General features: G+C 62.8%; 108 protein-coding genes, 3 pseudogenes and 1 riboswitch (2 of these 112 only partly in view). Of the genes and pseudogenes, 62 read left to right on the top strand and 49 right to left on the bottom strand.

The features are described from left to right. The 4 genes from znuB to ATY78_RS26935 form a co-directional block, all read left to right on the top strand. Positions 1-638: the 3' portion of a zinc ABC transporter permease subunit ZnuB gene (gene znuB / locus ATY78_RS26950; protein ID WP_088685340.1), read on the top strand. It extends 175 nt beyond the left edge of the window; only the last 638 of its 813 coding nucleotides appear in the window; its start codon lies off the left edge, out of view; its stop codon occupies positions 636-638. Beyond that, on the top strand, positions 635-1,033 hold the full coding sequence (locus tag ATY78_RS26945; RefSeq protein WP_004679676.1) for a Fur family transcriptional regulator: 399 nt from the start codon (positions 635-637) through the stop codon (positions 1,031-1,033). The genes znuB and ATY78_RS26945 overlap by 4 nt, the downstream gene beginning before the upstream one ends. A 467-nt stretch (positions 1,034-1,500) precedes the next feature. After that, positions 1,501-1,902, top strand: coding sequence for a hypothetical protein (locus ATY78_RS26940; RefSeq protein WP_088685339.1), 402 nt, complete (start codon positions 1,501-1,503; stop codon positions 1,900-1,902). 163 nt (positions 1,903-2,065) lie between these two features. Further along, positions 2,066-2,767 (top strand): isoprenylcysteine carboxylmethyltransferase family protein, encoded by a 702-nt coding sequence (locus tag ATY78_RS26935; RefSeq protein WP_088685338.1) that lies wholly within the window; start codon positions 2,066-2,068, stop codon positions 2,765-2,767. A gap of 69 nt (positions 2,768-2,836) precedes the next feature. On the opposite strand, the gene ATY78_RS26930 is transcribed toward ATY78_RS26935, so the two are convergent. Together ATY78_RS26930 and ATY78_RS26925 are read right to left on the bottom strand one after the other, a co-directional pair. Then, complete coding sequence (locus ATY78_RS26930; protein ID WP_088685337.1) at positions 2,837-3,367, bottom strand: gamma carbonic anhydrase family protein; 531 nt, start codon at positions 3,365-3,367, stop codon at positions 2,837-2,839. A gap of 10 nt (positions 3,368-3,377) precedes the next feature. Beyond that, the gene (locus ATY78_RS26925) at positions 3,378-4,073 is read right to left on the bottom strand and encodes a fumarylacetoacetate hydrolase family protein (protein WP_088685336.1); all 696 of its coding nucleotides are present in this window, start codon (positions 4,071-4,073) and stop codon (positions 3,378-3,380) included. A gap of 376 nt (positions 4,074-4,449) precedes the next feature. Here ATY78_RS26925 and ATY78_RS26920 point away from each other — a divergent pair, with 376 nt between their 5' ends. Then, the gene (locus ATY78_RS26920) at positions 4,450-5,202 is read left to right on the top strand and encodes a nucleotidyltransferase domain-containing protein (protein WP_088685335.1); all 753 of its coding nucleotides are present in this window, start codon (positions 4,450-4,452) and stop codon (positions 5,200-5,202) included. Between the two features lie 873 nt (positions 5,203-6,075). Here ATY78_RS26920 and ATY78_RS26910 read toward each other — a convergent pair. Together ATY78_RS26910 and ATY78_RS26905 are read right to left on the bottom strand one after the other, a co-directional pair. Next, the gene (locus tag ATY78_RS26910) at positions 6,076-7,056 is read right to left on the bottom strand and encodes an SDR family oxidoreductase (protein ID WP_088685333.1); all 981 of its coding nucleotides are present in this window, start codon (positions 7,054-7,056) and stop codon (positions 6,076-6,078) included. Between the two features lie 148 nt (positions 7,057-7,204). Then, positions 7,205-7,762, bottom strand: a complete 558-nt coding sequence (locus ATY78_RS26905) for a DUF308 domain-containing protein (RefSeq protein ID WP_088685332.1) — start codon at positions 7,760-7,762, stop codon at positions 7,205-7,207. 139 nt (positions 7,763-7,901) lie between these two features. Here ATY78_RS26905 and ATY78_RS26900 point away from each other — a divergent pair, with 139 nt between their 5' ends. After that, the gene (locus ATY78_RS26900; protein ID WP_088685331.1) at positions 7,902-8,537 is read left to right on the top strand and encodes a TetR/AcrR family transcriptional regulator; all 636 of its coding nucleotides are present in this window, start codon (positions 7,902-7,904) and stop codon (positions 8,535-8,537) included. 127 nt (positions 8,538-8,664) lie between these two features. Here ATY78_RS26900 and ATY78_RS26895 read toward each other — a convergent pair whose 3' ends face one another. Then, complete coding sequence (locus ATY78_RS26895; RefSeq protein ID WP_088685330.1) at positions 8,665-10,632, bottom strand: adenylate/guanylate cyclase domain-containing protein; 1,968 nt, start codon at positions 10,630-10,632, stop codon at positions 8,665-8,667. Then, a complete protein-coding gene (locus ATY78_RS26890; RefSeq protein ID WP_088685329.1) occupies positions 10,632-14,390 on the bottom strand; it encodes a FecR domain-containing protein in 3,759 nt (1,252 codons plus the stop codon). The genes ATY78_RS26895 and ATY78_RS26890 overlap by 1 nt, the downstream gene beginning before the upstream one ends. A gap of 129 nt (positions 14,391-14,519) precedes the next feature. Between ATY78_RS26890 and ATY78_RS26885 the strand changes: the two genes are divergently transcribed. The 3 genes and pseudogenes from ATY78_RS26885 to ATY78_RS26880 all read left to right on the top strand — a co-directional run bounded on the left by ATY78_RS26885 (position 14,520) and on the right by ATY78_RS26880 (position 16,249). After that, positions 14,520-15,059 (top strand): Pycsar system effector family protein, encoded by a 540-nt coding sequence (locus ATY78_RS26885; RefSeq protein WP_088685328.1) that lies wholly within the window; start codon positions 14,520-14,522, stop codon positions 15,057-15,059. Positions 15,060-15,136: 77 nt separating this feature from the next. Next, positions 15,137-15,285, top strand: a pseudogene (locus tag ATY78_RS28940) (tRNA lysidine(34) synthetase TilS); the annotation flags it as partial. Positions 15,286-15,472: 187 nt separating this feature from the next. Further along, positions 15,473-16,249 carry a DUF1194 domain-containing protein gene (locus ATY78_RS26880; RefSeq protein WP_088685327.1) on the top strand — a complete coding sequence of 259 codons (777 nt, stop codon included), beginning with the start codon at positions 15,473-15,475 and terminating at the stop codon, positions 16,247-16,249. Between the two features lie 112 nt (positions 16,250-16,361). Here the strand turns inward: ATY78_RS26880 and ATY78_RS26875 are convergent, their stop codons facing one another. Then, on the bottom strand, positions 16,362-16,796 hold the full coding sequence (locus tag ATY78_RS26875; protein ID WP_011425937.1) for a 6,7-dimethyl-8-ribityllumazine synthase: 435 nt from the start codon (positions 16,794-16,796) through the stop codon (positions 16,362-16,364). An 80-nt stretch (positions 16,797-16,876) separates the two neighbouring features. Then, a riboswitch (FMN riboswitch) is annotated at positions 16,877-17,019 on the bottom strand. Between the two features lie 496 nt (positions 17,020-17,515). On the opposite strand from ATY78_RS26875, the gene ATY78_RS26870 reads away from it, so the two are divergent. Then, on the top strand, positions 17,516-17,962 hold the full coding sequence (locus ATY78_RS26870) for an SRPBCC family protein (RefSeq protein ID WP_088685326.1): 447 nt from the start codon (positions 17,516-17,518) through the stop codon (positions 17,960-17,962). Between the two features lie 184 nt (positions 17,963-18,146). Then, a complete protein-coding gene (locus tag ATY78_RS26865; RefSeq protein WP_088685367.1) occupies positions 18,147-18,458 on the top strand; it encodes a hypothetical protein in 312 nt (103 codons plus the stop codon). 80 nt (positions 18,459-18,538) lie between these two features. Here ATY78_RS26865 and ATY78_RS26860 read toward each other — a convergent pair whose 3' ends face one another. Continuing rightward, positions 18,539-18,763 carry a hypothetical protein gene (locus ATY78_RS26860; RefSeq protein ID WP_088685325.1) on the bottom strand — a complete coding sequence of 75 codons (225 nt, stop codon included), beginning with the start codon at positions 18,761-18,763 and terminating at the stop codon, positions 18,539-18,541. A gap of 186 nt (positions 18,764-18,949) precedes the next feature. Between ATY78_RS26860 and ATY78_RS26855 the strand changes: the two genes are divergently transcribed. The 6 genes from ATY78_RS26855 to ATY78_RS26830 all read left to right on the top strand — a co-directional run bounded on the left by ATY78_RS26855 (position 18,950) and on the right by ATY78_RS26830 (position 25,179). After that, positions 18,950-20,047 (top strand): adenylate/guanylate cyclase domain-containing protein, encoded by a 1,098-nt coding sequence (locus ATY78_RS26855; RefSeq protein WP_088685324.1) that lies wholly within the window; start codon positions 18,950-18,952, stop codon positions 20,045-20,047. A 99-nt stretch (positions 20,048-20,146) separates the two neighbouring features. Beyond that, the gene (locus ATY78_RS26850) at positions 20,147-21,136 is read left to right on the top strand and encodes an ABC transporter substrate-binding protein (protein ID WP_088685323.1); all 990 of its coding nucleotides are present in this window, start codon (positions 20,147-20,149) and stop codon (positions 21,134-21,136) included. A gap of 19 nt (positions 21,137-21,155) precedes the next feature. After that, on the top strand, positions 21,156-22,160 hold the full coding sequence (locus ATY78_RS26845) for an iron ABC transporter permease (protein ID WP_088685322.1): 1,005 nt from the start codon (positions 21,156-21,158) through the stop codon (positions 22,158-22,160). Positions 22,161-22,201: 41 nt separating this feature from the next. After that, entirely contained in the window at positions 22,202-23,194 is a 993-nt protein-coding gene (locus ATY78_RS26840; protein WP_088685366.1) for an iron ABC transporter permease, read from the top strand. Positions 23,195-23,201: 7 nt separating this feature from the next. After that, positions 23,202-24,011 (top strand): ABC transporter ATP-binding protein, encoded by an 810-nt coding sequence (locus ATY78_RS26835; protein ID WP_088685321.1) that lies wholly within the window; start codon positions 23,202-23,204, stop codon positions 24,009-24,011. A gap of 82 nt (positions 24,012-24,093) precedes the next feature. After that, complete coding sequence (locus ATY78_RS26830) at positions 24,094-25,179, top strand: serine protease (protein ID WP_088685320.1); 1,086 nt, start codon at positions 24,094-24,096, stop codon at positions 25,177-25,179. Positions 25,180-25,198: 19 nt separating this feature from the next. Here the strand turns inward: ATY78_RS26830 and ATY78_RS26825 are convergent, their stop codons facing one another. Next, positions 25,199-25,882 (bottom strand): class I SAM-dependent methyltransferase, encoded by a 684-nt coding sequence (locus tag ATY78_RS26825; RefSeq protein ID WP_088685319.1) that lies wholly within the window; start codon positions 25,880-25,882, stop codon positions 25,199-25,201. Between the two features lie 153 nt (positions 25,883-26,035). On the opposite strand from ATY78_RS26825, the gene ATY78_RS26820 reads away from it, so the two are divergent. Together ATY78_RS26820 and ATY78_RS26815 are read left to right on the top strand one after the other, a co-directional pair. Further along, the gene (locus ATY78_RS26820; RefSeq protein WP_088685318.1) at positions 26,036-26,686 is read left to right on the top strand and encodes a helix-turn-helix domain-containing protein; all 651 of its coding nucleotides are present in this window, start codon (positions 26,036-26,038) and stop codon (positions 26,684-26,686) included. Further along, positions 26,683-27,900 (top strand): MFS transporter, encoded by a 1,218-nt coding sequence (locus ATY78_RS26815; RefSeq protein WP_088685317.1) that lies wholly within the window; start codon positions 26,683-26,685, stop codon positions 27,898-27,900. Before ATY78_RS26820 ends, ATY78_RS26815 begins: the two co-directional genes overlap by 4 nt. Positions 27,901-27,914: 14 nt before the next feature. Here the strand turns inward: ATY78_RS26815 and ATY78_RS26810 are convergent, their stop codons facing one another. The 4 genes from ATY78_RS26810 to ATY78_RS26795 form a co-directional block, all read right to left on the bottom strand. Continuing rightward, on the bottom strand, positions 27,915-28,823 hold the full coding sequence (locus tag ATY78_RS26810) for a LysR family transcriptional regulator (RefSeq protein WP_088685316.1): 909 nt from the start codon (positions 28,821-28,823) through the stop codon (positions 27,915-27,917). Between the two features lie 383 nt (positions 28,824-29,206). After that, a complete protein-coding gene (locus tag ATY78_RS26805; RefSeq protein ID WP_088685315.1) occupies positions 29,207-30,229 on the bottom strand; it encodes an LLM class flavin-dependent oxidoreductase in 1,023 nt (340 codons plus the stop codon). 410 nt (positions 30,230-30,639) lie between these two features. Further along, a complete protein-coding gene (locus tag ATY78_RS26800; protein WP_088685314.1) occupies positions 30,640-30,897 on the bottom strand; it encodes a hypothetical protein in 258 nt (85 codons plus the stop codon). Positions 30,898-30,902: 5 nt separating this feature from the next. Next, the gene (locus ATY78_RS26795) at positions 30,903-31,697 is read right to left on the bottom strand and encodes a thioredoxin family protein (protein WP_088685313.1); all 795 of its coding nucleotides are present in this window, start codon (positions 31,695-31,697) and stop codon (positions 30,903-30,905) included. 114 nt (positions 31,698-31,811) lie between these two features. Here ATY78_RS26795 and ATY78_RS26790 point away from each other — a divergent pair, with 114 nt between their 5' ends. From ATY78_RS26790 to ATY78_RS26775, 4 genes are all read left to right on the top strand, one after another. After that, on the top strand, positions 31,812-33,032 hold the full coding sequence (locus tag ATY78_RS26790) for a helix-turn-helix domain-containing protein (protein ID WP_088685312.1): 1,221 nt from the start codon (positions 31,812-31,814) through the stop codon (positions 33,030-33,032). Between the two features lie 26 nt (positions 33,033-33,058). Then, on the top strand, positions 33,059-33,691 hold the full coding sequence (locus ATY78_RS26785) for a PQQ-binding-like beta-propeller repeat protein (RefSeq protein WP_088685311.1): 633 nt from the start codon (positions 33,059-33,061) through the stop codon (positions 33,689-33,691). Positions 33,692-34,063: 372 nt separating this feature from the next. Then, positions 34,064-35,809: an ATP-binding protein gene (locus tag ATY78_RS26780; RefSeq protein WP_245313638.1), complete on the top strand. Its 1,746-nt coding sequence runs from the start codon at positions 34,064-34,066 to the stop codon at positions 35,807-35,809. A 10-nt stretch (positions 35,810-35,819) separates the two neighbouring features. Beyond that, the gene (locus ATY78_RS26775; RefSeq protein WP_088685310.1) at positions 35,820-36,221 is read left to right on the top strand and encodes a response regulator; all 402 of its coding nucleotides are present in this window, start codon (positions 35,820-35,822) and stop codon (positions 36,219-36,221) included. 230 nt (positions 36,222-36,451) lie between these two features. On the opposite strand, the gene ATY78_RS26770 is transcribed toward ATY78_RS26775, so the two are convergent. Then, a complete protein-coding gene (locus ATY78_RS26770) occupies positions 36,452-37,864 on the bottom strand; it encodes a PLP-dependent aminotransferase family protein (protein WP_088685309.1) in 1,413 nt (470 codons plus the stop codon). A 162-nt stretch (positions 37,865-38,026) separates the two neighbouring features. Here ATY78_RS26770 and ATY78_RS26765 point away from each other — a divergent pair, with 162 nt between their 5' ends. Together ATY78_RS26765 and ATY78_RS26760 are read left to right on the top strand one after the other, a co-directional pair. After that, on the top strand, positions 38,027-38,890 hold the full coding sequence (locus ATY78_RS26765) for a DMT family transporter (protein WP_088685364.1): 864 nt from the start codon (positions 38,027-38,029) through the stop codon (positions 38,888-38,890). A gap of 173 nt (positions 38,891-39,063) precedes the next feature. After that, complete coding sequence (locus ATY78_RS26760) at positions 39,064-39,513, top strand: DUF4168 domain-containing protein (RefSeq protein WP_088685363.1); 450 nt, start codon at positions 39,064-39,066, stop codon at positions 39,511-39,513. 78 nt (positions 39,514-39,591) lie between these two features. Here the strand turns inward: ATY78_RS26760 and ATY78_RS26755 are convergent, their stop codons facing one another. Next, positions 39,592-40,206, bottom strand: a complete 615-nt coding sequence (locus tag ATY78_RS26755; RefSeq protein WP_088685308.1) for a 3'-5' exonuclease — start codon at positions 40,204-40,206, stop codon at positions 39,592-39,594. A 62-nt stretch (positions 40,207-40,268) separates the two neighbouring features. Next, positions 40,269-41,699, bottom strand: coding sequence for a hypothetical protein (locus tag ATY78_RS26750; protein ID WP_088685307.1), 1,431 nt, complete (start codon positions 41,697-41,699; stop codon positions 40,269-40,271). A 483-nt stretch (positions 41,700-42,182) separates the two neighbouring features. Here ATY78_RS26750 and ATY78_RS26745 point away from each other — a divergent pair, with 483 nt between their 5' ends. Then, the gene (locus ATY78_RS26745; protein WP_088685306.1) at positions 42,183-43,814 is read left to right on the top strand and encodes a globin-coupled sensor protein; all 1,632 of its coding nucleotides are present in this window, start codon (positions 42,183-42,185) and stop codon (positions 43,812-43,814) included. A 510-nt stretch (positions 43,815-44,324) separates the two neighbouring features. After that, positions 44,325-45,092 (top strand): annotated as a pseudogene (locus ATY78_RS26740) (dienelactone hydrolase family protein); the annotation flags it as partial. Between the two features lie 12 nt (positions 45,093-45,104). Here ATY78_RS26740 and ATY78_RS26735 read toward each other — a convergent pair. From ATY78_RS26735 to ATY78_RS26725, 3 genes are all read right to left on the bottom strand, one after another. Continuing rightward, entirely contained in the window at positions 45,105-45,491 is a 387-nt protein-coding gene (locus ATY78_RS26735) for a cupin domain-containing protein (RefSeq protein ID WP_088685304.1), read from the bottom strand. A 120-nt stretch (positions 45,492-45,611) separates the two neighbouring features. Continuing rightward, entirely contained in the window at positions 45,612-45,878 is a 267-nt protein-coding gene (locus ATY78_RS26730) for a DUF2277 domain-containing protein (RefSeq protein WP_088685303.1), read from the bottom strand. 287 nt (positions 45,879-46,165) lie between these two features. Continuing rightward, on the bottom strand, positions 46,166-47,377 hold the full coding sequence (locus ATY78_RS26725) for an ROK family protein (protein WP_088685302.1): 1,212 nt from the start codon (positions 47,375-47,377) through the stop codon (positions 46,166-46,168). Between the two features lie 203 nt (positions 47,378-47,580). Here ATY78_RS26725 and ATY78_RS26720 point away from each other — a divergent pair, with 203 nt between their 5' ends. The 5 genes from ATY78_RS26720 to ATY78_RS26700 all read left to right on the top strand — a co-directional run bounded on the left by ATY78_RS26720 (position 47,581) and on the right by ATY78_RS26700 (position 54,273). Further along, positions 47,581-48,855 (top strand): ABC transporter substrate-binding protein, encoded by a 1,275-nt coding sequence (locus ATY78_RS26720; RefSeq protein WP_088685301.1) that lies wholly within the window; start codon positions 47,581-47,583, stop codon positions 48,853-48,855. A 349-nt stretch (positions 48,856-49,204) separates the two neighbouring features. Further along, positions 49,205-50,089, top strand: coding sequence for a sugar ABC transporter permease (locus tag ATY78_RS26715; protein ID WP_088685300.1), 885 nt, complete (start codon positions 49,205-49,207; stop codon positions 50,087-50,089). Next, entirely contained in the window at positions 50,089-50,940 is an 852-nt protein-coding gene (locus ATY78_RS26710) for a carbohydrate ABC transporter permease (protein ID WP_088685299.1), read from the top strand. Before ATY78_RS26715 ends, ATY78_RS26710 begins: the two co-directional genes overlap by 1 nt. Positions 50,941-50,977: 37 nt before the next feature. Next, positions 50,978-52,123 carry a sn-glycerol-3-phosphate ABC transporter ATP-binding protein UgpC gene (gene ugpC / locus ATY78_RS26705; RefSeq protein ID WP_088685298.1) on the top strand — a complete coding sequence of 382 codons (1,146 nt, stop codon included), beginning with the start codon at positions 50,978-50,980 and terminating at the stop codon, positions 52,121-52,123. Positions 52,124-52,140: 17 nt separating this feature from the next. Continuing rightward, positions 52,141-54,273 (top strand): beta-galactosidase, encoded by a 2,133-nt coding sequence (locus tag ATY78_RS26700; protein ID WP_088685297.1) that lies wholly within the window; start codon positions 52,141-52,143, stop codon positions 54,271-54,273. Positions 54,274-54,556: 283 nt separating this feature from the next. On the opposite strand, the gene ATY78_RS26695 is transcribed toward ATY78_RS26700, so the two are convergent. From ATY78_RS26695 to ATY78_RS26685, 3 genes are all read right to left on the bottom strand, one after another. Next, positions 54,557-57,319, bottom strand: a complete 2,763-nt coding sequence (locus tag ATY78_RS26695; protein WP_088685296.1) for a hypothetical protein — start codon at positions 57,317-57,319, stop codon at positions 54,557-54,559. After that, positions 57,316-58,521 carry an SIR2 family protein gene (locus ATY78_RS26690; protein WP_088685295.1) on the bottom strand — a complete coding sequence of 402 codons (1,206 nt, stop codon included), beginning with the start codon at positions 58,519-58,521 and terminating at the stop codon, positions 57,316-57,318. Before ATY78_RS26690 ends, ATY78_RS26695 begins: the two co-directional genes overlap by 4 nt. 202 nt (positions 58,522-58,723) lie before the next feature. Then, a complete protein-coding gene (locus tag ATY78_RS26685; RefSeq protein WP_088685294.1) occupies positions 58,724-59,326 on the bottom strand; it encodes a hypothetical protein in 603 nt (200 codons plus the stop codon). Positions 59,327-59,589: 263 nt separating this feature from the next. Between ATY78_RS26685 and ATY78_RS26680 the strand changes: the two genes are divergently transcribed. The 6 genes and pseudogenes from ATY78_RS26680 to ATY78_RS26650 all read left to right on the top strand — a co-directional run bounded on the left by ATY78_RS26680 (position 59,590) and on the right by ATY78_RS26650 (position 67,082). Then, the gene (locus ATY78_RS26680; protein WP_088685293.1) at positions 59,590-62,373 is read left to right on the top strand and encodes an EAL domain-containing protein; all 2,784 of its coding nucleotides are present in this window, start codon (positions 59,590-59,592) and stop codon (positions 62,371-62,373) included. A 367-nt stretch (positions 62,374-62,740) separates the two neighbouring features. Then, a pseudogene (locus ATY78_RS28360) lies at positions 62,741-62,851 on the top strand (isopenicillin N synthase family oxygenase); the annotation flags it as partial. 342 nt (positions 62,852-63,193) lie between these two features. Further along, entirely contained in the window at positions 63,194-64,225 is a 1,032-nt protein-coding gene (locus ATY78_RS26670) for an NAD-dependent epimerase/dehydratase family protein (RefSeq protein WP_088685291.1), read from the top strand. An 84-nt stretch (positions 64,226-64,309) separates the two neighbouring features. Beyond that, complete coding sequence (locus ATY78_RS26665; RefSeq protein ID WP_245313637.1) at positions 64,310-65,428, top strand: glycosyltransferase family A protein; 1,119 nt, start codon at positions 64,310-64,312, stop codon at positions 65,426-65,428. Between the two features lie 335 nt (positions 65,429-65,763). Further along, on the top strand, positions 65,764-66,456 hold the full coding sequence (locus ATY78_RS26655) for a type 1 glutamine amidotransferase domain-containing protein (RefSeq protein ID WP_088685288.1): 693 nt from the start codon (positions 65,764-65,766) through the stop codon (positions 66,454-66,456). Between the two features lie 182 nt (positions 66,457-66,638). After that, the gene (locus tag ATY78_RS26650; protein WP_088685287.1) at positions 66,639-67,082 is read left to right on the top strand and encodes an SRPBCC family protein; all 444 of its coding nucleotides are present in this window, start codon (positions 66,639-66,641) and stop codon (positions 67,080-67,082) included. Positions 67,083-67,657: 575 nt separating this feature from the next. On the opposite strand, the gene ATY78_RS28675 is transcribed toward ATY78_RS26650, so the two are convergent. Next, the gene (locus ATY78_RS28675) at positions 67,658-67,831 is read right to left on the bottom strand and encodes a hypothetical protein (protein ID WP_088685286.1); all 174 of its coding nucleotides are present in this window, start codon (positions 67,829-67,831) and stop codon (positions 67,658-67,660) included. 126 nt (positions 67,832-67,957) lie between these two features. On the opposite strand from ATY78_RS28675, the gene ATY78_RS26640 reads away from it, so the two are divergent. Together ATY78_RS26640 and ATY78_RS26635 are read left to right on the top strand one after the other, a co-directional pair. After that, positions 67,958-68,158, top strand: a complete 201-nt coding sequence (locus tag ATY78_RS26640) for a hypothetical protein (RefSeq protein WP_088685285.1) — start codon at positions 67,958-67,960, stop codon at positions 68,156-68,158. A 1-nt stretch (position 68,159) separates the two neighbouring features. Continuing rightward, entirely contained in the window at positions 68,160-68,366 is a 207-nt protein-coding gene (locus ATY78_RS26635; protein ID WP_088685284.1) for a hypothetical protein, read from the top strand. An 85-nt stretch (positions 68,367-68,451) separates the two neighbouring features. Here the strand turns inward: ATY78_RS26635 and ATY78_RS26630 are convergent, their stop codons facing one another. Further along, entirely contained in the window at positions 68,452-68,844 is a 393-nt protein-coding gene (locus ATY78_RS26630) for a hypothetical protein (protein ID WP_245313636.1), read from the bottom strand. 127 nt (positions 68,845-68,971) lie between these two features. On the opposite strand from ATY78_RS26630, the gene ATY78_RS26625 reads away from it, so the two are divergent. Beyond that, positions 68,972-69,589 carry a hypothetical protein gene (locus ATY78_RS26625; RefSeq protein WP_088685282.1) on the top strand — a complete coding sequence of 206 codons (618 nt, stop codon included), beginning with the start codon at positions 68,972-68,974 and terminating at the stop codon, positions 69,587-69,589. Positions 69,590-69,798: 209 nt separating this feature from the next. Here ATY78_RS26625 and ATY78_RS26620 read toward each other — a convergent pair whose 3' ends face one another. Both ATY78_RS26620 and ATY78_RS26615 read right to left on the bottom strand, forming a co-directional pair. Then, positions 69,799-70,272, bottom strand: coding sequence for a VOC family protein (locus tag ATY78_RS26620; protein WP_088685362.1), 474 nt, complete (start codon positions 70,270-70,272; stop codon positions 69,799-69,801). A gap of 715 nt (positions 70,273-70,987) precedes the next feature. After that, positions 70,988-71,983 (bottom strand): AraC family transcriptional regulator, encoded by a 996-nt coding sequence (locus ATY78_RS26615; RefSeq protein ID WP_088685281.1) that lies wholly within the window; start codon positions 71,981-71,983, stop codon positions 70,988-70,990. Positions 71,984-72,053: 70 nt separating this feature from the next. Here ATY78_RS26615 and ATY78_RS26610 point away from each other — a divergent pair, with 70 nt between their 5' ends. The 5 genes from ATY78_RS26610 (at position 72,054) to ATY78_RS26590 (ending at position 76,574) form a co-directional block, all read left to right on the top strand. Further along, a complete protein-coding gene (locus tag ATY78_RS26610; RefSeq protein WP_088685280.1) occupies positions 72,054-72,422 on the top strand; it encodes a DsrE family protein in 369 nt (122 codons plus the stop codon). Positions 72,423-72,548: 126 nt separating this feature from the next. Beyond that, positions 72,549-72,953 (top strand): hypothetical protein, encoded by a 405-nt coding sequence (locus tag ATY78_RS26605; protein ID WP_088685279.1) that lies wholly within the window; start codon positions 72,549-72,551, stop codon positions 72,951-72,953. Positions 72,954-73,109: 156 nt separating this feature from the next. After that, a complete protein-coding gene (gene blh, locus ATY78_RS26600) occupies positions 73,110-74,390 on the top strand; it encodes a bifunctional sulfur transferase/dioxygenase Blh (protein ID WP_088685278.1) in 1,281 nt (426 codons plus the stop codon). Positions 74,391-74,703: 313 nt separating this feature from the next. Beyond that, positions 74,704-75,621: a macro domain-containing protein gene (locus ATY78_RS26595; RefSeq protein WP_088685277.1), complete on the top strand. Its 918-nt coding sequence runs from the start codon at positions 74,704-74,706 to the stop codon at positions 75,619-75,621. Then, positions 75,606-76,574, top strand: coding sequence for a DarT ssDNA thymidine ADP-ribosyltransferase family protein (locus ATY78_RS26590; protein WP_141105682.1), 969 nt, complete (start codon positions 75,606-75,608; stop codon positions 76,572-76,574). The genes ATY78_RS26595 and ATY78_RS26590 overlap by 16 nt, the downstream gene beginning before the upstream one ends. An 18-nt stretch (positions 76,575-76,592) precedes the next feature. Here ATY78_RS26590 and ATY78_RS26585 read toward each other — a convergent pair whose 3' ends face one another. The 3 genes from ATY78_RS26585 to ATY78_RS26575 all read right to left on the bottom strand — a co-directional run bounded on the left by ATY78_RS26585 (position 76,593) and on the right by ATY78_RS26575 (position 79,137). Next, entirely contained in the window at positions 76,593-76,976 is a 384-nt protein-coding gene (locus ATY78_RS26585) for a type II toxin-antitoxin system VapC family toxin (RefSeq protein WP_088685275.1), read from the bottom strand. Next, positions 76,973-77,230 carry a type II toxin-antitoxin system prevent-host-death family antitoxin gene (locus ATY78_RS26580; RefSeq protein ID WP_088685274.1) on the bottom strand — a complete coding sequence of 86 codons (258 nt, stop codon included), beginning with the start codon at positions 77,228-77,230 and terminating at the stop codon, positions 76,973-76,975. Before ATY78_RS26580 ends, ATY78_RS26585 begins: the two co-directional genes overlap by 4 nt. 128 nt (positions 77,231-77,358) lie before the next feature. Beyond that, positions 77,359-79,137 carry a PAS domain-containing methyl-accepting chemotaxis protein gene (locus tag ATY78_RS26575; protein ID WP_190237532.1) on the bottom strand — a complete coding sequence of 593 codons (1,779 nt, stop codon included), beginning with the start codon at positions 79,135-79,137 and terminating at the stop codon, positions 77,359-77,361. A 366-nt stretch (positions 79,138-79,503) separates the two neighbouring features. On the opposite strand from ATY78_RS26575, the gene ATY78_RS26570 reads away from it, so the two are divergent. Both ATY78_RS26570 and ATY78_RS26565 read left to right on the top strand, forming a co-directional pair. Next, complete coding sequence (locus ATY78_RS26570; RefSeq protein WP_088685361.1) at positions 79,504-80,052, top strand: hypothetical protein; 549 nt, start codon at positions 79,504-79,506, stop codon at positions 80,050-80,052. Between the two features lie 473 nt (positions 80,053-80,525). Beyond that, on the top strand, positions 80,526-81,197 hold the full coding sequence (locus ATY78_RS26565) for a hypothetical protein (protein ID WP_088685272.1): 672 nt from the start codon (positions 80,526-80,528) through the stop codon (positions 81,195-81,197). 111 nt (positions 81,198-81,308) lie between these two features. Here the strand turns inward: ATY78_RS26565 and ATY78_RS26560 are convergent, their stop codons facing one another. The 3 genes from ATY78_RS26560 to ATY78_RS26550 all read right to left on the bottom strand — a co-directional run bounded on the left by ATY78_RS26560 (position 81,309) and on the right by ATY78_RS26550 (position 82,366). After that, complete coding sequence (locus ATY78_RS26560) at positions 81,309-81,557, bottom strand: hypothetical protein (RefSeq protein ID WP_088685271.1); 249 nt, start codon at positions 81,555-81,557, stop codon at positions 81,309-81,311. A 2-nt stretch (positions 81,558-81,559) separates the two neighbouring features. Next, positions 81,560-81,823, bottom strand: coding sequence for a hypothetical protein (locus ATY78_RS26555; RefSeq protein WP_088685270.1), 264 nt, complete (start codon positions 81,821-81,823; stop codon positions 81,560-81,562). A gap of 102 nt (positions 81,824-81,925) precedes the next feature. After that, the gene (locus ATY78_RS26550; RefSeq protein WP_088685269.1) at positions 81,926-82,366 is read right to left on the bottom strand and encodes a hypothetical protein; all 441 of its coding nucleotides are present in this window, start codon (positions 82,364-82,366) and stop codon (positions 81,926-81,928) included. Between the two features lie 644 nt (positions 82,367-83,010). Here ATY78_RS26550 and ATY78_RS26545 point away from each other — a divergent pair. Together ATY78_RS26545 and ATY78_RS26540 are read left to right on the top strand one after the other, a co-directional pair. Next, complete coding sequence (locus ATY78_RS26545; RefSeq protein WP_088685268.1) at positions 83,011-84,507, top strand: right-handed parallel beta-helix repeat-containing protein; 1,497 nt, start codon at positions 83,011-83,013, stop codon at positions 84,505-84,507. Positions 84,508-85,091: 584 nt separating this feature from the next. After that, positions 85,092-86,552 (top strand): right-handed parallel beta-helix repeat-containing protein, encoded by a 1,461-nt coding sequence (locus ATY78_RS26540; RefSeq protein WP_088685267.1) that lies wholly within the window; start codon positions 85,092-85,094, stop codon positions 86,550-86,552. 12 nt (positions 86,553-86,564) lie between these two features. Here the strand turns inward: ATY78_RS26540 and ATY78_RS26535 are convergent, their stop codons facing one another. Continuing rightward, entirely contained in the window at positions 86,565-86,846 is a 282-nt protein-coding gene (locus tag ATY78_RS26535; RefSeq protein ID WP_088685266.1) for a nodulation protein, read from the bottom strand. Positions 86,847-87,609: 763 nt separating this feature from the next. Between ATY78_RS26535 and ATY78_RS26530 the strand changes: the two genes are divergently transcribed. Then, positions 87,610-88,032, top strand: coding sequence for a TIGR02594 family protein (locus ATY78_RS26530; protein ID WP_088685265.1), 423 nt, complete (start codon positions 87,610-87,612; stop codon positions 88,030-88,032). Between the two features lie 455 nt (positions 88,033-88,487). On the opposite strand, the gene ATY78_RS26520 is transcribed toward ATY78_RS26530, so the two are convergent. The 4 genes from ATY78_RS26520 to ATY78_RS26505 all read right to left on the bottom strand — a co-directional run bounded on the left by ATY78_RS26520 (position 88,488) and on the right by ATY78_RS26505 (position 91,973). Next, positions 88,488-88,856, bottom strand: coding sequence for a hypothetical protein (locus ATY78_RS26520; RefSeq protein WP_245313635.1), 369 nt, complete (start codon positions 88,854-88,856; stop codon positions 88,488-88,490). A 246-nt stretch (positions 88,857-89,102) separates the two neighbouring features. Further along, on the bottom strand, positions 89,103-90,506 hold the full coding sequence (locus tag ATY78_RS26515; protein ID WP_088685262.1) for a pyridoxal-dependent decarboxylase: 1,404 nt from the start codon (positions 90,504-90,506) through the stop codon (positions 89,103-89,105). Between the two features lie 141 nt (positions 90,507-90,647). Continuing rightward, positions 90,648-90,962 (bottom strand): hypothetical protein, encoded by a 315-nt coding sequence (locus ATY78_RS26510; RefSeq protein WP_088685261.1) that lies wholly within the window; start codon positions 90,960-90,962, stop codon positions 90,648-90,650. A gap of 87 nt (positions 90,963-91,049) precedes the next feature. Further along, on the bottom strand, positions 91,050-91,973 hold the full coding sequence (locus tag ATY78_RS26505; RefSeq protein WP_088685360.1) for a phytanoyl-CoA dioxygenase family protein: 924 nt from the start codon (positions 91,971-91,973) through the stop codon (positions 91,050-91,052). Between the two features lie 94 nt (positions 91,974-92,067). Here ATY78_RS26505 and ATY78_RS26500 point away from each other — a divergent pair, with 94 nt between their 5' ends. The 3 genes from ATY78_RS26500 to ATY78_RS26485 all read left to right on the top strand — a co-directional run bounded on the left by ATY78_RS26500 (position 92,068) and on the right by ATY78_RS26485 (position 94,262). Continuing rightward, entirely contained in the window at positions 92,068-92,889 is an 822-nt protein-coding gene (locus tag ATY78_RS26500) for an AraC family transcriptional regulator (RefSeq protein ID WP_088685359.1), read from the top strand. Positions 92,890-93,047: 158 nt separating this feature from the next. After that, the gene (locus ATY78_RS26495; RefSeq protein ID WP_088685358.1) at positions 93,048-93,389 is read left to right on the top strand and encodes a hypothetical protein; all 342 of its coding nucleotides are present in this window, start codon (positions 93,048-93,050) and stop codon (positions 93,387-93,389) included. A gap of 369 nt (positions 93,390-93,758) precedes the next feature. Further along, positions 93,759-94,262 carry a GNAT family N-acetyltransferase gene (locus ATY78_RS26485; protein WP_088685259.1) on the top strand — a complete coding sequence of 168 codons (504 nt, stop codon included), beginning with the start codon at positions 93,759-93,761 and terminating at the stop codon, positions 94,260-94,262. Between the two features lie 133 nt (positions 94,263-94,395). Here ATY78_RS26485 and dapB read toward each other — a convergent pair whose 3' ends face one another. From dapB to ATY78_RS26465, 4 genes are all read right to left on the bottom strand, one after another. Then, positions 94,396-95,175, bottom strand: a complete 780-nt coding sequence (gene dapB, locus ATY78_RS26480) for a 4-hydroxy-tetrahydrodipicolinate reductase (protein WP_088685258.1) — start codon at positions 95,173-95,175, stop codon at positions 94,396-94,398. A 106-nt stretch (positions 95,176-95,281) separates the two neighbouring features. Beyond that, positions 95,282-95,644, bottom strand: coding sequence for a hypothetical protein (locus tag ATY78_RS26475; protein WP_245313634.1), 363 nt, complete (start codon positions 95,642-95,644; stop codon positions 95,282-95,284). An 8-nt stretch (positions 95,645-95,652) separates the two neighbouring features. After that, positions 95,653-95,868, bottom strand: coding sequence for a hypothetical protein (locus tag ATY78_RS26470; RefSeq protein WP_088685257.1), 216 nt, complete (start codon positions 95,866-95,868; stop codon positions 95,653-95,655). A 130-nt stretch (positions 95,869-95,998) separates the two neighbouring features. Beyond that, positions 95,999-96,352 (bottom strand): metalloregulator ArsR/SmtB family transcription factor, encoded by a 354-nt coding sequence (locus ATY78_RS26465; protein WP_088685256.1) that lies wholly within the window; start codon positions 96,350-96,352, stop codon positions 95,999-96,001. 160 nt (positions 96,353-96,512) lie between these two features. Between ATY78_RS26465 and ATY78_RS26460 the strand changes: the two genes are divergently transcribed. The 8 genes from ATY78_RS26460 to ATY78_RS26425 all read left to right on the top strand — a co-directional run bounded on the left by ATY78_RS26460 (position 96,513) and on the right by ATY78_RS26425 (position 103,970). Beyond that, positions 96,513-97,451, top strand: a complete 939-nt coding sequence (locus ATY78_RS26460; protein WP_088685356.1) for an acyl-CoA desaturase — start codon at positions 96,513-96,515, stop codon at positions 97,449-97,451. Between the two features lie 229 nt (positions 97,452-97,680). Next, positions 97,681-98,688, top strand: coding sequence for a carbon-nitrogen hydrolase family protein (locus tag ATY78_RS26455; RefSeq protein WP_088685255.1), 1,008 nt, complete (start codon positions 97,681-97,683; stop codon positions 98,686-98,688). Between the two features lie 278 nt (positions 98,689-98,966). Then, entirely contained in the window at positions 98,967-100,115 is a 1,149-nt protein-coding gene (locus tag ATY78_RS26450; RefSeq protein WP_088685254.1) for an alpha-hydroxy acid oxidase, read from the top strand. A 501-nt stretch (positions 100,116-100,616) separates the two neighbouring features. Then, entirely contained in the window at positions 100,617-101,276 is a 660-nt protein-coding gene (locus ATY78_RS26445) for a glutathione S-transferase family protein (protein WP_088685253.1), read from the top strand. A 51-nt stretch (positions 101,277-101,327) separates the two neighbouring features. Beyond that, positions 101,328-101,942 carry a demethoxyubiquinone hydroxylase family protein gene (locus ATY78_RS26440; RefSeq protein ID WP_088685252.1) on the top strand — a complete coding sequence of 205 codons (615 nt, stop codon included), beginning with the start codon at positions 101,328-101,330 and terminating at the stop codon, positions 101,940-101,942. A gap of 325 nt (positions 101,943-102,267) precedes the next feature. After that, the gene (locus ATY78_RS26435; RefSeq protein ID WP_088685251.1) at positions 102,268-102,918 is read left to right on the top strand and encodes a glutathione S-transferase family protein; all 651 of its coding nucleotides are present in this window, start codon (positions 102,268-102,270) and stop codon (positions 102,916-102,918) included. Positions 102,919-103,032: 114 nt separating this feature from the next. Then, positions 103,033-103,548, top strand: a complete 516-nt coding sequence (locus ATY78_RS26430) for a DUF805 domain-containing protein (protein ID WP_141105681.1) — start codon at positions 103,033-103,035, stop codon at positions 103,546-103,548. Between the two features lie 92 nt (positions 103,549-103,640). Next, complete coding sequence (locus ATY78_RS26425; protein WP_088685249.1) at positions 103,641-103,970, top strand: hypothetical protein; 330 nt, start codon at positions 103,641-103,643, stop codon at positions 103,968-103,970. 614 nt (positions 103,971-104,584) lie between these two features. Here ATY78_RS26425 and ATY78_RS26415 read toward each other — a convergent pair. The 8 genes from ATY78_RS26415 to ATY78_RS26380 all read right to left on the bottom strand — a co-directional run. Beyond that, positions 104,585-105,388 (bottom strand): ABC-2 family transporter protein, encoded by an 804-nt coding sequence (locus tag ATY78_RS26415; RefSeq protein WP_088685247.1) that lies wholly within the window; start codon positions 105,386-105,388, stop codon positions 104,585-104,587. Between the two features lie 3 nt (positions 105,389-105,391). Next, entirely contained in the window at positions 105,392-106,192 is an 801-nt protein-coding gene (locus ATY78_RS26410; RefSeq protein WP_088685246.1) for an ABC-2 family transporter protein, read from the bottom strand. A 43-nt stretch (positions 106,193-106,235) separates the two neighbouring features. Then, complete coding sequence (locus ATY78_RS26405) at positions 106,236-107,237, bottom strand: ATP-binding cassette domain-containing protein (protein ID WP_088685245.1); 1,002 nt, start codon at positions 107,235-107,237, stop codon at positions 106,236-106,238. Between the two features lie 127 nt (positions 107,238-107,364). Further along, positions 107,365-108,129, bottom strand: a complete 765-nt coding sequence (locus ATY78_RS26400; RefSeq protein WP_088685244.1) for an alpha/beta fold hydrolase — start codon at positions 108,127-108,129, stop codon at positions 107,365-107,367. Between the two features lie 46 nt (positions 108,130-108,175). Then, entirely contained in the window at positions 108,176-108,796 is a 621-nt protein-coding gene (locus tag ATY78_RS26395; protein WP_280950462.1) for a dienelactone hydrolase family protein, read from the bottom strand. Between the two features lie 94 nt (positions 108,797-108,890). Further along, positions 108,891-109,169 carry a hypothetical protein gene (locus ATY78_RS26390; protein WP_190237531.1) on the bottom strand — a complete coding sequence of 93 codons (279 nt, stop codon included), beginning with the start codon at positions 109,167-109,169 and terminating at the stop codon, positions 108,891-108,893. A gap of 37 nt (positions 109,170-109,206) precedes the next feature. After that, entirely contained in the window at positions 109,207-109,719 is a 513-nt protein-coding gene (locus ATY78_RS26385; RefSeq protein ID WP_245313633.1) for an AAA family ATPase, read from the bottom strand. Between the two features lie 427 nt (positions 109,720-110,146). After that, positions 110,147-111,499, bottom strand: the 3' portion of a protein-coding gene (locus tag ATY78_RS26380) for an ABC transporter ATP-binding protein (RefSeq protein ID WP_088685242.1). It continues 438 nt past the right edge of the window; 1,353 of the gene's 1,791 nt are visible here — the last part of the coding sequence; the start codon falls outside the window, past its right edge — the gene reads right to left on this strand; its stop codon occupies positions 110,147-110,149.

Genomic DNA, 111,499 nt, shown 5'->3' with positions numbered 1-111,499 from the left:
TGGCGGTCTTCGCCGTCGCCGCGCTCGTCTCCGTGCTCTTGCTCTTCCTGCAGAAGCGCCAGGCGCTGTCGGCCGATGCGCTGCTCGGCATCCTTTCGCATGCCACGCTGGCGATCGGTCTCGTCATGGTCGCTTTCATGAGTTGGGTCCGGATCGATCTCATCGCCTTCCTGTTCGGCGATATCCTTGCGGTGTCCACATCTGATATCGCCCTGATCTGGGGCGGCGGGCTCTTCGTACTGGCGGCGATCGCCTGGCTCTGGCGGCCGCTGCTGGCGGCCACCGTCAATGCCGAACTGGCCGAGGCCGAGGGGCTGCGGCCCGAGCGGGCGCGGCTGTTCTTCATGCTGCTGATGGCCGTCGTCATCGCGATTGCCATGAAGATCGTCGGCATCATGCTGATCACCTCGCTGCTGATCATACCGGCAGCGGCGGCACGCCGTTTCTCGGTCACGCCGGAGATCATGGCCGTGCTCGCCTCGCTGATCGGCGCGGCCGCCGTCGTCGGCGGGCTGTTCGGCTCGCTCACCTACGACACGCCGTCCGGCCCGTCGATCGTGGTCGCGGCGCTGATCCTCTTCATTCTCAGCCTGCTCCCCGTCAGGCGCCGCGCACTTGCGCAAGGACAAGGCTCATGACGACACCGCAACTCACCAAGAACCAGTCGCTCGTTTTCGACGTGCTCGAAAAGGCCGAAGGGCCGCTCAGCGCCTATACCATTCTCGACAAGCTGCGCGACCATGGTTTTCGCGCGCCGCTGCAGGTCTACCGGGCGCTGGAAAAGCTGCTCGAATACGGCGTCGTCCACCGGCTCGAAAGCATCAACTCCTTCGTCGCCTGCGCCCATCCCGGCGAAAACTGCCACAGCCACGGCATTGTCGCCTTCGCCATCTGCGAAAGCTGCGGCCAGGTGATGGAATTCCACGACCACGAGGTCGACCACCGGCTGATGGCCTGGGTGCGCGGGCAGAAGTTCAAGCCCGAGAAAACCACGATCGAGATCCGCGGATTGTGCGAGGCCTGCGCGGCGTAAGCGGAGGAGTGTCGCCTAGGGGCGGGAAGGATGGAGAGGGTGTATCGTGTGGCACCCCCCTGTGTCCTGCCGGACATCTCCCCCACAGGTGGGGAGATTGGCTGGAAGCGCCACTTTCCCCAACAACTAAGCATTGTGATTGTCGCTACCGTTAGAGAGGGAGCGATGGTCAAGCTTCTTGCCAATCTCCACCCTTGTGGGGGAGATGCCCGGCAGGACACAGGGGGGTGCCCCGAGCACTGCCTGTAACGCGAAGCATCGGCGCACGGCCGCCCTCCAGAACAGGCAAAACCAGGTGCAGCGGCAGTAAATTCGACGACGAATTGTACGCCCCCAAGCGCTGCCCGACCCGTGCAGGATGTAAGAATCAGAAATACTTTGTGACTAAGTTACTACAAAAGCTGCGCTTTTCGACTTGCGAGGAAAGTAGAGATGACGGATATTGCTCGCATGTTGAGGACGCTGTCATGATCCGAATGATAGAAAACCCGGCCGAGCTCGCCGGGGAAGACATCACTGGCAAATATATTCTCCGCAGGCTCAATTATCATTGGTTCGCTTATGGCAAAGCGGCCATCGTGACCGCGTGCAAGGGGACGATCCTCCATCTCGAACGGGAAGAGACGGTCCATTCCGAGCGTTGGGGCCGCCGCGCCTATACCGGGACCGGCAAGCGTTATCCCGGTGGTATTTGTCCCATCTCGGCGGTCGCCTGCGTTTGCGATACGCCCGACGACGTCAACGCCGTCATTCAGCTCGATGTCGAGGCGCAGGACGAATTCTATCAGCTGATCGCCAAGACGGAAGCCAGGGTTCGGGCGCTTGCAGCTTCTTCCGGGCAGAGCCAGTTTCTGGAGGCCGCCGAGTAGGGCGGCTCATCGATCGCTCGAACAATGCGTTGTCGGGCGCGTTTCACCTTCTAAATTCAGCGGGGGGCTGCTGGGCATCGGTCTGAAAATCGGCATCGATTTTCGGGCCGATGCGCGCTCGTGAGGAGGCACGACGCTCCAGGCTTGGGAGCGGAGAATGGCCATGACACAGCTGAAAACCGGACCCGGCCGCGCATTGGCGCCATCGCTCGGGTCGCTTGGCATCACCATCATCGTCATGTTCGCGGCGCTGTTCTGGCCGGCCGGCACGCTCGACTGGCCGCGCGGCTGGATGTTCCTCGGCCTGTTTCTCGCACTGACGGCGATCGCGATCCTCTGGATCTGGCGGACGAATCCGGAGTTGTTTGCGGCGCGTAGCCGCTACCAGAAAGGCACGAAGGCCTGGGATGCCGTGGTCGCGACGCTGACGATCATCCTCTTCGCCGCCATTCTTCCGGTCGGCGCCTTCGACGACGGGCGCTTTCATTGGGCGCCGCAGCCGGACTGGGTCGTGGTCATCGGCTATGTCCTGATGACGTCAGGCTATCTCGGCCTTACCTGGGCGCAGTCGGTCAACCAGCATTTCGAGCCGACGGTGCGCATCCAGACCGACCGCGGCCACAAGGTCATCGACACCGGCCCCTATGCCACCATCCGTCACCCGGGATACGCCTTCGCCATCGTGCTCGCCGCCGGCATGGCGCTGTCGCTCGGCTCCCTCTACGCGCTGATCCCCGTGGGGCTGCTGGTGGTCACGCTGTTCGGGCGGACGCTGGGAGAGGAGGCGGAGTTGCGCAAGGGGCTTGCGGGATATGCGGAATATATGGCGCGGGTGCGCTGGCGGTGGGTTCCGGGCGTTTGGTGAGGGCGAGACTTCGCTTCTTTTCTTTACAGGTGTGCCACACGGCACACCATCACCTCTCTTCGGCCTCATTCACCCAATCACCTTAAGATCCCGCGCAAACCGCTGCCAATTCGCCACATAATTTTCCGCCGAGCGGCGAATACCTTCCACCGCCTTCTCATCCAGCACCCGCACCACACGGGCGGGGGCGCCGACGATCAGGGAATTGTCGGGGAATTCCTTGCCCTCCGTCACCAGCGCATTGGCGCCGACCAGGCAGTTGTTGCCGATTTTCGCACCGTTCAGGATGGTGGCGCCCATGCCGATCAGCACGTTGTCGCCGAGCGTGCAGCCGTGGAGGATGGCGTGGTGGCCGATGGTGCAGCCCTTGCCCGTCGTCAGCGGAAAGCCCATGTCGGTATGGGCCATGACGCCTTCCTGGATGTTGGTGCCGGCGCCGATGGTGATCCGCTCATTGTCGCCGCGCAGCACCGAGCCGAACCAGATGCCGACATTCTCGCCGAGTTCGATGTCGCCGATCACATGCGCATCCGGCGCGATCCAGTGGAGGCCGGCGGGCGGCAGCTTCGGGGTCAGTCCGCCGAGGGCGTAAACGGGCATGGGCCTCTCCTCAGACGATGTCGACCGACAGCTTTGCGACGCCGTCGATGCCGCAGGTGATCCGGTCGCCCCTCACAACCGCGCCGACGCCGGCCGGCGTGCCGGTCATGATTACGTCACCGGGCGCCAGCACGAAGAGCTTCGACAGTTCGGCGATGATCTCCGGCACCTTCCAGATCATCTGGTTGAGGTCGCCGTCCTGAGCGCGCCTGCCGTTCTGCTCCAGCCAGATCCGGCCGTTTGCGGGATGGCCGAGGCGGCTTGCCGGCACGATCGCCGAGACGGGGGCGGAATGTTCGAAGGCCTTGGCGAGCTCCCAGGGACGGCCGAGCTTCTTGGCCTCGCCCTGCAGGTCGCGGCGGGTGAAATCGATGCCGACGGCATAACCGTAGATGCAGTCGAGCGCATCCTCGGCCTTGATGTCCGCGCCGCCCGATTTCAGCGCCAGCACGCATTCCACCTCGTAATGCACGTCTGATGACAGCGGCGGATAGGGAAAGGCGCTGCCGGCCGGCAGCAGATTGTCGGCGTTCTTCTGGAAGAAGAAGGGCGGCTCGCGCGAGGGATCATGGCCCATCTCGATCGCGTGATCGGCATAATTGCGCCCGACGCAATAGACGCGGCGCACCGGGAAGCGCTCATCGCTGCCTTCGACCGGCAGCAGAACCGGTGCGGGACGCGGAATGACGGTGGCGGGATGGGGCATGGCGGGCCTTCCTGTTCAACGAGTCTTTGGGTGATCTTAGAGCATGTCGCGCAAAAGTGTGCGGCGGTTTTGCGATAACGACATGCGTAGCAACAAAGACCTAAAGCGCAAGGAGCGAATCTGAAAGATCGCGACGCGCTTTAGACGGAAAACAGTGCGGCGGGGAAGCGTGCTTGGCGGATTGACGCTGTTGCCGGCGGGCGATAACTTACGCCCATGAGCAGGATTTTCGCAGTTTCCACGATGTCTACGACCACCGTTTGGCGGTGGGTGGCAGACGCGTGAACTGAATTCCGTTCATCGCAGAAGACACCAACCCGCCGGAAACGAGCGGGTTTTTTGTTGCCGCTCGCCTCCCGCATTCGAGGACGAGAACATGGACGATATCGAGAAACAGATTGTTGCCGAGCAGGCGCTCGCCGCCGCCCGCCGCTCTCTCGCCAGCCGTTATGCCGGGGCTGCCTTCGCCTATGTTTCCGGCTCCATCATGCGCGGCGAGGGGACCGGGTTTTCGGATATCGATCTCGTCGTCGTATTTGCGTCGCTCGACAGGGCCTGGCGGGAGTCCTTCACTGAAGACGGTTTTCCGGTCGAGGCCTTCGTCCACGATCCGCAGACGCTGGCGCATTATCTCCATCAGGATGCGGAGAGCGGTTGTCCGGTCATGGTCAACATGGTTGCGACGGGCAGCCTCGTCGGGCCGGATGTCGAGCGTGCGCGCCTCCTCCAGGCGAAGGCGGCGAGCGTTCTTGCCGCAGGGCCGAAGCCTCTCGATGGCCCGAGCTACGACATGCTGCGCTATCATGTCACCGATCTCGCCGACGACCTGCGCGGCCACCGCCCACCCGAAGAGATCGCCGCCATCGCGGCGGCTCTCCACCAGAAGCTCGCCGACCTGATGCTGCTCGGACGCGGCGCATGGGCCGGCCGCGGCAAGTGGGCGCCGCGTGTTCTGAGGGAGCTCGATGTGGAACTGGCGGCGGACTTCGATGCCGCGTTCAGGCTGGCGGTGCAGGGTGACGGCGGCCGATTCCTCGCCTTGGCCGATCGAGAGCTTGCCTTGCATGGCGGCCGCTTTTTCGACGGCTTCAGGCAGGAGGCTCCGCTGGAGGCGCGGCGGCTGGAATAGGTGCGAGTGGGAGAATGCCGCGTTCCAGCGAGAGGTGACGAGCAAGTGCGAGAACGTCGCTCCAAACTCCCTCATTCCTATGCCCGTCACAGGAATCCAGCCACGGCGCGTCTGCGCCGTGAATGACTCAATTGGGATGAAGAGAGTCTCCCGCGCCCAAGGACTTGGGCGCGCTGGATCCCTGTGACAAGCACAGGGATGAGGGAGGAGGGGTTGGCGCTCACTAGAGTCTCACCTGGGGGTGAAGGGCCACGAGCCATTGAAATAACTTGCCGATTGGATAGGGTGAATTGTATTACAATTTAAACCGGGGGATGAAAGACGAATGTCCTGTTTGCGAGTTTTCAAGAAAAATCATATTTCGATTTCTGTACTTTCCATAATTTTAGGCCTGTCTGGATGTGCCACCACCAGTAACGGTGTTCAAATTTCCGAGGATCACAGCCGGGCTGTGAGCGGAGAACGGACGAAGATGGGCCAGTCTTACAATTTGAATCCAGACTGCACCGCTGCAACGATGGCGAAGATAAAGTTGGTGCAAGCCCCGGCGCACGGCTCGGTTGAATTCGTTAGCGAAAAGATTTTTTCACATTACTCAACAGGTGCGCCCCAGATTCGGTGCAATTCCAGGAAATCTCCTGGCGTGTCCGAATATTATACTTCTAACGCCGGATACTCCGGAAAGGACGTGTATAAGGTGCGGGTGTCCTACGGTGAGGGAACGATCAAGGACGTCACGGTCAATATCAATGTAATAAAGAAATAGAGTCAGGCCGTCGCAAACTATTTCCGGCCGGTCATTCTCATCGGCAAACGAGGCGATGGCGCGTCCGCGGGTGCGCTGTCGCCATCACTCCATGCCTGCTGTCTATCCTAACCAAGCGCACCTTGCTCAGCGCAAATCCTGTCGATCAGCGCATCCAGCTCACCCTTCGGCGGGCGGCTCTTCGCCAGGCGCTGCTTGAGGTGCATGATCGAGTCGGCGAGGATTTCGTCCAGGCTCTCGGCGCAGGTGAAGTCGCCGGCCACGCGCTTGACTTTCGAATTGTCGAAAATGGCCGTCCATGCCTTGTCGCCGAGGAGCGGGCCGATCCATTCCGGATTGTATCTGATCAGCGTGTCCGTCGGCACGTGGACGATCCTGGCCTCGACGCCCAGCAATCTTGCGATCGTCTTCTGGATATCGTTCCAGATATGGGCGCGGTCGGAGGTGATGTGGAAAATCTCTTTCAGCGCCGCTGGCTTGCCGAAAAGCCCGACGAAGGGCACGGCGAAATCGACCGAGCGGGTGAGCGTCCAGGGCGTGTGGCCGTCGCCGGCCACGATGATGGGCTCGCCGTCCAGCATGCGTCTCGCCATGATGTCGCTGTCGCCCATCATGATCGGCAGGCCGGTGCGGACGGTGTGGCTGGGGCGGATGATCGTCCAGGCGAGATTGCCGGATTTCTTCAGCAGTTCCTCGCAGGCGATCTTGGCCTGGCTGTAGGGCCAGTAGGGATTGATCGCCGGCGTCTCCTCCGTGATCACGTAATGACGCGGCGGCTTTTCATAGACCGAGGCCGAGGAGATGAAGATGTACTGGCCGCAATTGCCCGAGAAGACCTCGATGTCGCGGGCGACCTGATCGGGCGTGAAGGCGATGAACTGGCAGACGACATCATAATTGGCCCTGGCGAGATCGGCATGGGCGTCCGATCCGAGTTCCCCGACGATCGAGGTCGTCCCGGCGGGCAAGGCGGCGCTTCTCAGGCCGCGATTGAAGACGCTGACATGGTGGCCCTCGGCAACGGCGCGTTCGACGCATGGATGGGAGATTTGGCCGGTGCCGCCAATGAAGAGAACTTTCAAAGCCATGGAGTGACCTCGGGGTCTATGGGCGGGAGTTCTGACCACTCTTCATAGCGCGAAAGAAGGTGGTCGTCTCCCGCAATTCTCCGCCGGGAGCATGGGAATGGGCGGCGGCGGCAATACTTCGGATCGCCGCCGCGCGGACCGGCAGCGCCTATGCATGTGCCTTGCGACGGGCCGCGACGACGAGCCAGATCGAGGACAGCAGGAAGTAGAAGGCGCCGAACCCGGCATAGGGCACGATATCGAGGATCGTCGGCGCGGCGGCGGCAAAGGACTGGCTGATCATGTAGCCGCCGGCAAGGGCCGATTGCGCGCCGCTGAGGATCATGACCCATTGGGCGCCGTAGATGCGCCAGCGCCTGACGCCGGTATAGAGCTGCAACAGGCCCGAGAGGATCGCCCAGGCCCCGAATACGGCCAGCACCGCATAGGTGCTGTGGCCGAGCGCGATGGCGACGGCAAGCGCCGTGACGGTGCTGACGGCGACATTCAACGTCTGGGACGGGTTGGCCTGCAGGCCGCCATTGACCCTGGCGTCGATCAGATTGGCGAGCGCATCCCACAGGGGATAGACCACCAGCAGAAAAGCCACGGCGCCTGGCTGCCCGGCAAGGAGAATGGCGGCGGCGATCCAGATCACCGAGAAGGCGGCGCAGGCGAAATAATAGGCTCTCAGCCAGTCGGACTGGAGGGAAGATTGAGTTTGCATCGGCGGTTCCTTTGTAATTTCCTCCCTACTAGTAGGTAGATAAGAAATAGGAGTCAACGCCGCGGCCGCACACCTTCTTGTGATGCAAGCGATGCAGCTCCAGGCTTGACAATCTGCCTACCAGAGGGTAGGCGACGCTATGAAATCAATGGCTTCGACGTCCGACAAAATCCTCGACATCGCGCAGTCGCTCATCGTGGCGGGAGGCTACAACGGCTTCAGCTATGCCGATATCTCGGCCGCGATCGGCATCCGCAAGGCAAGCATCCACCATCATTTTCCGACAAAGGCCGAGCTGGTCTCGGTGCTGGTGGATCGTTACACCAAGCAGGCGGAGGCGGGTTTGCAGTCGCTGCGCGGGCAGGCTGCAAGCCCCGCCGATCAGCTGCATCTCTACATAAACTATTGGAACACATGTATCCGCGACGCCTCGCGGCCCTTCTGCGTCTGCGCGATGCTGGCGAGCGAAATGCAGATGCTGCCGGAAGAAGTCGCCTCCCGCGTCCGCGCCCATTTCCAGGGGCTCGCCGCATGGCTGACCTCAGTGCTGCAGGCCGGCGTCGAGCAGGGCCACTTCCGGCTGGACAAGCGGCCGGAAGAGCAGGCGCAAATGCTGATGGCTTCGGTTCATGGGGCGATGCTCTCGGCGAGGGCACTCGGCGATCCCGGGCTGTTCATTGCGGTTGTGGGGCCTGAGATTGCGAGGCTGCGGGTAGCTAATGATCTGGGTAATGCTGCGCCGACGCACAGGGAGGAAGCCCCTCAGCAAGGATGAGGCTCTCTTGGGTGCAAGACAGGTTTTTTTCCCTTTGCCGGGGTGCCACACGGCACGCCCATCCACTCTCATCCTGAAATACGCGTCCCCGTCGCACTGCCGCGTCGAAGCTCAAGTCGCTGCGCGATCACTCCCCGCCTTCCGCAAGCCCATCCAGCACCATCGCATAATATCCCGCAAGCTCCGGTATATCCGCAGCCAGCGTATCAAAAACCGGATCGGACGGTGCAAGCGTGGCGGCGTATTTGGCGTCGATGAAGGCCTGGTGGGCGGTGAGGGCTTCGGCGTCGGCCTTGTGCACGACGGTGAAGACGGGTGAGGGGACGGTGCGGCCTTTGACGATGATGCGGTCGAGTTCGACGATGATGTAGGTGTTGGCGACGAGCCTTGCTGTTTCTTCGCCGAGCAGCAGCGCCACGCCGTAATTCTTCGAGGCGCCTTCGAGGCGGGAGGCGAGGTTGACGCTGTCGCCGAGGCAGGAATAGTCGAAGCGGCGGTTCGAGCCCATGTTGCCGACGATGCATTCGCCGGTGTTGATGCCGACGCCCATCTTCAGGACGTGCGGCTTGCGGCCAAGGGTGGCCGCCTCCCGCTCCAGCTGGGTGTTCAGCCTCGAAATCGCCGCCTGCATGGCGAGCGAGGCGCGCACGGCATGCAGCGCATGGTCGGGATCGTCGAGCGGCGCGTTCCAGAAGGCCATGATGCAGTCGCCCATATATTTGTCGATCGTGCCGCCGTGATCCATCACCACGTCGGAAAGCGGCGTCAGCAGCCGGTTGATCAGGCCGGTCAGCTGCTCGGGATCGTCCTTCAGCGTCTCGGCGATGGTGGTGAAGCCGCGCACGTCCGAAAACATCACCGAGAGCGTGCGCCGCTCGCCGCCGAGCTTCAGCTGGGAGGGGTCGTTCGACAGGCGCCGGACGAGATCCGGCGAGATATACTGGGCGAAGGCGCGGGTGATCTGGCGCTTGTTGCGGCGCTCTTCGGCAAAATCGAAGGCGGCCTGGCCGAAGACGACGGAGATATAGGCGACCGTTGGCCCGAGCGGCGAGACGAAGACATGGGCCAGCCGGATGCCCGCGAAGCTGACGGCCGCAAAAGCGAGGAGGGCGGCCGCGCTGGTCACGACCGTCAGCCACCCCGTCGAGCGCCAGACGGTGGCGGCGGCAAGCAGCACCGATATCAGGATGCAGGCGGCAACCGTCGGCAAGCGGGCTTCGGCGATCGACAGGCCATTGCGGATGTTGTCGTAGATCGTCGCCTGGATCTCGACGCCCGAGACGAGCTTGCCGGTGTGGACGGTATAGGGTGTGGCAAAGGCATCGACGCCGCCCTTGTCGATCGCCGGCGCATTCTGCAGGCTGAGGCCGACCAGCACGACGCGGTCCTTGAAATAATCCGGCGGCAGCAGGTTCTTCGGGTCGAGCGCCTGGTAATAGGAAACGGTGGGATAGCTGCGGGCCGGGCCGAAGGATTGGATCAACTGGCCGGCCGGCACGGAGGCGCGTGCCGCTCCCGCTGTCTTCGCGAGCATTGCCGCAAAGCCGTCCTCGTACCCCGGAATGCGCCGGAAGATGCCGTCGCCGCTGAGATCGATCGAGGCGATGCCGGTGACGGCGCCCGCTTGCGTTAGCTGCGGCAGCGGTGTGGCGCGGATCAGCTGCGAGGCCTGCGGCGTCTCGATCAGCGTCTCGTCGCCGGCGAGCACGATATCGGGGCCGACCGCGGCGGCGATCGCCGCGTCATTATCCGGGTTCGAGGGCTCGGCCATGATGATGTCGAGGCCGACGACGCGGGCGCCGGCGGCGCGCAACTGGCTGACGAGTTCGGCATGAAGGCTGCGCGGCCAGGGCCATTGCGCGTTGATATCGGCAAGCGAGGGTTCGTCGATGGCGACGATGACAGGCCCGCCCTGCGGCGGGCGGGGATCGTCGACGGTCGAGAGATAGTCGAAGCTTCTGAGCTCCAGCAGCGACCAGGCGGGCAGGCGCGACAGCAGCGAGATGGCGATCAGCGTGGTCAGCGACAGCACCAGGAGCCGGAGATGACGGCTCCTGATCTGCCTGGCCTGCCGGGGCTTGTCCCGCACCTGCATCAGAAGCGGACTTTGAGCGTGCCCTTGAAGGCGCGGCCCCAGCCGGGCACGCCGGGGGTGATCTCGAAGTCCTCGTCGAGCAGGTTATAGGCGGCCGCCTCCAGCTCCATGCGCTTGTCGAAAGGTTCCCAGACCAGGTGGGCGTCGAGGCTCCAATAGTCGTCGAGCTTGGTGCCGAACCGATCGCCATCGCGCTCGCCGAAATAGTTGGCGGCAACGGTCGCCTTGACCTTGGCTTCGTTGACCCAGGTCAGTGCAATCTGCCCTGAATTCTGCGGTATGAAGGGAAGGGGGCCGCCGTAGATCGGCTCGAGCGGATCCCTGTTTTCCGAATCCATATAGGCGTAGGTCGCCGAAAGGCCGAAACCATGGCCGAGCACGACGTTGGCAGTGACCGCGGCGCGATCAATCCTGCCGCGCGAGATCGGAAGGCTGGTATCCGAGGGAAGCGAGATCAGCGGCAGATCGATCGAAAAATCGTGCAATTCCTGATGCTGATACTCGACCGAAGTGAAGAAACGGTCGGTCCATTCGGCATCCCACTGCAGGGCGACCGTATCCGTATAGCCTTGCGGATTGGTGGAAAACTGGTTGGTCTGTAGCCCGAGTATGCCGATCGGGGCAAGGGTCGGCACGGTGGTATCGAAGCTTTGACGCATGAAGGCGGCACGCAGCCAGTGGCCTTGAGCCGGCGCCCAGGCGAGGCCGAAGCGCGGCTCCAGCCGGCTGATATCGATGCCGTCGCCTTCCAGGCGTGTGGCGAACAAGGCGTATTCGCCTTTGAGATCAGGCGTGATCTCATGCAGCACATCGACATAGGCGCGGGCGATATTGACGGTGTTGCTCGTGGTGGTCGGACCGTCGATGATTTCCGGGATGAGTGGGACGAGAGGAACGAGTTCATAAAGGCGGGAGTAGGTGGTCTTGCTGGTGTCGATCCAACCGCCTTCGATACCGTATCGCCAAGTCAGCGGCCCGCTGCCGATGGAATGGTTGAGAGCACCGATGTAGGTTCTGGAGGTCGTGTCCTCTCTCGTATCCAGAACCGGAATGATGTCCGGGTCGGGCAGGGGTAAAACCGGGGCATCGTCGACCTGAAGAGAGATTGCCGTCCGCGACTTGATCTCCGAATAAAAGAATGCGCCGTTTAATATGTTTTCGTAGGCAAAGGTGTGGCTCCAGCCAAGCCCAGCGTTGGTTATCTCGTTGTCAACATCGCGGCCGACATATTCCGGCAATACCGTCGTCCTGATCGGAAAGCCTGCCAGATTGAACAGGTCCGTCAGTGTCGTGCCCTGCGTCTGCGCGCTCAGTGTTCCATCGTTTTTGGCATGGTTGACGAAAGCGACCACGCGATCGTCAGGCGTGACGGTTGCCGTCAGATAACCGTTGGCGCTCAGCAGCTTGTTATCCGTCTGGACACCGCCGAAATCCCGGTAGTCGCGATCAAGCGCCAGCTCTTCCCAGCTTAGATTGCCATAAAAGCTGATGGGGATGGTCTCATTGGAATAGCCCTGGATATCGGCCTCGCCGGTGCGCCTCGTATGGCCGTCGACGCTGTTGATGCCGCCGCCGAGCGAGCCTTCGATGAAGGGCACGTCGAAGAGTGATGCCGAGCGCGAACGGCCGGAGAGCATGTGCGGAGAAATCAGCAGGCCCTGGATGAAAGATGAATAGCTCGACGCGTTGCCGCGGTTCTGGATGATATTGTCGTCGCTGAAATTCGTGGCGTTGACGAAAGGAAAGATGCTGCCCTTGATCGCCTGATCGATATAGCCGCTGCCTTTGAAGGGATCGAAAACCGCATCGCCGTAATAGCGGCCCCAGGCATCCAGGCCCTGTAGCCGGAAGGCGTTGTTCAGGGTCGAGCCGGCGCTCGCATTGGCGCCGAGGCCGCTGTAATCACCGCCACGGGCGCGCGAGCGGCGCAGGAATTCCTGCGCGTTGCGGATGGCGCCATCTGAATCGTAGTCGTCGATATCGATCGCGGTGCGGAAGGCCGCGATGACCGGATCGTCATCGTCGAGACGGTTGGCGTTGTCGAGCGCCTGCTCGGAGGGAAGCCGGTCGCCCTTTTCGTAGTGTGCGGCTGCCAGCATGAACTGCGACTGCGAATGCGCGGGATTGGCGGTGCTGGCGGCGAGCAGGTCTTGCAGGGCCTTGTCGCGTTCACCGGTCTGAAGATAGTAGCGGCCGCGGGCAAGCAGCGCGAGATCGAAGGAGGGGTCGAGGGCGATCGCGGTGTCGATCTCGCGCTTGGCTTCCTTCATGCGCGCCTGGTCGAGATAGAGGATCGCGAGGTTCGCGTGCAGGAGCGGGTCCTGCGGATCGAGCTCGATCGCCTTCTTGAAGGCCGTTTCCGCCTCGCCGTTGGCATCGCGCGAACTCTGCAGCAGGCCGAGTGAATTCAACGTGCTCGACCCGCCGGGCGCGAGTTCGATCGCACGATTGAGATCGGCAAGCGCACCGTCGATGTCGCTCTCATAGTTCGCCTTGTAGCCCGCGCGGGCGGCGAGCGCCATCGGATGATCAGGGTCGAGCGCCAGCGAGCGTTCGATCGCTTCCTTCATCTGCTCACGGTCGTCGGTGAGCTCCGCCAGCTGGGCGCGCACCGCCGGCAGGGTCGGATCGTCCGGATAACGCTGTTCGGCTTTCTTGATGATCTCGAGCGCGGCGCGCGGGTTTTCCAGGAAGCCCGTCGTATAGGCATGCATGATCGCGCCGTAGGGGCCGGCGCTGTTGGCCGGCGGCGGTTCGGCATGGGCGGGGTCGGCGAGCGAACGGGCGAAATAGCCGCCATATTGCGCCATGTTGCGGCGTGTCGGATCGAGATGCGGCAGGGCCTTCTGAAAGAGCCTGGCGGCATCGCCATAGCGCTTTTCCGAGCCGGCGATGGTGGCGTCGATCAGGTCGACGCGTGCCTGCTGGGCTGCCGTCAGCTTGCGGCCGCGGATTTTCTCCAGCGTCGCGGCCGCGGCTTGGCGACCGTCGAAGGCGCTCTGCACTTCGGCAAGCTCCAGCCAGTCTTCGCTCGTGCGGCGCTCCGGCGGCAACGCCAGCAGGCGGCGGCGCTCCTTCGCCATGCGGTCGGCCCGCAGCGGCGAGGTCGGCATCAGGTCGAAGCCGTCGCGCAGGTCCAGATAGAAGAGCATCTGCTCGCGGTCGTCGGGATTGACGCTGATGATCTTGGTCGGCGCCTGGCCGATGGTGGCGACCGCCCCTTCGCCCTCGTTGACTTCGACGCTGCCTTGCGGATTGCTGAGCGCCACGCGGCCTTCGAGCACGATCATCGAGGTCTTGGCGCCCTCGACGGTCATCGTCCAGTCCGTGCCGCGGATGGCGGCTGCGGCGGCCGGTGTTTCCACGGTCAGGCCCTGGCCGCCGCGCTCGGCGCGCGCCCAGATGGTGCCCGATTGGAGATTGAGCACTGTATCGCCGCTCGCGGCCATCTTCTTGACCTGCAGCGAGGAATTGCGGCCGAGGCGGACCTGTGTGTGATCGGAAAAGACGATGGCAAGCTGGCCGTTAGCATTGGTGCGCAGCACGTCGCCGGTCAAAAGATCCTGGTTGATGTCGACGACGCGCCAGTCCGATACGTCGATGAAGCGAACTTCCTCGCCGGTCTTGCGGGCGATGACGGAGCCGGCGACCGGTGTTGCACGCTGCACGGGGTCGGCCATTGCCGGCAGCCCGAAACCGGGCACGGCAAACGCAAGCGCCATCCCGACGCGACAGATGTTATTGGAATAACCCCGCATGTCCTCGACCCCACACCCCGCTTCCCCTTTGTCCGTGTAGAGTGAAAAAGTCAAGCACGTTGCACACGTGTTCTTGCTTTCGTTCCAAAGTGTACTATCAGGGAAACACTTTTGGGGTGGAGTATTGACGTGAGCGAGTTCGAAAATGCCACTGAGGTTATGCTGAGCAATCCCTCAAGCGGGGACGTCAGCACCGAATATTTTGATCATATCAAGAAAATCAACGACATATTTTACGATCAGATCAAGATATCCGATCAAAAGGCCGCCTATATCTTTACTTTCATGCTCGCCTTTCTGGTCAGCTCCAGCGAGGTGAGGGCGGTCTTCAGCCTGGCGCGCTACACCGGCAGCGCGCCGGGCAGCATGCTGTTTTCCGGCCTGCTGGCCGCAGCCTCGGTCTTCTCCATCCTGTCGGCGATCCTCGTCGTGCTGCCGCGCCGTCTCGGCGCTTCCACCTCGCTGTTCTGGGGCGCCTGGCCCAAGCATCGCGACATGTTCTTCGACGCCGCTCTTCGCCGCGACGAGCGCTACCTCTTCGACCAATACTTCGAAAACGCCAACATCCTCTCCGCCATCGCCCGCAACAAATACCGCTGCGTTACATTTGCGTTTCGCGGGCTGATGGTGAGCGTGATTGCTTATGTGCTGCTTTTGGTGGCGGGGTGAGGGTGAGGTTCTCGGAAGAGCCTCCCCGAAGGTGCTCGTAGGGGCCTTGAGAAGCGAGATGATGCGTTAACCTTCCTTCCCTCATTCCTGTGCTCGTCACAGGAATCCAGCCACCGCGCGTCCGCGCGGTGAATGACTCAATACGAGAGTTGAAAAGTCTCTCGCGCCCAAGGACTTGGGCGCACTGGATTCCTGTGACAGGCACAGGAATGAGGGAGGAGAAGGCAGTGCCCCAATGAAGCATCGTGGAGAGGCCGCGCAGATCACGCAACCAAGAGTCCAGGCCGGAACCTCGAAGGGCGAGGCAGGCGTTGCTGATATCACCGAAAATTGAAGCCCCTCGCGCGGCCGGGCGTCCTGCGCGGGCCAAGCTGTGTTACAGTTTCCCTGCTTGATGGCGCGGGGATTTGTCGATGCTGACGACGATTGCGGTGCTCATGGGTCTTTCCGGTCTCGTTCCGGCCGCAGGCGCCGGCGGCAACGAAGTCGACGTCACGCTGGTGCTTGCCGTCGATACCTCCCGGTCGATGGATTTCGAGGAGATCAGCATCCAGCGCCGGGGTTATGTCGAGGCGCTCAAGCACAAGGAATTCATCGATGCGGTGAAAGGCGGGCTCACCGGCCGCATCGCCATCAGCTATTTCGAATGGGCGGGCTATGTCGTCCAGGATTCGATGATCGACTGGCAGGTGATCGAGACGGAAGCGGATGCGATCGCCTTTGCCGACAAGCTCGACGCCCGGCCGATCGGCACGCAGCGGCGCACCTCGATCTCGACCGCCATCGACCAGGGCGCCAGCATGATCGCCACCGGTCCCTTCCAGGGCAGGCGCGAGGTGATCGACGTTTCCGGTGACGGCCCCAACAACTCGGGCGATCCCGTCACGCCCGTCCGCGACAAGACGGTGGCGTCAGGCATGATCATCAATGGGCTGGCCATCATGCTGCGTCCTTCCGATGCGCCCGGCGGGCTCGACAAATATTACGCCGATTGCGTCATCGGCGGCCCCGGCGCCTTCGTGCTGCCGGTCCACAGAATAGAGGATTTCGCCATCGCCGTGCGCCGCAAGCTGGTGCTGGAGATCAGCGGCCTGTCCCCGCCGCCGACGGTGGAGAGGGTCGCCGGCGCCGGGCCGCTGACGGATTGCCTGATCGGCGAGAAGCAGTGGCGGGATATGTTCTACCGGTGAGGTGGTGGGCGATGGTCCGCCTCTTGGGACGAGAGGGGTGCCACACGGCGCGCCGGTAAAGGTCCTCCAGCGAGGGACGGCGGGCCAATCCCGCCGTCAATTGCGCGGGCTTCTATGCCGCAAGAGCCGCGCGCGTTTTCCCGATCATGAGAGCGGCGCGTGCCGCCTCGCGGCCTTTCTCGACAAAATGGGCGCGGTAGATCTGCGTGTGATGCTCGGTTTCCTGGTAATGATGCGGCGTCAGCGAGACCGACAGAACAGGCACGCCGGTATCCATGCCGGCGCGCATCAGGCCATCGACCACGGCCTGGGCGACGAATTCGTGGCGGTAGATCCCGCCATCGACGACGAAGGCGGCGGCGATGACGGCGGCATAACGGCCGGTGGCGGCAAGATCGCGCGACAGGAGCGGCATTTCGAAGGCGCCGGGAACATCGAACACGTCGATCTGCTCGGCGGGAACGAGCTGTTGGAAACCTTCGAGCGCACGGTCGACGATATCGGCGTGCCAGCCGGCTTTGACGAAGGCATAACGGGTGGGTGTCATAGTCATCTCCTTTGGCGTACAGACACGTCACCCAAGGCGATCACGAACGTCCGCCGCCAGCCCGGGAGGGCAGCAGCAACGCGCGTTCTCTTTCATCCGGACTATGACCGTCGGCTCAGGCATCTCACCTGATCTGCTGACCCTTCCGAAGAAGGCGCTCGCGGGCTCGCAATTGAAACTGCATACCGCCGGTAGGGACTTTCACCCCGCCCTGAGAACAGCGCGACAATAGGGGCAAGGCGGCGGGCTGGCAATAGGGGGAAGATGGTTTCGTGGGTGGGGTTGGCGGCTGATGGATACAAGGAGCACCGTTGCAGCATGTCCTTCGAGGCTCCGGCCTCTGGCCTGAGCGGGATGAGGGATGTTGCGGGATGCTGCACGCTGCTCCAACCTCCCTCATCCCTGTGCTCGTCACAGGGATCCAGCGCGCCTAAGTCCTTGGGCACGGGAGACTCTCTTCATTCCAGGTGAGCCATTCGTGAGTCATTCACGGCGCGGACGCGCCGTGGCTGGATTCCTGTGACAGGCACAGGAATGAGGAGGAGAGGTGGTGCCCCCTCGAAGGGCGAGGGGAGTGCTCTGACAGACGATAGATGCATACCCCACCACCCTTGCTGATCACGCCCTTCCGCCTACATGCTCCTGCTGAGGACATCCATGTCGAAAAAGCATGCCGCTCGGCGTCATAAGGGGCAGGGCAGCAACCATGGGAGAGAGCGATGCCAGAACCTTTCGTCGTCCATCGCGAGGCGCATATCGCGGCGCCGCCGGCGGCGGTGTTTGCGCTGATGACCGATCCGGAGAAGATCCTGCGCTGGATGGGGACGGAGGCGGAGATCGAGCCGGAGCCGGGCGGGCTTTATCTCGTCAACGTCACCGGCGCCCGCTTTGCGCGCGGCTCGTTTCGCGAGGTGGTGCCGGTGCATCGGCTTGCCTACAGTTTCGGCTGGGACGGCAGCGAGGTGGTGCCGCCGGGATCGAGCCTGGTCGAGATCGATCTGATCGAGCAGGGAGGCGGGACGCTTCTGCGGCTCACCCACAGCGGTCTGCCGAGTGCGGAGCAGTGCGCGGGCCATGAGGAAGGCTGGGCGCATTATCTCGGCCGGCTGACCGAAGTCGCGGCCGGACGGGACCCCGGTCCGGATCCTTTTTACGGCAGGACATGAACGGTTTTCGGCAGGCAGGGGACGCTCCTCAAGCGCCTGACGCTGCGGGAGGAACGGCTTGCCGGCGCTGCGGCCGGGCGTCCAAAAGCGCTGTTTTCCTGCCTCCAAACATGAACGTGCAGTTCATCTCCAGTTCAATTTGGCGCTCCTAAGGTGGTTGCGGCTGGATGAAATGGAGTTTTCGATGAAGGCACTTTCTATCGCGGCTGCCTTGCTCGCTGGCAGCCTCTCGATCGGCACAGCGCAGGCGATGCCGGTAGGGACAATCAAGGTTGAGAGCACTGTCACAAAGGTCGACTACGCCTGTGGCCGCGGCTGGCACCTGACCCGCTGGGGCGAATGCCGACGCAACTGGCGCCGCCCGCCGCCGGTGGCTTTCTACGGCGGTCCGCCGCGCTGGGGCTGGGAACGGCGGCATCACCGCCATTGGGACGGCCCGCGCTGGCGCGAGGAGCGGCGCTGGGATCGCGAACGCCGCTGGCGGGACGACTACTAAAATCCTTGGACAGAGGCAGACGAACGAAGGCCGGTGCGATGTTTCGCCCGGCCTTTATCTCTTGGAAATGACGGCTGCGCTCAGATGCGGCTGACGAGCCAGTGCTTTCCGTCGATCAGCTCTTCGAGCTCGGCCGGGTCCTTGACCCCGAACTCGAACCACTCGACGAGTTCCCTGGCCTTCCGCTTGCTCTCTTCCGCCGTGAATTCGATCCCATAACGCGCACACCAGCGCCGAAGGATCGACGTCAGCAGCGTCATGTCATTCCCGTCAAGCGGATCTTTCGGCCAATATGTCGTGCCCATAGCAACCCCTCAATCGCTAATGACAAGCTGGCACATAACCGAATTAATGTCGCGCAATTTAAAGGTGTTTATCTGGTTGTTTTCCACCGTGATGAACGGTTTTCCACAGGCTTGTTCGGTGATGGGGTTGACAGGGTTGTGGAACGTTCGCTTGCGGACATCCCCGGGGCGATGCAATGTTAACACATGGATCTGCCTCCCTCTCTTGCCTGGCTGATTGACGAGGCCGCGGCGTCGCCCGCTCCCGAGCGCTTCCTGGCCGAGCTCGGGCGCCGGCTGCTGGCCGATGGCCTGGCGCTTTCCGGCGGGGCGCTGACGCTTTCGGTGCCGCATCCGATCATCGCGCGGCGCACCTGGCTGTGGCGGGCCGAGACCGGGGCGGTCATCGAGGCGCTCGCTTTTGCCGCCGCACCGCGAAGCGATGCCGGGCGCGAGTGGCTGGCCGGGCTCGGGCCGGTTTGGGAGGAGAGGATCGGGCCTTCGCAGGATGGCGCCATGCTCGGCTGGGCTGGCATCGGCAAGGGGGCAGGGGCGGGTGAATTCGCTTCCGATGAAGCCGCGCGGCTGAAGGAGGTCGCGCGTTTTGCCGCCGCGCCGCTGGCAGCGCTGGCGGCACGGGAGGCGCGGGCGGCGCTGCTGGAAGCCTATCTCGGCCGGCGCAGTGCGGCGCGTGTCCAGTCCGGCGCGCTTGCCCGCGGCACCGGCGAAACCATTCGCGCGGCACTTCTCTGCGCCGATCTGCGGGATTTCACCGCGCTTTCTGAAGTGACGGAACCGCAGGCGATGATATCGGCGCTCGACGCTTATTTCGACCGCGTCGCCGGCGCGGTGCACGCCTTCGGCGGCGAGGTGCTGAAATTCATCGGCGACGGCGTGCTGGCGATCTTTCCCGTCGCGAAGGCTTCCGGCGACGAAGCCCGGGCCGATCGGGAAGCCTGCGAGGCGGCGCTGCGGGCCGTCGCCGCCTGCCGCGCCGGCATGGCTCATCTCGACCAGATGCGCCAGGCCCAGGGGCTGGCGCCGCTGCCTTTCGGCGCCGCACTGCATTTCGGCGAGATCCTCTGGGGCAATATCGGCGCCGCCGATCGGCTTGATTTCACAGCCATCGGCCCGGCCGTCAATCTGGTCAGCCGGCTGGAAGGGCTCTGCAAGCCGCTCGGCCGAAGCGTGCTGATCTCGGGCGCCGTGGCTGATAACACCGAAGGCCCGCTGACGCCGCTCGGCGAACACGCCCTGCGCGGCATCGCCGAGCCCTGCGCGGTCTTTGCCCTGCCGGAGGATTGAGACAGCCGTGTTTTCTCAGAAAGCGCGCAAAAGAATCCTGATTGTTAAACTCCTCTTTTTTGGCTAAAGCCTCTGCGTATCAGAGGGGAGTTGTCAGATATGACTCGATACGCAGGTAGATTTTTCTCGGTCCTGGGCCTGTCCGCAATGCTGGTGGCGGGTGCCGCCCAGGCGGATGATGGCAAGAAGGTTTCGATCGTCGATGATCGCGGCGTCATCATCGATGATCGCGGCGTTACCGTCGAAGTCCCGGCGCAGCCGAAGCGCATTGCCTCGATTTCCTATTTCGCCGACGACGTGGCTCTCGCGCTCGGCATCAAGCCGGTCGCAAGCACCTATATGACTTCAGGCCGCGAGCCCGATTTCCTGCTCGGCCTGACGTCCGGGATGAAGCAGATCGGCCAGCGCGCCAAGCCCAATCTCGAACTTCTCTCCGAAGCCAAGCCGGACCTGATCATCGCCATCCGCCGCTACACGGCCGGCAATGCTGCCCAGCTTCAGAACATCGCGCCTTACGTTGCCTACAATATGGAGCTGCTCGAAGAGAGCTACAGCGAGACCGCCGCCCTTTCCAAGCTGCTCGGCAAGCCCGAGCGCGGCGAGCAACTGAACGCCGATTTCCGCAAGCATCTGGCGGAGTTCGCCGCCAAGGCGCCTAAGGATGTTCATCCGCGCTTCCTGATCATGTGGGGCGGTGCGACGCCTTTCGCTTTCCATACGGAAAATACCTCGGCCTCGATCGTGGCTGCGATCGGCGGCGACAATGTTCCCGGGCCGAAGACCGCCGGCGGCGAATTCGGCATCGACCTCAGCCTGGAAACCATGCTGGAAAAAGATCCGGAGGTCATCTTCGTTTATGATTCCGGCCCGGATCGCCCACATGAAGGCAACCCGATCTGGTCGCAACTGTCGGCGGTGAAGAACAACCGCGTCTTCTATGTCGGCGACCAGTGGGTCGAGACCAATGGCCCGATCGCCCGCGAAATCGTCCTGCGCGAGGCCGCGCACTACCTCTACCCCGATACGTTCCCGGCCGTCGACGTCAAGGCCGAAGCCGCCAAGCTGATCCCGGCCGAGTTGCAGAACTAATTCCGGGACAAGGCTTGCAATGAGCCCCCGGCAATCATTCCTGGCCATAGGGCTCATCGCCGTCGCCGCCACGCTGGCGGCGATGCTCGGCCTGCTGGTCGGCGCCAAGACGCTTTCAGTGGAGACCGTGTTGCGCGTGCTCCTGGCGCCCGACGGCAAGCTCGAATCCATTCTCGTCTGGACGCTGCGCCTGCCGCGCAGCCTAGCGGCGGCGGCCGGCGGAGCGGGCCTTGCGGTTTCCGGCTACGTGTTGCAGACGCTGACGCGCAATCCCCTGGCCGATCCCGGCATTACCGGCGTGACCTCGGGCGCGGTCGCGCCGATCGTCTGCTGTTTCGTCTTCTTGCCTTGGCTTTCGCCAGCCTATTATCCCTTCATCGGCCTTGCCGGAGGGCTTGCCGCGGCTTCCATGACGTTCTGGGTGTCGCGCGGCGGGCAGGGACGGCCATTGCAGCTTGCGCTTGGCGGCGTCAGCGTCTCGCTGTTTCTGGGCGCGATCACCACCTATGTGCTGCTCTTGACCGGGCCGCAATCGGCATCGCTGCTCTTCTGGCTTGCCGGTGGTTTCCAGGGGCGCACCTGGTCTCATCTCTTCTACATGCTGCCCTGGACGATCGCCGGCGTCGTCGGGGCGTTGGTTCTGCGGCGCGTCATCGGCATGTTCACGCTCAGCGATCATGCAGCGGCCGGAATGGGCCTGCAGCTCGGCCTGTGGAAGCCGCTCATCCTCATTCTGGCCGTCGTCCCGGTCGCGGGCGTCGCGCCGATCGCCGGGCCGGTCGCCTTCGTCGGGCTTGCCGCTCCCCACATCGCCCGGCTGCTCAAGCCCAGCGGCACCGGATGGGAGATCGCGTTGAGCGCGGCTCTCGGCGCGCTAATCGTGACGGTCGCAGACGTTTTCGCGCGCAGCATCGCCATTCCGCGCGAGCTGCCGGTCGGCATCATCACCGCATTGCTTGGCGGCCCGATCTTCATCTATCTCGTCCAGCGCGGACGGCTGAGCCTTGCGGGTGAGACGCGATGAGCGCGCCGGCATCGATATCGGCCGATTCAACAAGTTTCGGCATGGCCTTCGCGCTTGGCGTCTTCGCGCTCCTGTCGCTAGCGGCGGCGGTCTTCCTCGGCGTCGCCGATATTCCCATGGGTGACGTCGCGGCCGTCCTGACCGGCGGCGGTTCGGCGGAAGCGCGGCTGATCATCCTCGATATCCGGCTGCCGCGCATCGCCACCGGCATTCTCGCCGGCATCCATTTTTCGTTGGCGGGATATCTCCTGCAGACCATCACCCGCAATCCGCTCGCCGACCCATCGCTGATGGGTGTGTCGCAGGGGGCCACGCTGTCGGTGACGATCTTCCTGCTCTTTACTGTCTATATCTTCGAGCCGGGCTCGAACACGCTGGCCGAACTGCCGGTCGCATGGCTGCCTGCGGCAGGCCTTGCCGGCGGCCTGCTTGCCGGCGGCGTCATCTATCTGCTCGCCTTCCGCCTCGGGCTCAGTGCGTTGCGCATCACGCTCTGCGGCGTGGCGGTCGGCGCGGTGCTGCATGCGATGGCGATCGGCCTCATCGCCGGATGGGGATCGGCCCGCATCGAGATCATTCTCGAATGGCTGTCCGGCAGTCTTTACGCCCGCAGCTGGGATCACGCGCTCTTTCTGCTGCCCTTCACCATCGCCGGGCTCGCCATGCTGCCGGTCATCTACCGGCCGCTGACGCTGCTGCGGTTCGATGCGCCTGTCGCCCGCTCCTTCGGCCTCGGCTATCGCAGGCAGTTCTCGATCGTGCTGATCGTCTCCTGCGCGCTTGCGGCGAGTGCCGTCGGCGCGGTCGGCCCGATCGTCTTCGTCGGCCTCATCGTGCCGCATCTCGCGCGCTTTCTGTCGGGACGGAATTTCATGCTGTCGCTTGCGCTGACGATAGTGCTCGGCGCCGTCATCGTCACGCTCGGCGATCTCATCGGCAGGCTGCTGGGGCAGGCCGAGGAAATTCCGATCGGCGTGGTCACAGCCGTCTTCGGCGTTCCGCTTCTGCTCGCGCTGCTGCGCAAAACCATGTGAGGCCGAAATGCCATTGTCCTGTTCCGACCTCTCGGTGACGTACAACAAGCGCAAAGTTCTCGACAGCTTCAGCCTTTCGCTCGAAAAGGGCGAGATCCGGGCGCTGATCGGCCCGAACGGTTCGGGCAAGAGCACGGCGCTGCATGCGCTGGCCGGGCTCATCCGCCCGGCCGAGGGCAGGGCGTCGCTCGACGGCATTGCTGTCGCCTCCATGTCGCGCCGGATGCTGGCGAAGCGGCTCGCCTTCCTGCCACAGCAGCCGACCGCACCCGATGAGATGACCGTCGCCCAGCTCGTGCGCCAGGGCCGATATCCGCATGTCGGCCTGTTCCGCTCTTATGACAGCCGCGACGAAGAGGCGATCGAATGGGCGCTCGAAAGTACCGGGCTGTCCGATTTGGCCGACCGCAGCCTGCGGGAACTGTCCGGCGGCGAACGGCAGAGGGCGTGGATTTCAGCCGCTCTCGCCCAGGAAGCGGAGATCTTGCTGCTCGACGAGCCGACCTCCTTCCTCGATATCGGCTATCAGGTCGAGGTGCTCGATCTGGTGCATCGGCTGAGCCGCCAAAAGGGCGTGACCGTCGTCATGGCGATCCATGACATCAACCAGGCAATCGCGGTCAGCGACCGCATTTCACTGCTCGAAAAGGGGCACCTCAGGTTCGACGGCGCCCCGCATGAGCTTGCCGAGCGCAACCTCGTCCAGGAAATCTTTCGCGTCAGGGGCCGTTTCGTCCAGGTCACTGCAGATAGTCCGCCGCATTTCGATGTCGAGCTGGTGAAACTTCAGTCGGTGCCAGGCGTGATCCAGGTATAACCGTCATCAGATTGCAATACAGCTCGACACCTATATTCTAGTTGCATCGACTGCGTTTGTTGCAGGGGGCGGGGGCCATAAGATGAATGGTATCAAGGGAACGGAAGAACCTTCAAAGCGCGAGCTTTTCGAATTCGAGAAAGAGAAGTTCGACAAGGAATTCAAGTACAAGCAGGAGACGTCGCGCATCGAGATGATGCGAGAGCGGTTCGGTTTCCTCAAATCACCGTTATTGCTGGCAATATTCGGCGGCATCATCACGATATTCGTCAATTCCATCACGGCTTATTACTCCAACCAGAACACCATCGCTCTGGAAAGAGAGAAGAGCGAGAATACCATCACGCTGGAGCGGGAAAAGCTTCAGTCGGAGCTGATCAAGAAATATCTGGAAGTGCCGGACAGCGCCGCCAGAATTGCCAATCTTCATTTTCTCGTCGATTCTGGCCTCATTCCCAACTACAGCGGCCCGGTTTCGGAATATCTGAAGAAGGATCCTGCACTCGCCCCGCAGACGGTTTCCGCCGCGACCGCATCGGCGGCCGATAATTGGCGGGCCTTCGGCGGCAACAACATACTGGATGGCGGCGTGTTGAAACGCGTCCAGAATGCGGGGGAATCGCTGGTGCTCGTGATGATCCGGCAGAGCGTTCGGGAATGGCAGAAATGCACCGGTTTCCTGATCGGCGAGCGGACGATAGCGACGATCGGTTATTGCGTGCCGGGCGACATTGCTGCGGGCTCACCGAAACTCGGCGATATAAAGCTGCAGGGAGTCGCCGCAGCCGGGGCCGAGCCACGGGTCGAAAGTGTCGTTCTGCGCGGCGAGGGGTCTTCCGATCACCGGATCGCTTTGCTGAGGCTGACGGCTCCCGTCTCTGGAAAACAGATCCTGAAGATAAGGCCAGATGCGCCCGTCGTTGGCGACCGGCTGATCATGCCGTTCCTCAAGGGAGATACCGCCGATTTCAGCGCCTCGGTGGATGCCGAATGCAGCATCAGCGAGATCGACGAACAATCCGTCATTGCCTATCGCTGCGACGGCGATGTCGGCGCGGCCGGCGCTCCGCTCGTCTCCTTCGCGACGGGGGAGGTGATCGGCATCCATTCCTGGTCCGGCGAAAAGGCACGGTTCGGCATCCGCGTCAATCCGTCAGACCTGCTGTAGATGCGATCTCCTGGCCGCCTCAGCGCTTCACCAGCCTGAAGACGATCTTGGTCTGGGTGTAATAGTTGAGCGCATCGGCAAAGTCCGGCGTCCAGCCGTCCGCCACGAAGGGGATGAAGCCGTCATATTCGAGCTTGCGGGCGGAGACGTCGAAGCCCGCCTTTTCGAAGGCGCGGCCGTAATCGGTGATCGATCGATCCTGAACGACGGTGTTGGTGCGTGTGGCCACGAGCTCGCGCCATTTCGGCCAGAGCGGGTTGTCCGTGTGGCATCCGGTCACCGCGTAATAGACGCCGCCCGGTTTCAGTGCCTGGCGGATGTCGGCGGCGTGGGCGTCGATATCGGGGACGAGATAAATGACCTCGTGGCTGAGGGCGAGATCGAATTCCTCGCTCCAGCCGTCCAGCCTGCCGCCGACCTGATGCTGGATCGGCAAATTGCCTTTCAGCGTCTCGGCCTTGGCGATGGAGGTTTCGGCGATGTCGACGCCGAGCGCCTTGCGGAACGGGCGGATCGCATAGAGATGGCGCAGCAGGCCGCCTTGGTTGCAGCCGAAATCGAGCACGCTTTTTTCGGAGAGGTCGCGCTCGAGGATCAGATCGATCAGGTGGCGCCAGATGGGCGCATGTCCATCGGCCATCCTGTCTTCGGCATTGGGGTCGATGTACCACGTGCCGATGTTTTTCTGCGCTTCCTCAGCCATCCCGTACCCTCGTTCATGCGGATCATGGCGACGGTCTTAGGGGGCGGAATCATGCTTGGCTAGGTGCGATGCCGGTTTTCAAGAGCCTTTCCAGCTCAATGAATTTTGCAAAGAAATCTTTGCAAAGATATGTTTGCAATGTATGCTTAGATCATGAAAGAACAGGATTCTGACCCTGCCCCAGATGCCGCCGCCTCCCGTACCGTCAGCCGGGTCGTGCCCGAACCGACCGCGCTGAAGGCCTTGGCGCATCCGGTGCGGCTGCGCATGCTCGGCATGCTCAGGATCGACGGCCCGGCCACGGCGACGCAGCTTGCCGCTCGGCTCGGCCTGAACAGCGGCGCGACCAGCTATCATCTGCGCCAGCTCGCCCAATACGGCTTCATCGAGGAGGCGCCGCATGCCTCGCGGCGCGACCGCTGGTGGCGCGCGAGCCATGAGTTGACCTCGGTGCCGCCGAGCGAAGCCGAGGGGGAGGCGCTGGATCTCGATATCGCCTTCAACCAGGCCGCACTTTCGCTGCAGGTCGGCCAGATGCAGCAGGCGCTGGAGGAATATGCCGAGCTGCCGGCCGAATGGCGCAAGGCGACGGCCGCCGACGACATCATCATCCCGATGACGGCTGAACAGGCCGAGGCCCTGACAAAGCGGCTGAGGAACATCATTCTCGAAGCGATGCAGGCCGCCCCGCCGCTGGGAGAGGCGGCCTCTCAAAATCCTGACGTCGTTCCTTTCTATGTCATGCTGCATGCCTTCCCTTATCCGGGCCGTGTTCCGCACCGCGAGCGGGAGGACGAGCCGTGAGGCGGGGCGGGCCGTTCCTCGCGCTTGCCGCCGCCGAGACGCTTTCGCTTTCCGGCACCCGGCTTTCGACCATCGCCATTCCCTGGCTGGTGCTGAGCGCCACAGGCAGCCCGGTGCTGACCGGGCTGACGGCGATGATGGAGATGTTGCCCTACGTTGTCGCCAAGGCGCTCGGCGGGCCGCTGATCGACCGTGTCGGCGCCAAGCGCATCGCCGTCATCTGCGACACCGCTTCGGTTGTCGTGGTCGGGCTGGTGCCGCTTCTCGATCTCTTCGGTCTCTTGACCGTGCCGGTGCTGCTGCTTCTCGTCTTTGCCATGGGCGTGCTGCGCGGGCCGTCCGACGCCGCCAAGCAGGCGATGGTGCCCGATATCGCGGCGCTGGCGGACGTGCCGCTCGAGCGGGTGACAGGTGTTGCCAGCGCCATCGAGCGGCTGGCCTCGACGGTCGGCGCGGCCGGCGCCGGCGCGCTGATCGGGCTCATCGGCCCAGGCCAGGCGCTCGTCGTCAACGCCGTCACTTTCGCTGCCGCCGCGCTGGTCGTCAGCCTGGGCATAACAGGCCTGCGGCGCGTGCCTCGCCTGCCGGGCGAGACGGCCTCCTATCTCGACGATCTCCGCGAGGGCTGGCGCTTTCTCAGCGGCGATGCCGTGCTCGTCAGCATCGTCGCCATGGTGGCGATCACCAATCTGCTCGATCAGGCCTATCATGCCGTGCTGCTGCCCGTCTGGACGCGGAATGCCGGTCACGGGCCGGAGCTGCTCGGCGCGATGTTTGCCGCCTTCACCGGCGCCTCGATCGCGGGGGCGGCGATTGCCGCCGGCATCGGCGAGCGCATGCCGCGCCTGATCGTCTATACCGTGGCTTTTTTGCTGACCGGATTTCCGCGCTTTCTGGTGCTGGCGGTCGATGCGCCGCTCGGCTCCGTCTTCGCGACGCTCGCCATCGCCGGCTTTGCCTCCGGCTTCCTCAATCCCATCCTGTCGGCGGTGATCTTCGAGCGCATCCCCAAACCGTTGACCGGCCGCGTCACGGCGATGAACGCGGCCCTCTGCTTTGCCCTCATCCCCTTCGGCGGCCTCGTCGGCGGGGCGCTGATCAGCACGACCGGCCTTGCCGGAGCGCTGTTCCTCACCGGGCTCGCCTATCTCGCCGCCACCCTCGCGCCGCTGGCGCTGAGGAGTTTTCGCGGTTTCGACAAGGCCGTCGCCTGAAGGACTGGGCAGCTCTACCCGCGACGCCCGAACTCCCCAGCCATCAGCTCGATGAAGCCGCGCGCGCGCGGTTCGAGCAGGCGTTTGTCGGGGTAGAGCGCCACGATCTTGGCGTCTTCGGTTTCGAGGTGAGGCAGGACGTGGCGAAGGCGGCCGGCGGTCAGATCGGCGGCACTCAGGAAGTCGGGGAGGAGGGCGATGCCCAAGCCCGCCAGCGCCGCGTCGCGGATGGCTTCGCCGCTGTCGAGCCTCAGGCGGCTGCGCCCCGGCGCCTTGACGAAGGCGCCGCCTTCACCGCGGAAGCGCCAGCCCTGCCTTTGATTGCGGCTGGTGAAGAACAGGCAGTCATGGGCGGCGAGATCTTCGAGATCGCGCGGCTCGCCGCGCTCGGCGAGATAGGAGGGCGAGGCGCAGAGCCGCAGCTTTTCGCTTGCGATGACGCGGGAGGCGAGGCGGCTGTCGGCTGACGGTGGCATCGTGCCGATCCGGATCGCAAGATCGAAGCCTTCCTCGACGATGTCGGCGAAGCGGTCGGTGAAGCTCACCTCGGCCTGGAGATCGGGCCAGGCCCTGAGATAGTTTTCGAGCAGGGGCAGCACCACGAGCCGGCCGAAGGCCTCGGGAACGGTGAGCCGGAGAACCCCGCGCGGCGTGCCGCTCTTGCCCGCGACACTCGCCTCCGCCTCATCGACCGAGGCGAGGATCTGCAGCCCTCGCTCGTAGAACAGCCGCCCTTCCTCGGTCAGGCTGAGGCTCCGCGTCGTCCGCGTGAGTAGGCGCGCACCCAGCCGATCCTCCAGGCGGATCACGGCCTTTCCCGCCGCCGAACGCGAAAGCCCCATGGCCTGACCGCCGCCGACAAAGCTTCCGGCATCGACGACGGCCATGAAAATCAGGATATCGTTGAGGTTCGTGCGTGGCATGAGGCAACTCGAGCGGTTCGGTACAGCCATAACTCGGTCAGCCATGCGATGGTTCAAGGCTTGGGGCGTTGATGCTGCTTGAGGTAGGGGGCGCCGACTGTTGGCGGCATGCTTGTAGAAGACCCCGCCCCAAACCCCTCCCCACAAGGGGGAGGGGCTTAACTTGCCGCACCAGCTTCCTAAATCTTCGACGTTTCGGGAGGAGCGAGACGGTGCCTCAGCTTAGTCCCTCCCCCTTGTGGGGAGGGGTTGGGGAGGGGTCTTCGTCCGGCTGGACACAAGGCATTCTCCATCCTCGCTCTTTGATAAGCACGGGAATAGGCCGGGTGATGCCCGCGCCCAAAACCCGTCCTTCGATAAAGCCATCAATATCGCCGCCGAGCTCACCGCCAGCCGAGCGCCGGCGCCACATGGGTCAGGATCGCCTCGATGACATGGGCATTGTACTCCACGCCGAGCTGGTTGGGGACGGTGAGCAGCAGCGTGTCGGCTTCGGCGATCGCCTCGTCTTCGGCGAGCTGCCTGATCAGCACGTCGGGCTCGGCGGCGTAGCTGCGGCCGAAGATTGCGCGGGTCTTCTCGTCGATGAAGCCGATCTTGTCTCCTTCGTCGCCGCCATAGCCGAAATAGGCGCGGTCGCGCTCATCGACCAGCGCGAAGATGCTGCGGCTGACCGAGACGCGCGGCTGGCGCGTATGGCCGGCCGCCTTCCACGCCTCGCGATAGGCGCGGATCTGGTCGGCCTGCTGGACGTGGAAGGGCTCGCCGGTCTCGTCGTCCTTCAGCGTCGAACTCTGCAGGTTCATGCCGAGCTTGGCCGCCCAGACGGCGGTGGCGTTGGAGCTTGCGCCCCACCAGATCCGCTCGCGCAGGCCTTCGGAATGCGGCTCGAGGCGCAGCAGGCCCGGCGGGTTCGGAAACATCGGCCGCGGGTTCGGCTTGGCGAAACCTTCGCCGCGCAGCACTTCGAGGAAGACTTCGGCGTGGCGCCGGGCCATGTCGGCATCGCTCTCGCCTTCGGGCGGGCCGTAGCCGAAATGACGCCAGCCGTCGATCACCTGCTCGGGCGAGCCGCGGCTGATGCCGAGCTGCAGCCGCCCGCCGGCGATGAGATCGGCCGCACCGGCATCCTCGGCCATATAGAGCGGGTTTTCATAGCGCATGTCGATGACGGCGGTGCCGATCTCGATCCGCTTCGTCCTGGCGCCGACGGCCGACAGCAGCGGGAAGGGGGCGGCGAGCTGCCGGGCGAAATGGTGCACGCGGAAATAAGCGCCATCGGCGCCGAGCTCTTCGGCCGCCACGGCAAGGTCGATCGACTGCAGCAGGGCGTCACCCGCCGAGCGCGTCTGCGATTGAGGCGAGGGCGTCCAGTGCCCGAAAGAGAGAAAACCGATCTTCTTCATGGCCAGGCCTTTGTCCGTTGGGTTTGTGGTGGATCGGTCATGGCATGGTTTTGCCGTCATCCGCCATACCTCTTGTTGATAATTGCTGGAGTGGCGTGCCATCGCTCGAATCATTTGTCTCAGGGTGAGGTTCTCTTGAGCGCGCGTGGCTGGATTCCTATGCTGCGTACCACGTGCGGCCCCCTCATCCGCCTGCCGGCACCTTCTCCCCGCTGGGTAGAAGGGACATTGCCGCAAGGCCTCGCTCCCAATCGAAGCGCTTGATATGGTTACAGCCGCGCGCCGCTTGCTCCCTCTTCTCCCCAGCGGGGAGAAGGTGGCCCGAAGGGTCGGATGAGGGGGCTACACGGCACACCCTCTCTTACGGCATCCCTGCTTCTGTGACGGGCAAAACGGATGAATGCCAACCATCACCCGCGGCCCTTCCACCCACCAACAAGCCGCAGCCACGGAGCCAGGTGGAAGCCGGTCATCAGCAGGTACATCGATGTCATCCCGGTGAGCGGAAAGGCGTCTGCCGTGGTCATGCAGAGCATATCCGGGCTCCCGGCCGTCAGCAGCGCCATGATCGCGAATGTCGGGGCTGCGGCGAGCGACAGCCAGTTGGCGGCGTCGAGGGAGGGGCCGGCGTCGTCAGCCCGTTTCGAGGCGTGAGCGAAGAGCGCCATTGTCGTCACTCCTTGCCGTAGCGGTCGTGGTGGCGCCACCAGATGCCGGTTTCGTTGCGGCCCTTGGGGGCGCGGTCGAGCCATTGGTACATGCCCCAGAGCCCGTCGAGCCCGCGCGCATAGCTGGAATAGCTGTGGTAGACGGCGCCGTCGATCAGTTCGAAGGCGCTGACGCCAGGGCGGTCGCGGGTGTAGGTGGGGACGTCGGTGCCGGTCATGGAGGCGATCTGGACGATGGGTTCGTCGCTGCCGCGCGGCTGCCATTCCGGCACCGTCTTGCCCGCCGCCGGCTCGGGAGCGGGCGGTTCGCGGCGATAGTTATATTCGATCTCGCCCTGGCGCTGCTGCTCCGGGCTGAACCAGACGCTGAAATCGGCGTTGAAATCGCTGCCGGCCGACGAGGCCCAGGGAAAGCTCCAGTCCATGCGCCGCTTGAAGGCCTCGAGCTTTTCGAGCGGGGCGCGCGAGACGGCCCAGAAGGCGACGTCGTGGTTTTCCAGGTGGACGAAGAAACCGTTGAAGCCATCGGCGATCGACGAGCAGGAGGGGCATCCGGCGCTGTAATCCGGCCCGAACATGAAGTGATAGACCAGAAGCTGCGAGCGCCCGCCGAAAAGATCCTTCAACGAGGCGCCGCCGCCTTCGGTGTCGAAGCGATAGTCCTTGTCGATCCGGACGCGGGGCAATTGCCGGCGTTTGGCCGCCAGCGCATCGCTTTGCCGCGTCAGTTCCTTTTCCTCCTCGAGCAGATCGAGCCTTGCGGCCAGCCATTCTTCGCGTGTTGCGTTCGGCACTGTCATGGGTCTTCTCCTTTGCCTGTCTCTCGTCGTAGCATCCGGCTCGGTTGCGGCCGTTGGATGAAGCTTACGGCCGGGCAGGCGAATGGCGGGAGTGACAAGTGTGACGGGATTTGAATGGACTCGCTGATCACGGCCGCCGCGCGGGCGCTGGCATCGGGTGATGCGCTGGGTGCCTTGAAGCGGGTGGCGCTGCGCGACGATGCGCCGGCGCTCGCGCTGCGCGGCATTGCCATGGCGCAGCTCGGCGATCTCGTCCGCGCCAAGGCGCTGTTGAAGAGTGCGGCGCGTGCCTTCGGGCCGCGCGAGGCGGTGGCGCGGGCGCGCTGCGTGGTCGCCGAGGCTGAAATCGCGCTCGTCTCGCGCGACCTGACATGGCCGACGAAGGCGCTGGAGACGGCGCGCAGGGTTTTGGAAGCGCATGGCGACCGGGTCAACGCCGCCCATGCCGGCAATATCGCCATTCGCCGGATGGTGCTGATCGGCCGGCTCGATGAAGCTGAGCGCGCATTGGCCGCGCTCGACCCGATGCCGCTGCCGCCGCCATTGCGGGCGGCCCATGAGCTGGTGGCATCGGGCATCGCCGTCCGGCGCCTGCGGACGGAGGCGGCGCGGGCGGCGCTCGACCGGGCGAGGCTTGCGGCGCGGCAGGCCGGCATGCCCGTGCTGACGGCGGAGGTCGAAACCACCGCCCGCGTGCTCGATCTGCCGGCGGCGCGGCTGATCTCCCGCGGGGACGAACGGCCGCTGCTGCTTGCCGAGGTGGAGGCGCTGTTTTCCAACGGCACGCTCGTCGTCGATGCCTGTCGCCATGTCGTGCGCGCGGGCGGTGCGGTCGTGCCGCTCGCGAGCCGGCCGGTGCTTTTCGCGCTCGCCCGGGCGCTTGCCGAAGCCTGGCCGGGGGATGTGGCGCGGGGCGCGCTGATTGCGCGGGCCTTTCGCGGCAAACATGCCGATGAATCCCACCGCGCCCGGCTGCGCGTCGAGATCGGCCGGCTTCGCGCCGAACTGGCTGGGCTGGCGGAGGTCTCGGCGACCAAGCGCGGCTTTGCGCTGTCGCCGTGCGGCGCCGGGGAGATCGCCGTGCTCGCCCCGCTCGTCGAAGGGCCGCATGCGGCGGTGCTCGCCCTCCTTGCCGATGGCGAGGCGTGGGCGAGTTCGGCGCTTTCGATCGCGCTCGGCGCCAGCCCGCGCACCGTGCAGCGGGCGCTGGATTCGCTCGCCGGCGAGGGCAGGGCGCAGGCGATCGGGCGCGGGCGGGCGCGCCGCTGGATGAGCCCGCCGCTCTCTTCTTTCCCGACGATCTTGTTACTCCCCGGGCCGCTGCCGAGCGACTAGTATGGGTCATCCACAAGGAGGAAGAGATGAAGAAGTCTGCCGCGACCATCCTGCGTGAATATGGACCCTTTCCGGACGCCGAGCGCGTCAACGGCGTCACCTTCGACGGCCGGCACGTCTGGTTCGCCTCGGGCGACAGGCTGAACGCGCTCGATCCCGACAGCGGCGAGGTGGTGCGCTCCATCGAAGTCGCCTCCCATGCCGGCACGGCCTTCGACGGCGAATTCCTCTACCAGATCGCCGAGGACGTCATCCACAAGATCGACCCGAAGACCGGAAAGATCCTTTCCACCATCCCGGCCCCCGGCAATGGCGGCGATTCCGGCCTCGCCTGGGCGGAGGGCACACTCTGGGTCGGCCAGCATCGCGGCCGCAGGATTCATCAGATCGATCCCGAAACCGGCAAGATCCTGCGCACCATCGAATCCAACCGGGTCGTGACGGGCGTCACCTGGGTCGACGGCCAGCTCTGGCACGGCACCTGGGAAGGCGACGACAGCGACATCAGGCGCATCGACCCCGAGACGGGCGAGGTGCTGGAACGGCTCGACATGCCCGAAGGCACCGGTGTCTCAGGCCTCGAATCCGACGGTGCCGGCTGCTTCTTCTGCGGTGGAGGCGGCAGCGGCAAGATCCGCGCGGTGCGGCGGCCTGGGTAGGAGGGCCGGCGCCGGCGTGCTTTTTTTGAGCGCGGGGGGCACCAGGATTGAAAGGTGTGCCGCGTGGCCCCCTCATCCGCCTGCCGGCACCTTCTCCCCGCTGGGGAGAAGAGACTCGTGGCAACGTTTCGCCCTTCTTGAAGCTCTCTTTTGGAAACGAGGACAGGCGGCTTGCTCCCTTCTTCTCCCCAGCGGGGGTCCGAAGGACGGGTCGAGACCCGCGGCTCGACCCCGGTCGGTGGCCCGCAGGGTCGGATGAGGGGGCCACACGGCACGACATCCGAACATTCACAAGCTCTCAGGATGAGGCTCTCCTGGATGTTGACGCCTGCGACAATTGCCCGCCAGGCGCAATTCACCGTCCGTCAACCTTTGCGTGTCAATTTCTCGGCAGCGGACGCCGTCAAAAGGTTGCGGGTATTGAAGGTCGGGCTGACATCGCACATCACGTTCGTATTGGTGACGCTCACCTCGGCGGCGGCGGTGTTGTTTTGCGGGTTTGCCTGGCTTGCTTCCGTGAAGGTCGATGACATTTCGCTGCGGCGGCAGGCCGATTTCGTCGGCCAGGGGCTGGAAGAGCAGATCAAGGCGCTTCCGCGCGAACAGGACAGCGTCACCAAATGGGACGACGCCTTTCTCTATGCCAAGCAGCGGAACCATGAATGGCTGCTCGACAATGTCGGGCGGTGGACCAGCCAGTATTTCGGTCACGACAGGACCTATATTTTCGACGATAGCAACCGGCTGATGTTCGCCTTCCGCGACGGGACGGATGCCATGCCGCCGAGGCTCGGCAGCGACGATGGCGAGGAGATGACGGCGCTTGCCGGCGAAATGCGCGCCGCCCTTGCCGAAAGTGCCGCAAAGCCCGGCGCCGCGCCGCTCGGCCAGCTCTCGCAGGTGCGCACGATCATGATCGGCAACCGGCCGGCGATAATAAGCGCGCGTCCCATGCTGCCGAGCTCGACGAGGATGCAGATCGAGCCGGGCCAGGAGTTCATCGCCGTCTCGGTCAAATTCATCGATGGCAAAGTCGCCGAAAACATCGCCCATTATGCCCGGCTCGAAGGGCTGCGTTTCGCGCTCGTCAAAGGCCCGGACGAGCGGGCGCAGGTGCCGGTGGCCTCGCATGACGGCGGCACGATCGGTTATCTCGTCTGGCCGCCCATCCGGCCGGGCTTCATGCTGCTGAAGCAGATCGCGCCGGCCGGGCTCGGCTGCCTTGTGATACTGATCACTGCCGTCTTCTGGCTCGGGCGCGGGCTGCACCGCACCTCGCTGACCTTGCTCGACAGCCAGGCCGAGCTGACCCACCACCGCAACCATCTGGAAGAGATGGTGGCCGATCGCACCGCCGAAATCGAAAGGCAGAGGGAAGAGCTGGACCGGCTGCTTGCGCATGAACGCCACGTCAATGCGCTGCAGCGCCAGTTCGTCGCCATGGCCTCGCACGAGTTCCGCACGCCGCTCGCCATCATCGATGCGGCCGCCCAGCGGCTCTGCCGCTCCACCGCCAATGTCAGCGGAGATTACGTTCGCGAGAAAGCCGGCGTGATCCGCAGCGCCGTCGTGCGCATGGTCGGCCTGATGGAGAGCATCCTTGCCAGCGGCAGGCTGGAAACCGGGCAGATTACGCTGAAATGCAGCGAGGGCGATCTGAAAGCGCTGCTCGCCGAGTGCTGCGAGAGGCAGCGCCCGCTCAGCCGCTCGCATGTGCTCCATCTCGATATCGAGCCGATCCCGGATCGTTTGACATTCGATCGCAGCGCGATGGAACAGGTGTTTACCAACCTGATCTCGAACGCCGTCAAATATTCGCCCCATGCGGGTGATATTCATATTCGCGCCCGGACCGACGAAAAGATGGTGGAGATTTCGGTCGCCGATAGCGGCATCGGTATCGATGCCGAGGATCTGCCGAAACTGTTCCAGCCCTATTTCCGCGCCCGCAGCGCCACCGGCATTGCCGGAACCGGCATCGGCCTCAACGTCGTCAAGCAGGTCGTCGAACTGCACGGCGGCAGGGTCGAGGTGAGAAGCGAGCTCGGCAAGGGCACGGTGTTTACGATTCTCCTGCCGATAGAGCGCCTATCGCAGGGCCAACAATTTGCAGCCTAAGGAAAATCTCATGGTCACTGTCCTGTGCATAGAAGATGAAGTCGAGATCCGGAACCTCCTCGTCGAGGAGCTGAACGAAGCCGGATACAGGACGCTGGAGGCCGCAAACGGCGCAGAGGGATTGGAAATGATCCTGTCGAAATGGCCCGACATCGTCATCAGCGATATCTCGATGCCCGTCATGGACGGCCACCAGCTGCTGGCGGAAATCCAGATCAACCATCCGCAATTCTCCAACATCCCCTTCATCCTGCTGACGGCGCTGACCGACCGCGAAAACACGCTGGCGGGGCTGCGTGCCGGGGCTGCGGATTATCTGACGAAGCCGCTGGATTTCGATCTGCTGCTTGCGAAGCTGGAAGGATGTGTGACGCGGCTGGAGAATGACAAGGCGGTCAATCGGTCGTTTTGATTGGGGTAAAAGACCCCGCCCCAAACCCCTCCCCACAAGGGGGAAGGGCTTAACTTGCCGCACCAACTTTCCAATTCTTCGACGTTACGGGAGGAGCGAGGCGGTGCCTCAGATTAGTCCCTCCCCCTTGTGGGGAGGGGTTGGGGAGGGGTCTATCCCGCTTCGGAGCGAATGCACGAAGCGTAAGCGAAGGGCATGATTGGGCGTGCGATGAGGCCCTCGAACTAATCCTACCTCCCCAACACATCCGCCAACACCGCAAACACCCGCGCATCCAGCGTCTGCGATACATTGAACCGCATGAAATTCGTCGCCGACTGCGACAGGCTGAAGGCGTTTCCCGGCGCCAGCACGATGCGCTTTTCCAATGCCGCGCGGGCCACATCGGCCGCGTCGATGCCGTCGGGCAGGCGGCACCAGAGGAACATGCCGGCCTGGGGTTCCAGCCAGGGGGTGATGCCGAGGCCTTTCAGCCGGGCGGAGACCTCGGCCATGGTGCGCGCCAGCCGCTGGCGCAGCGTTTCCATGTGTTTTCGGTAGCCGCCGTCGCTCAAGACGTTGAGCACGACTTCGGCCGTCATCCGGCCGCCGCCGAAGGAGGTGGCGATCTTGAGGTCGGTGAGGCCGTCGATCCATTCGGGCCTGGCGGCGACGAAACCGCAGCGGGCGGACGCCGAGAGCGTTTTCGAAAAGCTGCCGATATGGATGACACGCTCCAGCCCGTCGAAGGCGGCGAGGCGGGGTGCGGCCGTATATTCGAAATCGGCGAAGATATCGTCCTCGATGATGGTGAGGTCGAACTGGTCGGCGAGTTTCAGGAGGCGGTGGGCCGTGACCGGGGAGAGTGTCGCGCCGGTGGGATTGTGGATGGCGGAATTGGTGATGTAGAGGCGCGGGCGATGTTCGGCGAGGGTCTGCGCGAAAAGCTCGAGATCCGGGCCGGCTGAAGTATAGGGCACGCCGACGATTTTTGCCCGGTGGGCGCGCAAGAGCGCATGGAAATTGAAGTAGCAGGGATCGTCGACCAGCACGGTGTCGCCGGGTTCGAGCAGGAAGCGGCAGATGAGGTCGATCGCCTGCGTGCCGGACTCGGCAAGCAGGATCTGATCCGGCGAGGCCTCGATGCCGCGTTCGCCCATGCGCCGCGAAATCAGCTGGCGCAGCGGCGGCAGGCCGAGCGGCGAGCCGTAATCGGCAAGGGCCGACCCCTCGGCGCGGGCAAGGGTTCTGAGCGCCCGGCGCATGCCGTCGCCGGGAAGCCAGGAGGGCGGCAGCCAGCCGCAGCCAGGCTTGAGATCGGCATCATCGGCCTCCAGCGATTGCCGCGAGATCCAGAAGGGATCGACGGCGCGGTCGAGCTTCGGCCCGGCTTCGGCCAGCGCGAAGGGGGCGGCCTGGTTGGCGACATAGAAGCCCGAACCCGGCCGTGACAGGATCGCGCCTTCGGCGACCAGGCGCTCATAGGCATCGACGACGGTCGAGGTCGAGAGCTTCATGCTGGACGCGAGGCCGCGCACCGAGGGCAGCCTTGCCCCCGGCGTCAGGCTGCGCCCGGCGATGCGCTGCCGGATCGTCGCCATGACCATCTCGACGCGGGTGCGTCCCGCCAGCTCTTCGTTCATCCGTACTGCCTTCCGCACCATAACAGTTTTGCCAAACCGTATCAGACCGTCACTGTCATGGCTATCGGTATCGGCGGATAAGGGTGAACGGCCCGTTCTTGCGAATTCGATTCAGGAAACGCGGCTTAGGTCATTGTTTTTATGCATGCCGCACAGGGCGGCATGCATCGGGAAGGAGTGCATATGGAGCGCATGACGGCAGGGTGGATCAATGGTTTGATCGGGGTGGTGATCTTCAGCGGTTCGCTGCCGGCGACGCGCGTGGCGGTGGCGCAGTTCGATCCGGTCTTCCTGACGGTGGCGCGCGCGGCGATCGCCGGCATTCTGGCGCTTTGCCTGCTGATCGTCTTCCGTGAGAAGCGGCCGGCCGGGCGCGACATTCTCTCCCTTATCGTCGTGGCGCTCGGCGTCGTGGTGGGCTTTCCGCTGCTGACGGCGCTGGCGCTGCAGCACGTCACGTCGGCCCATTCGATCGTCTTCATCGGCCTCTTGCCGCTCGCGACCGCGACCTTCGGCGTCATCCGCGGCGGAGAACGGCCGAAGCCGGCCTTCTGGCTCTTCTCCATTCTCGGCAGTGCGGTGGTGGCGGGTTTCGCTCTGGCGCAGGGCCTGACGGCCTCGCCGGTCGGCGACCTCCTGATGCTCGCGGCCATCCTCGCCTGCGGCCTCGGTTATGCCGAAGGCGGCCGGCTGTCGCGCACGCTCGGCGGCTGGCAGGTGATCTCCTGGGCGCTGGTGCTGTCACTGCCGATCATGATCGCGGTCGCCTTCGCCTACCGGCCGGCGACGTTTTCCGGCATCGAAACGCCGGCGCTGATCGGCCTTGCCTATGTCTCGCTGTTCTCCATGCTGATCGGCTTCATCTTCTGGTATCGCGGCCTCTCGCAGGGCGGCATCGCCGCCGTCGGCCAGCTGCAGCTGCTCCAACCCTTCTTCGGCCTGGCGCTCGCCGCCACCCTGCTGCACGAGCCGGTGACATGGACGATGCTCGGCGTGACGGTGGCCGTCATTTTCTGCGTGGCCGGAGCGCGGAAGTTTGCGCGCTGAACTCGGGCTGATGCCACAAAGCCGCCGCTCAATCGTCAGTAAATGGCCCCGTTATCGCCGCATCGAGCCCTTTTCAGGCTTCATCGTCGCGACCTCGCCAGCCTTTTCGAGCGGCTGAGCGATCGACCGAGGCGGTCTTGCTGCCGTCCAAAATCACCGGAAAAGGAATGAAAATGATCACTCGTTACACATCCCTCGCAACGATGACCGCCGCGGCTTTCAGCCTTCTTGCTCTCAGCCCGGCATATGCGACGGAGCTTGCCCAGGCGCAACAGCAGCCGGCCGCGCAGGGCCAGGCGCCGATGCAGGGACAGGGCGGCGGCAGCGGCGCGGCGGCCCCCGTCAGCGATCAGAAACTTGAAGCCTTCGCCGTCGCCTATGTGCAGGTCGACAAGGTCCGGCAGGAATATTCGGCCAAGATCGATGCGACGAAGGACCAGGCGGCAAAGCAGAAGCTGCAGGACGAAGCCAAGAAGCAGATGGTCGAAACCGTCCAGGCCTCCAACGACATCTCGGTCGAGGAATATTCGTCGATCCTGACGGCCGCGCAGAGCGATCCGGCTCTCGCCAAGAAGGTTCTGGAAAAGATCGGCACCCCGCCGCCGGCGCAGCCGCAGCAGTAAGGCGTCACGAACGCCGCGCCGTTCGTGGGAGAAGCGGTGCCTGTCATTTCGTCGGGCACTGCTTTAGAGCTTTGGCCCTCAGGGCCGGTCGAAAAGCTCGGGATCCAGTTTCCCGATCCGCATCAGATGCTGCAGCGTGTATGATATCGACAGAGCATCATCGAGACCGTCATGCGCCTGGAATGGGGGATGTTCGACGCCGTAATAGTCGGCGAGTTTGCTGCTCCGCGTTTTTGCCAGATCCTCGATCGGCATGCCGGCGGCAAGGAGCAGCTTGACGGCGTTGTCGAAGCGGCGGGCCGGGATGGGCGGCTCGATGCCGGCGACATAGCAGCTGATCGCCATCATGTTCATCTCGTCCTTGCCCCAGGACCAGAAGCGGGCGCCGCCCGAGAAGCTGTCGACAGCGGAAAGCGCCTCCTGCAAGGCAACGCCATGAGCCTCGATATCCGCCTCGGTAATGCCGGTGAGATCGGTGAAGTAGGGATCGAGCGGATACCGTCCGCCGAAGCGGTCGACCGCCTTGATATAGGATTTGTGCGTATCGAGAATCGGGAATTCGCCTTCGAGGCCGAGCTTGACGGCGCCGATCTCAGCGATGACCGGATCGGGATCATGCGCCCCACACCAGAACCGGCGCTGCGAGCCTTCAAGGCAGAGAAATTCACAGTCGAATATGATGGCGGTTTTCATTGTCTGCGGCTCCCAAACGGACTGTCCAATGCGGCCATTGTGGCGCTGATTTTTATCGCGTCTCACTCCGTATCGAACTTGAAGATCGGCCGGCCGTTGAGCGTGAAGGCTTCGCCCGGATGGTAGAGATAGGCGGCGCAGGCGCGGTCGAGGCGCATGGCGAAATCATTGGCGACGGAGAGGCGGGCTTCACCGCTCGGGGCCTGCCGTATAAAGGCTCGCAAGGCCTCCTGATCGCCTTTGGCGAAGAGTAGTTCGGTCACGATGCCGAAGGTTTCGAGATCGGCGGCGAGAATCGGCGAGATGGCGTCATCGCGCACCTTGGTCGCCATCTCGGTCCAGCGCGGCCAGTTGATCTTGTTGGATAAGTCCTCGGGTCTGGGTGGCACGGCATCCGCCTTGCCCGTCACGTAAGGCTGCAGAGCCTCGACGGCGAGCAGGCGATCTATGACGTCGCGGATGGTGAAGGCACCTGATGTCCCGACGTAACGTTTGCCGTAATAAGCTCTCTTCTCCAGATTGGTCTCGATTTGCGATCGCCCGGCAAGATCGATGGCGGTTCGATAGCCAAAGAGCCAGCCGGCATCCATCGTGCCGCTTCTCTGGATCGCGCCGCTCTGGATTTGCTGCGTCAGCCTTTGAGCAACGAGAGCGCCGATCTTGTACTCACCGTCGACCACAGTCACGCTCTCCAAAAAGCTTTCCTCGGGTTCGAACGCCATTCCGATGAAGATATGCTGGAGTTGTTCCTGCTCCGGGCTTTTCCCACTCACTCTGGGATGCCCGACCATGGCTCGCGCAAAATTGGCATCGAAATCCGGCCGAACCTTACTGCCTTTCGTGCTGCCGCGGGCAATGAAGCGGTCCCATGCCGAAAGGTCGTTTTCGCTCGCTGCCAGATAGTTTGCTATGTCGGGCACACCGTTGGCTTCCGCCGTGCGGACGATCTTCTCCTTGAATTCGTCCGACTGATCGACGATCGACGCCGAAATCACGCCGCCGCCTTTGGTGAATGCGCCGGCCGTGGTGTCGAGCGGTATGAAGGGAAAGGCAGCGAGCCGCTTCGTCAGCAGATCTTCGCCACCGTCCAGCAGCAGCGCGCGGATGCCCGATATGCGAAGCCCCGACATCATTTCATCGAATTTTTCGGCGCTGGCCGCGCCACGGAACGCCTTGTGACCGAAGCGATGGAGATACCAGGCAGAGACGAGGTCGTCCGCAGCCTGAGAACTGGGACTCCGTTGAAGCACTGCGGCGAGCAGGATGCGGGTTTCCTCATTGCCAAGCCCCGCATAGCGGATCTTGAGATAGGCCGCCTCGGGGCCGTACTTATCCACGGCCGCCGGCGGCAAGGCGTCGTGGCCATTGAGCACGATGTCGCTGAAGGCGAGAATCGTTTCCCTCTGCTGGCAGAATTTATCCGCGGCAAGAGCCGGCGAGGCGAGGCAGGACAAGTAAAGAAGGCTGAAAAATCCGGTCAATATGCGAAGCATCGTCAAATCCTTGCGGTTCCCCAAATGCAGCCCCTGACATGGGGCGCGACCGCCGGCCGGAGGATAGGCGGCTGCTGCGTGCGCGGCAAGGGGATGGCACGGGGAAGTGGTGGGTTTTGATTGATCTTGCGCTCCTCGAATTAAGAAGGGCGTGCCGTGTGGCCCCCTCATCCGACCCTTCGGGGCCGCACGCACATCGAACGACGCGTTGCTGGCATGGACTTAAGCCGTTGAATCCCAAAAACGTCGCCATCCACGAGGCCGGACACTCGTCCGCTATCGCGGCCACACTTACATCGAGGCGGCATCCAAAACCCGCACTTCTATCCATTTAGCGCCGCATCATTGCGGTCTGCCAAGGCCGTTTACCCTTTGTCAACCATGCGGCCATCAATTCGACTTTAGTTCGAGAGGCGCGGGCACTGGATTGGAAGCTGGAGCCCGCGCCGCATCGTTCGAGAAATTCTGTTTCAAGAGGGATTCATGCAGAACTTTTCCCATGCGCATAGGGGTGATCAGGCTCAGTCGAAAAACCAGAATATCGAGCGCCGCCTCGAATTCATGGAGCTCGACGAGCAGGGGCGCGCCGGCATCCGTTCGCTGAAAGCGCTGATCGAGCGCGAGCTGCCGCGTGGTCTCGACAAGTTCTATGCGCAGCTGCGCAACAGCCCCGAGGTCAAGCGCTTCTTTTCCTCCGACGAGCACATCGCCCGGGCCAAGGGCGCCCAGATGGGGCATTGGGCCAATATTTCGGACGGCAATTTCAGCGAGGATTATGTCGGCAAGGTCCGCACCATCGGCACCGTTCATGCGCGCATCGGCCTGGAGCCGAGGTGGTATATCGGCGGCTACGCGATCATCGTCGATCACCTGATCCGGAGCGCGGTCGAGGAGATGTTTCCGCAGGGGATGTTCTCCCGCAAGACGATGAAACCGGCGGAGTTCGGCAAGGCGCTGGCAAGCCTGGTCAAGGCCGCGATGCTCGATATGGATCTTGCCATTTCGGTCTATATCGACGAGGCCGAGGTCGCCAAGCAGAAGGCGCAGGCCGACGCGATTGCCAGCGAACAGAAGCTGGTCAGCGACTGTTTCGGCAAGGCGATGGCCGCCATCGTCGCCAAGGATATCAGCTACCGCATCACCGACGAGCTGCCCGCCGCCTATCACCGGCTGCGCGATGATTTCAACCATGCGCTGGAGCAGTTGACGGGCACGATCCGCGAGATCGATGGCGCCGCTTCGCAGATCAATGCCGGCTCGCAGGAGATCCGCTCGGCCGCCGACGACCTTGCCAAGCGCACGGAGCAGCAGGCGGCCTCCATCGAGGAGACGGCAGCCGCACTCGAAGAGATCACCACGACAGTCAAGGATTCCAGCCGGCGCGCGGAAGAGGCGGGCCAGTTGGTCGCAAGGGCGCGCACGGGCGCGGAAAAATCCGGCCAGATCGTCGAGCGGGCGGTCACCGCGATGGGCGCGATCGACAGTTCCTCGCGCGAAATATCCAGCATCATCGGCGTGATCGACGAGATCGCCTTCCAGACCAACCTGCTGGCGCTGAATGCCGGCGTGGAAGCCGCGCGCGCCGGCGAGGCCGGCAAGGGCTTTGCCGTCGTCGCCCAGGAAGTGCGCGAGCTCGCCCAGCGCTCGGCCAAGGCGGCAAAGGAGATCAAGGAACTGATCAACACATCAGGCGAGCACGTGAAGACGGGCGTTTCGCTGGTCGGCGAGACGGGCGAGGCGCTGAGCGTCATCGTCGACGAGGTCAAGGAGATCGACCGCCACATCGGCTCGATCGTCGAGGCCGCGCGCGAACAGGCGACCGCGCTCGCCGAGATCAACATGGCCGTCAACGCCATGGACCAGGGCACCCAGAAGAACGCCGCCATGGTGGAGGAATCCACCGCTGCAAGCCACGCGCTGGTGCGCGAGATCAGCCGGATCGCCGCCATGCTCGCCGAATTCAACATCGACAAGACAAGCGCATTCCGCAGACCGGCGCCGGCAAGGCCGGCGGAAACCGGCTCTCCGGCGCGCGATCTCCGGGCAAAGGTGGCCAGGGCGTATCCGACGCAGGGCAATGCGGCGCTGGCGAGCGGGCAGTGGGATGAGTTTTGAGGGTGTATGACCTGTCGCGTGGCGTGAGTTGAGATAGGGTAGGGTGTGCCGCGAGGCCCCCTCATCCGGCTGCCGCCACCGACCTGGGTGAGCCACGGGTCTCACCCGTCCTTCGGACCCCCGCTGGGGAGAAGAGATTTCGTGGCGGCGTCCAGCTTTCGATCTACCGTCGCTTGAATGTGAATGCGGCAGTGCCGCAAGTCCCTTCTCCCCAGCGGGGAGAAGGTAGCCCGAAGAGTCGGATGAGGGGGCCACACGGCACACCTTCGCAGGTCGCGACACCCTCCGACGCAGCCTCACTTGGCAACGCCTCGCCCTTGCGCACGACATAAGTCGCCAGCCGATGGCGCATTTGCCGATATTCGGCTAACCTGCCTCGAGGCGATGCCGAACGCAAGTCCGCTCGCCACGTGATACAATCCGGTCGAGGGTAGTTCAGTGCAAATCGCGAGATTTTGCTTCTGTTTTGCCATCTGTCTCGGCATCGTGCCACATGCTGGCCCGCTCTATGCCGACGAACTGGTGCGCTTCGAAAGCGCGCCGGTCAAGCTGAGCCCCTTTCGAATACGCAAGGCGAAAGAACAGGCGGAAACTCTCCCTCAACCGCAAGGGACGCCATTGCTCGGTTACGTGTCTCGCCCGCGGGGAGATGGCCCTTTCCCGGCAGTCGTTCTCCTGCATGGATGCGAGGGCATGCGTTCGAGCGTCAAAGACCTTTGGCCGAAACGGCTGGTTTCCTGGGGTTACGTCGTGCTCATCGTCGACAGCTTCACCACCCGCAACATCATGGACGCCTGCCAGCGCTCTCTTCCCGATCGTGTCTTCGACGCCTATGGAGCCCTGGATTATCTGTCGAAAGCGAGCTTCGTCGATATCAGGCGCGTCGCCTTGATGGGTTTTTCGACGGGCGGCACCGTAACGCTGGACGGGACGAAAATCCAAGGCAACGAACAGCTCATGGACCGCAAGTTCAAGGCGGCGGTCGCCTACTATCCGCGCTGCGCGGCAACTCAGGGCGAGGCGACGGTGCCGACCCTGATCTTGACCGGCGATCGAGACAATTGGAGCCCCGCCGACCAATGCCGGAAAAGGCTCGCCTCCCTTGGTGACGATGGCGCGCCCATCGAGCTCAACATCTATCAGGGCACCTACCACAATTTCGACGCCCCGGAATTCCGCGCCGGAAGGAGGGTGCTGGGTCATATCGAAAAATACAATCCGAACGCCGCCGCAAAATCCATCGGCAGCGTTCGCACCTTCCTGCGAAAGTATCTCTAGAGAGTGCAAGGCTCAGTTGGCGGGCACGACCAGCGCCTCGTCCTTGCGCACGACATAGGTCGCCAGCTCGGATGCCTTGCCGTCGCCGACGTTCCTGGCCGAATGCACCACGCCGGAGGGAATGAACAGGGACTGGCCGGCCTCGAGGATCACCGGCTCCCGGCCGTCGAGCTTGTATTCCAGCACGCCCTCCAGAACGTAGGCGATCTCTTCGCCCGGATGCGCGTGTCGCGGCGCGAGAACGCCGGGCGCGAAATCGACACGCACCTGCACGGCTGCGTGGCCGGGCACGTCGATATCGCCGCTGACGAGATCGGTGCGCTGCAGCGGCTGCTCCGCATGCGCTGCCGCAGCCGTGCCGAGGAGAAGGGCGAGTGTTATCGCCTGGATCATTTTCATCGTGTCATCCTTCCTGAACTGACCATTGCCGGCTCGTTGGCCGCGATGACATTTCAGCCGATGAATGAACCAGGCATGTGTCGGGAAATCTGGGTTTTTGTAAGCGAATGTATCTGCGGGTCAGGCGAACCGGACCGCGTTTTTCGCCCGCGCCTTCGCCGCGACTTCCTCGCGGTCGCGAGGTGGTTGAGAGGTCTCCAATGAATCGATCAGTTCGCGGGCGCAGGCGGCGATCGAACTGACCGCGCGCTCGAACGCGGCCTCATTGCGCTTCGACGGCTTGGTCGCTCCGCTGAGCTTGCGCACGAACTGGAGCGCGGCATCATGGACCTCGTCGTCCGTCGCCGGTGGGTCGAAATTGAACAGAGGTTTTATGTTTCGGCACATGGTTTGCTCGCGGTCGTTTGTCTTGAGTGGCCTGATACCAAAAAGGTAGTTGGGTGGAGGTGAATTGCAACGGGGCAATCGCGGCCCCCTCATCCGCCTGCCGGCACCTTCTCCCCGCTGGGGAGAAGAGATTCGTGGCAGCGCCTCGCTTCCAGTTTACCGCTGTCGTTTGGATGTGTATTCGGCAGTGCCACAAGTCTCTTCTCCCCAGCGGGGAGAAGGTGCCGGCAGGCGGATGAGGGGGCTGCTTGGTAGGACCCGTCGGGGGAAACTCTGTCGCCTTCTCATCAAGCCGCCGAGGTCGAGCCTCTCGCGCCAAGCGTCGCAATATCCGTCACGCCGCCCGATGACTCGAAGTCGAAGATCTTCTGCGTTACCAGCGCCGCAGCACCTCTTGCCCAGGAGTTGTCCTCCCAGTCGGGCAGCAGCGGTGGGGCGGTGCGGAAGGTTCGGGCGGCGAGGGCTTCGCGCAGGGGCGTGAGGAAGGGATCGCCGAGGGAGACGGCTTCGCCGCCGGCGACGATGACTTCGGGGTCGGTGATGTTGACGAGGTTGGCGAGTGCCGTGCCGATGCCGCGGCCGGAAGCGGCGACGAGGGCGGTGGCGGTGGCGTCGCCTGCGGCGAGGGCTTCGCAGAGTTGGGGGAGGCCGAGTTCTTCGCCGCGGCCGGTCGCTTCACGCCAGCGGCGCAGCATCGAGAGTTCGGAGTGATAGGCCATCAGGCAGCCGCGCTTGCCGCATTCGCAGAGGCGGCCGTTCTCTTCGAACAGCGTGTGGCCGAATTTGCCGGCCGCACCATTGGCGCCGCGATAGAGCTTGCCGTCGATAACAAGCGCACAGCTGATGCCGACGCCGACGGCGAGCACGGCCATGTTGCGGTGCTGGCGGCCGAGGCCGAAAAGCTGCTGGGCGATGGCGTAGGCGTTGGTGTCGTCCTCCAGCCAGACCGGCACATGGACGCGGGCAGCCAGCAGCGAGGCCAGCGGAACGTTGTCCCATTGGAAGCGGTGGCTGCGCACGCAGGCGGTCTGTTCGTGGTTGATGACGCCGGGCATGGAGATGCCGATGCCGGCGAGCTTGGCTTTCGGCCGGCCGGCGAGCTTCACCAGTTCGGGCACGGTGGCCGCCAGGAGATCGGCGACATAATCCGGATCGTGGCCCTTCAGATCGACGCGCATGGCGGCGACGGGATTGGTGGCGAGATCGGTCGCCACGCACTCCACCGAATCCACCATCAGCTTGAAGCCGACGGCGAGCGAATGCTCGTAATTGATCTCGACCGGGATCGGCCGGCGGCCGGCCGGGCCGGGCACGGCCTTGCCCTCGGTGACGATACCCTCTTCCAAGAGATCGGCGACGACGAAGGTGACGGCGGCGGGGCTCAAGCCGATCACGGTTGCGATATCGGCGCGGCTCCTCGGCCCTTCGCGTCTGAGAAGGTTGAGGATGAGGCGTCGGTTCATGGCTCTCGCCGTGGTCTGGTCGCCTTTCAGCTTCACTTTGCATTCCTTAATTTTGTAAATTAATTATTGCGGGTCGGTTTGATTTATGCATAAGTCTGCCCGCCGATCAACAGAACGAGCCAAACGGATTAGGGGCGTTGCATCGTGGAGGGTCGGCATGTCGAGCGCCTGATCGGGCGGGCTTCAAGGAGGAGCCGCTGGAAGAGGGCGGTGTTGATCGATCAACCGGGAGGAATTCAATGACATATTCGAAGCAATTTCCTGCAACCACCCGCAGAACCTTTCTCAAGGGAGCGGGCCTCGTCTCCGCTGCGGCGGTGACGGGCAGCTTTCCGATGCCTGCGATCGCGCAGGCGCAGGAAGTCACGATCATCTCTTCGGAAAACAACGGTGCGGCGCTCGATGCGCTGAAATCGATCGCGGCGGGCTTCGGCAAGGAGGCCGGCGTCAACGTGGTCGTCAACAATATGGACCACGAGGCGCACAAGACGGCGATCCGCAACTATCTCGTCGCCGGCGCGCCCGACATCTGCTTCTGGTTTTCCGGAAACCGCATGCGCGCCTTCGTCAAGCGCGGCTTGTTCGACGATATTTCCGACCTTTTCGAGAAGGAAAAATACAAGGACGTGCTGGGTGCGACGGCCGGCGCCGTCACCGATGACGGCAAGCAATACGGCCTGCCCACGGGCGGCACGCTCTGGGGCATGTTCTACCGCAAGGACGTGTTCGATCAATACGGCCTGACCGTGCCGAAGACCGCCGAGGACTTCATGGCCTATGGTGACAAGTGCAAGGCGGCGGGCATCACCCCGGTTGCGATGGGCACCAAGGAATTGTGGCCGGCGGCCGGCTGGTTCGACCAGATGAACCTGCGCATCAACGGGCTCGACAGGCACATGGCGCTGATGAACGGCGAGATGAGCTATCTCGATCCGGCGCTGACCCCCGTCTTCGACCAGTGGGAGGCGATGATTTCAAAGGGCTTCTTCACCCCGAACCATACCTCCTTCGGCTGGCAGGAGGCCGCAGCACTTCTGGCGCAGAAGAAGGCCGGCATGATGAACCTCGGCGCCTTCCTGCGCTCGGCCTTCACCGAAGCCGACCTGCCGCAGCTTGCCTACGCGACTTTCCCGGTGCTCGATCCCAAGATCGGCCATTTCGAGGAATTCTCGGTCAATTCGGTCCATATTCCCGCCAAGGCGAAGAACAAGCAGGGCGCGCGCGATTTCCTCGCCTATTTCTACAAGCCGGAAAACCTGGCCGCCTATCTGGAGCCGGGCGGCAACGTGCCGCCGCGCCACGACCTGCCTGCGAGCAAGGACCCGCTCGTCAACGTCGCCGTGGAGACGATGAAGACGGTGCAGGGCGCCTCGCAATATTACGACCGCGACAGCGATCCGGACATGGCCCAGGCCGGCCTCGTCGGTTTCCAGGAGTTCATGGCTAAGCCCGACCGGCGCAAGGCGATCCTCACGCGGCTCGAGGGGACGCGGAAGCGGATTTATAAGATCTGAGCTTGCTGCCGGTTTGCTGACGAAGCGCGCTCCTTACTCGACGTCATCCTCGGCCTTGTGCCGAGGATCTGTTGCCCTATCGGTCCGGGGTTGGATGCTCGGGGCACAAGCCCGAGCATGACGAAGGAAGGGGTGGCGGGCTTTGTCGGTAGACAGAGGGCGTCGCTTTACTCCCGGCGACGCCCGCCTTTAACTCGACGTCATCCTCGGCCTTGTGCCGAGGATCTGCTGCCCTATCGAACGGGGTTAGATGCTCGGGACAAGCCCGAGCATGACGAAAAGAGGGGGGCGGCCTTTGTGAGAAGCTGAGGGGCGGCAACGCCCCTACGAATAATACGAGGTTCTCGACATGCAGACATTATGGCGCCGCCAGCGGTGGTGGCTGACTCCGACTCTGCTCATCGCGCCTGCGATCGCGCTGTTCTTCACCGTCATCCTGCTCTCGGCGGTCAGGAGCGTGTGGATCAGTTTTCACGAGTGGGACGGGTTCGGGCCGATGGTGTGGATCGGGCTCGGCAATTACGTCGAGCTCTACAACGATCCGCAGTTCTACGTGTCGCTGAAGAACAATCTGATCTGGCTCGTCATGTTCATGGCCGCACCGCCGATCGGGCTCGCCATTGCGCTCTTGGTCAACCAGAAAATCGCGGGCATGCGCTTTCTGAAATCGCTGTTCTTCATTCCGCTGGTGCTCGCCTCGGTGACGGTGGGCGTCGTCTTCACCTGGGTCTATACGCCTGAGTTCGGGCTGCTGGCGCTGATTTTCCGGGCTTTCGGGGCGGTGGCGCCGGCCGTGCTTTCCGACGAACATTTCGTCACCTTCGCGATCGTCATCGCCGCGCTCTGGCCGCAGATCACCTTCTGCATGGTGCTCTACCTCGCCGGGCTCAATAACTTAAGCGAAGAGCTGATCGGGGCGGGCCGCGTCGATGGGGCGAGGGGCTGGAACATGCTGCGCCATATCGTGCTGCCGCAGCTGACGCAGGTCACGTTCATCGCCATCGCCGTGACGGTCGTCGGCGCGCTGCGCTCCTTCGACATGATCTCGGTCATGACCGCCGGCGGGCCGTTCGGCTCCTCCTCGGTGCTCGCCTACCAGATGTACGAGCAGTCGATCTTTTCCTACCGCTTCGGCTATGGCGCGGCGATCGCCTCGGTGCTCTTCGTGATCATGGCCGTCTTCATCGCCTGGTATCTCACCCACATCATCCGCAGCGAAGAGAGGGGAGGCTGATGTATCCTCGTCCGATACCCGAAACCGCGATCTGGCAGCGCCGCCTCTATGTGTTCGCCGTCGTCGTCGTGCTCATCCTCTGGCTCTGCCCGCTCTTTGCCATCGTGCTGACTTCCTTCCGCTCGACGGCTGACGTGATGGGCGGCAATCTCTGGGGCTGGCCGACCGAGATCGGCGTCATCGACAATTACCGGGCCGTCTTCACCGACACGCCGATGGCGCGCTATTTCCTCAACAGCCTGACGATCACCATTCCCTCCGTCATCGGCGTGCTCGTCATGTCGACGCTCGCGGGCTTCGTGCTGTCGCGCTACCGCTTTCGCGGCAACATGCTGATCTTCGCGCTCTTCGTCGGCGGCAATTTCCTGCCGCACCAGATCATGATGATCCCGGTGCGCGACCTGATGGTGCGGCTCGACCTGATCGATACGACGGTGGCGCTGATCATCTTCCATGTCGCCTTCCAGACGGGGTTTGCCACGCTCTTCATGCGCAATTTCATCGCGGCACTGCCCGACGAGCTGTTCCAGGCGGCGCGCGCTGAAGGGGCCTCGCCGTTCCAGACGCTCATCCATGTGGTGATCCCGCTGGTGCGGCCCGCACTTGCCGCGCTCGCCATCCTGATCTTCACCTTCGTCTGGAACGATTATTTCTGGGCCGTGGTGCTGACCGTCAGCGACAGCGTCAAGCCTGTCACGGCGGGCCTTGCCAATCTGCGCGGCGAGTGGGTCTCGGCCTGGAACCTGGTTTCGGCGGGCACGATCGTCGTCGCCGTGCCGCCCGTTGTGATGTTCTTCCTGATGCAGCGGCATTTCATCGCCGGCCTCACCATGGGCGCGGTGAAGGGATGAGCCGGCGTCTTCCGTTTCAACAAGAGAGGGCCAGGACATGACCAGTCTCGAACTTCGTGAGATCAACAAGAATTACGGCGCCTATCATGCGCTGCGCGGTATCGATCTTTCCGTGGCGCAGGGCGAGTTCATCGTCATGGTCGGTCCATCGGGCTGCGGCAAGTCCACGCTGTTGAAGAGCATTGCCGGGTTGGAGGCGATCTCCTCGGGCCGGATCCTGATCAACGGCCGGGATGTCACCCGGCAGGAGCCGGGCGATCGCGGCATCGCCATGGTGTTCCAGTCCTATGCGCTTTATCCGCACATGACGGTGGCCGAAAATATGGGCTTTGGTCTCCGCATGGCCAAGCGCCCGAAGGCCGAGATCGATGCGGCGGTCGCCCGCGCGGCCAAGATCCTGCGCATCGGCGACCAGCTGGACAAGCGGCCGAAGCAGCTTTCCGGCGGCCAGCGGCAGCGCGTGGCGATCGGCCGGGCGATCACTCGCTCGCCCGAGGTTTTCCTGTTCGACGAGCCGCTGTCGAACCTCGATGCCGCGCTGCGCACCCAGATGCGCGTCGAGCTCAGCAGCCTGCATGCCGAGCTCGGCGCCACCATGGTCTATGTCACCCACGACCAGGTGGAGGCGATGACCATGGCAAGCCGCATCGTCGTGTTGAACAAGGGCATCATCGAGCAGGTCGGCTCGCCGCTGGAGCTTTACCGCAACCCCGACAATCTCTTCGTCGCCGGCTTTCTCGGCGCGCCGAGAATGAATTTCCTCGGCGTCACCCTCGACGAGGTCTCCGGCCGCAGCGTGACCGTTTCCGCGCCCGGCCTCGCACCGCTGACGGTGGAGCTTGCCCAGCCGACGACGCTGGCGAAAGGCGCGGCTCTCACGCTCGGCGTGCGGCCGGAGGCGATCTCGGTGGTCGCCGAGGGCAGCGAGGGCGGAGCCATCCATGGCGAAGTCCGCCTCGTCGAGCATCTCGGCCGCGAGACCATTCTCTATGTCGATGCCGGCAATCTCCGCACCATCGCGTCTGAAAGCGGCACCGGCAACATCACCGCGCAGCTCTCCTATGTCGCGCCCTTCGCCGCCGGGCAGAAAGTGGCGCTGAAGCTCGATGCGAACGAGCTCTATCTCTTCTCCCCCGATGGCGGCCGCACGATCAGCGCCCGCAAGACCATTCTCGACAAGTAATCAGGAAAGAACCGCCCGTGTCCGACAAGACCCTCTCCGCATGGAACACCGTCCAGACCGACCGCTTCCTCGTCGGCGTGCCGCATTATCCCGAGCATGTCGACGAAAGCTATTGGGAGCGCGATGCCGAGCGCATGGCGAAAGCCGGCTTCAATGTCGTGCGCATGGCCGAATTCGCCTGGCATATTCTGGAGCCGAAGCTCGGCACCTATGATTTCGATCTCTTCGACCGCGCCATCGCGATCCTCGGGCGCCACGGCATCGATACGATCATGTGCACGCCGACGGCGACCCCGCCGCGCTGGCTGACGGCGGCGCACCCTGAAATTTTAAGGGTCGACGGCAAGGGCCGGCCGATGAGCCACGGCTCGCGCCAGCATTGCGATACGGCAAGCCCCGTCTTCCGCGAGCACAGCAAGCGCATCACCCGGGCGATGGCCGAGCATTATCGCGGCAACCCGCATGTTGTCGGCTGGCAGACCGACAATGAGCTGAACACCAGCATGCCCGAAAGCTTCTCCAAGGCGACGCTCAGCGAATTCCAGGCCTTCCTTGCCGATAAATACCGCGAGATATCAAAGCTCAACGCCGCCTGGGGCGGCGATTTCTGGGCGACGGCCTATGACAGCTTCGATCAGGTGGTGCTGCCGATCGAATTCGGCCCGACCTTCCCGAGCCCCGGCCATCTGCAGGATTACCACCGCTTCCTCGCCTTCTCCACGGCGCGCTTCCAGCACGATCAGGTGGAGATCCTCAGGGAGGTGAAATCCTCCTGGTTCGTCTTCCACAATCTCGGCGGCCTCCGGGATATCGATTTCCGCGGCCAGTTCAGCAAGGATCTCGATTTCGTCGGTTACGACATCTATCCCATGCTCTATGACGAGTTCATGCGGCTCGGCAACCACGCCAAGGTGCAGGCGCTGCACCTCGATATCTGCCGCGGCTTTTCCGGCAATTACATCGTGCCCGAGCAGCAATCGGGCTTCGGCAGCCAGCCGGGCTTCTGCACGCTGACGCCGGAGCCGGGCGAGCTGCGCCGCATGGCGCTCTCCTCCGTCGCCCACGGCGCCGACGGCCTGATGTTCTTCCGCTGGCGGCCCGCCCATTTCGGCGCCGAGATCTATTGGATGGGCATCATCGACCATGACGATATCGGCCGCCATCGCTATGAGGAGGCCACGCGCTTCGCGACCGAGATGACGGCGCTGCAGCCGAAGATCCTCGGCACCTATGTCCGCATGGATGTCGGCATCGCCGGCTCCGATTTCGACAATCAGGAAGCCCACAAGACCTATCCGATCGGCCTGCCGAGCCCGCAGGACGATGCGATTCTGCTGCATCAGCATTGCTACGATCGCGGCATCGCCTGCGGCTTCATCCATCCGGAGGACGATCTTTCCAGGCTGAAGCTCTTCTATGTCCCCCATTGGGTGATGTGGAAGGACGAATGGACGGCGAGGCTCGAAGCCTTCGCCGCATCCGGCGGCACCGTCGTCATCGGCGCGCGCACCGGCACCCGTAACGAGGATAATCACGTCATCCGCGAAACCGCGCCGGGTACTGCGCTTTCGAAACTGACCGGCGTGCGCGTCGAAGATTTCGGCCGTCTCGCCGCCCCCGGCGCCAACGGCCTCTTCGACGTGATGGAACGCTCCGGCGGCCTCGTCATCCCGCCGAACAAGCCGGCCGAAAGCCACCGCCGCGTCCGCCGCTTCAAGATCGGCAACCGCGAAATGCCCGCCGGCCATTTCTACGAAAACCTCACCATCGCCCCCGACGTCGAAATCATCGCCGCCTGGTCCAACCGCTACGCCGAAGGCCAGCCGATGGCGACCTCCCGCAAGGTGGGCAAGGGGCAGGTGGTCTATCTCGGGACGTATCTGACGCCGGAGCTGACGGAAGCGCTGACGGAACGGCTGTTTGCGCCGGCGGGCGTGGAGCCGCTGGTCGGCGGGCTGCCCGAGGGGGTGGAGGTGACGATGCGGATGAATGAGGAGCGGCGGCTGCTGTTCGTGCAGAATTATATGGATCAGGCTGTGACGGTGAGTGGGGTGCCGGCTGGGCGGGATTTGCTGGATGGGGAGAAGATGGTGGCGGGGAGGCTGGAGCTTGAGGGGTATGGGTGTGCGATTGTGGAGTTGGAGGGGTGAGGGGATAAGGAAGGGCGTACCGTGTGGCCCCCTCATCCGACCCTGCGGGCCACCTTCTCCCCGCTGGGGAGAAGAGGGGAGCAAGCCGCTCGACCGTCGTTCTATAGCAGAGTTTTAAGCCGGGCGAGGCGTGGCCACAACCCCTTCTCCCCGGCGGGGAGAAGGTGGCGGCAGCCGGATGAGGGGGCTGCACGGCACGCCGCTGCTCACCCCCTCGTCGATTGAACTATTCCAGCTTTAGGGCTGGAAAGCACGGTGCCAAGTGTTTTCGATGTTTTGAGCTTTAGCGGCGAGCCACAGTCGAAAGGCGACGGAATGCTGGTGCATCAGCAAGTGAAGGCGCGACCAATCGAATCTGGTCCAAGGCATCGGTAAGATCGTAAGGAATGACAGCGCCCTCCGATGTGCCCACCGTCAGATCGAGCAAGCGCAGCAATGCTCGTGCCTTAACCTCGTCATTGATGACGGCGAGCTTTTTCGTTCCACTTTCGTCGCCATAAAGGCCGTAGTCGAGCATCGACCAACACTCAAAGGGTACGAGGAAACGCGCGATTGTATCGACGGCCTCGGCGAAGGCCTCTTTTGAGGTGGCGGGAAGATCTGCAAGGGCGCCACTTACGCCCGGGGTTGCGAGGGAGCGCTCTTGTGGCCAAACCTCGCGAAGGAACGGCGCAGCTGCGGTCCGGAACAACGTCGCCGCAGAAGCTGCGCTCTCCGGTCCTTCGCGGTCAGGCTGACTCTCCTCGGAAGGCTCCTTGGATAAATCGCGGACGAATTGCTGTATCGCGTTCGCCGCCGATGCACGAACTTCGTCGTCGAGTGTACGCAACATCTGTTGAATCCGCGGATTGGGCACGGCGGATTCCCGTCCCTCGCGGAAGGCGTGGAGCGACTCGATGATGATGCTGAATACCAGTCCTCGCCGCGTCTCTCGCCCAAGCCGGCGATCTGTTGCTCGCTCTGCCATTACGCCACCGATAATCGTCAAGACTTCGGTGAAATGTGTGCGCCGGGCGATGGCGCGCCAGAGCGCGAGTGACTCGCCGTCGTCGTTAAGCAGTGGGGTAATCAGATGTTCCTGAGTCCAGACAGGGTCGGCGTGTAGGAAGTAGGGCAGCGCCTCGATTAAGCGATGTCGTGCGATTAGGCCACTTCGCCCAGTCGACGCGATCACGACATCGCGCATCTGCCGTTCCGTCGATTCTAGAGCGAAAGCCTGTGAGTTGGTGGTAAGCTTAGGGCATGCCGCCAAGAACACGCCAACAAGCTTCCCGGCTGGGGTGTTGAGCGTGTCGAGATCCATCGGCTCCCGATCGTTGTCAGCGGACGGAGCGGTGACGCTCATATCAGCATCTTCGCCTTCCTCTGGTCTGGTGTTAGTCGTCTCAACAGCAACCGGCCAGACTCGCAACCATACTGACAACTCCAGCGGCAGGAAAACAATCTGGTTCTCCCAGGCATCAAGCCAGGCGCTGATTCCTTGTATCGCCGCTTTCAGCGTTCCTTCCGAAAGTTGATTCAACAGCTCAAGGACTCTTGCGGATTCTTCTTGGAGATCGCGTTGTGTTGCGGCAGCGAGATGCGGCGACCTCGGTGAATGTGCCCAACCGAAATGGTCCCAGACTCTGGGGAAGTTATCTCCGCCATTTTCCGCGGTTTCTAAATCGCTAAGGATGAGCGAAGAGTTTCCCTCCTGTTGCAGCCAATCGTTAGCCCGCTCAGCAGGATCGTCGTCCCAGCCGCGCCGGCTCGCAGAAAGCGCAGTCTCAAGCGCCCGCAGCCGAGAAAGGCCCACCAGTGTATCGTACCGATCATCGGGATTGCGAGGAACCCATGCTACGCTCGTCTCCTCCGGGAAGCCTTCATCGACGGTCATCGTTTCAAGATCAGCAAACTGTGCGGATCTAGCGTTAAGCCACGGCTTCGAATCGGCGGGCAGCTGCGCTCCCGCAGTCTCAATACGCTTCAGTTCCCGTACGGCCCAATAGAGGCGGGCATTCTCAACTTTGGCCGCTTCTGCTTTCCTTGGCCAGTGATCCCGGGGCGGCCCCTTCTTAATCCGTTCAATGATGAATTGTCGGGTTCTTCCATCCAACTCCCGGAAGCGTCTTGCCCGAAGCTCGGTGATCTCCGGAAACACGTGCAAATCCCAAAACTCCCGATCATCGGCTTCAAGAAGGAACGATCCGATATGCTCAGTCGGGGTTAGCTGCGAGTTCCGGGACATAGCAGCCCAAAGGCGAATATGCACAGGTGATTCGATCAGGCTCCATCGCGACACAAATCCCCGCGCGGCGGCAGGGTCAAGATCAGCAATCCGAGCCAGTATAGCGTGGAGGAGCTTGGTTGATGGGGCGATACCGCGGTGATGAGCATCAGGATCTCTGCTTTCGCCAACTCGCGGAGCAGAGGTAACGTAGTATACTCGTCCCAACCCCCCTAGCTGCCAGAAGCGTGGTTTTCCATCCCATCCAAGGCGTCGAGCGATATCGAGACCGTGCACCAATGCGGCTTCAAGCGCGCAGGCGAGTGAAATCAGGAATTGGATATCCGTTACCCTAGATAATTCAAGGATGTTGAGATCGATCAGATCGCCACTCGTCAGGCTCGCTGAAAGCAAGTGTTCGAACGACTTAGGGCTCCGCGGCTTTTTGGTGAACTGCCAACGCCAAGCATCGATTGGTTCGACCTTGAGGCGTGGAGCAACAAGATTCACAATTGCGGCAATAACTGAGCCGGAATGATCTCCACCACGGAGGCGCTCTTGTATCCCGTAGATCGCTGTTCCGTCATCTTTCTCGGCATAAGCAGGGGACCAGCTTTCTTCGATCAAGCGCCAAGCAGTTGCCCAAGGTTCCTGCAGCTTCAATGCGCCAGGACCGCTCAACAAGTCTTCAATCGCCATCCGCTCAACGTGCTGATCACGTTTCAAGCGCAGTGCCCAATCGATGGTGCCTTGTTCTGCCAAGCGTTTGTGCAGAAATGCGACTGTGGCTCGGAACGTGTCCCGAGCCTGCGGGTCGAGAAAGGCCCACGGTCGGTTCATGGTTTGCGGCCTCGCTCTCTTTCGGCACTAATTTTCACGATCGCATCCAGCCAGTCTATGTCCGCCTTCGCACTGGATACTAGCGATGACAATCGCGTCCGCTCACTGGCATTGCTTCGCCGGAACAGATGATCGAATAAGTCTCGGTCGGATTCTGGAGCTGTTCCTCGACTTAGCTTGACTATCCGGCGAAGCTCCGAGTCAATCTTTGCTTTCTTCCCGTTGATAGCCGAGAGTTCGGACCAGCGCTCAAGCGTTGTCAACAACGCTTGATGCTTGCCATTCGAGTCGTAGTGTATCGGCGTAATGCCACGCGCTTTCCAGTCCTCCAAAGCGACCGGATCGGGTACGCTCGTGCCATAGAACGTAAATCGTTCCTTCAAATCGTCGAAGCGACTGCCATCCGCAGCGACCGCATTCAATAGGTAACGCATCGGCGGATCATTGGCGCTGTATCCAACGAGGACTAAGTGAAAAAGTCGCGCCGCGTCGTAAATAAAATCTGGAACGACACGCCGACGCAGGTAAAATTCGCCGAAATCTTGGTCCGACAATACAAGCTCGGAAAAGCGCAAAAGATCCGTGGCCAGAGCGCCATGTATATGAAGCACGCCGGAGAAATCCGTCTGCCTTGAGGGTCTGGGGATCGATCCTAGCGCGTACGTCGCAACGGGCGATCGATGCTTTTGCGATGCCTTTTGAAGCAGGAGATCGAAATTTGTCGTGACAATGGTCCTTGCTCCACCTCTGTCCGCCAGCCGCATAAGCGCTCGATGAATCGGCGCAGGAGTGTGAACACCAGAATTGAGACGTGAGGCGACCTCGCGTCTGACTTGGCTGTCGCCGCGGGTTTGGTCATCAAGTCGCCGTTCAAGCATCCCAAGGACGACATCATAGTCACCAAGCATGAAACGCTTAACTTCGGCTGTTTGACGTTCGGTCAAGGCAGAGCAATCAACTTGCCATTGATTACATACTCCAGCTGGTAAAGCGGCCAAGACGGCGTGAACACTTGTGTCCAAACGCGCATACACGTCGACTACCAGTTCTCGAAAGTCAGGAAGTCCCGCGGGTTTAGAAATTCCTGCGCCACAGATGAATAGGACTTCGCCACGAGCATGGGCCAACAGAAGGCGCTCAGGAATAGCTGCCAGGCCACTACCAAGGGAGATGACGCGATCTTCGATATTCGGCGAACTCATCCGCAAAACCTTCTTGGCAAAACAACTCGAGATCGCGATTATTGCGATTTTCTACCTGCAGCGAATTGAGTATTTCAAGGCCACGCGCGTGTTTCTCAACAAGCAATAATGACATTGAATCACTGCGGCCAGAGCGCCCACCATCGCTTAAAAGAACTAGAGAGCAAGCTTTCTGGGATGATAGAGGGGACAGAATGTCCCCCTAGTTGCCCCAGCCAACTTCGAATCGATCAAATCGAATCTCACTCAACGGCTGGTTGGCGGTGCTCAACCTCACCGAACGAAGAACGAGATTAAGCTCGGGGGAATAATATTGTTCGAAAATAATCGGCGGCAATTCCGACAGTTTCAGACGGCTGTTGATGGCCCAGACTTTGTAGGAACAAGATGCAATCGTTTCCTCTCCCAAGCCGTCGAACCGAATAAAAGTCGTGCCCGAATCGGATTTTTTGCCATTGATGAAAAGCGTGGTGCCGGATTGCCAGTTCTTCTTCTGTGGTAGATCGTCCAACGCAATCGCATTCGCGTATTTCAGCTCATGCGTTCCGCTGGCACTCACTCTCTTTTCGACGAGCAGGGGGTGCACATAGACAGCCGACACCGGCTGCAGCGAACCGTCGCGCTCCATCAGCCGTTGTTCGGTTAGACCCGGGCCGTCCGGCTTGTAGAAGACGGAATAGAAAGGCGCTTCTCTGGTCAGCAGCACGCCCTGTTTGGTCTCATTGGCGGTTAGGCAATTGCCAAAGGCTGGTACCGCCAATGTTATTCCAACCAGTAGCGACAGATTTCTTAGCAAGATCGACATCCCAGATTCCCTCATCCAAGTCCGCTACCACAGTGCTTGGGTGAAATTGGGGAGATCGAACAAGCCATATTTCGCGGGCTCCCGCCCGCCGCGTCAGTCGAAAATCCATTCACCATACCAAGACACCCACCATAAACCCTAATCCCACAACCCCACGCTCAACCCTCCCAAACACCGGCATTTCCGCACTCATCGCCCGCTTCATTTCAACCTTCCTTAAGCGGCCGCCCCATAGCGTGACCGCAAATCGAGGGTCTCGTTCCATGTTCACCGTGCTCACATGCATCACCGAGCAGCATAATCTTTCGCTGGTCGGGCTTGCGGGTTTGATCTGCTTTCTCGCCAGCCACTGCGCGATGGTTCTGCTCGATCGGGCGATGTCATCAGGCGGTGTTGCGCGGTGGGTGTGGCTGCTGACGGCGGGGGCGGCGGGTGGGTTTGGGATCTGGGCGACGCATTTCGTTGCCATGCTGGCTTATGATCCCGGTGTCGTCGTCGGGTATCATGCCGGGCTGACGCTGGTCTCACTGCTGGTCGCGATCGTGGCGGTGACGGGGGCGGTGGCGGCGAAGATCGTCTATGACAGGCGGATGGCGAATATTCTGGCGGGCGTGCTCTTCGGCGCCGGCATCGGCTCGATGCATTTTTCCGGCATGCTGGCCATCGAATTCCCGGGAGAGATCGCCTGGAACGGGCAGTTCGTGGCGGCGTCGATCGCTCTCGGCATTGGTTTTTCGGTCGCCGCCTTTCGGTTTGCGGGGAGCGGCGAGCGGTCGTTTTTGCGCGGGCTTGCGCCGACGGTTCTGCTGACGTCAGGCGTCGTCGCCCTGCATTTCACCGCGATGGCCGGCGTTACCGTCACGCCGGGCGTCGAGGCGCTCGATCCCGCGACGCTGATTTCGCCCGCGATCATGGTGGTGACGATCGCCGCCGTGACTTTTTCGCTGCTGGCGGCCGGTTTCGCGGCGGCCATCTTCGCCGTGCGCTCGGAGGCCAAGACCGCCAAGGTGGAGCGCAATTTCAAGCTGCTCGTCCAGGGTGTGACCGATTACGCCATCTACATGCTCGATCCCAATGGCAAGGTCAGCAACTGGAATGCGGGCGCCGAGCGCGTCAAGGGCTACACGGCCGATGAGATCGTCGGCAAGGATTTCTCGCTGTTCTATTCGCAGGAAGACCGCCGGAAAGGCATTCCGCAGCGGGCGCTCGCGATCGCGCGCGGGGAAGGCAAGTTCCAGGCCCAGGGCTGGCGCTACCGCAAGGATGGCTCCTCCTTCTGGGCCTATGTCGTCATCGACGCGATCCGTGACGAAACCGGCGCGCTGATCGGCTATGCCAAGATCACCAAGGACAACAGCAAGCAGAAGGCGGATGCCGACCGGATCGAGGAAGTCACCCGCAATCTCGATGTCGCGCTGGAAAACATGGGGCAGGGCATCTGCATGTTCGATGCGGGCGAGCGCCTGGTGCTCTGCAACAAGCGCTATCTCGAAATCTTCCGCTTCCCCGAAGGGTCGGTGCGTCCGGGGATGCACTACAGGGAGATCGTCGAGATCGGCTATGCCGCCAACACCGAGGATGCGGTGGAGGCGGCCGCGCGGGCCGAGGCGCATTATATCAGGAACATGGCGCTGATCCGGGGTGGGGCCGGCAGCGCGGTGCACAAATATCCGAGCGGCACGTCGATCCAGCAGCATGTCAACATGCTGCCGAATGGCGGCTGGGTCGTGACCTTCGAGGACATCAGCGATCGCCTGAAATCCGAAGAGCAGGTCGCCTTCCTCGCCAAGCATGATGGGCTGACGGGCCTGCCGAACCGGCTGCAGTTCGGCGAGCGCGTCGCCGAGGAATTGATGGTCGCGGACCGGGTGAGGGGCAAGGTCGCGGTGATCGGCATCGATCTCGACAAGTTCAAGGAGGTCAACGACCAGCATGGCCACGGCACCGGCGACATGGTGCTGGTCGAGCTGACGCGCCGTCTCGGCGAGGCGCTGCAGGAGGGCGAGTTCATCGCCCGTTTCGGCGGCGACGAATTCGCCGCGACCAAGCGCTTCGACGATCTGAGCGCGCTGCATGATTTCATCGCCCGCCTGGAAGGCGCGCTCGGCGGCATCGTCTCCGTCGACGGCTTCGAGATCAAGACCGGCGCGAGCCTCGGTGTTGCGATCTATCCGAGCGATGCCGAGAGCGTCGATGGGCTGCTCGCCAATGCCGACCTTGCCATGTACCGCGCCAAGCAATCGCTCTTGCAGAAGGTCTGCTTCTATGAGGCCGCGATGGACGAGACCGCGCGCCGCCGCCGCGCTCTCGCCAACGATCTCTGGGCCTGCATCGACCGCAACGAGCTGCATCTGCACTATCAGGTGCAGAAATCGGTGCGGACGGGAGAAATCACCGGCTACGAGGTTCTGCTGCGCTGGCGCCACGCCGAACGCGGCAACATCCCGCCGATGGATTTCATCGGCCTTGCCGAGGAATGCGGCGCCATCCTGCCGATCGGCGAATGGGTGCTGCGCGAAGCCTGCCGCGAGGCCGCGAGCTGGAACAACGGCCACAAGATCGCCGTCAACCTCTCGCCGGTCCAGCTCGGCCATGCCGACATGGCGGCGGTGATTTCAGCCATCCTCGCCGAAACCGGCCTCGATCCGCGCCGCCTGGAAATCGAAATCACCGAAAGCTCGATCATCATCGACAAGGACAAGGCGCTCGCCACCATGCGGGAGATGAAGTCGCTCGGCGTCTCGATCGCCATCGACGATTTCGGCACCGGCTACTCCTCGCTGGAAACGCTCCGCTCCTTCCCCTTCGACAAGATCAAACTCGACAAGAGCTTCATGGCCGAGGTCGAAAGCAACGCCCAATCGAAGGCGATCGTGAGGGCGATCCTGGCCCTCGGCCGCAGCCTCGACGTCCCGGTGCTGGCGGAAGGCGTGGAAACGCAGGCGCAGCTGGATACGCTGTTCGAAGAGCAGTGCGATGAGGCGCAGGGGTATTTGCTGGGCAGGCCGCAGGCGATGGGCGAGGTGGTGGTGGAGAAGGCGGCTTGAACCAACTGTTCTATGGTTCGAGTTGGAAGGCGCCGATTATAGAAGGCGTGCCGTGTGGCCCCCTCATCCGACCCTGCGGGCCACCGACCGGGGTCGAGCCGCGGGTCTCGACCCGTCCTTCGGACCCCCGCTGGGGAGAAGAGGGGGCGCGAGCCGCCTGTCCTCGTTTCTAAAAGAGAGCTTCAAGAAGGGTGAGACGTTGCTCCGAGTCTCTTCTCCCCAGCGGGGAGAAGGTGCCGGCAGGCGGATGAGGGGGCTGCACGGCACACCGTTGCCTCCGCCCGCCGCCCTCAAAGCTCCATCATCATGTCATGCCAGCACGTCCCGCGTGATCCGACGGCGAATGCGGCATCGTTCAAACCACGCCATTTCCGCCGATCCGCTCAATCCGATCTTCCGCGAGGTCGGCATCAATCAGCTGAAGAGCCGGCCTCGCTCCCATCCCGATGTTGCTGCAGTGCATCACGCCGATCTCGTGCGGACGATCCTGGGGACAGGAGAGCCGACGGTGATCCGCGCCCCAACCAAACTCGCATCAGCCTTTGGTCCGATCTTCCAAGAACCAAACAAGTCTTCCAATCGTATCGATATCAGACTAACGTCTGACGACAGCATGCGACGATAATAATATGGTCGCGCCCGGTTAAGCATTTTCCGATCGTCTGATTTGATCTTGCAGTGGTTGTAGATATCCCGTGAAGAAAAATTATCAGGTACGGAATTATACCACATTGTAGTTAAATCATGAGGCGTGGACTGTTTGGTTCGACATTGTTTTATATTTGCATGAGGCTGTGCAGATGAGGAACAGGGGCACGTGATGAAGAGAGTTCTAGTAGCAGGCGGGGCTGGTTTCATTGGTTCGCACATGTGCGACAAGCTGTTGCGCCGCAACAATATCGAAAAGCTCGTCGTCGTCGACAATCTCTGGACCGGCCGGGCGGAGAATCTAGCGCACATCAAGGATTCGCGGTTCCATTTCGTCCGCTCCGACGCCGAAACTCTTCAGACATCGGAGAAATTCGACGAGATCTACCATTTCGCTTCTCCGGCCTCGCCGCCCTGGTACATGAAAGAACCGAAGCGGACGATTGCGGCAAACCTGCTCGGCGCCTTCCGCCTGCTCGACCTCCTGAAGAAGGGCGGCCGCTTCTGCTTCACCTCGTCTTCGGAAGTTTATGGCGATCCGTTGGTCTCGCCGCAGCCGGAGAGCTACAAGGGCCAGGTCGACTGCACCGGGCCGCGCTCTTCCTATGACGAAAGCAAGCGCTGCACCGAATCGCTGCTGTTCGAGCTGCAGCGCACCGAAGGCCTCGACGTCAGGGTCGTGCGCCCGTTCAACTGTTATGGGCCGCGCACGCGGCCGGATGACGGCCGGGCCGTTTCCAATTTCATCACCCAGGCGCTGAGCGGCCGGCCGATCACCGTCTTCGGCGACGGGCTGCAATCGCGCAGCTGGGGGTATGTCGACGATATCACCGAGGGCTTTGCCCATTATTTCTGGATGAACGAGACCGATTACCGGGGACCGCTCAACGTCGGCAACGACCGCGAGATCTCGGTACTCGAGGTCGCCAAATATGTCTCCAGCCTGATGGGCGGCGTGCCGATCGTCTTCAAGCCGTCGCCGCCGCAGGACCCGACGAACCGGCGGCCTGACCTGACCAACGCCAAGTATGTGATGCCGGAATGGTCCTGCAAGATCAGCTATGAGGAAGGTGTCGCCAAGACCCTCGACTGGTTCAGGGAGGAGATGGTGTCCAAAGCCGCCAAGCCCGGCAAGATGGCTGCCCGCAATCCCCGCCAGCAGAAGGCCAAGAATACGGATCTCGGCAGCTTCTCCGGCTTGTGAGGAAAGAGTAGGATCGAGGGAAGCGGCTCCAATCGGCTGCGTTCGCGGATGCTGACGTGATGCCTGCCGCCGGCGGGCATCGCCATGTCGTTCGAGAAGGACCGGGCTGTGACGTCGATCGGAGCAACGCCTCATATGCCGCCGCTGGTTTCGGTGGTCGTTCCGGCGTTCAATGCCTCGCCCTATATCGAGCGCACGCTTCGATCCGCCATGTCCCAGACATATGCGGCCCTCGAGATCATCGTGGTGGACGACGGCTCGACCGACGACACGGCCTGTCTGGTCGAGCGCGCGGTGATGCAGGATGGACGGATCCGCCTCATCCGCACCGAGAATCGCGGTGTGGCGGCGGCGCGCAATACCGGGCTGGAAGCCGCCCTCGGCGCCTATGTCGCCTTCCTCGATGCGGACGATCTCTGGCATCCGACGAAGATCGAAAAGCAGGTGGAGAGCCTCGAGCGCCTGCCGTCTCACTGGGCCGCGGTCTATGTGCTGCACCATTTCATCAACCTCGAAGACGAGATCGTCGGCCCGGGGCCTTCCCACCTGGCGCGCGGCTATATCTTCGCGCGGCACCTGACCTTCAAATATGTCGGCAACGGCAGCGCGCTTCTGGTGCGCCGGCAGGCGGCGCTCGATATCGGCGGTTTCGACAGCTCCTATGCCGCCGCCGGCATCGGCGGCTGCGAAGATCTCGATTTCGAACTGAGGCTCGCCGCCCGCTACCGGATCGAATGCGTGCCCGAGCGTCTGCTCGGCTATCGAAAACATCCCGGCAGCATGTCGTCCGACTATGTCAAGATGGCGCATGCTTTGGCCGAAGTGATCAGGCGCTCGCTCGCCACGACCCCTCAGCTTTCGCCCTACGCGGCCAGAAGTGCGACGATCGCCGCTCATAAATATGCGCTGCACCAGTATCTGCTTGCCGAAAACCTGCGCCTGGCCGCCGGGCCGGCGCTCGCCATCCTGGGGAACGAGCCGGCCTTCCTGGCGAGATTGATCGCGCGGCGGGCGGCGAGCCGTATGAAGCGCGGCGTGTTGTCGGCGATCCTGGGGGCGGATTATGCGGAGCGGCGGCGGATCAGGCTGAGGTTCGACCAGGTCACGCCGTCTGCGGTTGCGGCGAGCCCGGGAGGCTTCTGGATGCGGCGTCGGGTGGCCCGGCTGGCTAGGATGGATGCGGTGTTGGAGAGTGGCCTATGATTGCTGGTGGGGTTGTGACTTGCTTGGCTGAGAGGAGAGGGTGTGCCGTGTAGCCCCCTCATCCGCCCTACGGGCACCTTCTCCCCGCTGGGGAGAAGAGGGGATCGAGACGTTGCGGCAAGTCCCTTCTCCCCAGCGGGGAGAAGGTGGCCCGTAGGGTCGGATGAGGGGGCCACACGGCACACCCCAACCGTAACATCACCCCGAACCGCTTGTGCCGCAGAGGCCTCGGGTTTATGGTTCTGCCCGTTCTAGCATGAGATCTGCAGGCAGTATTCACCGTAAAACCGGACGCCGATGGTTTTGTCCGCGATCCGGGACGAAGGAGCTGAGCAATGAAAATTCTCATGGTTCTCACATCGCATGATCAATTGGGCGATACCGGCAGGAAGACGGGGTTCTGGCTGGAGGAGTTCGCCGCCCCTTATTTCGTTTTCCGGGACGCCGGCGTCGATGTCAGCCTCGCTTCGCCGAAGGGTGGCCAGCCGCCGCTCGATCCGAAGAGCAACGAGCCGGGCTTCCAGACGGACGATACGCACCGCTTCGAAGCCGACCCGGCCGCAAAGGCGGCACTTGCCAACACCATGAAGCTCTCCGAGATCCGCGCGGGCGATTATGACAGCGTGTTCTTCCCCGGCGGCCATGGCCCGCTCTGGGATCTGACCAACGACCGCCACGCGCTGTCGCTGATCGAGACCATGCTTGCGGCGGGAAAGCCGGTGGCACTGGTCTGCCACGCGCCTGGAATCCTGATGAACGTGAAGGCGCCGGATGGATCGCCGATCGTCAGGGGCCGCACCGTGACCGGTTTCACCAATTCCGAAGAGGACGCCGTGCACCTGATCGATGTCGTTCCCTATCTGGTGGAGGACGAGCTGAGGGACCAGGGGGCCAAGTTCTCCTCGCGGGAAGACTGGGCCGTGCATGTCGTCCAGGACGGGCTGCTGATCACCGGCCAGAACCCGGCTTCGTCGAAAGAGGGCGCGCGCACGCTGCTCGCCGCCTTGAAGAAAAAGGCCGCGGCTTGAAGAGCCCTGGGCTGTCGCTTCAAATACGCTGGTGCGCGGGGACGATGCGTCGCTCATCCGGAATTGGCTCCCGCGCGCCCTTACGCAATTTTTCTTGAAGAAAAAGTCGATCCGGTGTCGGATTGGCCAAGCCTGCCGCGTCCTAGGCTCGTCCATTCCATCCAGTCAAAAGGATCACGACCATGCCCAGCACCATACGCCTGCACCGCGTTTTCGCGACCAGCCCGGAGAAGGTCTACCGCGCGTTCATCGAGGCCGACGCGCTCGCCAAATGGCTGCCGCCGAACGGTTTCCTCTGCACCGTGCACCATCTGGAGCCTTCGGTCGGCGGCACGTTCCGCATGTCCTTCCGCAACTTCACCAACGGCCAAAGCCACGCCTTCGGCGGCGAATTCCTCGAACTCGTTCCCGGCGAACGCGTCCGCTACACCGACAAGTTCGAAGATCCGAACCTGCCGGGCGAAATGGAAGTCACCGTGATCCTCAAGAAGGTCTCGGTCGGCACCGAGATCGATATCACCCAGGCCGGCGTGCCCGACATGATCCCACCGGAAGCCTGCTATCTCGGCTGGCAGGAATCGCTGCGGAACCTCGCCAAGGTGGTGGAGCCTGATATTAACGAGTGAGGTGCTCCTGCCTTGGGGCAGCGCTGCGGCGCGTGCTTCGAGGCTCCGCCCTTGCGGGCTGCGCACCTCAGCATGAGGGAAGGTGGAGAGTGCGGCAGGTCATGAGGTGGAGGCATGGGCGGGAACGCCTCTCCAAACTCCCTCATTCCTGTGCCTGTCACAGGAATCCAGCCACGGCGCGTCCGCGCCGTGAATGACTCAATTGGGATGAAGAGGGTCTTCCGCGCCCAAGGACTTGGGCGCGCTGGATCCCTGTGACAAGCCCAGGGATGAGGGAGGAGAGGTTGGCGTTCATTAGCGGCCTCCAGGTGAGGCGGGTGTACCAATCTCAGTGAATGCAAATAGCAGCGCTGCGGCGCGCGCTTTGAGGCCTCGCCCCGGGGGGCTACACGGCACACCCTTCATTGCCTAGCTTCGGTGAGCGGCAAGCGAAAGGCAGATGACGTGTAAACAATCCTCACCCCCTAATCCCACGTTTCGCCAGCGCATGGCGCGCCGCGCTCGCACCCCAGTCATCGTCAAGATCCTGCCCCTCGATCTCGGGCGGAGGGGTTGCCGTTCAATGACGGAGCGTCTCAATTGCTCCCGTCGTTCGGCCGCGCCTTGGCGCTGTCGTTGGTGGTGTCGGAGGTGGTCTTGCCGTCCGGCTGCTGGCCGAAATAGGTGCCGCCGAGGTGTCCGCCGGCGCTGGTGTTCCGGACCTGCTGTTCGGCGCGTTTTTGAAGTTCACGAACGTTGGTCTTGCTCATCTTCGGCTCCTTTTTCGAGGTTTGCGACCTTTCACCAACCGATGGGGGCCGAGACTGTTCCATATTTTCTGCCGGAACACTTCCCGGCTTTCGCGGTTTTCCCTCCACAACCAAGGAGAAACGACGATGGGCATGACCACCCCCAAGGACGGGCCTGCGGGCACCACCGATCAATCGCCCCGCTGGGAAGGGCCGAAAGGCAATAGGCCGCGCGGCTACCTCAAAGCCAAGGACGACCCGGACAAGAACCGCGACGCGCAAGGCGAAAACAATCGCGACCCCGAAACGAATGACATTTCCGACGCGCTGAAGCAGAAAGGCGAATGAGATGGCCAATCCCGAAAAAGACGCAGCCGGCCAGTTCGCCAAATCCCGCGCCGACCGGAAAGCCAGCGGCGTGGCCAGCGCCAAGCCGACCGTGATCACCGGCTCGGAGGACGCGACGGTGAACAAGAACCCGCCGGGCAAGAAGCCGGAGAAGGACTGGGACATCAACTACGATCCGGCCGATATGAATGAAGGGCGGATGCGCTGACATGGTGGCGCGCCCGCCCTAGGCCGAAGACTGGAGCCTCGAAGGACGCGCGCCAACATCGCTTCTTGCATCCATCCGGCGCCTCTTACTTCACCACCGTCACGCTGAGCACACCTTCTTCCGTCTTCCCCTCTTCATAAGGCGAGCGGATGACGAGCCTGTCGCTGCCGGTGTAGCCCTTGTCAGCAGTGTAATAACCGACGACGCCATTGACCTTGGTCGTCTCGCATTTCGAGACTTTTCCCACGAGCTTGGGGAAGAGCGGTTCGTGCACGATTTCGAGGCGGCCGTGTTTGGGCTGTTCGACGATGTCAATGGCGGGGTAATCGATGTGGCGGCAATCGTCGTCGATGTGCCAGTTCTTGGCGACCAGCGTTCTGACGCCGCTACGGGCGGTGATCGATTGAGACTGCCGGCGGAAGCCGTCGGAGGTGGTCGTGCAGCTCGAAAGCGGAATCGTCGTGGCTGCTAATATCAAGTATATAAAGGCGTTTTTCACTTTAAATCCTCAACTTTCGCTTGAATGAATATTGCTTTTCTCCTGAAGTCAATCAGATTGCGAAGCGGAGAACGGCACGGATCTGGTCAAGCTCGAGCGCGGGTCGGTGGCGGCGGCCGACGTCAGGCCGCCGAAGAGGATCTTCCAGCCGGCCTTCTGGCTGAAGCCGCAACGGGACTATCCGGAGAAGCCCGCGGATCGCGCCGATTTCGAAGTGAGATTGAGGAAGGTCGACGGCACGGCGGAAATCAGGCTGCTCAGGCACTATCCATGGCGGCTCGAAGAACGCCGCGATCTTGACGGGGCGGTGCAGTTCAAGGTCTGGAACGAGCTGGAAGACCAGGGCATGGCCGTCTCCACCACCGATGACCAGCATCGCTTCGAGGCCCGCCGTTCGCCGCGCGCGTCCAACTATCCCTACACCGCCTTCGACAAGATATCGGAGCGGGTCGATATGAAGCGGCCATCCTCGCATCGCGGAACGGACTGCGCGTGGTTCCATTTGAAATCGGATATTGTGAAGCCGGCCACCAAAAATGTCGGCATAGCGGAATGCACGACGCCGGAGGGCATGCCGCTGAAGTTCATCGGTTTCGACGGATCGGGCGCGACGGAGACCTTCATGGCGGTCGATGCCAGACGCCGGCCGGTCGACTTGAAGGAGATGACCCCGCCGGCGGATTTGATCGATCCGTCCTCATGGGGATTTACGGTCGGCGATTGAGGGAGCGGGTGTTGTCGGAGCGTCTCAGATGAGGCTCGCTGGAGCGCCCGCGCGTTCCGGCAGCGGCGCAAGCTTCACGCCAGCTTGGCCTGGCAGAAAGCAAATATTGATTCTCCCAGGATCTGTTGCGATCGATTTTCAGCAGAAACAGCCCCGTCAATGATTGGCGGGGCTTTTTGCTGCGTCGATGGGCGAGGCTGCGGCACTCCTCAGCCGCGCATGGCCGCCTCGATCGCGGCGATGTCGATCTTGTGCATGGTCATCATCGCGTCGAAGGCGCGCTTGGCCTCGGCGGGGCTTGCTTTCAGCGCTTCGCTCAGCACGCGCGGGGTGATCTGCCAGGAGACGCCCCACTTGTCCTTGCACCAGCCGCAGGCGCTTTCCTGGCCGCCATTGCCGACGATGGCGTTCCAGTAGCGGTCGGTTTCCTCCTGGTTTTCCGTGGCGATCTGGAAGGAGAAGCATTCGTTGTGCTTGATCGAAGGGCCGCCGTTCAGGCCGATGCAGGGAATGCCGGCGACGGTGAATTCGACGACCAGCACCTCTCCCTGCTTGCCCTCCGGATAATCTCCCGGCGCCCGAATGACGGCGCCCATGGCGCTGCCGGGAAAGACCTCGGTGTAGAAGCGGGCGGCAGCCTCGGCGTCCTTGTCGTACCAGAGGCAGATCGTGTTCTTGTTCAGCATGGCGTGGGTCCCTTTGCTCGTCGTTTCCGGTCTCCTGGCTGAAAATAAGAGGCGAACCGGCTTTCTCCAGCCCGTGGCGGCCATTTTGGCGGACGCTTTGACGTGCCGCCGGCCAATTGCGGCCATGCAATCCTGTGGTTGAATATTTCTATTTGCGCTGCTTGGTTAATGTAGTATGTATTTCTAATATAAAATAAGTCTGGCTGCACAAGAAAGACGTTTTTCGTGAAATTCTGGGCGTTCATTGCAGCTTTTGTTTTGAGCGTGCTGCTGTGGAGCAGCTTTTATTACGGCGGCCGTGGGATCTACGGCGCGATTAATACTTTGCAGCTCTTTGCGGAGCGGGCGATTGGTGGGGGTGGATAGGGCTGGAGAGAGGGCAGGGTCGAGGTCTTGCTCTTCGCTTGCGCTCGCCGAGGCCAGACGATGAAAGTTGTGCCGTGCGGCCCCCTCATCTGCCTGCCGGCATCCGCCGGGGCGAGCCACGGGTCTCGCCCGTCCTTCGGACCCCCGCTGGGGAGAAGCGGAATCGTAGCAGCGCCTCGGTCCCTCTGGCATTTCGGTTGAAAGGATGGTCGTGCGGCCTGGTCCCTTCTCCCCAGCGGGGAGAAGATGCCGGCAGGCAGATGAGGGGGCCGCACGGCACACCTTTTGCCTGGCTTCGACAAGCGAAAGGCAACAACCGAGCCTCCCGGGCGTCGGCATTCTTCCCCTAATCCCGCGCCATCGCCCGCCACGCCGCAGGCGGACTCCCGAACGCGCGTGAAAACGCCCGGTTGAAGGCGGCTTCGGTGGCGTAGCCGGTGTCGTAGGCGATGGCGGCGATCGGTTGGGTGGAGGTGGCGAGCGCCATGCTGGCGAGCGTCAGGCGCCAGTCCCTGATGTAGCGGATCGGCGAGGTGGAAAGGATCGCCTGGAAGCGGTCGGCGAGCGCGCTGCGCGAGAGGCCGGAGGCGGCCGCCAGCTGCTCAAGCGACCAGTCGCGTTTCGGATCGTCGTGGATGACGGAGAGGCAGCGGGAAAGGGCAGGGTCGGCGAGGGCGGCGAGAAAGCCTGACGTATCGGGCGCGGCCATCATGATCTGGTGGCGCAGGATCTCGATGAAGATGATCTCCGTCAGCCGCGGCAGCATGGAGACGCCGCCGGCGCGGGGGCGGTCGACCTCGTCGGTCATCTGGCGGATGGTGGCGCGCAGCCAGTCGCCGTCATTGGCGGCCCGCGTCCTGACATGGATGAGCTTCGGCAGCGCCTGGCGCAGCGGGCCGAAGCTCAGGCCGTCCCATTGCAGGTAGCCGCAGAGCAGGCGGACACCTTCGGCTTCCGCGCCGTAGCGCAGCACGGGAATCTCGCGCCAGGGCTTTTCCGGCAGGTCGCGCGTCGGCAGCACCAGCATGCCTTCCCGGCCGGCGCCGAGCTGATGGCCGGTGCCGAAGGGGAAGACTAGCACATCGCCGGCTTCGAGATCGGTCGCTTGGCCTTCCACCTTCAGCCAGCAGCGGCCGGCCACCACGATATGAAACGGCATGGTGCCGGAGGCTCTGGCCGAAAGGGCTGCGAGCGAGGGTGCGGCATCTGTCTGCCAGTTGCCCGTCGGCATGAAGCAGAATTGCAGCGATCCGGAAAGGCGGATGCTCGACAAGAGCGCCGACAGCACGTCGTCGCGCGCTACGCCGAGAGTCTCAGGATTTTCGGACAAGGCTTCCCGCATTCCGGCCAAATACGCGCCCCGCGCGCCCTCCTATGGTGGAGCCGTTCACTTCAATCTCAGGGAGAATACTATGCAAAGCCAAAGCGACAAACTGGTCGTGCTGATCACCAAGGGCATCGAATCCGAAGTCTCCTCCGTCGCCTTCACCATCGCCAATGGCGGGATCACGGCCGGGCTGAAAGTCTCGGTCTTCCTCACCAGCACCGGCATCGATCTCGTGCGCAAGGGCGGCCAGCGGATGACGCATGTGCCGCCGCTCGATCCGCTGTCGAGCCTGATCGAGACTTTCCTGGCGCGGGGCGGCACGATCTGGGCCTGCCCGCCCTGTGTGACCGCGCGCGGCTATACCGAGGCCGATATGCTCGACGGCGTCATCATCGTCGGCGCCAGCGCCATGCATGCCGAGATCAAGGAAGGGGCGGCGACGCTCTCTTTTTGACGCGATCGCCGGGAGATCGCGGTCACAACTTCGTGCGCAGGGGCGAAGGCGGCAGGATGGCATGAACCAAAGTCCGGTTGCGGTGTTTAGGCAGGGCCTGACACTTCCAACGGAGGACCGATCGCCATGCAAAGATTCCTGCTCTCCGGCCTTGCCCTTGCCGCGCTCGCCGGGACCGCCTTCGCCCAGGAGCCATCCGCCCCGCCGCCATCCGGCGCCGCGCCGCCGCCCGCAACCGATGCCGGCTCGCCGCCGGCGCCCGATGCCGGCGCACCGCCACCTCGCGACGAGGCCATGCCGGACGCCTCGTCGAGAGACCGCTTCGCCTTCCGGGGACATGGGCGGAGAGGCGATATGGGCTTCTACCGCGGCCACCACCGCGGACCGCCGCCCTCCAAGGCCGCCCGCTTCCGGATCATGGACGGGGATACCAGGATCGACCTGAAATGCGCGGAGGACGAGCCGATGAAGGTCTGCGCCGATCTCCTGCTGCAGGTCATGGACAGGCTGCAGGGGCCGGCGCAGCCTTGATTGGGCGCGTATGAGCAGGGTGGATGGGCGTGCCACACGGTACGCCGGTAAAGGAAGAAACGCTGCTCCCTGCCGTCCCTACATCCGCACCCCAACCCGTGGATTTCCTTGACGCCCGGGCGCATCCATATGAGATTATCCTCATAGGGGGCTTCGATGACATCCGTGAGGGTCAATGAGCTGATATCGGTGGCGGGCCAGCCCGAGGCCGCCGACTTTGCCGATTTCGCGGCGCGGGGTTTTGCCGGCGTCATCAATACCCGGCCGGATGGCGAGGAGCCCGGCCAGCCCGGCAATGCGGCGGAAAAGGCGGCGGCGGCCGCCGCCGGTCTTTCCTACGGTTTCGTGCCGGTGAAAGGTGGCGAGATCACCGAGGCCGATATCCGCGCCTTCCAGGCTGCCATGGCCGAGGCCAGGGGGCCGGTACTTGCCCATTGCAGGAGCGGCACGCGGGCGATGACGCTCTATGCGCTCGGCGAGGTGCTCGACGGGCGCATGGGATCAGGCGATATCGAGGCCTTCGGCAAGAGCCACGGCTTCGATCTTGCCGGCGCGCGGCGCTTTCTGGAAAAGCGGGCAGGGCAGGCGCCTGATGTGAGGGCCTTTTTCCATCCCGCCACATCGAGCGTGCAATATGTCGTGACCGATCCGGCGACCAAGCGCTGCGCCATCATCGACCCGGTGCTCGATTTCGACGAGACCTCGGGGGCGACGGGCACCGCCAGCGCCGACGCCATCCTCGCCCATATCGCGGCCGAGCGGCTGACGCTCGAATGGATCCTCGACACCCATCCGCATGCCGATCATTTCTCCGCCGCCCACTATCTGAAAGGCAGGACCGGCGCACCGACGGCGATCGGCGCCCATATCCCCGAGGTGCAGGCGCTCTGGAAGGAGATTTACAACTGGCCGGCGCTTGCCGCCGACGGCTCGCAATGGGACCGGCTGTTTGCCGATGGCGATACGTTCAGGATCGGCGCGCTCGAGGCCCGGGTGATGTTTTCTCCCGGCCATACGCTGGCCTCGATCACCTACCTGACCGGCGACGCCGCCTTCGTGCACGATACGGTGTTCACGCCGGATTCCGGCACGGCGCGCACGGATTTTCCCGGCGGCAGCACGAGCGCCCTCTGGCGCTCGATCCAGGCGATCCTGTCGCTGCCGGAGGAAACCCGCCTCTTTTCCGGCCACGACTACCAGCCCGGCGGCCGCCACCCCCGCTGGGAAAGCACGGTCGCCGCCCAGAAACGCGACAATCCGCACATCGCGGGCAAGGACGAGGCCGCCTACGTGGCGCTGCGCCAGGCCCGCGACCGCACACTCGCGAAACCGAAGCTGATGCTGCACGCGCTGCAGGTGAATATTCGCGGCGGGAGATTGCCGGAGCCGGAGGAGAATGGCAGGCGCTATCTGAAGATACCGCTGGATGCGTTGTAGGGATGCAAGGAGCGGCGTTGCGACGCGTGCTTCGAGGCTCCGCCCTACGGGCTGCGCACCTCAACATGATCCTTCGACGTGATCCTGGGGATCGCGCCTCGGGATGAGGGGCAGTTGAGGATGCGCGCCCATGAAAGCGGAGCGGCCGGATATCGGACGGAGCTCAGGAAAGCCTTATCCCGAGGAGGCGAGGTGCCGGCTTCTTCGTGAATGCTAAACAAACTTAGTTCAACGGTGTTGCCAAAATTACCACGAATTCCAGTTCAATATATGCTACAAATTATGGAACGAAGAGAGAACAAATGGGTGATTCTTGCTGACGTACGTTCGGACAAGTCTTTTTGATTCCCCGGCGCAGACGCTGGTAAACACGGTCAATACCGTTGGGGTCATGGGGAAAGGGATAGCGCTGCAATTCAAAGAGCGCTATCCTGAGATGTTCAAGGCTTATAAGTCCATCTGTGATAATCGTTCATTGGATGTCGGCAGACTGCATCTGTGGCGCGCTGCGGACCATTGGATATTAAATTTCCCAACAAAGACTACGTGGCGGCAGCCGTCGAAACTAGAGTACGTCGAGGCGGGCTTAACCGCTTTCCAGCGCTCGTATAAGAAGATGGGCATCTCCTCCGTGTCTTTCCCGCCCCTCGGCTGCGGGAACGGGAACCTGAATTGGGAAGAGGTTCGCCCTGTCATGGAGCGATATCTTTCGAAACTGGACATTCCTGTCTACGTGCACGATAGACAGGTGCCTAAGTCTTTTATACCCGAGCACAAGAATCCACAGGAGCGTCGGGTCCCCATCTCGTTCAACGAGTTTCGAAATGACATTATGGAGAACATTGATCGGCACGCTAGCTTTGCAACCCTGCGCCGCACGTCCGAATTCCATGCGAAGTGGGCGGCCGACGGAGACATTGTGATAGAGAGGTTAACTGGTAGGACTGAGGTGATCGATCACGAACTCATCGAGGCTGCGTGGTCCTCGCTGCAAAATGGAATTTTGACCTCAGAGCAATTCGCTGATGACGCATCTAAGAAATTGAAGTCCTATCTTTTTCCGATACTCGCAGAATTGCCGTATGTTCAGGTCGCAGAAATTAGCCGACCTGGTTGGTTGGAGCATAGCCCTGGGCACGCGCTGTACATTAGTCGGGAAGACAGAAAAAATAGCGTTCAAGTGGACGCGGTTAGCGCGTCGCGTGGAGAGCAGGCGTGCCTGTCACTTTAGTTCGAGCGCAAAAGCATGTAAAAGACATGGTAGCGCGCCTTTCTGCGCGTGGTGGTAGGTCCGTTTGGCCGAACTTCCTCTATCACGCCTGTGATGTCACGACAGCTATCAACATCGTCCGGGACGGAGAGTTGAAATGTCGGAACAACGCGACGAATTTCTTGGACGTAGCAAACTCTGGTGCTTTGGGTATCTATGAGGGTTCCCACTCTTGTGCGCGTTTGTATTTTCGGCCCAAGAATGGGTTTCATTTCCGCACCGAGGGCATCAAATGTCTTGCCGACCCTTACCGGCTGCAACACCACATGTCTATCCCGGTGATGTTCGTATTCGATTTCATTTCAGTAATCACACTTCCATTTGCTCGCTTCAGCAACGGCAACGTTCAGCGCTCCAGAATTTTCCTTGATGGCGATACGGCGTTTGATACTCTAGATTTTGATGCCATTTATCATGATGGTCCCACCAATCAGGAAAATCGCGACTACATTCAAAATCAACGAATGTCGGAGGTAAGTGTTGAAAGCTGTGTCAGCCTTCAGCCACATCTAAGGGCGATCGTTTTCCGGACGCAGACAGACATGCATACGTTTGAGCACTTGTTAGCCCAGAGTGGCCTGACTTGCGCTTACAAGACGTTTGTTGAACGTGTGCGAGGAACTTTGTTTCTGGCGCGAGCCTTTTATCTTAATGATCTCACATTTTCTAATGGCACGGTCACCCTGACATTCAACTTTCCAGTCGACTTCACTCCCGCGGATAGAAACTTCAAGTTGTTTGTGCAGCAGACTTCAGGGGGTAACGTCGCCACCTATGATAAAACATTTCAACTCAAAGCACCCAACCTGAATATCTCAAACTATTCAACGACGCCTGGAACGTGGGTAATAAGACTGGAAGAGCAGTTGGCGTTTAGGGGGCCTATAAAGTCGGAAGCCTCAGAGCTGTTTTGATAACTAGTATCCCACTCATCAAATCACTCCCTCCACATCCGTCCTGCTGAAATCATCGCCCACAAACAGCAGCCGGCACCCATATTCTCTAGCCACCTCATAGGCGAAGCAGTCGCCGAAGTTCAGGCCTGCGGGATGGATGCCCTTGCCCCAGGTGCCATAGGTATCGGCGATGCGGCGGGCGGAGGCAGGGGTGACGGAGATGATTTCGAAGCCGAGGCCGTCGAGCAGTTGTTCCATCTCCGCGCCGACATTGCGCCGGGCGGCGACGATCAAGGTTTCGGCGACCGTGCCGGCGGAGATCAGGAGGTCGTCTTCGGCTTCGAGGGCGGCGATCAGGGCGTCAGCCTGCGGCTCGCCGAGCAGGATCGCCATCAGCGCTGAGGTGTCGACGGCGATCATTCGGGCAGGCCGTCATCGCCATAGAGAAAATCCTGGCTCCGTGCGGCCGCCGGGCCATCGGCGGCTTTGGCGGCGGCGGAGGCGCGCATCGCCTCCATGAGCGCCCGGCGCGATTTGTGGTCGGGCGCCGTCTTGACCGGAACCAGCCGGACGGCGGCATGGCCATGCCGGGTGAGGATCACCTCGTCGCCCGCTTCGGCGCGCCGCACCAGTTCGGTCAACTGCCCCTTGGCATCGGTCACGGATACCCGCATCTCACACTCCCGCTCGGCCGGTCCGGCTCGTTCTCTGTCAATTTAGACCAGTCTCTGGACCATATCAAAGGGTAAGTGTCGTTCAGCGAGAGGCAGGCATGCAGGGAAGCGTGGCGCTCCCCCCGCCATCAAAAATCCTGCCAGCCCGCTTCCGCCACGGCGGCCGAGCCGTGGGATTTCATCGGGCGGGGCCGGTGGAGCGGGGCCGGTTTCGGCGTCCTGGTGCCGGGCAATGTGGAGACATTGGCCGCTCGCGGGGCGTCGTCGAAGCGGAACTGGCTGAGGAGTTCGAAGAGGGCGGCGGCCTCGTGGGCGAGGCTGTGGCTGGCTGCGGTCTGTTCCTCGACCATGGCGGCGTTCTGCTGGGTGCTCTGATCGACTGAGTTGACCGCATTGTTGACTTCGGCGAGCGCGGTGGACTGCTCGCGAGAGGCTTTGACGATCGCCACGACATTGCTGTTGATGTGATGGACCTGTTCGGCGATTTCCTCGAGCGCGCTGCCGGTCTTGCTGACGAGGGTGACGCCGGTGGCGACGTGGCCGCTGGAGGCGGTGATCAGCGCCTTGATTTCCTTGGCGGCGTCGGCGGAGCGCTGGGCGAGCTCGCGCACTTCCATCGCCACGACCGCAAAGCCCTTGCCGGCCTCGCCGGCGCGCGCCGCCTCGATGCCGGCGTTCAGCGCCAGCAGGTTCGTCTGGAAGGCGATCTCGTCGATGACGCCGATGATGTTGGAAATTTCGCGTGAGGAATTTTCGATCTGGTCCATGGCCGCGATGGCGTTTTTCACCACCTCGGCCGAATGTTCGGCATGGGCCTTGGTATGGGTCACGAGGTCGCCGGCTTCGCCCGCGCGCTTGCTCGCATCCTTGACTGTTGTGGTGATCTCTTCGAGCGTCGCGGCCGTCTGCTCGACGGAGGCCGCCTGCTGTTCGGTTCGTTTCGCCAGGTCGTCGGCCGCACTGCCGATCTCTTCCGAGCTCGCGGAGATCGCCTTGGCATTGTCGGCGACGGTCGCCATGGCATGCTTGAGCTTGTCGGAGGCGCTGTTGAAATCGGTGCGCAGGCGCTCCAGCGACGGAATGAAGGGGGAGGCGATCTTCTGCGAGAGATCGCCGTTCGACAGGTTCGTCAGGCAGGCCGCGAGCTGTTCGACATTTTCGACGCGCGGCGTCACGTCGGTCGCGAATTTCACGACCTTGAAGACCTTGCCGTTCATGTCGAAGATCGGATTGTAGGAGGCCTGGATGAAGACCTTGCGGCCGCCCTTGCCGATGCGCATGAATTCGTCGGCGGCGAGCTTGCCGGCCGCCAGACTCGGCCAGAAGGCCTTGTATTCCACCGAGGCCGCATAGGCCGGCTCGCAGAACATCGAGTGATGCCTGCCCTTGATTTCCGCAAGCGTATAGCCGAGCGCGGCGAGGAAATTCTCATTGGCGGCGAGGATCTCGCCCTCGGGCGTGAACTCGATGATCGCCTGGGCGCGCGAGAGCGCTTCGAGCTTGCCGGCATCCTCGGCGGCAATCAGCTTCTGGCGGGTGATGTCGGTGGCGATCTTGATGACCTTGACCGGCTTGCCGCGCCGCATGACCGGATTGTAGGAGGCCTCGATCCAGACTTCGCGCCCGCCCTTGCCGATCCGCTTGTACTGCTGCTGATCGAAATTGCCGGCGGCGAGCTTGGCCCAGAAGGCCTTGTATTCGGCGGAGGCGGCATAGTCTTTCTCGACGAACATGCTGTGATGCTGGCCGACGATCTCCGAAAGACCATATCCGAGCGCGCGGCAGAAATTCTCGTTCGCCGTCAGAATCCTGCCCGTCAGATCGAATTCGATCATCGCCTGGGATTTCGCCAGTGAATCCAGAACCGCAACAGCATTCGCACCACGACCAAGAATATCCAACGCCATGCTCCCGATTTAAGAAGAGGCACCCCTCCACCGTTGAGGCAAATATTCGCATTCACTGATTAACGCGGATTTAAGATTAATTTTAACTTCTCGCAGGGGGAGGCGGCGAGAGCGGTTTCTTGTTTTCCGCGTTGCCGGGTTTTTCATCTCTTTGTTTCGGCGCGCTTATCCGGAAAATAATTGCGTGTTGCGGCCGGCATCGCTGCCGATGGCAGGATTTCGTGCCATCTTGCATTCGACGCCTGGCTTGCCGGCATTCGCGGAAGCGGCGCGGCTCCGCCGCGCCTGGGGTCGCTGGCCTTTTTTCGCGATTTTGCTATTGTTTCGGTGAGGGGCTGCCCGCGCCCTGCGAATGGAGTTTTTGCGATGCTCGCACGAGATCAGCTTCCCCTGCGTCCTGCCGCGGCCGGTTTCGCCGCCGCCTGGGTCATCGCCATTGCGGGCGCAAGCGTCGGCCTCAGCCTGGTTTTCGCCTGTGTCACGCCCTTCGTGGCGCTGGCGGCGGTTTCGGCGGTGGTGCTTCCCAGGGGCATGGCGGTAACGGCGGTTCTGCTCGCCTGGCTCGCCAACCAGCTGGTCGGCTATCTCGTGCTCGGTTATCCCCAGACTTGGGACAGCTATGCCTGGGGCCTTGCGATCGGGATCGCGGCTTTTGCTTCGCTCGGCGTGGCAATCGCGGCGCTACGCTTGACGGCCGACCTCGCCGTCACGATGACGGGCGCCTTCCTCGCCGGTTTCATCGCCTATGAAGGCGTGCTCTATACCGCGACTTCGGTGCTGCCATCGGGCGAGGGCGCGTTTTCGCTGGCGGTGGTGGGCGAAGTGCTGCTGATCAATGCGCTTGCCGCCGTTGGGTTGGTCTGCCTCCACGCCGTCGCGGCCGGGCGCGGGTTTGTTGCGGCATCTCCGGCGTAGTGCCGTGCAGCCCCCTCATCTGCCTGCCGGCATCGACCGGGGCGAGCCACGGGTCTCGCCCGTCCTTCGGACCCCCGCTGGGGAGAAGCGGAATCGTGGCAATGTCTCATTTCCTAGAAATGTCTAAAGTAGAAAGATAAGCAGGCGGCTTGTTCCCTCTTCTCCCCAGCGGGGAGAAGGTGGCCCGAAGGATCGGATGAGGGGGCTGCACGGCACACCGTTCATTGCTCTTCGTTGCGCGGCGTCGGGGTGGCGGGCGGTTTTCAGCGCCTGCCAGTTCGGCGAGAGAGAGGGCGCGCGCCCCGCGCTGCGGCAACGGCTGTTTGCTACCGGGGATGGCGCTGCCGTCTTGGTTGCAACATTTGCCCGGGGCCGGACCAAAGGCGGTGGGAGGTCCGGACCTTCGCCCGATGTGCCGGTTGCAATACTCCCTTAGGGTTAGTCTTGGAATCGACGGCAATCAGGAGAAAGTCATGCGTATCGCAACAATCGCAACGATGGTGGCCTTTTCATTCGCGCTCGCGGCCAGCCCGCTCGCGTCTATCGGGACCGGTGCGGATGCCTTCGCCAAGGACGGCGGCAATGGCGGCGGTGGCGGTGGCGGTAACGGCGGCGGGAATGGCGGTGGCAACGGCGGCGGGAATGGTGGCGGGAACTCCGGCCATGGCAGCGGCAATTCCGGCCATGGCAGCAAGAGCTCCGGCAACCTGAAGTCTTCCGGCGGCTCGGGAAAATCCGAAAACGTGCGCGGCAACGGCAAGGCGAGCGAAACCAGGACGAAGACCGCCGCCGCTGCCAAGGAAAAGAACCTGAAGGCCGAGATGGCCGGCCTGAACTCGCTCAACCGGAACTACCGGGCGCTGCTGAACAGCTCGGACCCGCGCATGGCGGCGATCCGCGACTATGCCGTGGCCTATGCCCAGTATGAGCTGGACAACGGCATCGAGCCCGCCGCCGACGATCCGCTGCTCGGCGACGCGGCGCTCGAAGACGCGCTCGCCTCCGCCAGCAAGACCGGCACCGTCAGCCCCGCCGTTCTCGCGGAGGCAAAGAGCATTCTCGGCGTCGGTGACGACGTCGGCAAGATCGACCAGATCCGCGATTCGCTGGAGGCGCAGGCGCCGGACGACGATACCGCCGAATAAAGAGCGCTATCGCCTGGTCGCGCCGATCCGCCGGCCATGCAACACTTCCAGGTGAAGGCGAACGGGCCGGCGATTGTTTCGCCGGCCTTTCCATTTGGAGGTGCGGCGCGATCACGCCGCCAGGAACAGGTCGTGGGTTTCCTCGATATGCCGTTCGATCAGCCGGTATTCGGCATCGGTGAGATCGAGGGGCACGCCGTCGAGCAGGGCAGTCAGCCGCTCGACCTCGCCGCCGGAGGGCGGGGTGCAGAATTCGGGCGGCGCGTGGCGGTTGCCGGGATGATAGGGCGTCAGCGAATATTCGACCAGGAGATCGATGTCCTCTTCGCCGCGCGTCAGCGTGAAGGCGGTTTCGAACATGATCAGAGGCCGATCGCCTCGATGCCGGCGGCAAGTTCGGCCTCGAGCTGCTCCTCGTCATCCCCGTCGGAGAGCGGCCGGTCGAACTCCTCGTTCATGACGGCGGCGATGCGCTCCAGCCCCCGGCGGCGCCCGGCGGGCGCGAAGATAACGACCATGACGCCGTCGGCTTCCATATCGAGCGACAGATAACCCTTGCCATGGCCGCCGGAGACGCTGGCCTTGAGGGCGGTGTTATCGGTGAAAAGCGAAACCTGTCCGCGCATGGTGGATTCCCCATTGGTGATGGGGTGTTTTATCCGGGCAATGGTTGCGGTGTGGAAATCGCAACGTCTTGAGGTGTGGCGCCGCCTGTTCGGGAAGGGCGCTCAACCCTTCCTCCTGCTCCGCGTCGTCGGCCGGCGTGCCAGGCCGGCGGCGCGGATTTCGGCGATGCTGACGGGGTCGTCGCCGAGGTAATATTCGCTGGCCCAGGCGATCCTGCCGCCGCGCCAGATGCGCCGCCATGTCACCATCTTCAGCCGGCCGAGCGGCGTGTCGAGACCTGCGACCGCATCGCATTCGGGGCCGATGCTGGTGTCGGCATATTGTCCGTTCCAGGCGGCGCGGGCGCTCTTCTGCAGGGCCTCCAGATAATCGATGCGCTCGAGGCTTGCGACGTGCGGCGAACTGTCGGGACGCAGGGCCTTGATGGCGGCGACGATGCGGAAGGCTTGCTCGCCTGGCGGCTCGTCGCCGATGGCTTCGTCGATGGCGCGGAGGGCGTCGGCGATGACGGATTCGCGGGCGAGGGCTGTGGTGAGGTTCATGGTGTTGCTTGTGTTGTTGAAATCACATTTTTTAGCATGGCGGGGAGGGGTTGTAAATTGGGTTTGGGATGGGGACGGTGGCTTCCATCTTGCGGAAGCCAGGTAATGGAAGGTGTGCCGTGTGGCCCCCTCATCTGCCTGCCGGCATCTTCTCCCCGCTGGGGAGAAGCGGAATCGTGGCAGCGCCTCGGTCCCTCTAGAACTTTGGCTGTGTGAATGGCGTCCATGCGGCTTGGTCCCTTCTCCCAAGCGGGGTCCGAAGGACGGGCGAGACCCGTGGCTCGCCCCGGTCGATGCCGGCAGGCAGATGAGGGAGCCGCACGGCACATCTCTCATTGCTTGGCCTCGGCAAGCGCAAGAAAAGAGCAGAATCACCCGCCGCACAGCCTGAAGGTGAGGTACGTTCCTCCGGGATTCCTCGATTTATTCGCCTCGAAGTCGCGGCTTTCCCGGCCTGAGTTGCAGCTTTCCGGCGCAGCGGCCCCTGCCTGGGGAATAAGGCCGGCAAACTGGCCCCTTGCCGCATTGACACCATCTTCTCGCCTCTTTGCCACTTAGGTTTGCCCCCGCCGCATTCGGACGGCCGGTCCCGGTCGATTCCAGTGGCGATGTAGCGATCCGACGAACAGGGCAACATTGGCGATATGACAATCTACTATGTGAACTCAGCGACCGGCTCCGACCGCAACAGTGGAACGAACCAGTCATCGGCTTTTGCGACTTTGTCCAAAGTGGAATCCTTGAAACTGAAACCGGGCGACAGCGTGCTGCTGGCCAAGGGAAGCGTTTTTAACGAACAATTCGATATCAAATATTCCGGCACCGAGAGCGCGCCGATCAAGATCGGCAGTTACGGGACGGGCTCGGCCCCTGTGATCCACAGCAATGGCGACGGCATTCACAGCCTCTATGCCTCCAACATCGTCATCGAGAACCTGAAGATCTCGAACATCGGCGGCGCCGGCATTTATGGCGGCAGCGTCACGAACTGGACGGTGCGCAACGTCGATATCTCCAAGACGGGATTGTCGGAAAGCGCGGGCGCCGTCACCTTCCGCAGCAGCAAGAACGTCACCGTCGAAAGCAGCAAGGTAACCGATGTCAAGGGCGACGGCTTCTGGATCGAGAAGGTCGCCGGCGTCAAGCTTCTCAGCAACACCGTCACCAGCGCCAACGGCTCGACGGCCGATGCCGTGCAGATGAACGACAGCAGCAATATTCTGATCAAGGGCAATCATCTCGATCAGACCGATGCCAGCAGCCCGAAGGGCGTGATCGCGCTTGTCAGGCCGACGAATGCCGTGGTCGAGGACAATGTGCTGACCGGCGGCGGCTTCGGCATCAGCGCGCAGGCGGGCAAGACCATCGCCATCCGCGACAACGACATATCCGGATTTCACGGCTACAGCTGGTCCTTCGCCGTCGGCCTCGGCGATCAGGGCAATGCGCGGGATTATGACATCTCGGGCAACCACATCCACGACGGCGCATGGGGCGTGGCCGTCAGCGGCCCCATCGGCACCAGCTATACCCGCACCAATATCAAGGTGCACGACAACACCTTCGATGACCTCTCTCAGGCGGCGCTGAAGGTCGACAGGCCGGCCACCGGCTCTTTCACCAACAACACGATCGAGAGCGGCACCACGGCCACCAGCATCTCGCCCGCCATCGCCGACGCGCACACCTTCACCGTCAGCGGCAATCAGACGGTCGCCAATGTGGAAACGACGCTTGCGAGCGCCGACACCAAGGTTGCCGCCGCAACGACGACGACGGAGGCTGCCGCGGGCGCGGCCGTCGTCGCCGTCCACGACAATCTGAAGATCTTCACCGACAACGGTGAGGCCCATCGCGGCAATCTTCTCGAAAACGACAGCTCCGACAACGACACCCTGGTGCTGCGCCGCTTCGGCGACGAAAGTGTGGGCAAGCACGGGCTGACGCTGACCGGCGACTATGGTTCCATCCATGTCGACCGGGAAGGGAATTATGCCTACACGCTCGATGAGACGAAGCTGCCCGGCCATGACGGGCATGTGAGCGAGACTTTCAGCTATGGGGTCAATGATGGAAACTCGCAGCATAGCGATGGGGATACGCTGACGGTGTATATTCATATGGATGGTTTGGTGAGCTGAGAGTGCGGGGGCGGGCTGATTATCCGCCCTCGTTCTTCTACGTTGCCGTATGATGTGCATTTCAGGATGAAGGGGATGGGGCGTGCCGTGTGGCCCCCTCATCTGCCTGCCGGCATCTTCTCCCCGCTGGGGAGAAGCGGAATCGTGGCAGCGTCTCGGTCCCTCTGACATTTCGGTTGAAAGGATGGTCGTGCGGCTTGGTCCCTTCTCCCCAGCGGGGAGAAGATGCCGGCAGGCAGATGAGGGGGCCGTACGGCACACCTTCCATTGCCTTACTCCGATGAGAAGGACGAAGACGGCCACTGACACCGACACTTACCTAACGTAAACCACCCCTCGGTGCGTTACCGTTCATTCACCTTTCGCTCGTTGTTTTCTAGATTCTTTTCTCATAAGTTGTATTCTCAAGGATGCAGCCGCCACCGCCAGGCGGGCTGCTCGGGAGCACGGCAGGCGCAGGGCCTGTCGAGCGCCGTAACGGCAATCGAACGCCATCTCAGCATGGCCTTCAGCCCCCGACCGCATCCGATCCACGCGTCGCAGCCGACATAGTCGGCTGGGCGACAATGCGAGAACAAGGCGATATGACAATCTATTATGTAAATTCGGCCACCGGCTCCAACACCAATGCCGGGACCAGCGAGGATGCGCCTTTTGCGTCGTTCTGGGCGGTGGAAAACTTGAAGCTGCAGCCGGGCGACAGCGTGCTGCTTGCCGCCGGCACCTCATATAACGACCAGCTCGACTTGAAATATTCCGGCACGGTCGATGCGCCGATCACCATCGGCAGCTACGGCGTCGGCGATGCGCCTGTGATCAGCAGCCCGAACGACGGCATTCACAGCCTCTATGCCTCGAACATCGTCATCGAGAACCTGAAGATCTCCGACACTCAAGGCGCGGCCATCTATGGCGGATATGTCTCAAATTGGACCGTGCGCAATGTCGAGGTCGATCACACCGGACTGTCCAAATCCGGTTCGATCACCTTCCGCACCGGCTCCAATATCACCATCGAAAACAGCACGATCAACGACGTGAACGGCGACGGTGTGTGGATCGAGAAGGTCAACGGCGTCAACTTCCTCAACAACACCGTCACCAACGCCCACGGCACGGCGGCCGATGCCGTGCAGATGAACGACAGCAGCAACATCGTCATCAGCGGCAACACGCTCGACCAGACCGGCGCCATCACCACGAAAGGCGTCATCGCGCTGGTGCGGCCGGTGAATGCGCTGGTCGAGGACAATACGATCATCGGCGGCGGCTTCAGCATCGGCGCGCAGGCCGGCACCAACGTCACCATCCATGGCAACGATATTTCGGGTTATGGCGGCTACAGCTGGTCCTATGCCATCGGCCTCGGCGACCAGGGCGACACGCGGGATTACGATATCTCCGGCAATTACATCCATGACGGCGTCTGGGGCGTGGCGGTCAGTGCGGCCGGCACCACCAGCTATGTCCGCGAGGGCATCGATATCTACGGCAACCTGTTCGACGACCTGACGCAGGCGGCGCTGAAGGTCGACCGGCCGGCATCCGGTTCCTTCCACGACAATTTCATCGCCAGCGACGTGACGCCCTACAGCATATCGCCATCGATCATCGCCGCCGGCACGTTCCCCGTCAGCAACAATACGACGGTCGAGACCGAGGCGGCGCTTATGAGTTTCGACAGCCAGGCCGCGACGGAAACGAGCCTCAGCCTGATGGCCGCCGATACCAGCCATACCACGCAGGACAGCCTGACGAAGATGTCGGCCGATGCCGACGGCGCCCATCACGGCAATGCCTTCGGGCACGACGGCGTCTCCTCGGAAAGCCTGCTGCTGCGCCGCTTCGGCGGCGAGGCCTTCGACAAGTTCGGCGTGCTGCCGGGCGAGGGCCATCATTTCGGCGCGACCGAGGTGGCCGATCTCTTCGGCGCCGGCGAAAACGGCAACGCCGCCTGGCATCAGGAGATTGCGCCCGAGGCTTCGCATCACGCCGACGAACAGGCGCTGAATGTCGCCGCCCAGCCGGATCATCCGCTGGTCTGAGGGCGGCCGGCCTTATTCCTCGCCGATCAAGGTCAGCAGGAATTCGGCTTCGATATCCCTGCAGATGCCCTCATAATCGGCGATCATCATGGGATCTGCCGAGCTGTCCCGGCGCATGACATCGAGCAGCGCGCAGGCTTCGCCATAGGTGCCGCACAATTCGCAAAGTTCGGAATCGCTCGCCACCGCCGCCCGGATCGTCGGCCGCGTCGCCGGCAACCGCATCATCAGCCGCGCCAACCCCTGGTCGACGGCCCGCCCAGCGGTGCGGGCGACACTTTCCTTAATGACCATGTCATCACCCCTTGCTGTTTCCTTTGCTGTCCGAGGAGATACGCATGGATGCCGAATCTGGTTCAAACGAGATCCGGTTTTTTGCCGTGCTCATAGCCTGCTTAAAAACGTCTCTGTCACTCATTGCAAATGAATCCAATGGCTTATGATTGGCAAAGAGGTTTTTAAGAGAGGTCAACATTTTAAAAAATGGGTGGGGTCGAGATGTGAGGTGCATTTTTAAAAATGTTGGGGCTTCTTAAAAACGTCCTTCCAAACCTCTTTGGCGGGGGAGAAGGCGTGCCCTTCGCTTTCGCTCACCGAAGCCAGAGGGCGGCCGCCGCCACCGAGGATGCGACGATGGCCGCGCCGCCGAGCACAAGGGTCCGCCTCTTCATCCGTCTTCCTTTCGTTCAGGCCAGCGTGCGGGAAGATCTCCGGAAATGCCAGTTAAATCCCGGCAATGATCGCGAAGTGCCGCCGGGTTCGGCGCGGCAATGTATTGTCGATATCCTCCAAGTATTATGAGAGTCCCTCATGAAATATAGGTCGGGCAGGAGGAGACCTCGGACGTCTCGCGCGGCGGGCTTTTCCCGTCCGCCCAGCGTCTGCCCGCCGGGCCGGCAGAGCCTGTCATAGGAAGCTTTGTTTCCTGATTATCTCCATAAATACACGAATAAATTGCTTCTCATTCGCGCCATGATTCATCTTTACGTTTCCTGCCGCATTTTATTCTTCGTCACAATTGAGATCATCATGATCTTCCAAACAATGGTGGGAAACCATGAAGGTTATTCTCGTCATCGTCCTCACGGCGCTTGCCGTGCCCTGTGAGGCAGACATGCTCACCACGGCGTCCCGATACAAAAGCATGCATGAACGCTCCATCTCCTTCCTCGGCGTCAATCCGAGGCGCACCTCCTGGTGCGGGGCGTTCCTGGCCTTCGTCGCCAAGCGATCGTCGCGTCAGCCGCCTGACAATCCCAATATGGCACGGTCCTGGATGAAGTTCGGCAAGCCGGTCTTCGCCCGCTCCGCCCAACGCGGCGACGTGGTGGTGATCCGCAGCGGCCGGCGCTTCCATGTGAGCCTGTTCGACCATTTCGACCAGCGCCGCCAATATGTCTACCTCTTCGGCGGCAACCAATCCAACCGGGTCCAGCTGTCCCGCTACCGCGCCAGCTCCGTCGTCGCCGTTCGACGATGAAGCCGGAAATTTGCTCCCTTAAAAACCTCTCTTCCACCAGATTCCAATGAATCCAATAGCTTAAGATTGACAAAGAGGTTTTTAAGAGAGGTCAACATTTTAAAAAATGGGTGCAGCCAGGATCTGCAGGGGGTCTCCTGCGCGTTTTTAAAAATGTTGGTGCCTCTTAAAAACGTCCTTCCAAACCTCTTTGGCGCTTGCGGCACTCGTTTGGAGCCAGTCTTCGATATCTCTCGAACACGATCTGCGTGATCGCACGGGTTTTGGCCATCATCCTCGGTCTTGCGCCACTGCCGTCAGGTTCACGCCGACGGTTCCCCAAGCTCCCTCATTCCCTTCCTCGGGCTTTGCCCGAGGGATGTCACAGGAATCCAGTGCGCCCAAGTCCTTGGGCGCGAAAGCTTGGGGAAGCGTTCCTGCTGAGCGCGGATTTCCTGACGGAGCCGCCCGGACCGTCAATCGCCCCCGTCCACCGCGCAGAGCACGCCGCTGACGGGGATGGCCACCATCTTTTCGCGCTTGATGTCGAACCTCCAGGCTTTCACCACATTCTCCGATCCATAAGAGCCGTCCGGTTGTTCCGCCATCGTGCCGAGCGCAATGATGGTGGCATCGTCAGGAAATTGGCTGGAGGAGCAATATCCCGGCCCGAGGATCTCGTGGCGGGGTGTGGGCATCGTAACGGCGATTTGATCGACCGGGGTCCAGATGGGATTGACCCCATCGCGGCCCGTCTGACGCTCGAGCCTCAGGACCTGTTGCGGGCCGCATTTGAGATGAGTGGCTCCATATGTTGGGCCGGCCGGCACCTGCGCGACGATCATACTGCCGATTTCCGAACAGTTCTCCGTCGCGAGGCGAGAGGCCTTTCCGCGCGCCTCGCTGGCATGAGCAAAGGCCGGGATCAGGACGAGAAGAGCGGCAATTGCCAGCAGATATCGTGACATTGGAAAACCGTTGGAGCGTGGAGCGAGGCGAGGGACTGCAGGCTGAAATCCCTCAATCTTGAGGAGAGGACGGTAACTTTACTCGGGGGAGTGCCAAGAGTCGATGTCACGCGTGGAAGAACGTCAGCCGCGGCCGACGCTCCTGAAAGCCGCGACAATGCTGTCCGCCGCCAACCGGGCCTCGTCGGCATTCGTCTGGAAGTTGGTGACGGAGAGGCGCAGGACGTCGCGGCCGCGCCATTTGGCGCCGCCGGCGAAGAGGGTGGCGTCTTCGCAGATCTTTGCGATGGTCTTGCGGGTGATCGCGTCGCTTTCATCGTCCGGGCGGTCGGCGGCGAAGCGGAGGATGAGCTGGTTCAGCGTGATCTCGTTCAAGATGGTGATGCCGGGTTCGCGCTGGAGATGCTCGGCCAGCAGGCGGGCGGAGGCGCAGCACTGGTCGATGAGGGCGGCGATGCCGTCGCGGCCGAGATGTTTCAGCATCGCCCAGGTGGCAAAGCCCCGGGCGCGCCGGGAAAGCTCCGGCACGTAATGGGAGGGGTCGCGCTCGCCCTCGGTTGCCAGCGGCAGGTAGCTCGCGGCGATCGTCATGGCGCGGCGGTGGGCGAGCTCGTGGCGCACGATCGCATAGCCACAGTCATAGGGCGTCTGCAGCCATTTGTGGCCGTCGGTCGCCCAGCTGTCGGCCGCCTCGACGCCGCGGCTCAAATGGCTGAATTTCTCCGATGCCTGCGCCCAGAGGCCGAAGGCGCCGTCGACATGCACCCAGGCGCCTTTTTCCTTCAGCGCCGGAATGATGCGGAGAAAATCGTCGAAGCCGCCGGTATTGATCTGCCCGGCCTGGAGGATGGCGATGCAGGGGCCGGTGACGGAGGCAAGCGCGGCGGGCAGGGCGGACGGGTCGATCCGGCCCATCGGGTCGGCCGGCAGGCGCAGCACCCGGTCGTGGCCAAGACCTAAGAATTGCAGTGCGGAAAAGACGGTCGTGTGGGCGTCGTCGCCGATCAGCACGGTAATCTCCGGCGCGCCGAACAGGCCCTTGGCATCGGCATCCCAGCCGGCCTTGCGCAGCACCTCGCCGCGGGCGGCGGCAAGGCAGGTGAAGTTGGCGACCGTCGCCCCCGTGACGAAGCCGACCGAGCTTTCGGCCGGCAGCTTCAATATATCGAGAAGCCATCTCGCCGAGACGGCTTCGACGGCGGAGGCGGCCGGGGCGGCGACGTGGTTTCCGGCATTCTGGCCCCAGGCGCTGGTCAGGAAATCGGCCGCGACGCCGACCGGATGCGAGCCGCCGATGACCCAGCCGAAGAAGCGCGGGCCGGTCATAAAATGCAGGCCGGGCTCGGCATCCGCTGCGAGCTGCCTGATGACATCGGTCATGTCAGCGCCGGCGGCCGGCAGCGGCTCGTCGAAGGCGGCAAGCGAAGTGGCATAATCGTGCCGGGGGACATGGCGGGCGGGCGCGCGCTCACGAAACCCGGCCGCAAGCCGGGCGGCTTCCTGAAACAAAGATGCGATTGCCGACATGCGGGGTCCCCCTCAGCCGAGCGCCCGCCGATCCCTAGGGACCGCCTCCAAGCAAGCTGCCGGCGCGGGCAGCTTAGAGCTTTTCACCGGAGGATTGAAGGGCTCACATGCTGGCAGAAGGGCCGGGGCAAGATTCTCAGATCACGGCTGCTGGGCCAACAGTGCTTTCAATTTTTCTTCGACAACGCGCTGAAGCTCCCGGGCATAAGTCTCGAATTCAGCCTTATCCGCGCCCATCTCGACACATCGGTCCCGCCACCACAAAGTCATGACCGGAAGGTTCCAGATCAGAAGCGCCAGCTCTTTTTTCTCCTCTTCGCTATAAGTGCTGGGGTCAAGATGACGAATTTTCTCGATGGCTCGCACAGCTTCAATCTTTATGAACTTCATCTTGCGAATGTTGTGGAAGAAGCCGCCACTAAACTCCTTGCCGATTTCTTCGGCGAAATCCCTCATTTACTCGCCTCGCTTCCCATCCCTCATGCGTTCCCTTTATGTCTGAGCGTCTTGGCGACGGCCTGCTGCTCGACGCACACCTTTCTATTACAACATATCCCCCAGGCTCCAGTGGTTGCTCCAGCGGGCGTCGATTTCGTCGTCGACGTTCTGGTAGCGGATGTCGGTGGAGAGGCGCAGGCGCCGGGCGCGGTCCTCGTTGGTGGTGGCGGCGTGGATCATGTAGGGGGAGTGCAGCACGACGTCGCCGGCTTCGTAATCGGCGGCGAGCCAGCGGGTGTCGAAGCGCTTGGCCATGTCGGGCAGATCCTTGGAGATCCAGCCGCCTTCGGCCATGTGGCTGTTATAGGCGCTGATCCGCTCTTCCGGCGAGAGATCGCCGCTGCGGGCCCGGAATTCGGCCTCCATGCCGCGGCCGAGCGCATGCGAGCCTTCGAGATAGACGAGGCCGCCCATTTCGGCGGGGGTATCGCCGATCGGGATCCAGGCCGTCACCAGCCGGCTGGTGCCGCCGCGGAGGTAGACGAGGTCGTAATGGGCGGGCGTCGCCACCGCCGTGCCGGGCTGGACGTAACGCATCAGCTTGCGCTTATGGAGATAGGAAATGCCATCGAGAAAGGCATCCATGAAGCGCACGAGCGGCGGCTGGGCGCAGAAGCCTTCATAGGCGGCCGAGCGGACGATCGACATCAGCCGGCGATTGGCGAGGTTCCAGTCGACGCCCTCGGCGGCGGCGATGCCGAGGGCGAAATCGTGGCCAGGTGCGAGCAGGCCGGTTTCGGCGAGGCGGGCGAAGACCCAGCGGCGGAAATCGATCACGTCGGCGCGCGGCAGCAGGCCCTTCAGCCAGACGTAACCATCCTCCTCGTAGCGGCGGCGGACGGCCTCGATGCCGATGGCGGGCTCGGTCGGCGTCAGCAGACCGAGCCTTTCGGCGGGGATCGTCTTGCCATGGGCGGCGAGCGGCGTTTGCGGCGTTCTCGTCTCGGCGGCGGTCGCGGCAATTGACATTTCATCCATCCCTGGCTTGACTTCACCTGCCTCCAATTAGCCCGTCACGCGTGCCGATCGCCATGGAGGAAAGTTGCAGCTGGACTTTTCGCTCATGAGGCAAGCCGAGGCCATCTATCGATCTTCCCTTGCCGCGGCCGGCGGGCTTGCCGTGACCGGCAGCGGCAGGCAGCATGCGCGCCATGCGGTGAAGGACCGGAAACTGCCGAGTTTCGCGGTGGTGCTGGTGGAGCGCGGGCAGGGCTTTCTCGAAACCGCCGCGGGCGGGCGCCAGCGCGTGGAGGGGCCGGCGCTCTTCTGGCTGTTTCCGAACCGGCTGCATTCCTACGGGCCTGACGAGGCCGGCTGGGATGAGTGCTGGGCGCTGTTCGAAGGCTCGTTCACGCGGGATTTCGTGCGGATGCGGCTGATGGCCGAGCGCCATCCGCTCGTGGCGTTGCGCCATATCGAGGAGATGACGCGGCTCTTCGGGCGGCTTCATGCCGATCTCATCGACGATACCTATCTCGGCCGGGCCTCGGCGGCATCGCTGCTGCATCGCATAGTGATCGCCGCCGCGCGCCAGGCGGGTGCCGCTGCGGGGCGGGAAGGCGAGGCGGCGGCCGGCGATCTCGTCGAGACGCTGCGGGAGAGCGCGCTGCAGCCGCTCGACCTTGCGGCTTTTGCCGCCGGGCACGGCATGTCGCCCGCCACGCTGCGGCGGAAATTCATCGCCGAAACGGGCCTGCCGCCCAAGGCCTTCCAGCTGCGGGTGCGCATGGACCATGCCAAGCAGTTGCTCGTCACCACCGATGAGAGGATCGAAATGGTCGCCGTCATGGTCGGCATCGACGATCCGTTCTATTTCTCGCGGGTCTTTCACGCGCGCGAGGGCTGCAGCCCGCGCGACTTTCGGGCGCGGTACAGGCGAGGGTAAGCGGGCTTCTCTCTGAAGAAAAATCGAGCATTGCGCGAGGTGCTTGGTAAATTCTCCAATAACGATGCAATCTCTTCTGTCTATTTCTGAAATTCACCAGCTCTCGTTAAAATCTATTGCCTTATTCTAAAGTATCCATCAATGATGGGCGAAATATCATTCGCGCTGCTGTCAAGGCCGCTCTGCCAATCGGCGAGGGATATGCACTGAAATATTTCATTCTCTACGCTCTGGTGTGCATGGTCGTCGGGATAGTTCTTCTCGTCGTCATCCGTGAGATCGCGCCGTTCAACGTGGAGAGGCCAAGCGACCAGACGGCCTTCGATCCGGCCGGGCAGCCGGATGACCTGATCGTGCGCTCGACCCGCGAACCGGCGCCGGGGGCGAGCGACCGGCAGCCAACCCAGGAACCAGCCGTCCGCACCGACCAATGGGACCTCCGCCCAACCGGCGAGCCGACCGTCCGCAAGGGCGGCCGGGTGGGAACGCCGGCGCAGTGATGGTGGATGTGGTGCTGTCCTTTGGGCACCTTTGACGAGCGCCACATCTCCTCCCTCATTCCTGTGCATGTCACAGGAATCCAGCCACGGCGCGTCTGCGCCGTGAATGACTCTTGCCGGAAACGGCAGTCTTCTGCGCCCAAAGACTTGGGCGCGCTGGATCCCTGTGACGAGCACAGGGATGAGGGAGGTTGGAGCAGCGTTTGCGCCCAGTTCTCCTGGCCTCATTGGTGCGGTATCCTCTAACCTCCCTCATGACTAGGCTCTCTTGGGTCTTGGCGCGCTCTGCCAATCGGAACCCGCCGCATCCGGGTTGCATCCACCGCAGCCGGCTGCGATGACATAGCTGCGATATCCCGGGAGGCTACGATGGATGCAGGCGGCGTGACGATCAGGCTCGTAAGGGCTGACGAAGTGGAGGCCTTCCGGCGTATCCGCCTGGAAGCGCTTCGCGCCGAGCCGGCCTCCTTTGCCAGCCGCTATGAAGACTGGGAAATCCTCTCTCTGGAGGAGTGGCGCAATCGGCTGAGCGAGCCGGTTTTCATCGCCTTCCAGGAGGGCGAGCCGGTCGGGATCATGGGCCTGTTCCGGCAGCGGGCGAGCAAGATGGCCCACCGCGCCACGATCGTCATGGTCTATGTCAGCGCCAGGCTGCGCGGAACGGGCCTTGCCGTCAGACTGCTGGAGGCGATTTCCGAACATGCGCGCGATATCGGCATCCGGCAGTTGGAGCTTTTCGTCAGTGCCGAAAACCCGGCGGCGATGCGGTTTTACCAGCGCCAGGGTTTCGCCGAGATCGGCAGGATTCCGGGCGGTGTGCTGGAGGACGGCCGGGAGATCGACGATGTGATGATGGCGCGGCGGGTGAGGTGAGGCTGTTGCGGACAGTGGGGATTGCAAGACTCCTCTGAACGGGAGGTTGCGGTCCTGCCGGCTCCGACCCTGTCGATGTCATAGCCGTGTCTGCTCAGGTTTTGATTCCGCCAAGCCCCTCAACTCATTGTTTTCATAAGGCAGCCGCCAGGCCCAAAACGTCCTGCATGTCGTATTCGCCCGGAGCGCGGCCTGTGATCCAGCGGGCGGCGGCGAGTGCGCCGCGGGCGAACATGGCGCGGTCGAGGGCGGAGTGCGAGAGGGTGATGACTTCCTCGGCGGCGGCGAAGAGTACGCTGTGTTCGCCGACGATGCCGCCGGCGCGCAGGATGGCGAAGCCGATTTCGCCGGGCGGGCGTTCGCCGGTGATGCCGTCGCGGCTCCGGCGCTCGACGGATTCGAGGCTGGTTCCACGGCCTGCGGCAGCGGCCTGCCCGAGCATCAGCGCCGTGCCGGACGGGGCGTCGATCTTCCTGTTGTGATGCGCTTCGAGGATTTCGATGTCCCAGGCGTTTGCGGGAAGGGCGCGCGCCGCCTGGGAAACCAGGCCGAGCAGCATGTTGAGGCCGATGGAGAAATTGCCGGAGCGCAGGATGGGAATGCGGCGGGCGGCGTCTTTGATCCGCTTGAGCTCATCCGGCTCGAACCCGGTCGCGCCGATCACCAGCGCCGGCCCGCCGGCCGCGGCCGAGAGCCCGGCAAGCTCGGCGGCGGCGGCGCCGGTGGTGAAATCCAGGATCACATCGGCTGCCTCGATCGCTGCCGAACGGTCGATCAGCCCTTCGCCCGTCGCGCCCGGACGCCCGATGCCGCCGATGAAGGCAAATCCCGGATCGGCCTGCAGCAGCGGCAGGATGGCGCGGCCCATGCGGCCGTTGATGCCGGCGACGGCGATTTTGACAGGGGAGGTCACGTTGTTTCCTTGCGGTGAGGAGCTTGGATCTCGCGATTAGCGCAGTTCGGGGTTGGCGCAAAGCCGGTTGCTGCCTCCGATGCACGATGCCGCATAGGAATGCGGCTCATCGAATTGTCGCGGATCTGTCTTGCTGAGTTGCCGAACCTCTCAAGCGCGGGAAAAACAGAGTGAGGGCGTAGACGAAGAGCACGATCGGCGTTTCGCCCAAGACGGGAAGCAGAAGGAGCCCATCGCCGGGACCAGGCTCTTCACCCGGCGCCATCGCCGGCAGTGCCAGAGTGGCTAGCGTGAATGCCGAGAAGAGCACCCACAGGAACGCGAATGCATGCGGCAGCCACCTCAGCCGCGTCATCCGTCGGGCAACGAAAATGGCCAGGATAGGGATCAGGATGTTCAGCGCGAGGACAAGCGGAACTGCGATGCCGACAGGCAGGATCGTCGGATAATGCGGGTCGTATTCCAGCATGCCGCCGCCTACCAATTGCCCGGATCGGCGGTGTGGTCGATGCTGGCGAATTCATCCGCCTTGTTCCGGTCGAGCTTCAACTCCGCCGTCAACTTCGCCTCGTCGATGACCGTGTAGCTGTCGGGAACCTGTCCCTTCGCAAGCTCCTGATACATGAGCAGGGCGGCCTCCTCGGCGGTGTCGGCTTCGATCTCGCGGGTGATGGATACGGTGAACTTGTGCATGGCTCCGGCTCCTCGATGATCTCTCGGCCTGCGCAGTCTGACACGAGTTTCGAGAGCAGTAAAAGCGCGCCGCCTGAGAATCTGATTCAGGCGACGGCTTCACCTCGTTGTTTTCGCGGGTTTCGCCGTTCTATTTCGCGCGGGCGCGTGCTTGGCTTTCCTTCTTGATCGGCCGGCCGATGGGGCAGACTTCCTGCACGAAGCCGTTGAGCACGTTGACGAGATTGTTTTCGATCAGGGAATAGTGGACGAACTGGCCCTGTTTCTCGCGTTTGATCAGCCCCGCGGCTTCGAGGACCGAGAGATGCTGCGAAACGGCGGGCTTCGACATGCTGAAGCGGTCGGCGATTTCGCCGGCGGTCAGGCCCGATGCCGAGAGATAGGCGAGGATCTTGCGCCGCGGCGCGCTCGATAGCGCGTGGAATACGCGCTGGGCGCCGGTAGAGCTGCCGTCCGCAGTGTCATCGAAAGCGTCGTCTTCCAAATCGGTCTCCTTGGCCTGCTGCTCGATCCATGAAGAAATTAAGCAATTAGCTTATTGCTTAATTATTCGCGCTCGTGCAAAGTAATTAGGTAATTCCTTAAATAATGAATTGACGGGCGGCATTCAAGTGAAGAATGCGCCCGATGGAAAGGAGTTTGCCGTGAGCAGCATTTCGACAGGGCGCATGATCGACGACCGCAGCGACCCGGTGGAGGGCAGGGTGGCCTGGGCGCCCGCAAAATCGGTCTGGATCACCGCCATGACACTGATCGCCATCGTCGGCGGGCCGCTGACCTTCACCTGGAGCGCCTTTGGCGTCTTCATCCTCCTGACCGCCATCACCATCTGCCTTGGTCATTCCGTCGGCATGCACCGGCTGCTGATCCACCGCTCGTTCCGCACGCCGCTCTGGATCGAGCATTTTCTCGTCTATCTCGGCACGCTGGTCGGCATGGCCGGCCCCTTCGGCATGATCTATGCGCATGACATTCGCGACTGGGCGCAGCGGCAGCGGGATTGCCATGACCTCTATGCCCATCGCCGGTCTTTCCTGGTCGATGCCTTCTGGCAGATGCATTGCGTCGTGGCGCTCACCCATCCGCCGCGTTTCGTGATCGAGGAGCGCGTGCGGCGCGACCGCTTCTATCGCTTGCTGGAGGCGACCTGGATGGGCCAGCAGCTTCCTTTGGCGCTCGCGCTTTTCATGCTCGGCGGGCTGCCGTGGCTGGTCTGGGGGATTGCGGTGCGGGTATCGGTGTCGCTGACCGGGCACTGGCTGGTCGGCCATTTCGCCCATCGCAGCGGCCATCAGGGCTGGAGCGTCGATCATGTCGCGGTGCAGGGCTACAACCTGCCGCGTTTCGGGCTCGTGACCTTCGGCGAGAGCTTCCACGGCAATCATCACGCCTTTCCGGAATCGGCCAGGCTCGGCATCGAGCCGGGGCAGATGGATCTCGGCTGGCATTTCATCCGCCTGCTGGCGAGGCTCGGCCTGGCGTCGGCGATCAAGCTGCCGCACATGATCGCGCCGAGGGAAGGGCTGCGGCGGGTTGAAACGTCTGGCGATGCTGGTGATGGTCATCCTGTCGGACAGCATTGAGCCTTGGCGCAAGGGGCCGCGGCCGGCCATACGCCGGAATTGACGAATCGGGGCGAGGGCGGCATGTTTTTGCTTGGCGTGGCCTTCCGCCGAACCTCCTTTCGATCCTCCCCGGCAGGGTCTTTCATCAGGAGGCAAAGGGACTTTCCGTCTCGGGTCGTCAACCTCAGCCCTGAGGTTTCGGGTGCGCTTGCCGGGGAATGCCGTCCGAGACTGGAAAGGCCGAGACATGACCGAAAACGGAAACCTCAAACGCCGCGTGCGCGCACGCGCCGCCAAGACGGGCGAGTCCTACACGACGGCTCTCATGCATATGCGCCGCACGTCTGCGAAAGACGAAATCCCGCAGCCCAGGCGGCTGCGCCTGGCGGTGGCGCAGACCAGGTGTTACGACGATCCGCGCGATATTGCCGGGCTCCGCGAAAGCGGGCGGGAGATGCGTGGGCTGATGCGGCAGGCGCGGGAGGCGGGTGCCCGGCTCGTGCACTTCCCTGAAGGGGCGACCTCAGCGCCGAACAAGCGCATCATGTCGGCGATCGGCCCGAGGGAGATCGGGCCGTCCGACTGGCGCCGGTTCGAATGGGACGTGCTGCGTGAGGAGCTCGATGTGACGCGCAGCCTCGCTCGTGAACTCGGATTGTGGGTCGTGTTTGGATCGGTGCACCGGCTGACCGAGCCGCACCGCCCACACAACAGCCTCTATGTCGTCTCCGATCGCGGCGCGCTGGTGACGCGCTACGACGAGCGGCTGCTCTCCAACACCAAGATCTCCTTCATGTACACGCCGGGCTCGATCCCCGTAACCTTCGAGGTCGACGGCATCCGCTTCGGCTGCTCGCTCGGCATGGAGTGCCACTATCCGGAGATCTTCGCGGAATATGAGCGGCTGGACGTCCATTGCGTGCTGTTTTCGACCACCGGCGGGTCGCCTGTCAGCGAGCCATCCTTCGCCGCCGAGGCGCAGGGGCATGCGGCGACCAACAGCTACTGGGTGAGCTTCTCGATGCTGACCTATCCCGGATCGGAAGGCCAGCCGGCCGCTTCCGGCATCGTCGCCCCCGGCGGCCGATGGGCAGCGCAATGCCTGGCGAATGGAATGCCTGCAATAGCCCTTGCCGATATCGACGACAATCCTGGCGATCTCTCCCGGCCGTGGCGGCGCAAGGCCCGGTCCGGGCTCTATGAGCCGCATCGGGTGGAGGGCGATCCGCGCAGTGATGGGCGGGATATGTTTTAGGTCGCGACGCGGCCGGCGGCTGGTGAGGCTCTCGAGCGCGAGATAGTTTCCTCTTTCCCTTACAGGACAGAGGGGGGTGCCACACGGCAGTCCATTAACCGCATTATACAGGATGAGGCGTGTTGGCGGATGCCGTCGCTGTCGATCTTCGCGCGGGTCCATCGCCCCAACTGACGATATCCCGCCCGAGAGGTCGCAAATCGTACAATGAAGCCTTGGCAATATTTGGAATCGTGCATTAGGTTGCCGCCCGAAAACAAAACGGGTCGAGCAAAGAGATGCGCCTTACAGACTGCTATAATTTCCACGATTTCCGGCGCATGGCCAAGCAGCGTCTTCCCGGGCCGATCTTCGACTATATCGATGGCGCGGCCGATGACGAGGTGACGTATCGGCGCAATACGGCGGCCTTCGAGAATTGCGATCTGGTGCCCGATGTTCTCAGAGGCGTGGCCGATGTCGACATGTCGGTGACTGTCATGGGGCAGAAGCTTGCCATGCCGGTCTATTGCTCGCCGACGGCGCTGCAGCGGCTGTTTCACCATCAGGGGGAGCGGGCGGTGGCGGCGGCTGCGGCGAAGTACGGTACGATGTTCGGCGTTTCCTCGCTCGGCACGATCAGCCTGGAAGAAGCGCGGCAGATCAGCAGCGGGCCGCAGGTCTATCAGTTCTATTTCCACAAGGACCGCGGGCTGAACCGCGAGATGATGGCGCGGGCGAAGACGGCGGGCGTGCAGGCGATGATGCTGACGGTCGACAGCATCACCGGCGGCAACCGCGAGCGCGACAAGCGCACCGGTTTTTCCATTCCCTTCAAGCTCAATCTCGCCGGCATGACGCAATTCGCGATCAAGCCCTCCTGGGCGATCGGCTGGCTGACGCATGAGCGCTTCGCCCTGCCGCAGCTCGAAAGCCACGTGAAGATGGATGGCGGCGCGCTGTCGATCAGCCGCTATTTCACCGAGATGCTCGATCCTTCCATGTCGTGGAACGACGTGGCGGACATGGTGCAGGCCTGGGGCGGGCAATTCTGCCTGAAGGGCATCATGTCGGTCGAGGACGCCAAGCGCGCGGTCGAAATCGGCTGCAGCGGCATCGTGCTTTCCAACCATGGCGGGCGCCAGCTCGACGGCTCGCGCAGCGCCTTCGACCAGCTCGCCGAGATCGTCGATGCCGTCGGCGACCGGATCGACGTGATGATGGATGGCGGCGTGCAGCGGGGAACGCATGTTCTGAAGGCGCTGTCGCTCGGCGCCAAGGCCGTCGGCCTCGGCCGCTACTACCTCTTCCCGCTCGCCGCCGCCGGCCAGCCCGGCGTCGAACGCGCGCTGGAGACGATGCGCACCGAGATCGAGCGCGGCATGAAGCTGATGGGCTGCACCTCGGTCAGCCAGCTGACGCGGCGGAATTTGCGGTTTCGGGCTTGATTTTCCCGCGGTCGGGATTGCATTAAGCCGGCGTCGACGGCGAGATTACATTTGCAAGGAGCGACGTCTGCGCGTGTCCCTTCGAGGCTCCGCCCTGCGGGCTCCGCACCTCAGGATGAGGAGGTTGGAGATTGCCGCGACTGGCGGAAGCACGGCCATGGGTGCGCACACTGGCTCCGAACTCCCTCATTCCTGTGTCCTCAGGGCTTCGCCCGAGGGATGTCACAGGAATCCAGCGCGCTCAAGTCCTTGGACGTGAGAGATTCTTTTCAAATTCGAATTAAGTCATTCACCGCGCAGACGCGCGGTGGCTGGATTCCTGTGACAGGCACAGGAATGAGGAAAGGTGGTGTCTGTCAGAAGCCTCGAAGCGGGGTGCCCTGACATTGATATCCCTCGCATCGCAATCCAGACTGCCGGCGGCGAAAAATCTGCGTGCCGGTGTCGGGAGAGGCATTCCCAGCCCGTCCTTGGGACAGACGCCACACAGGGAGATGCCGGATGGGCGAGCTTGTATTGACCACCTTCGATTGGGTTCCCGAGCCGCCACGCGGCAATGTGCGGGATCTGCGCGTGCGCTGGGCGCTTGAGGAGGCGGGGTTGCCTTATCGGGTCGCGAGCGTGCCCTTCGCCGATCGCAAGCCGGAGCATTTTGCCCACCAGCCCTTCGGCCAGGTGCCGTGGCTGACCGATGGCGATCTTTCGATTTTCGAGAGCGGGGCGATCCTCTTGCATCTCGGCGAGCGCAGCGAGAAGCTGCTGCCGGCCGAGCCGCGCGACCGGGCCGAGGCGGTGAAATGGCTGTTTGCGGCGCTGAATTCGGTCGAGGCGGTGAGCCAGCCCTGGTCGCTCTTGATCTTTACCGGCAACAGCGGCGACAGGCCGGAGTGGAAGTTTTTCGACGGCTGGCTCAAGGCCCGGCTGAAGCACATGGAGCCGGTGCTGGCAAAGCGCGAGTGGCTGGCCGGCAGCTTCTCCGTCGCCGATATTTTGATGGCCGACGTGCTGCGCGTCATCGACCGGTTCGGCGGGCTCGCCGAATATCCCGCCAGCCTCGACTACGTCACCCGCGCCACCGCCCGCCCGGCCTTCGCAAAGGCGCATGCCGACCAGCTGGCGCATTTCGCCGCGGCGGATGGAATGCGTGGGCGAGCCTCTTGACGAAGGCGGCGGCGGGCTTCCTACTGCGCCGGAGGCAATGGGGGCAGGGGCATGGTCAATCTGTCAAGCGAGCCGTCGGGAAGGCCGGAGATGAGGCCCGGTGTGCGCGACGCCGACATCACCATCCGCCGCATTCTCAAGGTCAACCATGCCGGCGAGTTCGGCGCGATCAGGATCTATGGCGCCCAGATTGCGGTCGCGCGGCGGCTGTTTCCCGACATCGTGGCCGCTCTCGAGGAGATGCGTGAGGATGAGATCGAGCATTGTCGCCTGTTTTACGAGGCGATGCCGGCGAGGCGCGCGAGACCCTGCCGCGTGATGGCGTTCTGGAGCCTCGGCGGCTATGTGCTCGGCCTGCTGACGGCGCTTTGCGGGCGCAACATGATCTGGATCTGCACCGAGGCGGTGGAGAGCACGGTGCATCGCCATCTCGAAGACCAGCTGGCTTTCCTCGAAACGCGCGATGGAGAGCTTCACGCGCTGATCGCATCGATCCAGGAAGAGGAACTGGCGCATCTCAGACAGGCGGAAGACCGCCAGAAGAGGCACGGCCTCGGCCGCGCCCTGCTGCTGCCGGTTGTCGGCGCGCTGACCGACTTGATGATCTGGCTGTCGACCTGGGGGGATTCGAGCTGGATGCGGGCCGAAATGGCGCGTGTGAGGTGATTTGTACGCCGGGGCGATGAAGGAATGCGGCTATGGTTGTGCCGTGCGGCCCCCTCATCCGCCCTACGGGCACCTTCTCCCCGCTGGGGAGAAGAGGGAATCGAGAGGTCGCGGCAACATCCCTTCTCCCCAGCGGGGGTCCGAAGGACGGGTGAGACCCGTGGCTCACCCAGGTCGGTGGCGGCAGCCGGATGAGGGGGCTGCACGGCAGAACCTTCCGTCATATCTTTGAATTCATGCTTCGAAAGCCATCCTATTCCGGCCGCGATGTCGGATCGGCGCTCGGCCGGCCGTCTTCAAGGCGGGCCAGCTATGGAGAACGACAATGACCATTACCATCACCGCCTTTGAAAAATCGCCGGATCGCGGCAGGGGGCTGGCGCGGGACATGCGCGTTCGCTGGGCGCTCGAGGAAGCGGGCGAGCCTTATGAGGTCCGCCTCGTCACGTTCAAGACGATGAGGGAGCCCGCGCATATGGCGCTTCAGCCTTTCGGGCAGATTCCGACCTATGAGGAAGGCGATCTCGCGCTGTTCGAATCCGGGGCGATCGTTCTCCATATCGCCGAGCGCCATCAGGGCCTGCTGCCTGGGGATGCCGGCGCCCGGGCGCGCGCGATCGCCTGGATGTTTGCCGCGCTCAACACGATAGAGCCGCCGATCTTCGACCGCGCGCTCGCCACGATCCTGGAGCGCGACCAGCCCTGGTATGAGCACCGCCTCAACGCCCTCGAAGCCACGATCCGCAAACGGCTGACCGACCTTTCCCGCCGCCTCGGCGATGCCGACTGGCTGGACGGCGCCTTCAGCGCCGGCGACCTGCTGATGGTGACGGTGCTGCTGCGGCTGAAGGGATCGCATCTGCTGGCGGAGTTTCCGACGCTCTCGGCCTATGTCGCCCGCGGCGAGGCGCGGCCGGCATATCAGCGCGCCTTTGCGGCCCAGCTTGCGGTTTTTACGGCGGCGTCGGGCGGGTGAGCGGAGCCTGCCTCCCGATGCATCGAATTTTATCGATCTGATTCAATGCTTTGAAGAAATTGTATGCTGTGTTGCCGCTTCAAGCAGGGGGGTGCAATGCTCGATAGTCTATTCATGTTTCGCGGGCGTTTGAGGAGGCTGCAATATCTGGCCGCATGCTTCCTCTTATCCCTCGTCGTCGGCTGCGTCATCGCGGGCAGCTTTTGGATCATGAGGCCGCCGCCGGGAAGCGGGCATGTCATGCGGGCGGGCACGACGCTTCTGATCCTGGCGATCCCGATGCTGCCTTCTTTCTGGATAGGTTTCAGCATCCAGGCGGCACGAATACGCGACATAGGCTGGGAACCACCCATCCTGATAGCGTCATCCCTCGCGATCACTGCCATTGCCTATCTTGTCCCGCTGCTGATGCCGGAAGGGGCGACGGTCGACATTATCGCGAAGGCGGCAAAGGCCGTGAACCTCGCCTATGGCCTCGCCCTGCTCTTGCTGCCGAGCAACTTTCACGTCCCTGACTCTTCCAGCTTCGATCCGCAACTGGCGCCGACGCGTCCGGAGAAGAGCGAAGCGTCTCCGGCGCAGCGCGTGGCGAGCCGCAGCGGGCCTACCTTTGGCCGCAGGGGCCTGTAGGCCTCGCATCTTCTCGATCTTTCGGTCCGGATACTATATCGTGAACTGCCGCGGCGTGCTTGTTGTCTTCGACCGCGGGACTGGAGTTCGCGATGGAAAGTGAACAGGAAAGAATACTTCGAGGCTCAAAAGAGCTGGATGAATTTATCAATCGCTACGGATTGAATCCGAAATTGCGGCAATTCTGGAAAGAGCTGCGATACACCTGGCCCGACAAAGAGAGTTCGTCTGCATCCAAGGATGGTGCGGTGGAAGATGAGCAGAAAAGAGCGCGGCGAGTCTCTGAAGAGCTGGACAAATTTATGGGGCGCAACGCACTGATTCCGCAATTGCGGCAATTCTGGAAAAATGAGCTGCGGTACACTTGGCCCAAAGGGAGCTCGTCGGCATCCAAGGATCGAGAAGACGAGCACAAAGGCTGAATGGCTTTGGCGGAAGCCGTTTTCGCCATTCCTATTTCCTCAAAACGGAACTTCTTGGCGCGCCGCTTTGGCTTGTATTCCCACGAAACAGGTTCACGCTCATGCGGGTGCCGCTATCCTGATATCGCCTGGGGGGAACGGGTCGCCGGATCGTATCGGCGAAATCGGGGGGAAGCCTGGCTTACGCAGAGGCACAATCTCAATGCCAGGCCTCCTCCGCGCCCTTTTTTCAAAGGGCAGGCCGATCTTAAATCATTCCGGGATTAGAGCTAGTTGGACCAAAGTCCCAACATGGGGTGGAGAAGCCCTGAGGGTGCAGGAATGAAGTGGAGAGGGTGTGCCGTGCAGCCCCCTCATCCGACCCTTCGGGCCACCTTCTCCCCGCTGGGGAGAAGAGACTCGGGGCATCCCCGCCACGCATTCTCCAAGGACGGCGATAGAATAAGGCGAGACGCTGCTACACGTCTCTTCTCCCCAGCGGGGAGAAGGTGCCGGCAGGCGGATGAGGGGGCTGCACGGTAGGACGTCGGCCACTTGATTTGGCAAAATGTTCCCTCGCATCGCGTGCCGCTTGCTGATGCCGATCATCGATTTGAGCAATCGGAGAAAATTCATCACCCGCCCGCACCCTGATACTTGCCGTTCGCATATCGCCAATAGGCCATGGCGAGCAGCGCCCAGAGCGGGCCGGCCGCGAGGGAGGCGGCTTCGGCCCAGGGGCCGAGGATGGGGATGGGTTTGCCGAGGAGGGCGCCGACGGGGACGGAGCTGGTGAGGGCGAGCGGCACGGCGGTGAGCAGGGTGAGCTGGATGGCGCCGGGGAAGATGTTCAGGGGATAGCGCATCAATTCCCAGAAGCCGAAGAAGATCGAGAAGAGGTGGTTGGAGCGCACCCAGATCAGCGCGGTGGCGCCGATCATGGTGATGAGGGCGGCGGTCAGCAGCGTGGCGCTCAGAAGTGCGGCGATGAAGAAGAGCGCCGAGGGCAGCGTCCAGGCGAAATCGACGGAGAGGATGGCCCAGCCCATCAGCGGCACGGCGAGGATGATGTGGCCGGCATAGCCGATGTTGAGGCCGGAAAAGATCAGGTAGACCCAGGGGCTGAAGGGCTTGACCAGCAGCGCATCGTAAGTGCCGAGGCGCACCTGCTCCTCGAGGTCGCGCAGCTGGGTGAAGCTCATCGCGGCGCCGAGCGAATAGGCGAGCAGCTGGAAGCTGTAGAGCAGAGCGAGCTCCGGCCAGCTCCAGCCGCCCAACGTATCGAAGCGCGAAAGCAGGATGCCGATGGTGGCGAAGACGCTGCCATAGGAAAGGATCTGCGCCAGACGATCGAGCCAGAAGGCGCCGCGATATTCCATCTGCGATCTTATGTACATGCGCACCAGCAGCGGAATGACGCGGATGTGGTGAAGGATCACGGCTCAGCCTCCCTGCACGGTGATGCGGGTGGAGGCGCAGCGCCAGAGCCAGAGCACGCCCGCGAGGAAGAGAGCCGCCCAGGCGAGGCCGAGGCCGAAATGGAACCAGACATCGGCGACCGAGAGCCGGCCGAGATAGACGGCGTTGGGATAATAGACCACCCAGGCGAAAGGCAGGTGGCGGGCGATCGTCGCCAAGGGCTCGGGGAAGAACCAGAAGGGCACCAGCAGGCCGGAGAACAATTGCAGTAGGGCGCCGAGGATCCAGTCCAGCGAGAAGCTCGTCATCAGCCAGAAGGCGATGAGGCCGAAGAGTGCCGACATCAGGAAGATGAGGATGAAGGAGAGCGCCCAGAAGGCTGTGAACATGGCGCCATCGAACAGGCTTGCCGGCGGCAGCATGCCGTAAAACAGCGCGGTGACGGCAATGGTCGGGATCACCTGGGTCATCAGGCGATAACCGAAGGAGCCGCTTTCATTGGCGAAGAGATAGAGCGGGTAGGAGATGGGCTTCAGCAGCCAGACCGAGATATCGCCCGATTTCAGCGAGCGGCCGATTTCGTTGATCACCCGCTCGGGCCGGGTGGCGCCCATCACCGCGCCGCCGAGCAGGGCATAGGTCACCATCTGCTGCAACGAGACGCCGTCGACCACGCTGCTGCCGATGCCGGCGAAGGCGGCAAGCCAGATGGCGACGCGGGCGAAGACCTGAACGAGTTTGCCGAAAATATTGGCCCAAACCTCGTTGCGGTAGGCGAGCTGCGCATGGAAGGCGCTGCGTGCGAAGGCGAAGTAAGCGCTCATGGTGTGGGCGCCTGAGAGCTCCGAGCGAAAGCCAGATAAGCGCTCATGACGCCTTGGCCCTCGCATTGCGGCGCTGGTAGAAGGTGCGGATGACCTCCTCTATATCGGGCTCGTGCAGCGCCACGTCCTTCAGGCCGCGATCGCCGCCGACTTCCGAGAGGATGCGCACCAGCGAGACGTCTTCGCGCTCGATCAGGTAATTCTTGCGCAGGCCCTCGTCGCTGACGAGCGAGGCGGTGTTCAAGTGCAGCGGGCCGGGGTCGCTCGCAAATTCCAGCGTCAGCCGGCGGGCCGAGCCGAGGGCGGCGCGCAGGCTGCGGAGTTCGCCGTCGAAGATCAGCCTGGCGTGATCGACCATGATGAGGCGCGGGCAGATGGTCTCGATATCCTGCAGGTCGTGCGTGGTGAGGATGATGGAGACGCCGCGCTCGCGGTTGATTTCGGCGAGGAAGCGGCGCACGGCATCCTTGGCGACGACGTCGAGGCCGATCGTCGGCTCGTCGAGGAAGAGGATCTTCGGATCGTGCAGGAGCGACATGACGATCTCGGCCCGCATGCGCTGGCCGAGGCTCAATTGCCGCACGGCGCGATCGAGGAAGGGTTTGAGATCGAGCAGCTCGCTGAAATGGCGGAGATTATCGGCATAGCGGGCGGGCGGGATATCGTAGATGCGCTGGTGCAGGGTGAAACTGTCGATCAGCGGCAGATCCCACCAGAGCTGGCTGCGCTGGCCGAAGACGACGCCGATCTCGCGGGCGTTGGCCATGCGCGAGAGATGCGGCGTGCGGCCGAGCACGGAAACCGTGCCGTCGCTCGGCACCAGAATGCCGGTCATCATCTTGATCATCGTCGATTTGCCGGCGCCGTTCGGCCCGAGATAACCGACGGCTTCGCCGGCATCGATATCGAAGCCGATGTCGGAAACGGCCACCACCTCGGTATATTCGCTCGTCACCAGCGTCTTGAAGGCGCCGAGGAGACCGGGAAACCGCTTATGCTGCCGAAAGCGCTTGCTGACGCCACGGGCCTCGATCAAAGCCGTCATATCTATTCCCCAAGGATGAAACAGCCGACTCGGCAGGGAGAACGCAGGCTAGCGAGGTGCAGGATTCGTTCAAGCTCAAGTTGAGTTATGATTGATCACATTCGCGATCGCAAAAGCGGCCATGCGCTCAGTGATAGGTTACTACCGGCCGGAAGATCCCCTCCAGGAACGGGCGGAGGACCGCCTGGGAATATTCGCGCGGGATACGGTGGCCGCATTCGAAGACGTTGAGGCTGACCGGGACTCCGGCGTCGGCGAGGGCGGCGGAGAATGTTTTTGCCTGGGCGACGGGAGCGCGGTCGTCGTGCCGTCCGTGCAGAAGCAGGGTTTCCGCCCGGATATCCTGGACATGGTGCAGGGCCGAGCGCGCCAGGAAGGCCTGCTTCGACGGGCCTGCCTCGCTTTCGATCGCTCGCCGCAGGCCTGGCGGACTGGTTCTGAATGCGGCTTCGAGATCATAGACGCCGCTCGAAAGAATGACGGCGCGGAGATCCGGAACCCGGGCGGCAACCATTGCCGAGGCGACGGCGCCTCGGCTGTTGCCGTGGAGAACGATGCGCTCGGGATCGATGGCGGGCTGTTGCTTCAGGAAGGCGAGGGCGGCGATAACAGCCTGCTGGGTGGAGGGGCCGCAGAAATCGGCAGGGCCATCCGAAGCGCCGAAGCCGGGCTGCGAGACGGCTGCCGCCGTGATGTTCAGGCGGGACGAGAAGCGAGCCAGCGCGCCATTATCGACGAACTCCTTCGCGCCGAGAAGAAGGCCGCCCTGGTTGCCGTGGACGAACAGGATCGCGCCCGCGGGCGCGGCGTCGGCGGGCGTCGCCTGAAAGAGCTCGACGGCCGCTCCATCGCCTCGATCGATCAGATGTCGCGTCACGGGGTAAGCGCTCATGCGGGGCCGCCTTTCGGGAATGGACTCAAGCCAAGGCGCGAGATGATCAGACGCGGGCCAGGAAATCCAGCACGCGGGAGGTGAGGCGTGCTGCCGCATCGGCATCGTAGGAGGGAAGCGAGCTGTCGGCGAAATAGTGCCGGTCGCCGGGGTAGAGGAAAAGCTCCGCATCCCTGACCTTCCCGACGATCTCGCGGGCGGCGTCGATATCGCCCTCTCCGACAAAGATCGGGTCGTTGTCCATGCCGTGAATCTGGACCGGGACGCCTTCCGGCCAGGGGCCGAAGGCCCATTCGCCGCTGATCGGCAGGCAGGAGTGGAAGAGCAGGGCGCCGCGGGCGCCGGGCCGTGTCTGCGCCAGCTTCTGCGCCGGCAGCACACCGAAGGAGAAACCGGCATAGACGAGCGCGGGCGGCAGATCGCCGGCGAGGCGGACGCCGCGCTCGCGCATTTCTTCGAACCCGATCTCGCCGATATAGGCGAGGCCCTCATCGATGCTCAGGAACGTGCGTCCGCCGAACAGATCAGGCGTGTGCACGATATGACCGGCGGCGCTGATCTCATCGGCGAAGGCGCGCACGCCGGGGGTTAGCCCTTGGGCATGGTGGAACAGCAGGACTTCGGCCATATGGGGAGCCTCCGTGGGGTGGTTGGGTGCGGAGCGCAGCCGGCGCGGCGCCTGCTGGTCATCGAACGCTCCAATGTGCTCGGGGATATTATCAACGTTCTGAATGCGGGCAATGACTGCAATCGCCACCCACTCAGCGTTTGGCAGACGGCACGCGCCCCTTCATCATTGCCTCATAAAGCTTGGCTTTGATCTTTTCGTAGAATTCCGGAGGGATCATGCCGTAGTCGTAGCGGTTCGGATTCGAGGGGAGCGTGCGAAGGTGAATGCCGGGCCACTCGAACCTGTTGACCTCGCTCACGCGGACCCAATTGGCGGCATCATCCAAACCAAGCTGACTGCAAAGCTCCGGTGGAACCTCAATAGACAGGTCCTCCTCGCTGAGTTCGGGGGGGGAGTGCGTGATCGACACGACGATCGTATCGATTGGCGCATCGTTGCTGTGTCCTTCATAGCTTCGATCTTCGTATGTGCTCTACATATCCGTTGATCTCGCCCCTGTTCTTGAGGATCACTTTCGAATTGGCGTGTGCATCAAACAGCTTCTTATGGCTCGAATAACAGGTCGAAGAGTTTTCGCGCTGGCGATACCCGCGCACCCACTCGATCAGTTCTTGAAGGCTTTCCTCACTGCCTGCCGCTTGAATGCCCCTGGCCGTTACATTGGCGACGCAGTCTTCCTCGGGCAAATCGATCCATATCAAGGTCGTCACCCGATGCAGAACCGCATTGGCAAGCCATCCATATACTCCCTCCATAAGCCAGCTCTCGGCCTTTCCGGCCTCCACGACTTCATTGAAAACAAGTTGATTGTCTCGCGCGACGCCGTATTGGCCGGGAACCCAGCGGACATCGTCCAAATGGATAGTAGGACGTTTCAGGATGTCAGCGATTTTGCGGGCGAGCCAGGTCTTGCCTGTCCCACCGTTGCCGAAGATTAGTATCCGCTGAAGGTGTTCCATCCGTGCCGGGTTCCTCTGAGATGACTTGAGCATGGGACAAAACACGAAATGCGTAGGGCCGCAAATGGCTTAAATCGATGGCCGAACGCCGGAGCATCAGCCCTGCCGTTTCGATTTGTCGACAACCGCCGTCACCCTTCTCTCGGCGTCATCCTCGGCCTTGTGCCGAGGATCTGCTGCCCTGTCGGCTGGTTGCAGATGCTCGGGACAAGCCCGAGCATGACGAAGGAGAGGGGACCGACTTTGTCAGTCGTGGGAAACGCCAGAGCATCACCCTGGCGTTTCGATTTGTCGACAACCGTCACCTTCTCTCGGCGTCGTCCTCGGCCTTATGCCGAGATCTGTTGCCCTATCGATCGGAAGCAGATGCTTGGGGCACAAGCCCGAGCATGACGACGGAGAAGGGGCCGTCAGTCGTCGTTTCGGCTCACGCCACCAGCCCCTTGGTCAGTTCCAGCGCCTGGCGTTCGAACAGCCGGCGATAGATGCCGTGGTTGAGGCGGATCAGCGACTGGTGGTCGCCTTCTTCGACGATCCTGCCCTTGTCGAAGACCAGCAGGCGGTCGAGCGCCCGCACCGTGGAGAGGCGGTGGGCGATGACGAGCGTGGTGCGGCCGTCCATCAGGCGTTCCATCGCCTCCTGGATCTGCACCTCGCTCTCGCTGTCGAGGCTCGAGGTCGCTTCGTCGAGGATCAGCACCGGCGCATCGGCGAGGAAGGCGCGGGCGATGGCGACGCGCTGGCGCTCGCCGCCAGAGAGCTTGACGCCGCGCTCGCCGACCATCGTCTCATAGCCCTTGGGCAGGTCCATGATGAAGCCGTGCGCATTGGCCTGTTTCGCCGCCTGTTCGATCTCGCGCCGCGAGGCGTTCGGCCTGGAATAGGCGATGTTTTCCGCCAGCGTCCGGTGAAACAGGATGGGCTCCTGCTGCACGATGGCGATCTGGCTGCGCAGGCTCGATTGCCTGACAGCTGATATATCCTGCCCGTCGATGCGGATGGCGCCCGCGTTCACGTCATAAAGGCGCTGGATGAGCTTGACGAAGGTCGTCTTCCCCGAGCCCGAATGACCGACCAGGCCGACGCGCTCGCCCGGCTTGATGGTGACCGAGAAGTCCTCGTAAAGCGGGCTCGGATGCGCGCCATACTGGAAGGTGACGCGATCGAAGACGATCTCGCCCTCGTCGATCGCAATGGGCGCGGCGTGCGGCTTGTCCTCGATGCCGAGCGGCATCTTGTCGAGCAGCACCAGCTCTTCCATGTCGTTGACGGCGCGCTGCAGGTTGCGGATGTCCTGGCCGACATTGCGCAGATACCCCTGCAGAACGAAGAACATCGCCAGCACGAAGGTGATATCGCCAGGGGTCGCCAGCCCCTGCCGCCACATGATCAGGCCCGTTCCCAGAATGCCGGCCTGCATCGTGACCATCATGAAGCCCTGGATCGTGCCGCTCAATGTGCCGCGCTTCCATGTCCGGCGCGTGCGGCTGTCCCATTTGCCGAGCACATGGCTGAGCCGCGCCTCTTCGCGTTTCTCGGCGCCGAAGGCCTTGACCACGGAATTGCAGCTGATGGCATCGGCGAGCGCGCCGCCGAGCTTGGTGTCCCAGGCATTGGCAAGTCTTGCCGCCGGCGACACGAAACCCATGGAAAGCGCCACCGTGGCGGCGATATAGACCAGCGATCCCAGGGCCACGATCAGGCCCATGACCGGCCAATAGCTGCCGAGCACGATGCTGGCGCCGACCAGCATGACGATCGACGGCAGGAGGGCGACCAG

It is taken from the genome of Rhizobium sp. R635, from assembly GCF_002211285.1.
Lineage (GTDB): Bacteria > Pseudomonadota > Alphaproteobacteria > Rhizobiales > Rhizobiaceae > Rhizobium.
This window is presented reverse-complemented; position numbering and strand designations above follow the sequence as displayed.

Excerpts from the sequence above, each read along its gene's own strand:
- ATY78_RS26835 (WP_088685321.1), top strand. The coding sequence starts at position 23,202 with ATGCCATTGTCCTGTTCCGACCTCTCGGTGACGTACAACAAGCGCAAA.
- ATY78_RS26900 (WP_088685331.1), top strand. The coding sequence starts at position 7,902 with ATGAAATCAATGGCTTCGACGTCCGACAAAATCCTCGACATCGCGCAG.
- ATY78_RS26840 (WP_088685366.1), top strand. The coding sequence starts at position 22,202 with ATGGCCTTCGCGCTTGGCGTCTTCGCGCTCCTGTCGCTAGCGGCGGCG.
- ATY78_RS26515 (WP_088685262.1), bottom strand. The coding sequence starts at position 90,506 with ATGTCGGCAATCGCATCTTTGTTTCAGGAAGCCGCCCGGCTTGCGGCC.
- ATY78_RS26485 (WP_088685259.1), top strand. The coding sequence starts at position 93,759 with ATGGATGCAGGCGGCGTGACGATCAGGCTCGTAAGGGCTGACGAAGTG.
- ATY78_RS26695 (WP_088685296.1), bottom strand. The coding sequence starts at position 57,319 with ATGAACCGACCGTGGGCCTTTCTCGACCCGCAGGCTCGGGACACGTTC.
- ATY78_RS26790 (WP_088685312.1), top strand. The coding sequence starts at position 31,812 with ATGGACTCGCTGATCACGGCCGCCGCGCGGGCGCTGGCATCGGGTGAT.
- ATY78_RS26670 (WP_088685291.1), top strand. The coding sequence starts at position 63,194 with ATGAAGAGAGTTCTAGTAGCAGGCGGGGCTGGTTTCATTGGTTCGCAC.
- ATY78_RS26500 (WP_088685359.1), top strand. The coding sequence starts at position 92,068 with ATGAGGCAAGCCGAGGCCATCTATCGATCTTCCCTTGCCGCGGCCGGC.
- ATY78_RS26470 (WP_088685257.1), bottom strand. The coding sequence starts at position 95,868 with ATGCACAAGTTCACCGTATCCATCACCCGCGAGATCGAAGCCGACACC.
- ATY78_RS26650 (WP_088685287.1), top strand. The coding sequence starts at position 66,639 with ATGCCCAGCACCATACGCCTGCACCGCGTTTTCGCGACCAGCCCGGAG.
- ATY78_RS26605 (WP_088685279.1), top strand. The coding sequence starts at position 72,549 with ATGCAAAGATTCCTGCTCTCCGGCCTTGCCCTTGCCGCGCTCGCCGGG.
- ugpC (WP_088685298.1), top strand. The coding sequence starts at position 50,978 with ATGACCAGTCTCGAACTTCGTGAGATCAACAAGAATTACGGCGCCTAT.
- ATY78_RS26905 (WP_088685332.1), bottom strand. The coding sequence starts at position 7,762 with ATGCAAACTCAATCTTCCCTCCAGTCCGACTGGCTGAGAGCCTATTAT.
- ATY78_RS26535 (WP_088685266.1), bottom strand. The coding sequence starts at position 86,846 with ATGGTCATTAAGGAAAGTGTCGCCCGCACCGCTGGGCGGGCCGTCGAC.
- ATY78_RS26855 (WP_088685324.1), top strand. The coding sequence starts at position 18,950 with ATGGATCTGCCTCCCTCTCTTGCCTGGCTGATTGACGAGGCCGCGGCG.
- ATY78_RS26610 (WP_088685280.1), top strand. The coding sequence starts at position 72,054 with ATGCAAAGCCAAAGCGACAAACTGGTCGTGCTGATCACCAAGGGCATC.
- ATY78_RS26875 (WP_011425937.1), bottom strand. The coding sequence starts at position 16,796 with ATGACACCCACCCGTTATGCCTTCGTCAAAGCCGGCTGGCACGCCGAT.
- ATY78_RS26505 (WP_088685360.1), bottom strand. The coding sequence starts at position 91,973 with ATGTCAATTGCCGCGACCGCCGCCGAGACGAGAACGCCGCAAACGCCG.
- ATY78_RS26435 (WP_088685251.1), top strand. The coding sequence starts at position 102,268 with ATGACCATTACCATCACCGCCTTTGAAAAATCGCCGGATCGCGGCAGG.
- ATY78_RS26520 (WP_245313635.1), bottom strand. The coding sequence starts at position 88,856 with ATGATCGTCGCGCAGGTGCCGGCCGGCCCAACATATGGAGCCACTCAT.
- ATY78_RS26545 (WP_088685268.1), top strand. The coding sequence starts at position 83,011 with ATGACAATCTACTATGTGAACTCAGCGACCGGCTCCGACCGCAACAGT.
- ATY78_RS26930 (WP_088685337.1), bottom strand. The coding sequence starts at position 3,367 with ATGCCCGTTTACGCCCTCGGCGGACTGACCCCGAAGCTGCCGCCCGCC.
- ATY78_RS26940 (WP_088685339.1), top strand. The coding sequence starts at position 1,501 with ATGATCCGAATGATAGAAAACCCGGCCGAGCTCGCCGGGGAAGACATC.
- ATY78_RS26845 (WP_088685322.1), top strand. The coding sequence starts at position 21,156 with ATGAGCCCCCGGCAATCATTCCTGGCCATAGGGCTCATCGCCGTCGCC.
- ATY78_RS26830 (WP_088685320.1), top strand. The coding sequence starts at position 24,094 with ATGAATGGTATCAAGGGAACGGAAGAACCTTCAAAGCGCGAGCTTTTC.
- ATY78_RS26455 (WP_088685255.1), top strand. The coding sequence starts at position 97,681 with ATGACCGAAAACGGAAACCTCAAACGCCGCGTGCGCGCACGCGCCGCC.
- ATY78_RS26710 (WP_088685299.1), top strand. The coding sequence starts at position 50,089 with ATGTATCCTCGTCCGATACCCGAAACCGCGATCTGGCAGCGCCGCCTC.
- ATY78_RS26775 (WP_088685310.1), top strand. The coding sequence starts at position 35,820 with ATGGTCACTGTCCTGTGCATAGAAGATGAAGTCGAGATCCGGAACCTC.
- ATY78_RS26655 (WP_088685288.1), top strand. The coding sequence starts at position 65,764 with ATGAAAATTCTCATGGTTCTCACATCGCATGATCAATTGGGCGATACC.
- ATY78_RS26760 (WP_088685363.1), top strand. The coding sequence starts at position 39,064 with ATGATCACTCGTTACACATCCCTCGCAACGATGACCGCCGCGGCTTTC.
- ATY78_RS26430 (WP_141105681.1), top strand. The coding sequence starts at position 103,033 with ATGTTTCGCGGGCGTTTGAGGAGGCTGCAATATCTGGCCGCATGCTTC.
- ATY78_RS26800 (WP_088685314.1), bottom strand. The coding sequence starts at position 30,897 with ATGGCGCTCTTCGCTCACGCCTCGAAACGGGCTGACGACGCCGGCCCC.
- ATY78_RS26850 (WP_088685323.1), top strand. The coding sequence starts at position 20,147 with ATGACTCGATACGCAGGTAGATTTTTCTCGGTCCTGGGCCTGTCCGCA.
- ATY78_RS26445 (WP_088685253.1), top strand. The coding sequence starts at position 100,617 with ATGGGCGAGCTTGTATTGACCACCTTCGATTGGGTTCCCGAGCCGCCA.
- ATY78_RS26805 (WP_088685315.1), bottom strand. The coding sequence starts at position 30,229 with ATGAAGAAGATCGGTTTTCTCTCTTTCGGGCACTGGACGCCCTCGCCT.
- ATY78_RS26400 (WP_088685244.1), bottom strand. The coding sequence starts at position 108,129 with ATGAGCGCTTACCCCGTGACGCGACATCTGATCGATCGAGGCGATGGA.
- ATY78_RS26690 (WP_088685295.1), bottom strand. The coding sequence starts at position 58,521 with ATGAGTTCGCCGAATATCGAAGATCGCGTCATCTCCCTTGGTAGTGGC.
- ATY78_RS26935 (WP_088685338.1), top strand. The coding sequence starts at position 2,066 with ATGACACAGCTGAAAACCGGACCCGGCCGCGCATTGGCGCCATCGCTC.
- ATY78_RS26425 (WP_088685249.1), top strand. The coding sequence starts at position 103,641 with ATGGAAAGTGAACAGGAAAGAATACTTCGAGGCTCAAAAGAGCTGGAT.
- ATY78_RS26715 (WP_088685300.1), top strand. The coding sequence starts at position 49,205 with ATGCAGACATTATGGCGCCGCCAGCGGTGGTGGCTGACTCCGACTCTG.
- ATY78_RS26570 (WP_088685361.1), top strand. The coding sequence starts at position 79,504 with ATGCTCGCACGAGATCAGCTTCCCCTGCGTCCTGCCGCGGCCGGTTTC.
- ATY78_RS26865 (WP_088685367.1), top strand. The coding sequence starts at position 18,147 with ATGAAGGCACTTTCTATCGCGGCTGCCTTGCTCGCTGGCAGCCTCTCG.
- ATY78_RS26765 (WP_088685364.1), top strand. The coding sequence starts at position 38,027 with ATGGAGCGCATGACGGCAGGGTGGATCAATGGTTTGATCGGGGTGGTG.
- ATY78_RS26440 (WP_088685252.1), top strand. The coding sequence starts at position 101,328 with ATGGTCAATCTGTCAAGCGAGCCGTCGGGAAGGCCGGAGATGAGGCCC.
- ATY78_RS26680 (WP_088685293.1), top strand. The coding sequence starts at position 59,590 with ATGTTCACCGTGCTCACATGCATCACCGAGCAGCATAATCTTTCGCTG.
- ATY78_RS26795 (WP_088685313.1), bottom strand. The coding sequence starts at position 31,697 with ATGACAGTGCCGAACGCAACACGCGAAGAATGGCTGGCCGCAAGGCTC.
- ATY78_RS28675 (WP_088685286.1), bottom strand. The coding sequence starts at position 67,831 with ATGAGCAAGACCAACGTTCGTGAACTTCAAAAACGCGCCGAACAGCAG.
- ATY78_RS26870 (WP_088685326.1), top strand. The coding sequence starts at position 17,516 with ATGCCAGAACCTTTCGTCGTCCATCGCGAGGCGCATATCGCGGCGCCG.
- ATY78_RS26405 (WP_088685245.1), bottom strand. The coding sequence starts at position 107,237 with ATGACGGCTTTGATCGAGGCCCGTGGCGTCAGCAAGCGCTTTCGGCAG.
- ATY78_RS26925 (WP_088685336.1), bottom strand. The coding sequence starts at position 4,073 with ATGCCCCATCCCGCCACCGTCATTCCGCGTCCCGCACCGGTTCTGCTG.
- ATY78_RS26615 (WP_088685281.1), bottom strand. The coding sequence starts at position 71,983 with ATGCGGGAAGCCTTGTCCGAAAATCCTGAGACTCTCGGCGTAGCGCGC.
- ATY78_RS26890 (WP_088685329.1), bottom strand. The coding sequence starts at position 14,390 with ATGCGGGGTTATTCCAATAACATCTGTCGCGTCGGGATGGCGCTTGCG.
- ATY78_RS26735 (WP_088685304.1), bottom strand. The coding sequence starts at position 45,491 with ATGAAAATGATCCAGGCGATAACACTCGCCCTTCTCCTCGGCACGGCT.
- ATY78_RS26895 (WP_088685330.1), bottom strand. The coding sequence starts at position 10,632 with ATGCAGGTGCGGGACAAGCCCCGGCAGGCCAGGCAGATCAGGAGCCGT.
- ATY78_RS26685 (WP_088685294.1), bottom strand. The coding sequence starts at position 59,326 with ATGTCGATCTTGCTAAGAAATCTGTCGCTACTGGTTGGAATAACATTG.
- ATY78_RS26820 (WP_088685318.1), top strand. The coding sequence starts at position 26,036 with ATGAAAGAACAGGATTCTGACCCTGCCCCAGATGCCGCCGCCTCCCGT.
- ATY78_RS26475 (WP_245313634.1), bottom strand. The coding sequence starts at position 95,644 with ATGCTGGAATACGACCCGCATTATCCGACGATCCTGCCTGTCGGCATC.
- ATY78_RS26730 (WP_088685303.1), bottom strand. The coding sequence starts at position 45,878 with ATGTGCCGAAACATAAAACCTCTGTTCAATTTCGACCCACCGGCGACG.
- ATY78_RS26410 (WP_088685246.1), bottom strand. The coding sequence starts at position 106,192 with ATGAGCGCTTACTTCGCCTTCGCACGCAGCGCCTTCCATGCGCAGCTC.
- ATY78_RS26640 (WP_088685285.1), top strand. The coding sequence starts at position 67,958 with ATGGGCATGACCACCCCCAAGGACGGGCCTGCGGGCACCACCGATCAA.
- ATY78_RS26750 (WP_088685307.1), bottom strand. The coding sequence starts at position 41,699 with ATGCTTCGCATATTGACCGGATTTTTCAGCCTTCTTTACTTGTCCTGC.
- ATY78_RS26385 (WP_245313633.1), bottom strand. The coding sequence starts at position 109,719 with ATGGAACACCTTCAGCGGATACTAATCTTCGGCAACGGTGGGACAGGC.
- ATY78_RS26585 (WP_088685275.1), bottom strand. The coding sequence starts at position 76,976 with ATGATCGCCGTCGACACCTCAGCGCTGATGGCGATCCTGCTCGGCGAG.
- ATY78_RS26745 (WP_088685306.1), top strand. The coding sequence starts at position 42,183 with ATGCAGAACTTTTCCCATGCGCATAGGGGTGATCAGGCTCAGTCGAAA.
- ATY78_RS26510 (WP_088685261.1), bottom strand. The coding sequence starts at position 90,962 with ATGAGGGATTTCGCCGAAGAAATCGGCAAGGAGTTTAGTGGCGGCTTC.
- ATY78_RS26565 (WP_088685272.1), top strand. The coding sequence starts at position 80,526 with ATGCGTATCGCAACAATCGCAACGATGGTGGCCTTTTCATTCGCGCTC.
- ATY78_RS26635 (WP_088685284.1), top strand. The coding sequence starts at position 68,160 with ATGGCCAATCCCGAAAAAGACGCAGCCGGCCAGTTCGCCAAATCCCGC.
- ATY78_RS26530 (WP_088685265.1), top strand. The coding sequence starts at position 87,610 with ATGAAGGTTATTCTCGTCATCGTCCTCACGGCGCTTGCCGTGCCCTGT.
- ATY78_RS26910 (WP_088685333.1), bottom strand. The coding sequence starts at position 7,056 with ATGGCTTTGAAAGTTCTCTTCATTGGCGGCACCGGCCAAATCTCCCAT.
- ATY78_RS26450 (WP_088685254.1), top strand. The coding sequence starts at position 98,967 with ATGCGCCTTACAGACTGCTATAATTTCCACGATTTCCGGCGCATGGCC.
- blh (WP_088685278.1), top strand. The coding sequence starts at position 73,110 with ATGACATCCGTGAGGGTCAATGAGCTGATATCGGTGGCGGGCCAGCCC.
- ATY78_RS26810 (WP_088685316.1), bottom strand. The coding sequence starts at position 28,823 with ATGCCACGCACGAACCTCAACGATATCCTGATTTTCATGGCCGTCGTC.
- ATY78_RS26785 (WP_088685311.1), top strand. The coding sequence starts at position 33,059 with ATGAAGAAGTCTGCCGCGACCATCCTGCGTGAATATGGACCCTTTCCG.
- ATY78_RS26880 (WP_088685327.1), top strand. The coding sequence starts at position 15,473 with ATGCTGACGACGATTGCGGTGCTCATGGGTCTTTCCGGTCTCGTTCCG.
- ATY78_RS26825 (WP_088685319.1), bottom strand. The coding sequence starts at position 25,882 with ATGGCTGAGGAAGCGCAGAAAAACATCGGCACGTGGTACATCGACCCC.
- ATY78_RS26860 (WP_088685325.1), bottom strand. The coding sequence starts at position 18,763 with ATGGGCACGACATATTGGCCGAAAGATCCGCTTGACGGGAATGACATG.
- ATY78_RS26945 (WP_004679676.1), top strand. The coding sequence starts at position 635 with ATGACGACACCGCAACTCACCAAGAACCAGTCGCTCGTTTTCGACGTG.
- ATY78_RS26920 (WP_088685335.1), top strand. The coding sequence starts at position 4,450 with ATGGACGATATCGAGAAACAGATTGTTGCCGAGCAGGCGCTCGCCGCC.
- ATY78_RS26720 (WP_088685301.1), top strand. The coding sequence starts at position 47,581 with ATGACATATTCGAAGCAATTTCCTGCAACCACCCGCAGAACCTTTCTC.
- ATY78_RS26665 (WP_245313637.1), top strand. The coding sequence starts at position 64,310 with ATGTCGTTCGAGAAGGACCGGGCTGTGACGTCGATCGGAGCAACGCCT.
- ATY78_RS26575 (WP_190237532.1), bottom strand. The coding sequence starts at position 79,137 with ATGGCGTTGGATATTCTTGGTCGTGGTGCGAATGCTGTTGCGGTTCTG.
- ATY78_RS26555 (WP_088685270.1), bottom strand. The coding sequence starts at position 81,823 with ATGCGCGGACAGGTTTCGCTTTTCACCGATAACACCGCCCTCAAGGCC.
- ATY78_RS26560 (WP_088685271.1), bottom strand. The coding sequence starts at position 81,557 with ATGTTCGAAACCGCCTTCACGCTGACGCGCGGCGAAGAGGACATCGAT.
- ATY78_RS26550 (WP_088685269.1), bottom strand. The coding sequence starts at position 82,366 with ATGAACCTCACCACAGCCCTCGCCCGCGAATCCGTCATCGCCGACGCC.
- ATY78_RS26755 (WP_088685308.1), bottom strand. The coding sequence starts at position 40,206 with ATGAAAACCGCCATCATATTCGACTGTGAATTTCTCTGCCTTGAAGGC.
- ATY78_RS26580 (WP_088685274.1), bottom strand. The coding sequence starts at position 77,230 with ATGCGGGTATCCGTGACCGATGCCAAGGGGCAGTTGACCGAACTGGTG.
- ATY78_RS26770 (WP_088685309.1), bottom strand. The coding sequence starts at position 37,864 with ATGGTGCGGAAGGCAGTACGGATGAACGAAGAGCTGGCGGGACGCACC.
- ATY78_RS26540 (WP_088685267.1), top strand. The coding sequence starts at position 85,092 with ATGACAATCTATTATGTAAATTCGGCCACCGGCTCCAACACCAATGCC.